This is a genomic window from Bradyrhizobium murdochi (assembly GCF_000472965.1).
Lineage (GTDB): Bacteria > Pseudomonadota > Alphaproteobacteria > Rhizobiales > Xanthobacteraceae > Bradyrhizobium > Bradyrhizobium murdochi.
The window spans coordinates 56389-170940 of record NZ_AXAU01000003.1 but is presented as its reverse complement, the minus strand read 5'-3'; the positions used below and the strand labels follow the sequence as shown (position 1 = coordinate 170940).

Annotated in this window: 109 protein-coding genes (2 of these 109 cut by a window edge); 60 read left to right on the top strand and 49 right to left on the bottom strand. The window is 62.2% G+C overall.

Going from position 1 to position 114552, the window contains the following annotated elements:
* From YUO_RS0111585 to YUO_RS0111550, 8 genes are all read left to right on the top strand, one after another.
* Positions 1–790: the 3' portion of a 6-hydroxynicotinate reductase gene (locus YUO_RS0111585; protein ID WP_028347404.1), read on the top strand. It extends 656 nt beyond the left edge of the window; the window shows 790 of its 1446 coding nt (coding positions 657–1446); its start codon lies beyond the left edge, outside the window; the stop codon is at positions 788–790.
* A complete protein-coding gene (locus YUO_RS0111580) occupies positions 787–1695 on the top strand; it encodes a UPF0280 family protein (RefSeq protein WP_028347403.1) in 909 nt (302 codons plus the stop codon). The genes YUO_RS0111585 and YUO_RS0111580 overlap by 4 nt, the downstream gene beginning before the upstream one ends.
* Before the next feature lie 20 nt (positions 1696–1715).
* A complete protein-coding gene (locus tag YUO_RS0111575) occupies positions 1716–2300 on the top strand; it encodes an amino acid synthesis family protein (protein WP_028347402.1) in 585 nt (194 codons plus the stop codon).
* Positions 2301–2323: 23 nt separating this feature from the next.
* Positions 2324–3535, top strand: a complete 1212-nt coding sequence (locus YUO_RS0111570; RefSeq protein WP_028347401.1) for an ABC transporter substrate-binding protein — start codon at positions 2324–2326, stop codon at positions 3533–3535.
* 171 nt (positions 3536–3706) lie between these two features.
* On the top strand, positions 3707–5596 hold the full coding sequence (locus tag YUO_RS0111565) for an ABC transporter permease (protein WP_028347400.1): 1890 nt from the start codon (positions 3707–3709) through the stop codon (positions 5594–5596).
* The gene (locus tag YUO_RS0111560; RefSeq protein WP_028347399.1) at positions 5593–6384 is read left to right on the top strand and encodes an ABC transporter ATP-binding protein; all 792 of its coding nucleotides are present in this window, start codon (positions 5593–5595) and stop codon (positions 6382–6384) included. Before YUO_RS0111565 ends, YUO_RS0111560 begins: the two co-directional genes overlap by 4 nt.
* The gene (locus YUO_RS0111555; protein WP_028347398.1) at positions 6381–7085 is read left to right on the top strand and encodes an ABC transporter ATP-binding protein; all 705 of its coding nucleotides are present in this window, start codon (positions 6381–6383) and stop codon (positions 7083–7085) included. The genes YUO_RS0111560 and YUO_RS0111555 overlap by 4 nt, the downstream gene beginning before the upstream one ends.
* A 28-nt stretch (positions 7086–7113) precedes the next feature.
* Positions 7114–7569 (top strand): MarR family winged helix-turn-helix transcriptional regulator, encoded by a 456-nt coding sequence (locus tag YUO_RS0111550; protein WP_028347397.1) that lies wholly within the window; start codon positions 7114–7116, stop codon positions 7567–7569.
* Positions 7570–7582: 13 nt separating this feature from the next.
* Here YUO_RS0111550 and YUO_RS0111545 read toward each other — a convergent pair whose 3' ends face one another.
* The 5 genes from YUO_RS0111545 to YUO_RS0111525 all read right to left on the bottom strand — a co-directional run bounded on the left by YUO_RS0111545 (position 7583) and on the right by YUO_RS0111525 (position 13400).
* Positions 7583–8248, bottom strand: a complete 666-nt coding sequence (locus YUO_RS0111545) for a hypothetical protein (RefSeq protein ID WP_028347396.1) — start codon at positions 8246–8248, stop codon at positions 7583–7585.
* 3 nt (positions 8249–8251) lie between these two features.
* A complete protein-coding gene (locus YUO_RS0111540) occupies positions 8252–9652 on the bottom strand; it encodes a selenium-binding protein SBP56-related protein (RefSeq protein ID WP_028347395.1) in 1401 nt (466 codons plus the stop codon).
* Between the two features lie 314 nt (positions 9653–9966).
* A complete protein-coding gene (locus YUO_RS0111535; protein WP_028347394.1) occupies positions 9967–10392 on the bottom strand; it encodes a DUF4399 domain-containing protein in 426 nt (141 codons plus the stop codon).
* Positions 10393–10408: 16 nt separating this feature from the next.
* Entirely contained in the window at positions 10409–11971 is a 1563-nt protein-coding gene (locus YUO_RS0111530) for an SUMF1/EgtB/PvdO family nonheme iron enzyme (RefSeq protein ID WP_028347393.1), read from the bottom strand.
* A gap of 229 nt (positions 11972–12200) precedes the next feature.
* Positions 12201–13400 carry an amidohydrolase family protein gene (locus YUO_RS0111525; RefSeq protein ID WP_028347392.1) on the bottom strand — a complete coding sequence of 400 codons (1200 nt, stop codon included), beginning with the start codon at positions 13398–13400 and terminating at the stop codon, positions 12201–12203.
* A gap of 145 nt (positions 13401–13545) precedes the next feature.
* Between YUO_RS0111525 and YUO_RS0111520 the strand changes: the two genes are divergently transcribed.
* A complete protein-coding gene (locus YUO_RS0111520) occupies positions 13546–14319 on the top strand; it encodes a ferredoxin--NADP reductase (RefSeq protein ID WP_028347391.1) in 774 nt (257 codons plus the stop codon).
* Positions 14320–14450: 131 nt separating this feature from the next.
* On the opposite strand, the gene soxA is transcribed toward YUO_RS0111520, so the two are convergent.
* From soxA to YUO_RS0111475, 9 genes are all read right to left on the bottom strand, one after another.
* The gene (soxA, locus tag YUO_RS0111515) at positions 14451–15224 is read right to left on the bottom strand and encodes a sulfur oxidation c-type cytochrome SoxA (protein ID WP_028347390.1); all 774 of its coding nucleotides are present in this window, start codon (positions 15222–15224) and stop codon (positions 14451–14453) included.
* The gene (gene soxZ, locus YUO_RS0111510) at positions 15221–15541 is read right to left on the bottom strand and encodes a thiosulfate oxidation carrier complex protein SoxZ (protein WP_028347389.1); all 321 of its coding nucleotides are present in this window, start codon (positions 15539–15541) and stop codon (positions 15221–15223) included. The genes soxA and soxZ overlap by 4 nt, the downstream gene beginning before the upstream one ends.
* Complete coding sequence (locus tag YUO_RS0111505; protein WP_028347388.1) at positions 15541–16020, bottom strand: SoxY-related AACIE arm protein; 480 nt, start codon at positions 16018–16020, stop codon at positions 15541–15543. The genes soxZ and YUO_RS0111505 overlap by 1 nt, the downstream gene beginning before the upstream one ends.
* A 9-nt stretch (positions 16021–16029) precedes the next feature.
* Positions 16030–16467: a sulfur oxidation c-type cytochrome SoxX gene (soxX, locus tag YUO_RS0111500; protein WP_051379383.1), complete on the bottom strand. Its 438-nt coding sequence runs from the start codon at positions 16465–16467 to the stop codon at positions 16030–16032.
* Between the two features lie 13 nt (positions 16468–16480).
* Positions 16481–17764 carry an NAD(P)/FAD-dependent oxidoreductase gene (locus tag YUO_RS0111495; protein WP_035726584.1) on the bottom strand — a complete coding sequence of 428 codons (1284 nt, stop codon included), beginning with the start codon at positions 17762–17764 and terminating at the stop codon, positions 16481–16483.
* Between the two features lie 12 nt (positions 17765–17776).
* On the bottom strand, positions 17777–18070 hold the full coding sequence (locus YUO_RS0111490; protein WP_028347385.1) for a c-type cytochrome: 294 nt from the start codon (positions 18068–18070) through the stop codon (positions 17777–17779).
* A gap of 53 nt (positions 18071–18123) precedes the next feature.
* Positions 18124–20310, bottom strand: a complete 2187-nt coding sequence (locus YUO_RS0111485) for a xanthine dehydrogenase family protein molybdopterin-binding subunit (RefSeq protein ID WP_028347384.1) — start codon at positions 20308–20310, stop codon at positions 18124–18126.
* Positions 20311–20320: 10 nt separating this feature from the next.
* Positions 20321–20770 carry a (2Fe-2S)-binding protein gene (locus YUO_RS0111480; RefSeq protein WP_028347383.1) on the bottom strand — a complete coding sequence of 150 codons (450 nt, stop codon included), beginning with the start codon at positions 20768–20770 and terminating at the stop codon, positions 20321–20323.
* Between the two features lie 181 nt (positions 20771–20951).
* On the bottom strand, positions 20952–21374 hold the full coding sequence (locus YUO_RS0111475; RefSeq protein ID WP_347335926.1) for a MarR family winged helix-turn-helix transcriptional regulator: 423 nt from the start codon (positions 21372–21374) through the stop codon (positions 20952–20954).
* Positions 21375–21471: 97 nt separating this feature from the next.
* Here YUO_RS0111475 and YUO_RS0111470 point away from each other — a divergent pair, with 97 nt between their 5' ends.
* Positions 21472–21900: an anthrone oxygenase family protein gene (locus tag YUO_RS0111470; protein ID WP_028347381.1), complete on the top strand. Its 429-nt coding sequence runs from the start codon at positions 21472–21474 to the stop codon at positions 21898–21900.
* 35 nt (positions 21901–21935) lie between these two features.
* Here YUO_RS0111470 and YUO_RS0111465 read toward each other — a convergent pair whose 3' ends face one another.
* The 7 genes from YUO_RS0111465 to YUO_RS0111435 form a co-directional block, all read right to left on the bottom strand.
* Positions 21936–23327, bottom strand: a complete 1392-nt coding sequence (locus YUO_RS0111465; protein WP_028347380.1) for an MFS transporter — start codon at positions 23325–23327, stop codon at positions 21936–21938.
* A 132-nt stretch (positions 23328–23459) separates the two neighbouring features.
* On the bottom strand, positions 23460–24248 hold the full coding sequence (locus YUO_RS0111460) for an ABC transporter ATP-binding protein (protein ID WP_028347379.1): 789 nt from the start codon (positions 24246–24248) through the stop codon (positions 23460–23462).
* The gene (locus tag YUO_RS0111455; protein ID WP_028347378.1) at positions 24236–25291 is read right to left on the bottom strand and encodes a dihydrodipicolinate synthase family protein; all 1056 of its coding nucleotides are present in this window, start codon (positions 25289–25291) and stop codon (positions 24236–24238) included. The genes YUO_RS0111460 and YUO_RS0111455 overlap by 13 nt, the downstream gene beginning before the upstream one ends.
* A gap of 11 nt (positions 25292–25302) precedes the next feature.
* The gene (locus tag YUO_RS0111450; RefSeq protein ID WP_028347377.1) at positions 25303–26127 is read right to left on the bottom strand and encodes a GNAT family N-acetyltransferase; all 825 of its coding nucleotides are present in this window, start codon (positions 26125–26127) and stop codon (positions 25303–25305) included.
* Complete coding sequence (locus tag YUO_RS0111445; protein WP_028347376.1) at positions 26114–27151, bottom strand: NAD-dependent epimerase/dehydratase family protein; 1038 nt, start codon at positions 27149–27151, stop codon at positions 26114–26116. The genes YUO_RS0111450 and YUO_RS0111445 overlap by 14 nt, the downstream gene beginning before the upstream one ends.
* Positions 27152–27166: 15 nt before the next feature.
* The gene (locus YUO_RS0111440) at positions 27167–27937 is read right to left on the bottom strand and encodes an ABC transporter permease (RefSeq protein ID WP_028347375.1); all 771 of its coding nucleotides are present in this window, start codon (positions 27935–27937) and stop codon (positions 27167–27169) included.
* Between the two features lie 89 nt (positions 27938–28026).
* Positions 28027–28674 (bottom strand): TetR/AcrR family transcriptional regulator, encoded by a 648-nt coding sequence (locus YUO_RS0111435; RefSeq protein ID WP_028347374.1) that lies wholly within the window; start codon positions 28672–28674, stop codon positions 28027–28029.
* 99 nt (positions 28675–28773) lie between these two features.
* Here YUO_RS0111435 and YUO_RS0111430 point away from each other — a divergent pair, with 99 nt between their 5' ends.
* Positions 28774–29778, top strand: a complete 1005-nt coding sequence (locus YUO_RS0111430; RefSeq protein ID WP_028347373.1) for an ABC transporter substrate-binding protein — start codon at positions 28774–28776, stop codon at positions 29776–29778.
* Between the two features lie 124 nt (positions 29779–29902).
* Here YUO_RS0111430 and YUO_RS46180 read toward each other — a convergent pair whose 3' ends face one another.
* Positions 29903–30064: a hypothetical protein gene (locus tag YUO_RS46180; RefSeq protein WP_156908596.1), complete on the bottom strand. Its 162-nt coding sequence runs from the start codon at positions 30062–30064 to the stop codon at positions 29903–29905.
* Between the two features lie 28 nt (positions 30065–30092).
* On the opposite strand from YUO_RS46180, the gene YUO_RS0111420 reads away from it, so the two are divergent.
* Positions 30093–31913 carry a flavin-containing monooxygenase gene (locus tag YUO_RS0111420; RefSeq protein ID WP_028347372.1) on the top strand — a complete coding sequence of 607 codons (1821 nt, stop codon included), beginning with the start codon at positions 30093–30095 and terminating at the stop codon, positions 31911–31913.
* Between the two features lie 52 nt (positions 31914–31965).
* Positions 31966–33912 (top strand): alkyl/aryl-sulfatase, encoded by a 1947-nt coding sequence (locus YUO_RS0111415; RefSeq protein WP_028347371.1) that lies wholly within the window; start codon positions 31966–31968, stop codon positions 33910–33912.
* A 136-nt stretch (positions 33913–34048) separates the two neighbouring features.
* Here YUO_RS0111415 and YUO_RS0111410 read toward each other — a convergent pair whose 3' ends face one another.
* Positions 34049–35116 carry a glycosyltransferase family 4 protein gene (locus YUO_RS0111410; protein ID WP_028347370.1) on the bottom strand — a complete coding sequence of 356 codons (1068 nt, stop codon included), beginning with the start codon at positions 35114–35116 and terminating at the stop codon, positions 34049–34051.
* Positions 35117–35418: 302 nt separating this feature from the next.
* Between YUO_RS0111410 and YUO_RS0111405 the strand changes: the two genes are divergently transcribed.
* The 4 genes from YUO_RS0111405 to YUO_RS0111390 all read left to right on the top strand — a co-directional run bounded on the left by YUO_RS0111405 (position 35419) and on the right by YUO_RS0111390 (position 41331).
* Positions 35419–37182: an ABC transporter ATP-binding protein gene (locus YUO_RS0111405; RefSeq protein ID WP_028347369.1), complete on the top strand. Its 1764-nt coding sequence runs from the start codon at positions 35419–35421 to the stop codon at positions 37180–37182.
* Positions 37183–37250: 68 nt separating this feature from the next.
* Positions 37251–39449, top strand: coding sequence for an amylo-alpha-1,6-glucosidase (locus YUO_RS0111400; RefSeq protein ID WP_028347368.1), 2199 nt, complete (start codon positions 37251–37253; stop codon positions 39447–39449).
* 46 nt (positions 39450–39495) lie between these two features.
* The gene (locus YUO_RS0111395) at positions 39496–39993 is read left to right on the top strand and encodes a PRC-barrel domain-containing protein (protein ID WP_028347367.1); all 498 of its coding nucleotides are present in this window, start codon (positions 39496–39498) and stop codon (positions 39991–39993) included.
* A 45-nt stretch (positions 39994–40038) separates the two neighbouring features.
* Positions 40039–41331, top strand: coding sequence for an MFS transporter (locus tag YUO_RS0111390; RefSeq protein ID WP_051379405.1), 1293 nt, complete (start codon positions 40039–40041; stop codon positions 41329–41331).
* Here the strand turns inward: YUO_RS0111390 and YUO_RS0111385 are convergent.
* From YUO_RS0111385 to YUO_RS0111370, 4 genes are all read right to left on the bottom strand, one after another.
* On the bottom strand, positions 41300–42529 hold the full coding sequence (locus YUO_RS0111385; protein ID WP_028347365.1) for an MFS transporter: 1230 nt from the start codon (positions 42527–42529) through the stop codon (positions 41300–41302). The two genes, YUO_RS0111390 and YUO_RS0111385, sit on opposite strands and share 32 nt — an antisense overlap.
* 120 nt (positions 42530–42649) lie before the next feature.
* On the bottom strand, positions 42650–43141 hold the full coding sequence (locus YUO_RS0111380; protein ID WP_028347364.1) for a cupin domain-containing protein: 492 nt from the start codon (positions 43139–43141) through the stop codon (positions 42650–42652).
* Positions 43142–43431: 290 nt separating this feature from the next.
* The gene (locus YUO_RS0111375; protein WP_028347363.1) at positions 43432–44793 is read right to left on the bottom strand and encodes a dihydrolipoyl dehydrogenase family protein; all 1362 of its coding nucleotides are present in this window, start codon (positions 44791–44793) and stop codon (positions 43432–43434) included.
* An 89-nt stretch (positions 44794–44882) separates the two neighbouring features.
* Positions 44883–45374 carry a DUF302 domain-containing protein gene (locus YUO_RS0111370; protein WP_028347362.1) on the bottom strand — a complete coding sequence of 164 codons (492 nt, stop codon included), beginning with the start codon at positions 45372–45374 and terminating at the stop codon, positions 44883–44885.
* A gap of 252 nt (positions 45375–45626) precedes the next feature.
* On the opposite strand from YUO_RS0111370, the gene YUO_RS0111365 reads away from it, so the two are divergent.
* Positions 45627–45911, top strand: coding sequence for a hypothetical protein (locus YUO_RS0111365; protein WP_028347361.1), 285 nt, complete (start codon positions 45627–45629; stop codon positions 45909–45911).
* 79 nt (positions 45912–45990) lie between these two features.
* Positions 45991–46710 carry a peroxiredoxin-like family protein gene (locus YUO_RS0111360; RefSeq protein ID WP_035726641.1) on the top strand — a complete coding sequence of 240 codons (720 nt, stop codon included), beginning with the start codon at positions 45991–45993 and terminating at the stop codon, positions 46708–46710.
* A gap of 32 nt (positions 46711–46742) precedes the next feature.
* Here YUO_RS0111360 and YUO_RS0111355 read toward each other — a convergent pair whose 3' ends face one another.
* From YUO_RS0111355 to YUO_RS0111330, 6 genes are all read right to left on the bottom strand, one after another.
* Positions 46743–47258 carry a hypothetical protein gene (locus tag YUO_RS0111355; protein ID WP_028347359.1) on the bottom strand — a complete coding sequence of 172 codons (516 nt, stop codon included), beginning with the start codon at positions 47256–47258 and terminating at the stop codon, positions 46743–46745.
* 80 nt (positions 47259–47338) lie between these two features.
* Positions 47339–47908 carry a NuoB/complex I 20 kDa subunit family protein gene (locus YUO_RS0111350; RefSeq protein ID WP_028347358.1) on the bottom strand — a complete coding sequence of 190 codons (570 nt, stop codon included), beginning with the start codon at positions 47906–47908 and terminating at the stop codon, positions 47339–47341.
* Between the two features lie 46 nt (positions 47909–47954).
* The gene (locus YUO_RS43770) at positions 47955–48281 is read right to left on the bottom strand and encodes an antibiotic biosynthesis monooxygenase family protein (protein ID WP_051379382.1); all 327 of its coding nucleotides are present in this window, start codon (positions 48279–48281) and stop codon (positions 47955–47957) included.
* Between the two features lie 49 nt (positions 48282–48330).
* On the bottom strand, positions 48331–49521 hold the full coding sequence (locus tag YUO_RS0111340) for an NADH-quinone oxidoreductase subunit D (protein WP_028347357.1): 1191 nt from the start codon (positions 49519–49521) through the stop codon (positions 48331–48333).
* A gap of 414 nt (positions 49522–49935) precedes the next feature.
* Positions 49936–50121 (bottom strand): hypothetical protein, encoded by a 186-nt coding sequence (locus YUO_RS0111335; RefSeq protein WP_028347356.1) that lies wholly within the window; start codon positions 50119–50121, stop codon positions 49936–49938.
* Between the two features lie 117 nt (positions 50122–50238).
* Positions 50239–51141 carry a LysR family transcriptional regulator gene (locus YUO_RS0111330; RefSeq protein ID WP_028347355.1) on the bottom strand — a complete coding sequence of 301 codons (903 nt, stop codon included), beginning with the start codon at positions 51139–51141 and terminating at the stop codon, positions 50239–50241.
* Positions 51142–51328: 187 nt separating this feature from the next.
* Here YUO_RS0111330 and YUO_RS0111325 point away from each other — a divergent pair, with 187 nt between their 5' ends.
* Complete coding sequence (locus YUO_RS0111325) at positions 51329–52153, top strand: 3-hydroxybutyrate dehydrogenase (RefSeq protein ID WP_035726639.1); 825 nt, start codon at positions 51329–51331, stop codon at positions 52151–52153.
* A gap of 23 nt (positions 52154–52176) precedes the next feature.
* On the top strand, positions 52177–53340 hold the full coding sequence (locus YUO_RS0111320; RefSeq protein WP_028347353.1) for a patatin-like phospholipase family protein: 1164 nt from the start codon (positions 52177–52179) through the stop codon (positions 53338–53340).
* On the opposite strand, the gene glgA is transcribed toward YUO_RS0111320, so the two are convergent.
* Positions 53318–54775 carry a glycogen synthase GlgA gene (gene glgA / locus YUO_RS40490; protein ID WP_051379381.1) on the bottom strand — a complete coding sequence of 486 codons (1458 nt, stop codon included), beginning with the start codon at positions 54773–54775 and terminating at the stop codon, positions 53318–53320. The genes YUO_RS0111320 and glgA overlap by 23 nt on opposite strands.
* 199 nt (positions 54776–54974) lie before the next feature.
* On the opposite strand from glgA, the gene YUO_RS0111310 reads away from it, so the two are divergent.
* The 8 genes from YUO_RS0111310 (at position 54975) to YUO_RS0111275 (ending at position 64048) form a co-directional block, all read left to right on the top strand.
* On the top strand, positions 54975–56180 hold the full coding sequence (locus YUO_RS0111310; protein ID WP_028347352.1) for a CaiB/BaiF CoA transferase family protein: 1206 nt from the start codon (positions 54975–54977) through the stop codon (positions 56178–56180).
* Between the two features lie 150 nt (positions 56181–56330).
* Complete coding sequence (locus tag YUO_RS0111305) at positions 56331–57875, top strand: ABC transporter substrate-binding protein (protein ID WP_028347351.1); 1545 nt, start codon at positions 56331–56333, stop codon at positions 57873–57875.
* A gap of 6 nt (positions 57876–57881) precedes the next feature.
* Positions 57882–58832: an ABC transporter permease gene (locus YUO_RS0111300; RefSeq protein WP_028347350.1), complete on the top strand. Its 951-nt coding sequence runs from the start codon at positions 57882–57884 to the stop codon at positions 58830–58832.
* Positions 58819–59691, top strand: coding sequence for an ABC transporter permease (locus tag YUO_RS0111295; RefSeq protein ID WP_028347349.1), 873 nt, complete (start codon positions 58819–58821; stop codon positions 59689–59691). The genes YUO_RS0111300 and YUO_RS0111295 overlap by 14 nt, the downstream gene beginning before the upstream one ends.
* Before the next feature lie 11 nt (positions 59692–59702).
* A complete protein-coding gene (locus YUO_RS0111290) occupies positions 59703–60683 on the top strand; it encodes an ABC transporter ATP-binding protein (RefSeq protein ID WP_035726635.1) in 981 nt (326 codons plus the stop codon).
* Positions 60680–61660, top strand: coding sequence for an ABC transporter ATP-binding protein (locus YUO_RS0111285; RefSeq protein WP_028347347.1), 981 nt, complete (start codon positions 60680–60682; stop codon positions 61658–61660). The genes YUO_RS0111290 and YUO_RS0111285 overlap by 4 nt, the downstream gene beginning before the upstream one ends.
* Before the next feature lie 118 nt (positions 61661–61778).
* Complete coding sequence (locus YUO_RS0111280; RefSeq protein ID WP_028347346.1) at positions 61779–62849, top strand: alcohol dehydrogenase; 1071 nt, start codon at positions 61779–61781, stop codon at positions 62847–62849.
* A 116-nt stretch (positions 62850–62965) separates the two neighbouring features.
* Positions 62966–64048, top strand: a complete 1083-nt coding sequence (locus YUO_RS0111275) for an isocitrate/isopropylmalate dehydrogenase family protein (protein WP_028347345.1) — start codon at positions 62966–62968, stop codon at positions 64046–64048.
* Positions 64049–64206: 158 nt separating this feature from the next.
* On the opposite strand, the gene YUO_RS0111270 is transcribed toward YUO_RS0111275, so the two are convergent.
* Both YUO_RS0111270 and YUO_RS0111260 read right to left on the bottom strand, forming a co-directional pair.
* A complete protein-coding gene (locus YUO_RS0111270) occupies positions 64207–65028 on the bottom strand; it encodes an enoyl-CoA hydratase (protein WP_028347344.1) in 822 nt (273 codons plus the stop codon).
* A 409-nt stretch (positions 65029–65437) separates the two neighbouring features.
* A complete protein-coding gene (locus YUO_RS0111260) occupies positions 65438–65833 on the bottom strand; it encodes a helix-turn-helix domain-containing protein (RefSeq protein ID WP_028347342.1) in 396 nt (131 codons plus the stop codon).
* A gap of 901 nt (positions 65834–66734) precedes the next feature.
* Here YUO_RS0111260 and YUO_RS0111255 point away from each other — a divergent pair.
* The 3 genes from YUO_RS0111255 (at position 66735) to YUO_RS0111245 (ending at position 69645) form a co-directional block, all read left to right on the top strand.
* Positions 66735–67733: a TRAP transporter substrate-binding protein gene (locus YUO_RS0111255; protein WP_028347341.1), complete on the top strand. Its 999-nt coding sequence runs from the start codon at positions 66735–66737 to the stop codon at positions 67731–67733.
* An 81-nt stretch (positions 67734–67814) separates the two neighbouring features.
* A complete protein-coding gene (locus tag YUO_RS0111250) occupies positions 67815–68336 on the top strand; it encodes a TRAP transporter small permease (protein ID WP_028347340.1) in 522 nt (173 codons plus the stop codon).
* Positions 68326–69645, top strand: a complete 1320-nt coding sequence (locus tag YUO_RS0111245; protein ID WP_028347339.1) for a TRAP transporter large permease — start codon at positions 68326–68328, stop codon at positions 69643–69645. The genes YUO_RS0111250 and YUO_RS0111245 overlap by 11 nt, the downstream gene beginning before the upstream one ends.
* On the opposite strand, the gene YUO_RS0111240 is transcribed toward YUO_RS0111245, so the two are convergent.
* Together YUO_RS0111240 and YUO_RS0111235 are read right to left on the bottom strand one after the other, a co-directional pair.
* Complete coding sequence (locus YUO_RS0111240; RefSeq protein ID WP_035726631.1) at positions 69646–71151, bottom strand: sensor histidine kinase; 1506 nt, start codon at positions 71149–71151, stop codon at positions 69646–69648.
* Positions 71152–71308: 157 nt separating this feature from the next.
* The gene (locus YUO_RS0111235; RefSeq protein WP_430649536.1) at positions 71309–72583 is read right to left on the bottom strand and encodes a serine hydrolase domain-containing protein; all 1275 of its coding nucleotides are present in this window, start codon (positions 72581–72583) and stop codon (positions 71309–71311) included.
* Positions 72584–72710: 127 nt separating this feature from the next.
* Between YUO_RS0111235 and YUO_RS0111230 the strand changes: the two genes are divergently transcribed.
* The 6 genes from YUO_RS0111230 (at position 72711) to YUO_RS0111205 (ending at position 81023) form a co-directional block, all read left to right on the top strand.
* A complete protein-coding gene (locus YUO_RS0111230) occupies positions 72711–73625 on the top strand; it encodes an intradiol ring-cleavage dioxygenase (protein WP_028347336.1) in 915 nt (304 codons plus the stop codon).
* A 332-nt stretch (positions 73626–73957) separates the two neighbouring features.
* On the top strand, positions 73958–75277 hold the full coding sequence (locus YUO_RS0111225; RefSeq protein ID WP_028347335.1) for a CmpA/NrtA family ABC transporter substrate-binding protein: 1320 nt from the start codon (positions 73958–73960) through the stop codon (positions 75275–75277).
* Positions 75278–75338: 61 nt separating this feature from the next.
* Positions 75339–76247, top strand: a complete 909-nt coding sequence (gene ntrB / locus YUO_RS0111220; protein ID WP_028347334.1) for a nitrate ABC transporter permease — start codon at positions 75339–75341, stop codon at positions 76245–76247.
* Positions 76248–76258: 11 nt separating this feature from the next.
* Complete coding sequence (locus YUO_RS0111215) at positions 76259–77053, top strand: ABC transporter ATP-binding protein (RefSeq protein ID WP_028347333.1); 795 nt, start codon at positions 76259–76261, stop codon at positions 77051–77053.
* A gap of 33 nt (positions 77054–77086) precedes the next feature.
* On the top strand, positions 77087–78304 hold the full coding sequence (locus YUO_RS40485) for an NAD(P)/FAD-dependent oxidoreductase (RefSeq protein ID WP_051379380.1): 1218 nt from the start codon (positions 77087–77089) through the stop codon (positions 78302–78304).
* Between the two features lie 13 nt (positions 78305–78317).
* Positions 78318–81023, top strand: coding sequence for a nitrate reductase (locus tag YUO_RS0111205; protein WP_028347332.1), 2706 nt, complete (start codon positions 78318–78320; stop codon positions 81021–81023).
* 280 nt (positions 81024–81303) lie between these two features.
* On the opposite strand, the gene YUO_RS0111200 is transcribed toward YUO_RS0111205, so the two are convergent.
* Positions 81304–82233 carry a response regulator transcription factor gene (locus tag YUO_RS0111200; RefSeq protein WP_028347331.1) on the bottom strand — a complete coding sequence of 310 codons (930 nt, stop codon included), beginning with the start codon at positions 82231–82233 and terminating at the stop codon, positions 81304–81306.
* Positions 82223–85594 (bottom strand): hybrid sensor histidine kinase/response regulator, encoded by a 3372-nt coding sequence (locus YUO_RS0111195; RefSeq protein ID WP_028347330.1) that lies wholly within the window; start codon positions 85592–85594, stop codon positions 82223–82225. The genes YUO_RS0111200 and YUO_RS0111195 overlap by 11 nt, the downstream gene beginning before the upstream one ends.
* 169 nt (positions 85595–85763) lie before the next feature.
* Here YUO_RS0111195 and urtA point away from each other — a divergent pair, with 169 nt between their 5' ends.
* The 9 genes from urtA to YUO_RS0111150 all read left to right on the top strand — a co-directional run bounded on the left by urtA (position 85764) and on the right by YUO_RS0111150 (position 94681).
* Complete coding sequence (gene urtA, locus YUO_RS0111190; RefSeq protein WP_028347329.1) at positions 85764–87023, top strand: urea ABC transporter substrate-binding protein; 1260 nt, start codon at positions 85764–85766, stop codon at positions 87021–87023.
* 122 nt (positions 87024–87145) lie between these two features.
* Entirely contained in the window at positions 87146–88072 is a 927-nt protein-coding gene (gene urtB, locus YUO_RS0111185) for an urea ABC transporter permease subunit UrtB (RefSeq protein WP_028347328.1), read from the top strand.
* A gap of 18 nt (positions 88073–88090) precedes the next feature.
* Positions 88091–89236 (top strand): urea ABC transporter permease subunit UrtC, encoded by a 1146-nt coding sequence (gene urtC, locus YUO_RS0111180; protein WP_035726581.1) that lies wholly within the window; start codon positions 88091–88093, stop codon positions 89234–89236.
* Between the two features lie 67 nt (positions 89237–89303).
* Positions 89304–90059 (top strand): urea ABC transporter ATP-binding protein UrtD, encoded by a 756-nt coding sequence (urtD, locus tag YUO_RS0111175; RefSeq protein WP_028347326.1) that lies wholly within the window; start codon positions 89304–89306, stop codon positions 90057–90059.
* Positions 90060–90125: 66 nt separating this feature from the next.
* Positions 90126–90815: an urea ABC transporter ATP-binding subunit UrtE gene (gene urtE / locus YUO_RS0111170; protein ID WP_028347325.1), complete on the top strand. Its 690-nt coding sequence runs from the start codon at positions 90126–90128 to the stop codon at positions 90813–90815.
* Between the two features lie 38 nt (positions 90816–90853).
* Positions 90854–92083, top strand: coding sequence for a formamidase (fmdA, locus tag YUO_RS0111165; protein ID WP_028347324.1), 1230 nt, complete (start codon positions 90854–90856; stop codon positions 92081–92083).
* A gap of 91 nt (positions 92084–92174) precedes the next feature.
* Complete coding sequence (locus YUO_RS0111160) at positions 92175–92522, top strand: FmdB family zinc ribbon protein (protein WP_028347323.1); 348 nt, start codon at positions 92175–92177, stop codon at positions 92520–92522.
* Positions 92523–92565: 43 nt separating this feature from the next.
* Positions 92566–93606 carry an aliphatic amidase gene (locus YUO_RS0111155; RefSeq protein WP_028347322.1) on the top strand — a complete coding sequence of 347 codons (1041 nt, stop codon included), beginning with the start codon at positions 92566–92568 and terminating at the stop codon, positions 93604–93606.
* A 232-nt stretch (positions 93607–93838) separates the two neighbouring features.
* Complete coding sequence (locus YUO_RS0111150) at positions 93839–94681, top strand: aldo/keto reductase (protein ID WP_028347321.1); 843 nt, start codon at positions 93839–93841, stop codon at positions 94679–94681.
* 34 nt (positions 94682–94715) lie between these two features.
* Here YUO_RS0111150 and YUO_RS0111145 read toward each other — a convergent pair whose 3' ends face one another.
* Genes YUO_RS0111145 through YUO_RS0111135 form a run of 3 tightly spaced genes read right to left on the bottom strand, consistent with a single transcriptional unit; the run spans position 94716 to position 98534 of the window.
* On the bottom strand, positions 94716–96308 hold the full coding sequence (locus YUO_RS0111145) for an ATP-binding protein (protein ID WP_028347320.1): 1593 nt from the start codon (positions 96306–96308) through the stop codon (positions 94716–94718).
* Positions 96305–97009: a response regulator transcription factor gene (locus YUO_RS0111140; RefSeq protein ID WP_028347319.1), complete on the bottom strand. Its 705-nt coding sequence runs from the start codon at positions 97007–97009 to the stop codon at positions 96305–96307. The genes YUO_RS0111145 and YUO_RS0111140 overlap by 4 nt, the downstream gene beginning before the upstream one ends.
* A gap of 34 nt (positions 97010–97043) precedes the next feature.
* A complete protein-coding gene (locus YUO_RS0111135) occupies positions 97044–98534 on the bottom strand; it encodes a DUF4153 domain-containing protein (protein WP_028347318.1) in 1491 nt (496 codons plus the stop codon).
* A 294-nt stretch (positions 98535–98828) separates the two neighbouring features.
* Between YUO_RS0111135 and YUO_RS40480 the strand changes: the two genes are divergently transcribed.
* Together YUO_RS40480 and YUO_RS48660 are read left to right on the top strand one after the other, a co-directional pair.
* Positions 98829–99794, top strand: coding sequence for a glycoside hydrolase family 3 N-terminal domain-containing protein (locus YUO_RS40480; RefSeq protein WP_347335925.1), 966 nt, complete (start codon positions 98829–98831; stop codon positions 99792–99794).
* Positions 99794–100129, top strand: a complete 336-nt coding sequence (locus YUO_RS48660) for a glycoside hydrolase family 3 N-terminal domain-containing protein (protein ID WP_347335924.1) — start codon at positions 99794–99796, stop codon at positions 100127–100129. Before YUO_RS40480 ends, YUO_RS48660 begins: the two co-directional genes overlap by 1 nt.
* A 42-nt stretch (positions 100130–100171) precedes the next feature.
* Here the strand turns inward: YUO_RS48660 and YUO_RS40475 are convergent, their stop codons facing one another.
* The 3 genes from YUO_RS40475 to YUO_RS0111115 all read right to left on the bottom strand — a co-directional run bounded on the left by YUO_RS40475 (position 100172) and on the right by YUO_RS0111115 (position 102612).
* Positions 100172–101347, bottom strand: a complete 1176-nt coding sequence (locus tag YUO_RS40475; protein WP_347335923.1) for an OpgC domain-containing protein — start codon at positions 101345–101347, stop codon at positions 100172–100174.
* 177 nt (positions 101348–101524) lie between these two features.
* The gene (locus tag YUO_RS0111120) at positions 101525–101800 is read right to left on the bottom strand and encodes a hypothetical protein (RefSeq protein ID WP_028347317.1); all 276 of its coding nucleotides are present in this window, start codon (positions 101798–101800) and stop codon (positions 101525–101527) included.
* A gap of 173 nt (positions 101801–101973) precedes the next feature.
* The gene (locus tag YUO_RS0111115) at positions 101974–102612 is read right to left on the bottom strand and encodes a S24 family peptidase (protein ID WP_028347316.1); all 639 of its coding nucleotides are present in this window, start codon (positions 102610–102612) and stop codon (positions 101974–101976) included.
* A 130-nt stretch (positions 102613–102742) separates the two neighbouring features.
* On the opposite strand from YUO_RS0111115, the gene YUO_RS0111110 reads away from it, so the two are divergent.
* From YUO_RS0111110 to YUO_RS0111100, 3 genes are read left to right on the top strand one after another with little or no spacing between them, the layout of a single operon-like run.
* Positions 102743–103276 (top strand): GcrA family cell cycle regulator, encoded by a 534-nt coding sequence (locus tag YUO_RS0111110; RefSeq protein WP_028347315.1) that lies wholly within the window; start codon positions 102743–102745, stop codon positions 103274–103276.
* The gene (locus YUO_RS46170; RefSeq protein WP_156908594.1) at positions 103273–103443 is read left to right on the top strand and encodes a hypothetical protein; all 171 of its coding nucleotides are present in this window, start codon (positions 103273–103275) and stop codon (positions 103441–103443) included. Before YUO_RS0111110 ends, YUO_RS46170 begins: the two co-directional genes overlap by 4 nt.
* 47 nt (positions 103444–103490) lie before the next feature.
* Entirely contained in the window at positions 103491–104066 is a 576-nt protein-coding gene (locus YUO_RS0111100; protein WP_028347314.1) for a DUF6456 domain-containing protein, read from the top strand.
* On the opposite strand, the gene bamA is transcribed toward YUO_RS0111100, so the two are convergent.
* A complete protein-coding gene (gene bamA / locus YUO_RS0111095) occupies positions 104047–106392 on the bottom strand; it encodes an outer membrane protein assembly factor BamA (RefSeq protein WP_430649535.1) in 2346 nt (781 codons plus the stop codon). The two genes, YUO_RS0111100 and bamA, sit on opposite strands and share 20 nt — an antisense overlap.
* Positions 106393–106629: 237 nt before the next feature.
* On the opposite strand from bamA, the gene YUO_RS0111090 reads away from it, so the two are divergent.
* Positions 106630–107682: a hypothetical protein gene (locus tag YUO_RS0111090; RefSeq protein ID WP_051379404.1), complete on the top strand. Its 1053-nt coding sequence runs from the start codon at positions 106630–106632 to the stop codon at positions 107680–107682.
* 20 nt (positions 107683–107702) lie between these two features.
* Here YUO_RS0111090 and YUO_RS0111085 read toward each other — a convergent pair whose 3' ends face one another.
* Positions 107703–109259, bottom strand: a complete 1557-nt coding sequence (locus YUO_RS0111085) for a winged helix-turn-helix domain-containing tetratricopeptide repeat protein (RefSeq protein ID WP_028347311.1) — start codon at positions 109257–109259, stop codon at positions 107703–107705.
* Between YUO_RS0111085 and YUO_RS47135 the strand changes: the two genes are divergently transcribed.
* From YUO_RS47135 to YUO_RS0111060, 6 genes are all read left to right on the top strand, one after another.
* On the top strand, positions 109152–109406 hold the full coding sequence (locus YUO_RS47135) for a hypothetical protein (RefSeq protein WP_198028027.1): 255 nt from the start codon (positions 109152–109154) through the stop codon (positions 109404–109406). The two genes, YUO_RS0111085 and YUO_RS47135, sit on opposite strands and share 108 nt — an antisense overlap.
* Positions 109403–110182 carry a methanethiol S-methyltransferase gene (gene mddA / locus YUO_RS0111080; RefSeq protein ID WP_028347310.1) on the top strand — a complete coding sequence of 260 codons (780 nt, stop codon included), beginning with the start codon at positions 109403–109405 and terminating at the stop codon, positions 110180–110182. Before YUO_RS47135 ends, mddA begins: the two co-directional genes overlap by 4 nt.
* Before the next feature lie 36 nt (positions 110183–110218).
* Positions 110219–110641, top strand: a complete 423-nt coding sequence (locus tag YUO_RS0111075) for a GFA family protein (RefSeq protein WP_028347309.1) — start codon at positions 110219–110221, stop codon at positions 110639–110641.
* 296 nt (positions 110642–110937) lie between these two features.
* Positions 110938–112200 (top strand): CaiB/BaiF CoA transferase family protein, encoded by a 1263-nt coding sequence (locus YUO_RS0111070; RefSeq protein WP_028347308.1) that lies wholly within the window; start codon positions 110938–110940, stop codon positions 112198–112200.
* 139 nt (positions 112201–112339) lie between these two features.
* Positions 112340–113473 (top strand): alpha-hydroxy acid oxidase, encoded by a 1134-nt coding sequence (locus YUO_RS0111065; protein WP_028347307.1) that lies wholly within the window; start codon positions 112340–112342, stop codon positions 113471–113473.
* Positions 113474–113632: 159 nt separating this feature from the next.
* Complete coding sequence (locus YUO_RS0111060) at positions 113633–113839, top strand: hypothetical protein (RefSeq protein ID WP_028347306.1); 207 nt, start codon at positions 113633–113635, stop codon at positions 113837–113839.
* On the opposite strand, the gene YUO_RS46165 is transcribed toward YUO_RS0111060, so the two are convergent.
* Complete coding sequence (locus tag YUO_RS46165) at positions 113840–114025, bottom strand: hypothetical protein (RefSeq protein WP_156908593.1); 186 nt, start codon at positions 114023–114025, stop codon at positions 113840–113842.
* A gap of 287 nt (positions 114026–114312) precedes the next feature.
* Between YUO_RS46165 and YUO_RS0111050 the strand changes: the two genes are divergently transcribed.
* Positions 114313–114552, top strand: the 5' portion of a protein-coding gene (locus YUO_RS0111050; RefSeq protein ID WP_028347305.1) for a phasin. It continues 114 nt past the right edge of the window; 240 of the gene's 354 nt are visible here — the first part of the coding sequence; the start codon lies at positions 114313–114315; the stop codon falls past the right edge of the window.

The following is a 114552-nucleotide window of genomic DNA, read 5'->3' as shown; positions in this document are numbered from 1 at the left end:
CATGCGGGTAGGCTGCGGCTCGGCGACCATCGGCATGTTCGCCAAGCAATGGCACGGCAAGGTCGATGAGGTCGTGGTCGTGGACGACCACATCACCGGCGTCCTCAGTGAGCACCAGGCCGGCAAGTTGCTCGATATTCCCGATACCGGGATCAAGATGAAGGGGCGACGCTCGACGCCCGGCCGTTACTTTCAGGTCGCCGACCCCGGCACCGGTTGGGGCGGCACCAATATTTCCGATCCGCTGTCGGTGCTGGGACCGTTCAATCCGAAGGAGGCGCGGCCTGGGCTCACCATGCTGATGGTCTCGACCACCGGCGAGCACGCCGCCTATTACCAACTCGACGAGGCGTTGCGGCCGATCGAAAAGCAGATGCCGCCCGATCTCCAGTTCTCGGTCGAGCGCATCCAGGAAAATTGCGAACCGGCCTTGTGCACGGTCCTGTTCATGGGCGGCGCCGGCGGTTCGTTGCGCGCCGGCGTCACCGACAATCCGGTGCGACTGACGCGGTCGGTCAAGGACGCGCTGACGCGGGTTACCAGCGGCGGCGCGCCGGTCTATGTCTGGCCGGGCGGCGGCATCACCTTCATGGTCGACGTCACGCAAATGCCGGCCGGCGCGTTCGGCTATGTGCCGACGCCGGCGCTGGTGGCGCCGATCGAGTTCACGTTAAAACTGTCCGATTACGCAGCGCTGGGCGGTCACATGGATCATGTGCGCCCGCTGGCGTCGCTGCGGGAGAGTAGCGGGTTCCGCCCGATGCCCAATATGCCGGGACGGCGCGCATGAAACGGCTCCCGCAGATCGCGCTTCTTCCTGACGGCAAGCGGCTGCATTTGCAGGACGGTCCGATCGACCTGATCATCGAGGCGAAGGGAAGTGAGCGCAACGTGCGCGCCGCTTATGAGGCCGCCGCGCGGCGCTTCACCGGCCTGCTCGATGAACTCTGCGAGGAGTTGATCGAACTTCGAAAAGCCGTCGATCCGGCGCGAAGCACGCTGAACGGTGACGTTGCGCGTCGCATGCATGCGGCAGTCGCGCCGTTTGCGGGCGAGCACTTCATCACGCCGATGGCGGCGGTGGCGGGCAGCGTCGCGGAAGAGATTCTTGGTGCGATGCTGGGCACGGCGCGGCTCGATCGTGCCTATGTCAACAATGGCGGCGACATCGCATTGCATTTGACCCGTGGCGAGCAATTCACAGTCGGGCTGATGGACCGACCGCACCATCATGGCGTGATGCAAACCATCAGGATTGAAGCCGATGATCCGGCACGCGGCATCGCGACCAGCGGACGGCATGGCCGTAGTTTCTCGCTCGGGATTGCCGATGCCGTTACCGTGCTGGCTCGAACGGCATCGCAAGCCGATGCGGCGGCGACCATCATCGCCAATGCCGTTGACCTGCCCGGTCATCCCGCCATCATCCGCTGTCCGGCCAATGAATTGCAGCCCGACAGCGACCTCGGCGCGCGCCTCGTCACCCGCGACGTCGGCGTGCTCCGGGAAAGCGAGATCGACGATGCGTTAAGAGCAGGGGTGAGCCGGGCACAACAATTGCTTGCGGCGGGATTGATCGAAGGTGCGGCCTTGCGTCTACTAGGCGAGACGGCCGTGGTGGGTGCAACGGGGATCAGGGCTGGCGCGTTGCCAACGTTGCATGGAAACGCACTAGAGAGAACAGCGCATGTTTGATCGGGAGCGAGGCGAGTAAGATGAGCGCGATCATTCGCAAGATCGTCACGGTAGTCGAGGAAACCCAGCTTGAGATGGGACAGAAGATTGCACCGCCGACGCGGCGGGCCGCGGCGATTGCTGTGATCGAGAATCCGTTTGCAGGCCGGTATGTCGAGGATCTCTCGTCCTTGATCGAAATCGGCGAGGAGCTTGGCGAATTGCTCTCGAAGCGAGCGGTTGCCGCGCTCGGCATCGAGGGCGCCAAGGCCCACAGCTACGGCAAGGCGGCCGCCGTCGGCGAAAACGGCGAGCTCGAGCATGCGGCAGCGATCTTGCATCCCAAAATGGGCGCACCGGTGCGGAAAGTCTTGGGCAAGGGCGCGGCCCTGATTCCGTCGTCGAAGAAGCGAAGCGGCCCGGGCACAACGCTGGACATTCCGCTCGGACACAAGGACGCGGCTTTCGTGCGCAGCCATTTCGACGGCATGGAAGTGCAGATCAACGATGCACCCCGCGCCAACGAGATCATGGTGGCGGTCGCCGTCACCGATAGCGGCAGGCCATTGCCGCGCGTCGGCGGGCTGACGATTGCGGAAGTCAAAGGCGAAGACGGCTTGAGATAATGACATCAACATTGGAGGTAGGGATGCGACGGAGACATTTGCTGGGAGCGGGATTGGCTATCGCGGTTGCCGGGATGGCGGGCAGCGCTATGGCGCAGAGCGAAATCAAGGAAATCAAGATCGGCGAGATCAACAGCTATTCGTTGTTGCCGGCCTTCACCGAGCCCTACCGCAAGGGCTGGCAGCTCGCGGCCGAAGAGATCAATGCCGCGGGCGGCATCAACGGCAAGAAGCTGGTCGTCATTTCCAAGGACGACGGCGGCAAGCCGGCGGATGCGCAGACCGCCGCCAACGAGCTAGTCTCGAGCGAGAACGTCGCGATGCTGGCTGGCACCTTCCTGTCTAATATCGGTCTCGCCGTCTCCGACTTCGCCAACCAGAAGAAGGTGTTCTTCCTGGCGGCAGAACCCTTGACCGACGCTATCACCTGGTCGAAGGGCAACCGCTACACCTTCCGTCTGCGTCCCTCCAACTACATGCAGGCAGCGATGCTAGTGGAAGAAGCCGCCAAGCTGCCGGCCAAGCGCTGGGCGACGATTGCGCCGAACTATGAATACGGCCAGTCGGCGGTTGCGGTGTTCAAGAAGCTGATGTCGGAGAAGCGTCCGGACATTCAGTGGGTCGACGAGCAGTGGCCGCCGCAGGGCAAGATCGACGCTGGCCCGGTGGTGCAGGCGGTGGCCGCAGCCAATCCCGAGGCCATCCTCAATGTCACCTTCGGCGCCGACTTGGTGAAGCTGGTGCGTGAGGGCAATACTCGCGGCCTGTTCAAGGGACGTTCGGTGGTCTCGTTCCTGACGGGCGAGCCGGAGTATCTCGATCCGCTGAAGGATGAGACGCCGGAGGGCTGGATCGTTACCGGCTATCCCTGGTACGACATCAAGACGCCGGACCATGACAAGTTCCTGAAAGCCTATCAGGCCAAGTACAAGGACTATCCGCGGCTCGGCTCGATCGTCGGATACCAGACCATCAAGGCGGCCGCCGCGATCCTTGCGAAAGCCAACTCGACTGATCCGGAGAAGCTGATCGCGGCGACCGAAGGCCTGTCGATGCCGTCGCCGTTCGGCGAGATCACCTTCCGCAAGATCGATCACCAGTCGACGTTAGGGGCCTATGTCGGCAAGACTGCGCTGAAGGACGGCAAGGGCGTGATGGTGAACTCGGTCTATCGCAAGGGCGCGGACTATCTGCCGAGCGACGCGGAAGTGGAAAAGCTGCGTCCGAAGGATTGAGCTTTGGCTGAGGTCGGGGCCTTCATGGTTCGAGACGCGCGGCGATGCCGCGCTCCTCACCATGAGGGTCTAAGAGGACCTCTCGATCTATGACCTCATCCTGAGGAGGCGCGAAGCGCCGTCTCGAAGGATGAAGGCCCGCTCTGACGATTGCCCCAACCCGGACCGCCAATGGCCTTCTACTTCGTTCAGTTCCTGACCGGTCTCGCCAGCGCGGCGTCGCTGTTTCTGGTCGCATCGGGGCTGTCCATCATCTTCGGCGTGACGCGGATCGTGAACTTTGCCCATGGCGCGTTCTATATGCTCGGCGCCTATGTCGCGTTCACGCTGACCGAGCGGTTCTCCGGCGCGCTCGGCTTCTGGGGCGGCATCGTCGTTGCAGCGCTGATCGTTGCCATCATCGGCGTGCTGGTCGAGATGGTGCTGCTGCGGCGGATCTATCATGCGCCGGAGCTATTCCAGTTGCTGGCGACATTCGGCCTCACCTTGATGGTTCAGGACATCGTCGTGATGATCTGGGGCCCGGACGATCTGCTCGGCCGTCGCGCACCCGGCTTCAAGGGCGCGGTGGATTTTTTCGGCCAGAACATTCCGAGCTACGACCTGTTCCTGATCGCGCTCAGCCCGATCGTGCTCGGCATTCTCTGGCTGTTATTCCAGCGCACGCGCTGGGGCGTCTTGGTGCGCGCGGCGACGCAGGACCGCGACATGGTGGCGGCGCTGGGCGTCAATCAGAAATGGCTGTTCACCAGCGTGTTCGCGCTCGGCGTCTTTTTGGCCGCGCTCGGCGGCGCGCTGCAGATCCCGCGCGATGCGGTACATCACGCGCTTGATCTGCGCATCATCGTCGAAGTGTTCGTGGTCGTGGTGATCGGCGGGCTCGGCAGCATCATCGGTGCTTTTGTGGCGGCCGTGCTGGTGTCCGAACTCAACGCCTTCGGTATTCTCATCTTCCCGAAGATATCCATCATCCTGGTGTTTCTGGTGATGGCAGTGGTGCTGATCGTGCGCCCATGGGGTCTGTTCGGCAAGCCGGAAGCTGCCGCACGCCGCACGCCGGGCCTGACCGTCACGCCGTGGCGGCCGCTCACCTCGGGTGAACGGTTGATGTCACTGGGCGCGCTGGTCCTTGCGGCCATGATGCCGTTGTTTGCCGGCAACTACGCGCTCACCGTCGGATCGGAAATCGCGATCTTTGTCATCTTTGCCGCCAGCCTGCATTTCCTGATGTCGGTCGGCGGGCTCGCCTCGTTCGGCCATGCCGCCTATTTCGGGCTTGGCGCTTATGGCGTTGCATTCCTCGCCAAGGCGGCGGGGTTGCCGATGATCGCTTCGTTGCTGCTTGGCCCGGTGCTGGGGCTGCTGGGTGCCGCGGTATTCGGCTTCTTCGCCGTGCAACTCTCCGGCGTCTATTTCGCGATGCTGACACTGGCCTTTGCGCAGATCGTCTGGTCGATCGCGTTCCAGTGGGTCGAGGTGACCGGCGGCGACAACGGCATTTTGGGCGTGTGGCCGGAGAGGTGGGCGGCGAGCCCGGCTAATTTCTATTGGTTGTCGCTCGGCATCACGGCGCTCGTGGTCACTGTGCTCCGGGTGATGGTGTTCTCGCCGTTCGGTTTTGCGCTGCGCGCAACGCGGGACTCGCCGCTGCGTAGCGAGGCGATCGGCATCAATGGCAAGCGCGTGCAGTGGACGGCTTTCGTCATATCAGGAACGGTGGCGGGCATCGGCGGCGCGTTGTTCGCCTATCTGAAGGGAAGCGTGTTCCCGGACAGCGTCGGCATCTCGCTCTCTGTGGATGCGCTGGTCATGGTGCTGCTTGGCGGCGTCGAGACGGTTTCCGGCGCGGTGATCGGGGCTATCGTCTTTAAGGCAGCCAATATCTGGTTGGTCAGTCAGACCGACCTCTCAAAACTGGTGCTGGGCGGCTTCATTGTGCTGATGGTGGTGGCGTTCCCCAAGGGGATCGTCGGGACGCTGGAGACGATCCGGAACCGCCGGCGCTCCGCCGAAGCCAAAAAATCTGCGCTGGTCACCTCCCGGATCGAGGCCGCCGAGTGAGTATGGTCCCTACATTGCTGTCGGTTGAGGCCTTAAGCAAATCCTATGGCGGCGTGCACGCGGTGCGCAGCGTATCGTTCGAGCTGCGTGCGGGCGAAATTCTCGCGTTGATCGGACCCAACGGTGCGGGAAAAAGCACCTGCTTCGACATGCTCAACGGCCAGAACATGCCGGACAGCGGACGGATCCATCTGCTCGGCGAGGATACGGTCGGCCGAAAGCCGCGCGCGATCTGGCGGCTCGGCGTCGGGCGCACGTTCCAGATCACGGCGACATTTCCGACCATGACCGTGCGCGAGAACGTGCAGGTCGCACTGGTGTCGTATGGCAGGCAATTGTTCAACCTCTGGGGGTCGACCGCGGCTTATGCCCGCGACGAGGCGGGCCGGCTGCTCGACCTCGTCGGCATGGGCGCCTATGCCGAGCGTCCGTGCGGTGAGCTTGCCTATGGCGACCTCAAGCGACTGGAGCTTGCGATCGCGCTCGCCAACCAGCCCAGGCTGCTGCTGATGGATGAGCCCACCGCAGGCATGGCGCCGCGCGAGCGGATCGACCTGATGCGGCTGACCGCAAGCATCGCCCGCGAACAGGCAATCGGCGTGCTCTTCACCGAGCACGACATGGATGTGGTGTTCGAGCATGCCGACCGCATCCTCGTCTTGAATCGCGGCAGCCTGATCGCCGAAGGCTCGCCCGAGGAAGTCCGTGGCAATCCGCAGGTGCGCGCGATCTATCTCGGCGAAGGACTGGTCTACGATGCGCGTCATCGCGAGGGAGCCGGCGCATGAAGCTGCAAGTCGCCGATCTCAACAGCTTCTACGGCCCGGCGCATATCCTGTTCGATATCGCGCTGGAAGTCGGCGAAGGCGAAGTGGTGGCTCTGCTCGGCCGCAATGGCGCCGGCAAGTCGACTACCTTCCGCTCCATCGTCGGCCTGGTCGAGAGCCGTTCGGGGCGGATCGTCTTCGAGGGCAAGGATGTCTCCCGCGAGCCGACGCATGCGATCGTGCGCGGCGGACTCGGCTATGTGCCGGAAGAGCGGCGCATCTTCACCGATCTGACGGTTGAGGAAAATCTCGAGGTCGGCCGCCAGCCAAAACGACCGAACGCGCCGCACTGGACGCGCGAAAAGCTGTTCACGCTGTTTCCCAATCTCGGCGAGATGCGCAACCGTCCCGGCGGACGGATGAGCGGCGGCGAGCAGCAGATGCTGACGATCGCGCGAACCCTGATGGGAAATCCGTCGCTCGTTCTGCTCGACGAACCCTCGGAAGGGCTGTCGCCAAAAATCGTCGAACAGATGGTCGATGCCATCCTGGCGATGAAGAAGGAAGGCGTCAGCATCGTGGTCTCGGAGCAGAACCTGCATTTCGCGCGGCTGATTTCGGACCGCGCCTACATCATCGAGCGTGGCAAGATTTGCTTCGGCGGCACGATGGCCGAACTCGACGCGCGGCCGGATATCCGGGACGCGCATCTGTCGCTGTGATCGGCGAAGGGAAGGGCGGGGAACGCAGATGGGAAGGAGTGTTTCGCCGAAACGGAGCGTCAAGCCGGCGCGTCCGTCCTACATTCTCGACGAACAGATCGGCTTCATCCTGCGTCAGGTCTGGCAGCGCCATGCCACCATCTTCGCCCGCGAGATCGGCATCAACCTGACGCCGACACAATGGGCGGCGCTCGCCAAGCTGGCCGAGACCGGACCGTGCTCGCAGAATCTGCTCGGGCGGCTGACGGCGATGGATGTCGCCACCATCAAGGGCGTGATCGACCGTCTCACCGCGCGCGGCCTGACCGAGACCAGCCCGGATCCCGAGGACGGCCGCCGCCTGCTCGTGAGTCTGACGCGCGCCGGCCAGCAACTGGCCGAGAAGGCCGCGCCGAATGCGCTGGCGATCAGCCGCGAGACGCTGGCGCCGCTCGACGCAAAAGAGCGCGAGACGCTGATCGCGCTGCTCGACAAGCTGCGTTAAGGCGTAGCTCGCGTCAGCTCAGGTTCAGCACCAGCGCGATCGCGCCCACCAGAATGAGGCTGAAGGCCCAGGTCGTATCCAGGTTGAACCAGCTCTGCGATATGAACTGGAGGCCGAGATAGCGGTAGGCGAGCCACGCGCAAGCTCCACCAGCGGCGACCATCGCGATGGCGTGGATCGTGGCAACCAGCACGGCCATTCCGAGATTGGCATTGATGAGAGTGCCGGCGGCCGCGTGGCCGCCGTCGAGCTCGGCTTGCCGGCAGAGCCCGAGATAGATCGGCACCAGCATCAGCGCGGCGCCATGCGCCAGCGCCACGGCAAACGACCATAACCCCAGTTGCGCCGGTGATATCCGCGCTAAAACTCTCGGATGGCGGCGGTTGGCCAACCGGAACAGGCCAAAGGCGATAACGAGGACGCTGGCCCCGATCTGGATGGTGCGCTGCCACTCGACGATGGCAACGAGCAGCGCGAAAGGAAGGAGGACGAGCAGCATCGCGAGAAGATGGCCGGCCGTGAGCGGCCCAAGCGCGGCCACCAGCGCACGCGGGCTCCGCTCCATCAGTCCAACTGAAACGGCAAGCGGCCAGCCCATGCCCGGGTTGACGCCGTGGTAAAGGCCGCTCGCGATGACAGCCAGCCAGAGCCAGGCCGGTGTCCAGTCGGCTCCGCTCAAATTTCAAGCCGACGGATAGCAGAACGAATCCGTCGAACAGTCGCCGCCGTCGAGCCGGATCTGGTGCGCGCGGTAGCCGTCGGGGAAATTGACCCAGTAGTCTCTTGCCAGCTCGAGGCCGCCGTCCGGCTTCGTATTGGCCATCACCATGGCGCCCGGGACACCCTCGGGATAGAACTGATCGTCCCACGTCGAGTAGAGCGAGTTGGTCCAGTACACCCGCTTGCCATCGCGGCTGATCTCGACCATCTGCGGGCCGCCTGCAAACGCCTTGCCGTTCGGGTGCGGCGTGCGGCGCGCGATGCCGCCGATGCGGACCGAGCCGGCAAGCTTCGGCCTTCGCGGCTCGTTGACGTTGTATTGACGCATCTCGCCGGTGCCCCAGCAGGCGACGTAGAGGAATTTATCGTCCATCGACAGGTCAATGTCCGAGACCAGCGGCGGCACGGCGCCAAAGCCCTGCAGCAGCGGCGGCAGTTGCTCCTTTGCCGCAGGTTCGGGCGGGATCGTCGCGGTCTTCTCGATGTGAAACTTGCCGCCCTCGCGCCACCAGGTCCAGATCGAGCCTTCGAGGTTGGTGGTATCGACCACGACACCGAGGAAGCCGTATTCGCGCACCGGATCATGCGCGGGACGTACCTCCAGCGCCATCTGATGGTTGGCGCCGAGATCGATGGTCTGGACATTGCGCCGGGCGCGCAGATCCCAGAAGTGGATCCGATGGCCGTATTTGTTGGAAAGCAGATCTTCCGGCACGATCCCATTCTCGAACTGCGGCGGCAGTGCCCACTCGCTGGTCACCATGTAGTCGCGCGGCAGGTTCCACCAGAAGTCATAATGCAGTTGTTGTGGACCGCGATCGAGCTCCCACCGTCCGAGCACCTCGAACGTCTCGCAATCCATGATGAAGACGCCGGGCGGTCCGTCAGTGCCGTCCTTGCCGCTGCCGCCGAGCGTAGAGACGTAAATGCCTTCCGGTCCGCAATGAACGGTGTGGGGCCGCGAGTATCCGGTCTTCCTGAAGATTTCCTCCGGCTCGATGATCTTGTGTATCGCCGCTTTGGTGGGATCGGGCTTGGTATCGACGATGTAGATGCGGGATGACCGCATGCCCGGGATGATGAGATAGCGGCGCTCGAGGAAGGCGTGTCCGGTGAGCGGCGACAGCGCCGACGAGCAGGCGTTCCAGCCGAAATGGTGAAACTCGTCGCCCTTGTTCGGCATCGTCACCGTGTGAACGATCTGACTGTAGGTTTGGGAATTCGGATTGACGTCGATCACCGCCAGCGCATCCGGTTTTGAAGCGTCCGGACTGAGCAGCACGGTGTAGGCGAAGCTCTCTGGCGGAGCTTCCATGGCAAGCTTTGGCGAAGCGTGAAACGTGGGGTCGGGCCGAATGTTCATCGTACTGCCTCCCTGTTTGCCTCGATGTACAGCGACACGGCTCAGCGGCATGCAGCAGCAAGACATCACCCGGCGCGTTGAGTTCCTCTCGCGAGTGCCGCCGGCCGGGGTTTGCGCCATCGACCATACACCGCAATGCGTCAGGCGAAAATAACGATGGTGCTACCGATCCGGTGACCGTGCCCGCCGCCGTCCCGAACGGGCGACGTCACGGGCATATCAGGCGCGCGCATTGCGTTCCGCCTGCGCGGCGAGAAAATTGCGCATTTTCAGTTGCGGCTCATCGGTGTTGTAGGCGTTCGCGAAACTCCGCTCTATTTGACCGTGATGGTAATTTTCTTGGAGACTACGGGAGGATTGTGCGGATAGTGGCCGGCGTCGCCCAGCACGAGCTGAAGCGTGTGCTTGCCGGGCGGAAGCTCGATCCGGGCTTCGGTCTGGCCCGCGCCAAAATGAAGGTGCGATTTGTCCTGCGGAATCTCTTCATTGGGATTGAGCGGCTCGTTCACATTGATCAGAAGGTGATGGTGGCCGCTGTTTGGGTAGTTGTCGCCCGCGTGGGTTACGCCCATGTTGCGCAGACCAAAGCGGCACCAAAATGCGCCCTTGATGACGGCGCCGTTCTGCGGCCACACGAAATAGAGAAGGGCATCCTTGTGTGAGGGCTTCCCTTGAGCATACGCGGCGAACGGCAGGCAGGTGAGCGCTGCTGAGAGAGCGATCCACTGCGTGAACTTCATGACCGCCCTCTTAAGACTACTTGGGAGATAGCGCGATGCGGAACCCGTGGGTGGGATATCGCACGTTGGTGTCATAGCTGCCGCGGTTTGATACGCGGGCATAGTCTGAGTCCTTCCTCCAGGAGCCGGAGCGGATGACATGCGAGGAACAGGCATTCTCGACCCATGCTGACCCGTCTCCTGGCGCGCCCTGATAATTTTTGTGCCAGCAATCTTCCACCCATTGATCGACGCCGCCGCCCATATCAAACAGCCCAAAAGGATTTTGCTTGAGGCTGCCGACCTTCACCGGCTGGTCGATCGCTGGAATGTCGCTGCAGTTCTTGCAATTGACCATGCCAGGCTGAAACTGGTCGCCCCACCAGTATCGGGTCTGCGTGCCGCCGCGCGCCGCATATTCCCATTCGGCTTCGCTCGGCAGTCGATATGGTTTTCCGGTGGTTTCCGCGAGCCACGCGACATATTGCTTGGCATCGCTCCAGCTTACGTTTGTAACAGGCGCATCGTCCTTTCCGGCTGCCGTGAATCCGCATGCCTTTGCGGCGGCGCATGCGTTCCATTCCTGCACGGTGACGGGAAATTTCCCCATCGCAAATGGCTTGACCGTTACCTGACGGACCGGCCTTTCCGAAGCGTCTTCGTTGCTGCCCATGGCGAAGCTGCCACCCCGAAGCGAAATCATCTCGGGTTCTCGAACCGGCGCAGCGGCTTGCGACGTCGGCGGAGTCTCGGGTGCGGCGGGAGACGCGGGCGGCGGTAGCGGCGCCGCCTGTTGTTGGGTTGGTGAAGGAGAAGGTTGGGGCGCCGGCGCTGGTTGTTTCGCGACAGGCGCAGGCGCCTTCGGCGCTTCCGCCGGAGATGAAACGGGAGCCGACGCCTGATTTATCGCCTTGCGAGGCTGTGCGAACATGTACCAGAGACTACCGATCGCAATGGTCAGCATCGCAATGCAGAGCAAGAGGATCAGGACGCGTTCGCGCCGGTTCCGATATGCGTTAAGGGCGGAGGGGTCGGGAAGCACGCGGTAGACCCGAACGGGATCGGTGATGTTCTTGACTTTTCGATCACCGAGCGACTCGTATCCGCAAACCAGCTTATGCTTTATCTGCTCATAAATACCGCCGGAGATATAGACTTCGCCGGGATGGGCTATGCCCTCAAGCCGCGTGGCAATATTGACGCCGTCGCCATAGACGTCGTCGGTTTCGATAATCACGTCGCCAAGATTGACGCCAATTCGATATTCGATCCAATGATGCTTGGGTAGTGACGCATTGCGGCCAACCAGATTTTGCTGGATCACGATGCTCGATCGGACGGCTTCGACCGGGCTGTCGAAAATGGCGATGAAGCCATCGCCCGTGGTTTTGACCAGCCTGCCGTGATGTTCTCTGATGCTGGGTTCGATGAGATCGCGCTCGATCCGCTTGACGCGATTGTGCGTCCCTTCCTCGTCGATCTGCATTAGACGGCTGTAACCGGAGATGTCGCCTGCCACGATGGCCGCAAGGCGGCGTGGCATTGGCTCGGGTGATCGCTCACCCGGTCGGCCTGACTTGATGTCGCGAATTTGGGCCATGGCTTGGATTGGCTCCCAACTGTCAAATACAAATACAGTATGAGGCAAGCAATCTTTCCAGCACCTACAGCGTACCATGGTGGCTGTTCGCCGCAAGCAGCCGTGCGCGGGTTCCACGCGGCTCGTAAGGGCTAAGTGTGAGTGAGCTCACAAAAAATGAGGCCTGACCGGCAATTCGCTCATCACGTCCGAGGGTATAGTCGCCCGGCGCACTCGCAGGGCCACCGCATCAACGCCCGCTGACGATCTCCGGTACCTTGCCGGCGGGCGGCGTGTTGCGGCTGCGCTGGGTGCGGACGATGCCATCGATGATGGTCATGCCGATGCCGGGGAGGTCGCCGAGCTGCACGCTTTCCAGAATGTTCTTGCCGGGGGAGTGCTGGGCTTTGTCCATCAGCACGAAGTCCGCGGAGCGGCCGATTTCGATGATTCCGCAATCGAGTTCGCGCATGCGCGCGGTATTGCCGGTCGCAAGGCAGAAGGCGAGTTCGGCCGGCAGTTCGCCGAGTGACGACAGCATCGAGACCATTCGCAAAATGCCGAGCGGCTGCACGCCGGAGCCGGCCGGCGCGTCGGTGCCGAGGATGACGCGGTGCAGGTCGCCCATCTCGCGCGCGGTGCGCAGCGTGAACAGCGCCGAGCGCTCATTGCCGTTGTGAACCAGCTCCAGCCCGCGCTTGCAGCCTTCGCAGATGCAACGGATCTGGTCGTCGGGTAGCGCGGTATGGCCGCCATTGATGTGACCCACCACGTCGGTGTCGGCTTCCAGCACCACATCCTTGTCGATCAGGCCGGAGCCGGGAATTGAAGGTCCGCCGGTGTGGATCGTGCTTTGGATGCCGTATTTGCGCGCCCAGCCGACCATTTTGCGCGCGGTCGGGCCGTCCTTGACGCCGCCGAGGCCGACTTCGCCGAGCAGCTTGACGCCGGCCGCGGCCATCTCCTTGAAATCTTCCTCCACCATTTCGCATTCGATCACCGGCGCGCCGGCATGCACCTTCACCCCGCCTGGCCGCAGCATCCAAAACGCGCGCTGCGCAAAGATCGCCATCGCCTTCAGGCCTACGACGTCGCGCGGGCGGCCGGGCATGTGGACCTCGCCGGCCGAGATCATGGTGGTGACGCCGCCATGGAGATAGCTGTCGATCCAGTTGATCTGGTTCTGCCGTGGCGTCCAGTCGCCGGCGACGGGATGGACGTGGCTGTCGATCAATCCGGGCGCGACGGTGGTGCCGTTGGCATCGACTGTCGTGGTGGCGCCCTCGGTATTGCAGTCCTTGAAGCGGCCGATGGCTGTGATCTTGCCGTTCTCGGCCACGATCGTGTCGGCATCCAGGATCGGCTTTTCCAACGCCCCCGACAACACGAGCCCGATATTGCGGATCACCAGCTTGCTCGGACCGGTCGCCTGGGGTGCGTCGTGGGCCATGGTTTTTCCTTTTGCTTCAATGCCTTCGCCGGACATTCTGCCCGGCTTGACGAGCGGATCAAGCTGGATTATTCGTTTGTATACGAATGATCGTATACGAATGATTTAGCCGGTCAATCCGGCTTGCAAGTCAGGGAACGGTGCGATGAGCAATTTCAACCAGGAAAGCGTGTTGAGCGTTCATCACTGGACCGATACGCTGTTCAGCTTCACCACCACACGCGATCCCTCGTTCCGTTTCCGCAATGGCGAGTTCACGATGATCGGCCTGAAGGTCGGCGAGAAGCCGCTGCTTCGCGCCTACTCGGTCGCCAGCGCCAATTACGAGGACCAGCTCGAATTCTTCTCGATCAAGGTGCCGGATGGCCCGCTCACCTCGCGGCTCCAGCATTTAAAGCAGGGTGACGAAATCATCGTCAGCCGCAAGGCGACCGGTACGCTGGTCATCGATAACCTCGAGGACGGCCGCAACCTCTATCTGATCGGGACCGGCACCGGGCTGGCGCCGTTCCTTTCCGTGATCAAAGACCCCGAGACCTATGAGCGGTTCGCGAAGGTGGTACTGCTGCACGGCTGCCGCCGCGTCGCCGAGCTCGCCTATGGCGAGATGATCACCGAAAAGCTGCCGAACGACGAGCTGATCGGCGAGTATGTTCGCAACCAGTTGATCTATTATCCGACCGTGACCCGCGACCCCTTCCGCAACCGCGGCCGCATCACCGATTTGATCACTTCCGGCAAGCTGTTCGCCGACATCGGGCTGGCCACGCTCGATCCGGCCCATGACCGCGTCATGATCTGCGGCAGCCCGGCGCTGGTGACGGACACGCGCGCGCTGCTCATCGGCAGAGGTTTTGCCGAGGGCAATCACGGCGAGCCGGCACAGTTCGTGGTCGAAAAGGCGTTCGCGGAGCGGTAATCTCCTGCGGCACCATAGGTTTATCTCCTCACCCTGAGGAGCTTGCGGAGCAAGCGTCTCGAAGGGCGAGGCCACAGTGGGGCCTCATGGTTCGAGACGCGCTACGCGCTCCTCACCATGAGGGGTTAGAGCTAGGGCCTAACCCCCGGCGCTTCCATCGCCATCCCGCGCGCCCGCGACATCAGGTATAACTCTAGTTCAACCAGTTCCGGGGCGCCGTAATCATAGGCCTGCGCGCGGATGCCGGTGATGCAGGCGCGCAGGCGTCGCTGCAGCGAGCCCAGCGATTGCCATTCCAGCCGGTAGAGCGGGTAGCCGGTCGGGTGTCCTTGTGTGATCGCGGCGCCGGCGAGCCGCTTGTCCCAATTGTCGTCATGGCAATTGGTGCAGCCGAGATTGAGCTGGCCCTGCCGTTGCATGTAGAGGTCGCGTCCTTTGGCGACGAACGGCGCGAGCTGCGGGTCGGCTCCGGTTTCGATCGGAGCGCCCTGTGATTGCCGCGCGACAAAGGCTGTCAGCGCCAGCAACTCGCGGCTCTCGAACGGCAGCGGCGTCGCCTGTTGGTGGTTGGTCCGGCACGAATTGATGCGTTGTTCCAGATCGATGGGGCGGCCGGTTGCCTTGTCGAACGCGGGGTAGCGGGCGGCCACGCCCTTCATGCTTGCGCGTGCATTGCCATGGCAATCGGCGCACGCTTTGTCGGCGGCGCCCGCCTTGCGGTTCCACAGTGTCTCGCCATTGAGCACCCAGAGCATGCCGGGATTGGCGGTGTCGTCGTCCTGCATCGTTTTTGTATCCGGCTTCATGAAGCTGTAGCCGGAACGGCGGTCGGCTTGCGGGATCTCGGCAGCTCCGACGGCGCCCACCACCAGCAATGCGGCGGCTATGGCGCCCAAAAATCTCATTCGACCGAGATCGAAGCGGAAGCGGTTTCAGAAAAACCCTTGTCGCCGATCCATTCGAACTCGAACTTGCCGCTTTCGGTCACGGTCGTGAAGAAGGAGAAGAACGGGTTGGCGGCGATCGCCGGGAATAAATCGGCGCGGAAGATTTCAGCGCCGTTAAAGCGGCAGGTAAAGCTCGTGATGATGTCGCGCGGCACAGCTTCACCTGACGCCTTATGGCGAAAGCCCGACTCCATGATGTGCGACATCAGCGTCTTGATCTCGATGATGTCGCCGCGTTTGGCGTTGGCTGGAACGTTGATCAGCGCGGAAGCCATCAGATCACCTCCTCGGTGCAGGCCGCCAGTGTCACCACGACGTCGACGCTGGCCGACCAGAACGACCCGTCCGATAGCTTGGCGATCGCGACGACCTTCTGGCTGTCGGTGAGACGAATGCGGGTCGAAACCTGCGCGCGGCCGGCATGAGAGCCGAGGTGGAAGTTGGCGACGTTCGGCTGCGGATTTTTCTCGTTGAAAATGTGGATGCTGCTGACGTGGTCCTCCGGCGCCATCGGGTGGGCGACACTCACAGTCAGCGGCACGGTATTGCCGTTCTCGACCAAGGGCGGCACGTCGAGTTTGACCTTGCCAGTTTTCACCGCAGCGCCGCCGGTGACGTTGCGGATGGCGGAGGCGAGCATCTCGGGCGTCGCCTCGGCAGGCCGAAGCGTGACGACGGGGACCGTGCCAAGCACGGCTGCCGCTCCGGCGAGGCCGAGAAACTGGCGGCGTGTCGAATTCGGTGGTGGATGCATCGGACCTTCCTATTCGCGTAAGCTTGCGAGATACGCCACGATATCCTCGATCTGTTCGGCCGACAGGATCGGCTTGCCGCGCCACAGTGTCCCGACGCGAGTGAGGCCGTCAACGCGGTAGTAGGACGGCATGATCGTCTCGGCATTGAGACGAGAGGCATCCACCAGCCGAAGCCGAAGCTGACCTTCGGACCAGCGGCTGCCGGAACCGGAAAGATCGGGCGCCAGGTCGCCCTGGAATTTCTGTTCGGGAAATGGGCCGTTGTGGCACAGGATGCAAGTGCTGGAACGTTCGACGACGAGGGCGCGGCCGCGCGTCGCATCGCCGGCCATGCCCGTCAGTGACTGCGGAATGGCATCGTCGATGACGGCATAGCTGCGGAGTTCCGTTGCGGCGGCGCAGCCGGGCAGCACGAGGAGAACTCCAGCAAGAATCGGATCCAACATGCGATAGGTGCGTCTAGCCAAAGACTTCCGCCGTAATGGTCGCGAACCAGGATTGCGCATAGTCGGCCTCGCGGGCGCGGAAATCGCGCGACGCCTCCAGCGGACTAACGCCGCCGGCGCCTTCAACGTCGGCAAGCAATCCGTTCTTCGGATGGTATACGCCGGCAATCGAGATGCCATAGTCGGGGGCTGCCAGACTGTAGCACGTATTGATCAGCTTCGGCGCGGCTGGCGATCCGCCGGCGACCAGGGTGGCAATCGCGTTTGCGCAAGTCTTGGCCTGCGCATTTGCCGAGAATGCGGATTTTGGCATCGCGCCGGCGAGACAGGCGTCGCCGATGACATGGATGTTTGGCGCCGATCTGGATTCGAAAGTGACAGGATCGATCGCGCACCAGCCGGTGTTATCGGTCGCGCCCGCAATAGCCGCGATGCGGCCGGCCCGTTGCGGCGGAATAACGTTGGCGACCTGGGCGGTGTGATTGCCGAAATCGGTGATCAGAGTGTTGGTCGCCGGATCGACGGCATTCACCTTACCGCCCTGCGATAGCGATATCCATTCGACCATCCCCGGGTAAAGCTCCTTCCAAGCGTTCTGAAACAGACGCTGCTTGGAGAAGGTATCTTTTGCGTCAAGGATGATCAGCTTCGAACGCGGCTTCTTGGTCTTCAGATAGTGCGCAATCAGGCAGGCCCGTTCGTAAGGTCCCGGCGGGCAACGGAAAGGATTGGCGGGAGCTGCGATCACCACCAGACCGCCATCGTCCATGGCCTCGAGTTGCTTGCGCAGCAACAGCGTTTGCTCGCCTGCTTTCCAGGCATGCGGCATCTTCGCCGCGGCGGCTTCGTCGTAGCCCGGCAAGGCGTCGAAACGCAGTTCGATGCCGGGAGACAGCACCAGCCGGTCGTAGGAGAGCGAGGTGCCGTCGGCGAGGCCCACGGTCCGCGCCGCTGCATTGATGGTCGTTGCTTCCAGCGCCACCACGGTGATGCCGCTGGCGGCGATCTTGTCGTAACCGAATTTTTGCTCCTCGATCGAACGCAATCCGGCGATGACATTGTTGCTGAACGGGCAGGCGGTGAAGGTCCGGTTCGGCTCGACCAGTGTGACCTGCAATTTCGGATCGATCTGTTTCAGCGCGCGCGCGCAACTCGCACCGCCGAAACCGCCGCCGATCACGACGATGCGCGCCGCGGATTGCGCCAACACGGGCAGTGGAGACGCCAAGGCCGTCACGGCGGCGGCCGCGCTGGCGCTACAGAACTTCCGGCGGCTGATGCGACGGCTTACGCCCATGCTGGCGGCCCCTTACTTTTGTGCAGCGAGCCACGCCGCCATCGCGCGCAACTCATCGTCGGAAAAGCCCTTGGCGATGCGGTTCATTACCGTAGCGGGAAGCGAGCCGTCGCGAAATCCAGCCATCGCGGTCGCGATCTCACCGGCGTCGCGGCCATTCAGCCGCGAAACGGACGAACCAGTCACCCCACCGGAGTGGCAGCCGGAGCAGGACGCCGCGCCGGGCGGGGGATCGGAAGCCGCAAGCACCGGCAGGCTCGACGCCATGACCGTTGCCAGCCCGATGACGGCACGCAAGGCTTTCATCAGAAATCTCTCGATGAGCGAGCGGCGGCCGGAGAGGCCGCCGCTCGTTAATGTCAGGCAAACGTGATGTTCTGGTCCTTCAGCGGGACCGAACGGATCCGCTTGCCGGTTGCCGCGAAGTAGGCGTTGAGCACCGCGGGTGCGGCGACGCCAATGGTCGGCTCGCCGACGCCGCCCCAGAAGCCGCCACTCGGCACCATGACGCATTCCACCTTCGGCATCTCGGCGATGCGCATGGAATTGTAGGTGTCGAAGTTGGTCTGCTCCATCTTGCCGTCCTTCACCGTGCAGCCGCCGTAGAACAGGGCGGACAGGCCATAGACGAAGGACCCTGCGATCTGCCGCTCGACCTGCGCTGGGTTGACGATATAGCCGGGATCGGTCGAGGCGACGATACGGTGCACCTTGATCTTGCTGCCCTCGGTGACCGAGATTTCCGCGGCACCCGCGACATAGCTGCCGTAGCCCATCACCTGCGCGATCCCGCGATAGACGCCTTGCGGCGCGGGTTTGCCCCAGCCGATCTTGTCGGCTACAGCATTGAGCACGGCGAGGTGCTTGGGATGCTTGCTCATCAGCTTGCGGCGGAATTCGACCGGATCCTGGCCCACCGAATGCGCCAGTTCATCCATGAAGCATTCCATGTAGATCGCATTCTGGTTGACGTTGACGCCACGCCAGAAGCCAGGCGGAACGTGCGGATTGCGCATGGAATGCTCGACCAGGAGATTCGGCACGGAGTAGCCGATCGCCGCGTCGCCAGAAGGACTGAGGCCCTGGAACGCAGCCGTATCCATGCCGTTCACCAGCGCGGCCGGACGCACCGTGTAGAGGATCGACTGGCCGGACAATCGCACATGTAGCGCCGTGAGATTGTTGTCGGCATCGAAGGCTCCTGTCAGCTTGCATTGCGTGACCGGATGAAACTTGCCTTGCGCCATGTCCTCTTCGCGCGACCACAACAGCTTGACCGGGGTGCCCGGCATCTCCTTGGCGATCAGAACCGCTTGCCGGACGTAATCGGTCATGCCGCGGCGGCCGAAACCGCCGCCGAGGATAAGCTTGTGCACCTCGCATTTTTCGGCCGGCAATCCCGACGCTTCGAGCGTGGCGGCAAATGCCGCTTCGCCGTTCTGCGTGCCGCACCAGACCTCGCATTTATCGGGCGTATAGAGCGCGGTGGCGTTCATCGGCTCCATGGTCGCGTGATTCTGGTATGGATAGTTGTAGACCGCCTCGACCTTCTTGGCGGCGCTTGCAATCGCTGCCTTGGCGTCGCCGTTCTGGTTGCCGATATAGGCTGGCTGCGAATTGTCGAGGCCTTCGGCCAACCATTTGGCGATCGACTCGCTGGAGACTTTGGCGTTCTCGCCTTCGTCCCAGACGATCGGCAGCGCATCGAGCGCGGTCTTGGCGTGCCACCAGGTGTCGGCGACGACGGCAACGGCGCTATCGCCGACCTTTACCACCTTCTTGACGCCTTTCATGCCGGTGATCTTGGCCTCGTCATAGCTCTTCAGCTTGCTGCCGAAGACCGGCGCATCCTTGATCGCGGCGTTGAGCATGCCGGGCAGCTTGACGTCCATGCCGTAGATCATCGCACCCGTGGTCTTGTCGACGGTGTCGAGCCGCTTGACGCCCTTGCCGGCGATCTTCCAGTCCTTGGGATCCTTCAGCTTGACGTCCGCCGGCGGCTCAAGCTTCGCCGCGGCTTCAACTACCTTGCCGTAGGTCGTTGTCCTGCCCGACGGCGTGTGGGTGATGATGCTATTGGCCGCGGTGCATTCGGAGGCCGGCACCTTCCACTGGTTTGCTGCTGCCTGCACCAGCATCACGCGCGCGATGGCGCCGCCCTTGCGGACATAGTCCTGGCTGGAGCGGATGCCGCGGCTGCCGCCGGTTGAGAAATCGCCCCACGGGCGCTTGCGTGCGACACTTTGACCGGGCGTCGGATATTCGGTGACGACTTTGGACCAGTCGCATTCGAGTTCTTCGGCGACGAGCTGGGCGAGGCCGGTGAGGGTGCCCTGGCCCATCTCCGAGCGGGCGACGCGAATCACAGTCGTATTGTCGGGGCGGATCACCACCCAGACGTTGACTTCGGGTGAGCCGTCGGCAGCACGGACCACGGTCGGTCCGCCGAAGGGAATATCGAGACCGATCGCGAGGCCGGCGCCGGCGGCAGCCGTGCCGATCACAAAGCTGCGGCGATTGAGTTTGGGCATGACGTGCTTGTTCATGGCGTTCCCCTCAAGCGTTCGCGGCGGCGTGGATCGCCTCGCGGACCTGCTGGAAGGTCCCGCATCGGCAGATATTGGTGATGGCCTCGTTAATATCTTGGTCGGTCGGCTTCGGATTTTCCTTGAGAAGGGCTGCGACCGCCATGATCATGCCGCTCTGGCAAAAGCCGCATTGCGGGACGTCGTTAGCTACCCATGCCTGCTGCACCTTGTGCAACGCGCCTTCTGAGGCGAGACCTTCGATCGTGGTGATCTGCTTGCCGACGGCCTCGCTGACCGTCATGCCGCAGGAGCGCATCGCGACCCCGTCGACGTGAACTGTGCAGGCGCCGCATAGTGCAATGCCGCACCCATATTTGGTGCCGGTCAGCCCGACATTCTCCCTGATAGCCCAGAGCAGTGGCGTGTCATCTTCGACGTCCACATTGATTGTTTTGCCGTTTATTGTGAGGTTTGCCATCGCATGTCCCTTTTTGAGTCCAATTCGCCAATTGAACCGGGCGCGATGTGATCCGAGAAAATAGAACAGTTCAAATCAAGAAAACGCGCACTTGACGAACGGGAAGAAAGTCGATTCGCCGGTGTTGCGCCAGGTTTCCGCAACCTGGCCGATCGGGTGTCCCTTCGTTCGGGGATAGAGGCTAGACGGACTTATCAAGGCGCTCGCTCAGCAGCTTCGTGACACGGGTCATCGCGGCGAGCTCTTCGGGACTAAACCCCTTCGCAAGGGCATTTGCCCACGGAACCTGGAGCGCGCTGGCGGTTTCGAAGGTATCCTGCCCACGCCTGGTTAGCGCGACGAGGTGCGCCCGGCGGTGATTCGGATTGGGCCGCAGCTCCACGAGGCCCTCCTCTGCCATCTCGTTCACAATGCGCTGAACTCCCTGTCGATTGAGTCCCATGCTGCGCGCAAGCCAGGCCACCGGTTGCGGACTTGGCGCAAGCGCGATTGCGCCCAGCACCTGCCAGCGCGCGCTGGTGAGGCCGAGGTCCGAAACAAGCCGATCACCGGCCGCGAGCAGGCGTCCATTGAGGCGAAACACGGCGAGAACCAGCTCGGTCAAAGCCTGACCGCCGGGCGTATGTCTTTTCGTTGTCATTTGACAAATAGTATCCAAAATGACAACATATTGTCAATCAGAAACGAGTGTGGAGTGAATAATGTTTGCAGGACAGCTTGCAATGGTCGTCGCGGCGGCGTTCGCCGGTGCCGCCTTCTTCATCAACTTCGCCGAACAGCCGGCGCGTCTCGGCCTCGATGACCGGAGCCTCTTAAGGCAATGGAAGCCCAGCTACGCGCGCGGCTTTATGATGCAGGCGAGCTGCGCAGTCATTTCCGGCGTGCTCGGCTTGACCGCTGCCTGGCTGACGCGGGATTGGCGCTGGATCGTCGGCGCGTTGCTCATTCTCGCCAACTGGCCCTATACGCTGATCGGCATCATGCCGACCAACCGCCTGCTGAACGCTATCGACGAGAAGGACGCCGGCCCGCAGTCACGTGCGCTGATCGTGAAGTGGGGAGGGTTGCACGCGGTCAGAACGGGTCTTGGGATCGCGGCAACGCTGGCTTATCTTTGGGCGCTCAACTAGGCGCAGTAAACCGCGGGCGTGCCCCCGCGCAGCGATCATGTCCGTTCTGCGTCCACGGTCAGACGCAGGAAACTCATCAGGCTTCCGAGCGCGGCAAATCCGGCGCCGAGCATCAGCGCGACCGTCGCGCCGTCGTGACCGGCCAGCCCAAAGCAAAGAGCCGCGAGCGCGGCGCCGAGTGTCTGCCCGGTCAAACGAGCGGTCGCGACGATGCCGCTCGCGCTGCCACTGCGGTGCGGCGGCGCGCTCGACATCAGCGCCCGCAAATTCGGCGTTTGAAAGAAGCCGAATCCGATTCCGCAAATCACCGTGCGCCAGACGATGTTGGCAACGCTAGGATCGGAAGGCAGCGTTGCCAGCAGCGCCATGCCGATGCCGAGCAATACCAGCCCGAGGCCGCCGAGAATGCCGACGGGATAGCGATCGGAGAGCCGCCCCCCGATCGGCGCCATGATCGCCACCACCAGCGGCCAGGGCGTCATGAAGAAGCCGGTCTCGACCTGGGAGCGGTGCAGCACGTCCTCGAAGTAGAAGGGCAGCGAAACGAAGGCCAATCCCTGCACCGCGAATGTGCAGACCGATGTGGCGGCCGATAGCGCAAACATCGGCCGCCGGAACAGGTCGATCGGCAACATCGGCGCCGGATGATCCGCATCCCGTCGGGTCATGATCCAGCCGAGCAGCAATGCCGCGCCAAGCGCCACTCCGACAAGGACGGGCGGCGCCTGATGTGCCGCGCTGCCGATGCCGATGATGAACAGCCCGAGACAGCTTGCGGTCAGCGCTGCGCTCGCAAAATCGAACGCGTGTTTCGCGCGCGGCGTTTTGGGCAAGGTCTTCAGGCCGATCCAGATTGCGATCAGGCCGAAGGGAAGGTTGATCGCGAACAGCCACGGCCACGTTCCGATCGCAAGGATCGCGGAGGCAATGGTCGGACCGAAGGTGAATGCCGTTCCGACCACGAGCGCGTTGTGGCCGAAGCCGCGCCCCAGCATGCGCGTCGGATAGACGAAACGGACCAGCGCCGCATTCACGCTCATGATGCCGCTGGCGCCCAGCCCCTGCAGCGCCCGCGCCGCCGTCAAGCTCGGCAGCGACCATGCCAAGGCGCAGCCGAGCGAGGCCAGCGTAAACAGCACGAGGCCGCCGATATAGATCCGCTCATGACCGACGATTTCGCCGAGTGCGCCGAGCGGCAGCAGCGTCGCGACCAAGGCAATCTGGTAGATATTGACGACCCAGACCACGTCGGCCGGGCTGACATGGAGGTCGGCCGCGATGGCGGGCAGCGCGATATTGGCGATCGCGGTATCCAACGAGGCCAGCGCCAGCGCGGTGAAGATCGCCGCCACCGCCCAGCGCCTGAGTTCGGGAGGCAGGCCGTCGATGGGTGCGGCGGATGGTTTGGGGGCTAAGTCTGCGGACATTCTGTCGGGCTCTCCACGCCGGCGCGGACGCGCCCTAGCGTGGCGTGTACTACGGACGCCGCGCTGGCCACAGGCGCTCAGTTTGCATGATGCGTATGCGAGGCGGGCCGGCGAAGTCCTGGCGCCTGCAGGCTACGTCCCCGGGCTCAATCCCAGCCGCGCGTAGATTCGCCGCGCATAGGCGCCGAACTCATCCGTGGTCTTGATCGGCAATGCGCGGGGAAATGGCAACTCGATCGGGAAATATTCCGCCATTCGCGCTGGACCTGCGGTGAGCACGGCGCAATGCGAGGCGAGGAACACCGCTTCCTGGATCGAGTGCGTTACGAACAGGATGGTCTTGCCGCTTTCGCGCCAGATCCGCAGCATTTCGAGGTTCATCTGCTCGCGGGTCAGCGCATCTAGCGCGCCGAACGGCTCGTCCATCAGGATCAGTTTGGGATCGTGGATGAAGGCGCGGGCGATGGCCGTGCGTTGCTGCATGCCGCCGGACAATTGCTGCGGATACTTGTCTTCATAACCGGCGAGGCCGACCAGGTTGAGCAGATCGCGGGCGCGGCTCCGCGCGGCTTTCATCGGCAGGCCGACGATTTCAGCCGGCAGCAGCACGTTGTCCAGAATGGTTCGCCATTTCAGCAGCAGGGCCTGCTGGAACACCATCCCGATGTCGCGCGCCGGATCAAATGGCGTTCTCGCATTACCGATTTTAATCGTGCCGCCATCGGCGTCATGCAATCCGGCCAGGATCTTCAGCACGGTGGTCTTGCCGCAGCCGGACGGGCCGACCAGCGAAACCAGTTCGCCTTCCTTGACGTCCATGGTGACGTCGGAGACGGCGAGGAATTCCGTAGCCCTCGACCGATAGACCTTGCGGACGTTGCGCAGGCTGATGAAGGGCTCGTCTGCCGTCATGCCAGCCATTTCTGCAGGTTCGCCTTAACGAAGGCGTCGTCGGAGAGATCGGCATGCTCGCGGCAGACGCGGTCGATCTCCTGCATCTGGCCCGGGCTCAGCCCTTCGGCGGGATCGAGACACCAGAGACCTTGCATCAATCCCTGCCGCCGCAGGATTTCGTGGCAACCGGCAATGCAGCCGTGAAAATTGTTGGCAACGTCGAAGAACGCGCTGTTGCAATCGGTGACACGCGCGTCGAGCGCCAAGAGATCGGCCGGCACGGTGTCCTTGCCGCGTGCCGCCTTGCACATCTCGAACTGCCTGATCGCGCTCGCGGTCCATACCGACCAGTGCCCGAGCAGGCCGCCCTTGAAGTACGCTCGCGTGGTGACGCCCTTGTCGCGCAGGTCGAACGGCAAAGTGAGGTCAAGCAGGATGTGATCGTCGTTGCCGGTATAGAGCGCGACGCGGTCAAGCGCGTTCGCCGCAGCCACCCCACGCAGCACGTCCAGCGTCCGATAGCGGTTGAACGGCGCGATCTTGATTGCGATGACGTTATCGATGGCCGCAAAGCGCTTCCAGAAATCGGTCCTGAGGATCACGCCGCCGACGGCCGGCTGCAAATAGAAGCCGACCAGGGGGATCTCGCGTGCCACTGCCTCGCAATGCGCGATGATCTCCTCCTCGGATGCCGATTTCATCGCAGCCAGGCTGAGCAGGCCGGCGTGGTAGCCGATGCCGCGTGCCGTTTGCGCCTCTGCAACAGCCTGCTGGGTCGGACCGGCCAGGCCTGCGACCATCGCGACCGGCCGTTTGGTCCATGAAGCGGCGGTCTCGGCCGCCAGCTCCAGCACCGGACGGTACATGCCGACGTCGCGGATCGCGAATTGCGTGGTGTGCACGCCCACGGCCAATCCTCCGGCGCCAGCATCGAGGTAATAGCGCGTCAGCGCCCGCTGATGCCGTACATCGAGTGCGCGGTTGGCATCGAGCGCGAGCGGATGCGCCGGAAGCACGGTGCCGTCGGCGATCAGCTTTCGAATCTCGGCCTTGATTTCGCTATGATGCATGGCGGCTGTTCCTATCCGAATTCCGGGCCGGCGACGGCGAACGGCGGTTGCGCGGGCGAGGCGGTCGCGGAACCAAAGCGCATGCGCTGAAACGGGCGCTCGATATTCCAACCCGAGCGAACGAGACCGTTCAAAAACGCATCCTGAGAATGAACGGCGTCGATCAGCCAGGGGCCGGTTTCGGAGGTAGTGATGACGTCGACCAATGCCAACGCCTGATCGGCATGATCGGCCAGGACTGGACCGATGTGCCGTGCGGTGCGTCCATCGCGGATCAGGGCCATGGCTCGAGCATCCGACACGATGCGAGAACCCGGGCGCGCAGCAAATTCCGACAGCAATGTGCTGCGGTCGAATCCCATGGCGCCGCCATCGCGCGCGGCCAGGGCTTCGAGGCTGCCGGCCGCCAGCGGCCTTGTCGCTGTGGTGCCTTGCGGCTTTTCCAGCCGCAGTCGCCGCAATTGCAGCGTCGGCGCAAAGCCGAGCGGACCATAGACGGTCGCGCCAGCCGGCGTAGCGTCGAGCCAGGTTGTGAGCCCGCGCCGCGCGGCCGCTTCCAGACAGGTATCGACGAGCCTGGTCGCAAGGCCGCGGCGGCGAAAGTTGGCTGTCACCAGCACCATGCTGATCCAGGCATTTCCCGCCGAGTAGGGCAGCAGCGCCGCCGTCGCCACCAACCGGTTGCCGTCGCGCGCGCCAAATACGACCCCTTGGCTCAGGAAAAAACGCCAGTCGGCTTCGTTCTGGTTCCAGCCGGCTTCGGTCGACAGCACGAGCCCGGCCTTCGCATCGCTGACATCGAGTTCGACGATGTCGATGGGCTCAATAGCGGCCATCGCGCACCTCGTATTTGGTGGGTTTGCCGAGGCTCGGCATCGATCGCGACACCCAATCGGCGGTCCAACTGATGAGCTGCTCGGTATCGACGATCGGCAAGCCGAATAGTTTCACCGCCTGCGACGTGTCGGTGAGCCACGCCGTTGGCTCCTCTTTGCCGACAATCACGGGCGCGCGGCCGAAACGCTGGCCGAATTTCGCGGCGAGATCGCGCACCGCCAGGATCTCGTGGCCACTGACATTGATCGGCGAGGTCGGCGTATCGCAATGCGCCAGACAGCGCAGCGCCTGCGAGGAAGCGTCGCCTTGCCAGATGAAATTGACATGGCCGAGGCTGACGTCGATCGGCTGGCCCTGCAGCACCTTGCTCGCGATATCGTGCAGCACGCCGTAACGCATGTCGATCGCGTAGTTCAGCCGGAACAGCCGTCCGGGCGTTCCATGCTTGCGTGAGAAATACTCGAACATACGCTCGCGCCCGACGCAGGATTGCGCATATTCGCCCGGCGGATCGGGCGCCATATCCTCGGCCGAGCCCTTGCCGTTGACCGGCACGAACGGATAAACGCAGCCGGTCGAGAACGCGACGATACGCGAGGTCGCAAAGGCCTGCGCGACCAGGGCGGGGACGTGCGAGTTCATCGCCCAGGTCAGCGAGAGGTCGCCCTCGGCGCCGAACTTGCGTCCGGCCATGAAGACGATATTCGGAATTTTCGGGAGCGCCTTGATGGCACTTTCGTCGAGCAGGTCGCAATTGATGGTCTCGACGCCGCGCGCCTGCAGCCATTCCTTGACGGCGGGATCGCTGAACCGGGCCACGCCGATCACGCGGCGCTCCGGCACGGCCGCCTTGGCAAGGCCGGCCAGCGTCGGCCCCATCTTGCCGCCAACACCAAGGATCATGATGTCGCCGTCGACCTTGCGCAGATCGTCGATCAATGCCTGGGTCGGGCGGCACAGTAATTCGTCGAGAGCTGCGGTGTCAGCAATCGTTGCGGGCAGGGTATCGCGGGTCAGCAGCATGTTTCTTCTCTGATCTTATTGCAGCCGGATGTCACGGACGACGAACATCCGCTCTAAGCCGAGCACGAGCCCATACAGCGCCACACCGAGCAATGTCAGGAGCACCACCGCCATCACCATCGCCGGCGTATCGAGCGAAGACTGCACCTGGATCATGAGGTAGCCGAGCCCCCGCTCGGAGGCGATGAACTCACCGACAATCGCGCCGGCAACCGCCAGGATGGCGCCGACTTTCATTCCGGAAAACACGTAAGGCAACGCACCCGGCAACTGGATCTTTCGAAACAGCGTCCACCGCGAACCGCGCAGCGACTTCACGAGATCCAGCAGGTCCGGTTCCACCTCACTCAATCCACGCGCAGTGGTGAGCAGGATCGGAAAGAAGCAAATCGAAAACGCAATCAGGATGTTAGGCAAGATGCCGTAGGAAAACCAGACGATGAACAGCGGTCCCAGCGCCACTTTCGGGATCATGTTCAGCGTCACGAACAGCGGCAGCAGCAGAAGGCTGATCAGCGGCGACCAGGTGAACAGCACGGCCAGCATGATGCCGACCAGCGCGCCGAGGCAAAACCCGCCGAGAATTTCGATGGCGGTCACCGCGAGATTGGAGGGCCAGGCATAGCTGGGAGAACCCAGCGTCGCGACGGTCGCGAGCGGCGAGGGCAGAATGAATTTCGGCACCTGGAAGGCGTCGACCAGAACCTGCCAGAGCACGATCACGGCCAGATGCACGATCAGGATGATCGCGAAAGAACGTGCCGATCCGCCGTCACCGCTGAACACCCGTGCGCTCCCTTTGGATGCGCGGCCGGTTCCCCGCCGCGCGGCGGCAATCTACCGCGGCCCCTGCCAGTAATCAACCATCTGGTTGATTAGGGACGCAGAGAGTGCATCACCAGGTCGACCACGTGCCTGCGGCGCGCCTGCCGCGCGGCCCGGCTCGACAAGTCCTTGCCGAAGATCGCCGACAGGGTCGGCGTGTTCGAGAAGTAAAAATAGCTGAGCCCGGCGATTGAAATATAGAGGTGCACGGGGTTGATACCTTTACGGAATATGCCGGCCTTCACGCCTTCGCCGAGAATGGTCGAAACCAGGCTGACCAGCGGCGAATGCATCGCTTCCAGTTTTCGCGATCCGCGCACATGCCGGGCGCCGCCGCGGTTTTCGTCGTTCAGCAGCACGATGAAGTCCGGATGCGCGGCAAGGTGGTCGAAGGAACTTTCAATCAGCTTCTTGATCGCTTGTTCCGGCGGCAGCCCCTCGAGATTGAGCTTGCGCTCCTGGGCGCGGATTTCCTCATAGACCCATTCCAGCACCGCCAGATACAGCGCGTCCTTGTCACCGAAATAGTGATAGACGAGCTGCTTGTTGACGCCCGCCCGCGCGGCGATCTCGTCGACCCGGGCGCCGGCGAGGCCGCTGCTGGCGAATTCGCGCCGCGCCGCCGTCAGCAGTTTTTTGCGGGTCGCGGCCGGATCGCGCCGCTGCGGCCTGGTATCGTCAGAACGTTTTTTCGGCATTTCCAACCAAATAGTTGACAAGTCGTCTGGTCCCTTGTTGCATTGGTAGCGTCACGGATGCGCGGCGACAAGATCGGGTTGCAGAACGAGGAGGGTGCAATGAAGGCTTTGCGAATTGCAGGATTGGCGCTTGCGCTTGCCGTGCCGGCTGCGCCCTGTGTGGCCGCCGAGTCCGTTAACCTGATCCTGAACTGGACGCCGACGGCTGATCATTCGCCGTTCTATTACGCCAAGTCGCAAGGCTGGTACGAGAAGGCCGGCATCGATCTCACGATCGAAGTCGGCAAAGGCTCCGGCGTCTCCTCGCTGAAGGTCGGCTCCGGCGGCTCGCCGTTCGGCATCGCGGATCTCGCGACCGCGCTGGTGGCCAAGAGCAAGGGCGCCGACGTGGTGGCGCTGATGAGCATCTACGCCAACACCGGACAGACCTTCTACTGGCTGAAGAGCTATGGCGTGAACGGGCCGAAGGACTTTCCGAACCACAAGATCGGCAATCCGCCGGGCGACGCCTCGCGGGTGATGTGGCCGGCCTTTGCCAAGGCCGCCGGCATCGCGCCAGATTCAGTGAGCTTCGTCAATGTCGGCCCGACCGCCAAGATCGCGGCGCTGAAGAGCCATACCGTCGATATCATCAGCGATTTCTACAATGAGCACGACCTGAAGGTGATCGAGTTCGGCGCCGATCTCGGTTACGTCAACTGGAAGGATATCGGGCTGAACCCTTACGGCAACTCGTTGATCGTCAACGGCGCCTATCTGCAAAAGAATCCAAAATTGGTGGAGGACTTCGTCAAGATCAGCCAGAAGGCCTACGCCGCCTGCGTCGCCGACGTGGCGCCCTGCCTCAAGGCGCTGCTCGACCAGGCCTCAGGTCTCGACAAGGAAAACCAGCAGCGGCAGTGGGAGCGCATCAAGTTCCTGATGACAGACGAATTCACGACGACCAAGGCGCTCGGCTGGATCGATGCCGAGCGGATGAAGAAGGACTACGAGCTGGTGCAGACCTATCTCGGCATGGAAAAGCCGTTCGACGTGAATACTGCGTTTTCGACCAAGATGCTGGATACGGGCATCAAGATGGATGCCAGCAAGGTGAAGAAGTAGGGCGGTAACGACCGCATCGTCATTGCGAGGAGCGAAGCGACGAGGCCATCCATCTATCCCCACGCGGATAGGTGGATTGCTTCGCTTCGCTCGCAATGACGGCGTGAAAGGAGCAGGCGCCGCCTCACTGCAGCGCCATGCCTGATGTCGCGATCACGTTCGCCAGCTCGTCGTAGTCGGCCTTCATCGGTGCGGCGAGATCCGCGAGCGATATCTCGTGCCTGGGATGTTGGCAACCGCGAGTCGGCGCGGCATGATGCCGTCTGTGCGGTGCTATGACAGGCACCTTGGCAATTTTCTGAAGGGCGCTCCGGATGACAATCGCCGACCGACCCTCGGCCTCGCCGGGCGCAGCGATCGACAAGGAGCGGCTGCGCCAAAAATATCTGGAGGAGCGCAACAAACGGCTGCGTCCCGACGGCAACGACCAGTATCTGCGTGTCGCGGGGCAGCTCGCGCATTATCTCGACGATCCTTATACGCCACTTGCCGCGCGTGAGCCGAAGACCGATCACGTCACCTTCGCCTTCGTCGGCGGCGGTTTTGCCGGGCTCGTCACCGCCGCGCGGCTGTCGGAAGCCGGCGTGCAGGACGTCCGCGTCATCGAGAAGGGCGGCGACTTCGGCGGCACCTGGTACTGGAACCGCTATCCCGGCGCGCAATGCGATACCGCCTCGATGGTCTACATGCCGCTGCTCGAGGAAACCGGACACATGCCGTCGGAAAAATATGCGCATGCGCCGGAAATCCTTGCGCATTGCCAGCGCATCGGCAAGCAATACGGCCTCTACGACAACGCGCTGTTTCATACCGAGGTGGTGAGCCTCGATTGGGACGAGGCAACATCGCGCTGGCGCATCCGCACCAGCCGCGGCGATGACTTCACCGCGCAATTCGTCGGTATGGGCACCGGGCCGCTGCACGTGCCTAAGCTGCCCGGCATTCCCGGCATCGAATCCTTCAAGGGGCACTCGTTCCACACCAGCCGATGGGACTACGATTACACCGGCGGCAATCCATCGGGCGCGCTGATGGAGAAGCTCGCCGACAAGCGCGTCGGCATCATTGGCACCGGCGCCACGTCGGTGCAATGCGCCCCGCATCTCGCGCGCGCCTGCAAGGAGCTGTACGTCTTCCAGCGCACGCCATCCTCTGTCGACGTGCGCGCCAATGCGCCGATTGATCCGGAATGGTTCGCCGGGATCGCCACGCCGGGCTGGCAGCAGCGCTGGCTGGAGAATTTTACGGCAAACCAGGCCGGCGGCTCCGCGGAAGAGGATCTGGTGCAGGACGGCTGGACCGATCTGTCGCGGCGCATCCGCGCCAAGGTCATGGACCTGCCGCGCGAGCAGCGCACGCCGCCAAACATGCTGGCGGCGTTCGAGGATTCCGATTTCGAGAAGATGGAAGAAATTCGATCGCGGGTCGACAGCATCGTGCAGGACCGCGAGACCGCGGCAAAGCTCAAGGCCTGGTATCGCCAGCTCTGCAAGCGGCCATGCTTCCATGATTCCTATCTGCAGGCGTTCAACACGCCGGGCACGCATCTCATCGATACCGACGGCAAGGGCGTCGAGCGCATCACCGAGAACGGCGTCGTCGTCGCGGCCAAGGAATATGCGCTCGACTGCACCATCTATGCCTCGGGCTTTGAGGTCGGAACCGAGTACAAGCGGCGCGCCGGCTTCGACCTAACCGGTCGCGGCGGGATCAAGCTGTCGGAGCATTGGGCGTCGGGCATGCGCACCAAGCACGGCGTCCATGTCCATGGTTTCCCGAACGCGTTCTTCGTGCAGCCCGCGCAGGGCGCCAACCTGATCTCCAATGTCCCGCACAACCTGACCGATGCCGCGAGAAGCATTGCACTCATGGTGAAGTACGCGCAGGTAAACGGTTTCAAGGAAATCGAAGTCACCAGGGAAGCAGAGGATCAATGGGTCGAACTGCTGCTGACCGGCGCGGGCCGCATCATCGGCTCGCCCGACTGCACGCCCGGCTATTACAACAATGAAGGGCGCGAGCCGGGTCCGGCGGCCAAGCTCAACGTCGGCCATCCCGCAGGCCCGATGGCCTATTTCAAATATATCGAGGGCTGGCGCAGCAGCGGAAAATTCGAGGGGATCGCGTTTCGCTGACGCCGTTCGAATTTCTCAAACGTTCCATCGCGAGTAGGGGAGTTACACAACAATGAGCCAACCAGCCACGATCGAAGCTCGCAAGGAGTCTCCAAAGGAAGCGTCCGCCTCCGTCATCGCGCAGCATGCGGCGACGCTGAAGGCGCTGCCGTTCTCCGACACGCGTGATTTCGACGACGCCGCGCGCGGCTTTCTCGGCACGATCGAGCATGCGAGGATTACGTCGCCTCAGGGCAGGGTGGTCTGGAGCCTGGAACCTTACGGTTTCCTGTCCGCGGAAGAAGCGCCGCCGACGGTCGATCCCAGCCTGTGGCGGCAGTCGCGCCTCAACATGCATCACGGCCTGTTCGAGGTGGTGCCCGGCGTCTACCAGGTGCGAGGGCTCGACATCGCCAACATGACGCTGATCGAGGGCGATAGCGGCGTGATCGTGGTGGATACACTGACCTCGATCGAAGGCGCGCGGGCGGCGATGGAGCTCTACTTCCAGCACCGTGGCAAGCGGCCCGTTGCGGCCGTGATCTTCACCCATACCCACACCGACCATTGGGGCGGCGCGCGCGGCGTACTCGACGATGCAACACCCACCGGCGGCAGCGTGCCGATCATCGCGCCCAATCTGTTCATGGAGCATGCGGTTTCGGAAAACATCATTGCCGGCCCCGCCATGCTGCGACGCGCGCAATATCAGTTCGGACCGTTTCTTGCGAAAGGCGTGCGCGGGCAGGTCGATTGCGGGCTAGGCAAGACCATGGCGGCCGGGGCGGTTGCGCTCGTGCGCCCGACCGATCTGATCATGGCGACCGGCGACCGGCGGACCATCGATGGGGTGGAATTCGAATTCCAGATGGCGCCGAATAGCGAAGCGCCGGCGGAGATGCATTTCTTCATACCGCGTTACAAGCTTCTCAACCTTGCGGAAAACTGCACGCATAATTTTCATAACCTGCTGCCGTTCCGCGGCGCCGACGTACGCGACGCGCTGGCCTGGTCGAAATATCTCGGTGAGGCCCTACAGATGTGGGGCGGTAAGGCGGATGCGATGTGCGGCCAGCACCACTGGCCGGTCTGGGGGCAGGAGCGGATCGACGCCATGATCCGCCAGCAGCGCGATCTCTATAAATTCGCGCATGACCAAACCATCCGCCTGATGAACCATGGGCTAATCGCCGCCGAAATCGCCGAAACCATCCGCTTGCCGGCGAGCCTTGAGGGCGCCTGGCATGGCCGTGGCTATTACGGCCACATCAGGCATAACGTGAAAGCGATCTACCAAAAGTATCTCGGCTGGTACGACGCCAATCCCGTCAACCTCGATCCGCTGCCGCCGGTCGAAGCGGGCAAGAAATATGTCGAGTATATGGGCGGCGCGGACGCCGTCCTGACGCGCGCGCGCGAGGATTTTGCCAAGGGCGAATTCCGCTTCGTCGCGCAGGCCGTGAGCCATCTGGTGTTCGCCAATCCCGATAACCAGACGGCGCGCGCGTTGCTCGCCGATACTTTCGAACAGCTCGGCTATGCCTCCGAAAGTTCGACCTGGCGCAATGCCTATCTGTTCGGCGCGCAGGAACTGCGGCAGGGCATGCCCAAGACGCCGCCACGCGCCGCGATGCCGCGTGAAACGCTGGCCGCGCTCCGCACCGAACAGCTCTGGGACGTGCTCGGCGTGCGCCTCAACGGTCCCAATGCCGAAGGCAAGCGCATCGTCCTGAACTGGAATTTCACCGATACCGGCGAGACCTTCATCCTCAATCTGGAAAACTGCGCGTTGACCTATGTCGCGAACGCGCAAGCCCCCGATGCCGACGCCAGCTTCACGCTGCCGCGCAGCGTTCTCGACGAAGTGATCGCCAAACTGGCGACATTTCCGGAAGCAGTCGGCTCCGGCAAGATCAAGGTCAGCGGTAATCCGGTGCGGCTCGGCGAGTTGATGATGCTGATGGACGAATTCCCGCGGATGTTCGAGATCGTCGAACCGAAACGGACGATGGTCTCTTAGCGTCATTGCGAGCCAACGGGTCGCGCGAATGCGCGCCCGATGACAGGCTCCGCGAAGCAATCCATCTCTCCACTCGCGGTGACATGGATTGCTTCGTCGCTTCGCTCCTCGCAATGACGATGACGCGTGGACGCCGTTACTCCGCGCTGCTCACGAGCTTGATGCGCGGCTCTTCCTCCATCAGGCCGCGATACGCAGCGAGATAGTCGAGCGCCATGCGGCGCGCCGTGAAACGGGCTTCGAACCGCCGGCGGATGGCGCCACGATCCAGCATGGATAGTCGATCGACCACAGCCACCGCGCTCGTTTCATCTTCCACCACGAAACCTGTGAGACCAGGGTCGATGATCTCCGCCACCGAGCCACGGTTGTAGGCGACCACCGGTGTGCCGCAGGCCATGGCCTCGATCATGACGAGGCCGAAGGGCTCCGGCCAGTCGATCGGCACCAGCAGCCCGATGGCGCCGCTGAGGAAGTCGGGCTTTTCGCGGTCGGTGATCTCACCGATGTATTCGACCAGCGGATTGGCCTTGATCAGTGGGGAAATCAGCTCGTCGTAGTAGTCCTGGTCGGCGCGATCGACCTTGGCCGCGATTTTCAGCGGGATGCCGCATCGGGTCGCGATGCTGATGGCGCGATCAACGCCCTTTTCCGGCGCGATCCGCCCGAGCACCGCCAAATAGGACGGCTGCACCGGCTGCGGCGTCAGCAGATTCTCCGGCAACCCGTGGTGAACGGTGCGCAGCCAATTGGCCTGCGGCACCGGCCGACGCTGCGCGTTGGAGATCGAGATCACCGGGACTTTGGAGAAGGTATTGAATACCGGCTGATGCTCCGGCAGGTCGAGCCTGCCGTGCAGGGTGGTCAGGAACGGCGTCGGCTGTCGGTAGAACAGCGAGAACGGATAGTAGTCGAGATGAAAGTGCAGAAAATCGAACTCTTCATCGTCGCATTTCTGCCGAACGCGTTCCAGCATCACCATGTGCAGCGCGTTGGGGTCGCGCACCGAGCCGTCGAGGCGCAACGCCTTCGGCCATGTCGCATCGAGTTTCGCCGAGGTGCGGGAATCCCCGCTAGCGAACAAGGTGACTTCGTGCCCTAACGTTACCAGTTCTTCAGTCAGCCAGTGCACCACCCGCTCGGTGCCGCCGTACAGTTTGGGGGGAACAGCCTCCGTCAGCGGGGCGACCTGCGCGATGCGCATCTTTCGTCTCCTGTTTCGAATGTTGGTTGGATAAATCCCTCAGCCCGCAGATCGGCACCGGCGTGCCGGAAGCTGGAACGTTCTTGCATCTGCGAAGTTCCAACTGTCGGCGCATCTTGGTTCTTCCACACGACTGTCTTGCTGATGCCATCTGACATCAACAGATTTGAGGCGACTTGGATGCTGCAGAATTGTTGCGCGGTGATGGCTGCGCGCCAGCAAACCCGAAGCGGCATCGTTCACGACCTCGTGGGCGATGTACGTTAGGATTCCCTTTCACTCTCAACAGGTTTGCAGACGACATGGACAATCTTTCAGGATATGCGCGACGGCCGTTTCCATTTGTCTTGCGCTATCTGCGCCGGCGCCGCGGAGCCCATGTGGTCATCGTGTCTGCCGTCATTGCAGCGGTTGCCTGCTCGGTGGGCACGCAATACGGCGTCAAGTATCTGGTCGACAGTCTGACGGCCGGTTCGTCGCACGCGAGCAGCGTATGGCTGGCATTCGCTTTTCTCATGTCGCTTATTGCGGCGGATAATCTGCTGTGGCGGGTCGCGAGTTGGACGGCGAGCTTCACTTTCGTGGGCGTCACCGGCGATCTCCGCCGTGACATGTTCCGCCACCTGACCGGTCACGCTCCCAGCTATTTCTCTGACCGGCTGCCGGGCATGCTGACCAGCCGTATCACCGCGACATCCAATGCCGTCTTCACCGTCGAAAACATGTTCGTCTGGAACGTATTACCGCCGTGCATCGCCACCGTTTCGGCGATACTCCTCATAGGAACCGTCAGTCTTGCGATGTCCGCGGGCTTGATCGTCATCGCGGGTATCATGTTGATGGCGATGTTTCACCTCGCCGCGGCGGGCAAGCCGCTGCATGATGACTTTGCCGACAAGGCGGCTGCGGTGGACGGCGAGATGGTCGACGTCATCAGCAATCTGCCGCTGGTCCGTGCGTTCTGCGGCCTCAGCTACGAACACGACCGCTTCGACGCCACCGTCGAACGGGAACTCGACGCCCGTGGGCGCAGCCTCCGCTATCTCGAGAAGCTGCGGCTGCTTCACGCCGTTGTGACCATTCTGCTGACGATCGCGCTGCTGGCATGGGTCATCACGCTCTGGCAGCGGGGCGCGGCAACCACCGGCGATGTCGTGCTGGTATGTACGCTCGGGCTCTCGATCCTGAGCGCGACGCGCGACCTTGCGGTGGCGCTGGTCGACGTGACCCAGCACGTCGCCCGCCTGACGGAGGCGATCGCCACCTTGCTACTGCCGCACGAATTGAAGGATCATCCCGAGGCCGAGCCACTGGTCCGCAGCGGCGCCGCCGTCGCCTTCAACAACGTCTCGTTCCACTATCCCGGCGGCGTTCAGGTGTTCGAGAAGTTCTCCTTGCGCATTCAGCCGGGACAACGGGTCGGGCTGGTCGGCCATTCCGGCGGCGGTAAATCCAGCCTGTTTGTGCTGCTGCAGCGCTTCTACGACGTCCAGCACGGCAGCATCATGATCGACGGCCAGGATATCTCGCGGGTCACGCAGCAGAGCCTGCGCGAGGCGATCTCGGTCGTGCCGCAGGACATCTCGCTGTTCCACCGCTCGATCATGGAAAATATCCGCTATGGACGTCCGAACGCGACCGACGACGAGGTGCTGCGCGCGGCGATTGCAGCGCGCTGCGATTTCATCGAAAATCTTCCCGAAGGCATGGCTACAATGGTTGGTGATCGCGGCATCAAGGTTTCCGGCGGGCAGCGGCAGCGGATCGCCATCGCGCGCGCCTTCCTGAAGGACGCGCCGATCCTGTTGCTGGACGAGGCAACCGCTGCGCTCGACAGCGAATCCGAAGAAGCGATCCGTGAGGCGTTGTCGCGGCTAATGCGAGGACGCACCGTGATCGCGATCGCCCACCGCCTAGCCACCCTGCGCAATTTTGACCGCGTTGTGGTATTGCAGGGCGGGCGGATCATCGAAGACGGACCGCCGGATATTCTGGTACAGGGAAGGGGCCCTTACCGCGAATTGGTCGCGCGCGAAATGGGCCGTCTCGCGACCCACGCGGCCTGACCTGCGGCAGTAGCGTTTGCGTCCCGATGCGTGCATCACAACGCAAGAAAATCGCTTGAGGGGTCAAGATGACAGCGGAAGTTACTCAATTGATCACCATTGAGGCTGCCGAACACGTCGCGGAATCGCCTTTCTATATCCCGATGACGGGTCCGGCGACGCGGCAGCGCCGCTCGCTCAAGCACGACGATACATTCATCGTGCTGGACAGCCATGGCGACATCGGCGCCTCTGCCGGCGGGCCCGACGGTCTGTTCAACGCTGATACCCGTTATCTCGCCCGGCTGGAGATGGTGCTCGACGAAGTCCAGCCGCTGTTGCTTGGCTCCAATCTGCGCGATGACAATTCGGCGCTGACAATCGATCTCACCAACTCGGACGTGTACCGCAACGGAAGGCTGGCGTTGCAGAAGGACACGCTGCACATCGTGCGCTCGATTTTCCTGTGGCGCGGCACGGCCTACCAGCGCATCGCCCTGCAAAATCACGGCGACCGGCCGGCGAGCTTCGACCTGACGCTGTTGTTCGACAATGACTTCGCCGACTTGTTCGAGGTGCGCGGCGAGTGCCGGCCGCGCCGGGGCATAGGCTCCAGCCGGTTGCTCGGTCCCGCCGATGTCATGCTGGAATACAGCGGGCTAGACGGCAAGGCCCGCATTACAGCGTTGCATTTCGAGCCGCGGCCGACGCGGCTCGCGGTCAATTCTGCAACCTATCATTTCGAGCTGGCACCCAGGCAAGTGATCGCATTGTTCGTCGCGATATCCTGCAACAAGCCGGCCATGCAGAAGCCGGTACCGTTCTATCGCGGCCTGCTGGCGCATCGCCGCGAGATGCGGCGCTCGACGGTCGGCGCGGCCAGCATCGAGACGTCGAACGACATCTTCAACGAGGTGCTGTGCCAGGCGATGGGCGACCTCAACATGCTGATGACCGAAACGCCGCAGGGGCGATATCCCTATGCAGGCATTCCCTGGTATTCGACCACGTTCGGTCGCGATGGACTGATCACCGCACTGCAGATGCTGTGGGTCGATCCGCGTATTGCCCAGGGCGTGCTGCGGCGGCTGGCTCATTTTCAGGCCAAGGAGGTTGATCCGCTCGCCGATGCCGAACCTGGCAAGATCTTGCACGAAATGCGCGGCGGCGAGATGGCGGCGCTGCGCGAAGTGCCGTTCGCGCAATATTACGGCAGCGTGGACTCGACGTCGCTGTTCGTGCTGCTGGCCGGCCTCTATGTCGAGCGCACCGGCGACGAGGAAACGCTGGCCGAACTGTGGCCCGCGATCGAGGCGGCGTTGCAATGGATCGACGGCCCCGGCGACCCTGATCGTGACGGCTTCGTCGAGTACCAGCGCGCCACCGAGCAGGGGCTTGCCAACCAAGGCTGGAAGGATTCCTTCGACGCGATCTTCCACGCCGAAGGGCAGCTCGCCGAGGGCTACATCGCGCTGGCAGAAGTTCAGGGATATGTATTTGCCGCCAAGCGGCTGGCGGCGCGCTGCGCCCGGCGGTTGGGATTGATCGACCGGGCAGCAGAACTCGAATCCGAAGCCCTGCTTCTGGCCGAGCGCTTCGAGGAGGCGTTCTGGTGCGAGGAGCTCGGCACCTACGCGCTGGCGCTCGATGGTGCCAAGCGGCCGTGCAAGGTCCGAACGTCTAATGCCGGCCAGCTTCTCTTCACCGGCATCGTCCGGACCGACCGCGCCCGCCTCGTTGCGGCCGATCTGATGAGTCAGAAATTCTTTTCGGGATGGGGCATCCGCACCGTGGCCTACGGTGAGGTTCGCTATAACCCGATGTCCTATCACAACGGATCGATCTGGCCGCACGACAATGCGCTGATCGCGCTCGGTTTTGCACGCTACGGCCTGAAGCATTCGGTAGCGCATCTGTTCAAGGGCCTGTTCGATGCTGCGAGCTACATGGACTTGCGGCGGCTGCCGGAATTGTTCTGCGGCTTCCGGCGGGAAAAGCGGCGCGGACCGGTGCTTTATCCGGTTGCCTGCGCGCCGCAGGCCTGGGCCAGCGCGACGCCCTTTACGCTACTGGAAGCAGCGCTCGGCCTCGAATTCGATGCCGCGCGCGGCGAGATCCGGCTTCGTGACCCGCGCCTGCCGGAATTTCTTAACGAGGTTGTATTGCGCGATCTGCGGCTCGGGCCTTCCAGCGTCGACTTGAGGGTACGCCGCCACGGCGATGAAGTGTCGCTCGAGGTACTGGGCACGCGCGGACAGATTCAGGTGTCGATCGTGTTGACGCATTAGCGGTCGTGCATCCCTATCCATGCGTCCTCGGAGTTCAGGAGGCCATATGCGCGCCGGTATTGTCATCATATCGCTGATCGCCGGGCTAGCGATGAGCCTCCCGGTTTCGGCAGCGGAAGATAATGGACCGCCGGGAGGCCGAGTTGCTCCGGCCGATGCCGCAAAAGATGCCACGAAAAAGGAACCGGCGCCTCCGCCGTCGGTCACCGTGATCGGCGCCCGCGACGCGCTCGGCATTCTGGGCCGCGAGGTCCGCAGTGCGGCTAACGAAAATATGGGACGCATCGTCGACGTGATCGTGGACCGCGAGGGCACTGTGCGCGCCGCCGTCATCGATTTCGGCGGTTTTCTCGGTGTCGGCAGCCGAAAGATCGTCGTCGACTGGAGCGCGCTGCGTTTTGGCCGTGTTGCCAACAAGAGTGACAGCATCACGCTCGAGCTGACCAAGGAACAGGTGATCGCGGCGCCGGAATACAAGCAGGACGCGCCGGTCATCGTGCTCGGTGCGGCCGGCCGCTTGCAGCCGTGGGATTTCGACAAATAAAGGAGAAACGGTCTGATCGTGCGCCCGTCCCAGTCGCTCGATCCGATGAACGACGATCGCCATCGGCGATCCGCCGGCGAGGGTAATGTTGTGCCGGTGCCGCCCGCGCCCACCAAGCGGCCCAAACCGTCGCGCGAGAGCCAGCGCGGCCTCGACTGGTTCATCTTCTTTCTCGCCGACGTGCAGACCGGATTCGGTCCGTTTATCGCGGTTTACCTCACGACGCAGAAATGGACGCAGGTTGAGATCGGCTTCGTGCTGTCGATCGGCGGGATCATCGGCCTGCTTGGGCAGATGCCGGGCGGAGCCGTCGTCGATGCCGCCCGTTCCGAGCGGCTGGTGGCGGGGCTCGCTGTCGCCACCATCGGCTGCGCCGCGCTGGCCTACGCCTTATGGCCGATCTTCCCGGTCGTGACTGCGGCCGCCATCTTACATGCGCTTGCGAGCTGCGTGCTGGGTCCGGCAATCGCCGCGATTAGCCTCGGCCTGGTCGGGCCGTTTGCGATCGGGGAACGGCTCGGGCGCAATGCCCGTTTCGCGTCCCTGGGTAATGGTTCAGCGGCGGCGCTGATGGGCGCATCCGGCTATCTGTTGTCAAGCCAGTCGGTCTTCTTCGTTACCTTCTTTCTTACAATCCCTACCCTGTTGGCGCTTGCCCGGATTCGTGGCCAGGAAATCAACGTGGCGCAGGCGCATGGTGCCCTGAGCGAGGATGGCGATGATACCAAGGCCGCCGACAAAAAGGCGACCAGTGTGCTTCATCTCCTTCGGCAGCGCCCGCTGCTGATCTTCGCCGGCGGCGTGTTGCTGTTTCAACTCGCCAACGCCGCCATGCTGCCGCTGATGGCCGGCGTGGTCACGACGCGATCGGCTCAATGGGCGCCGGTGCTGATTGCGGCCTGCATCATCGTACCTCAAGCGATCGTCGCATTGACCTCACCCTCGGTCGGGCGCAAGGCTCAGGCGTGGGGGAGGCGACCGCTGCTGCTCTTGGCGTTCGCTGCGCTGGCGATGCGTGGTTTGCTGTTTGCGGTGGTTCGCGATCCCTATGTTCTAGTGCTGGTGCAAGTGTTCGACGGCATCACCGCGGCCGTGCTCAGCGTGATGGTGCCGCTGATCGTGGCCGATGTCGCCTACGGCAGCGGCCACTTCAATCTGGCGCAGGGGATCGTCGGAACCGCGACCGGCATTGGTGCTTCGCTGAGCACGGTATTGGCAGGCTATATCAGCGATATCTTTGGCAGTAGCGTCGCGTTCGTCGGGCTGGCGGGGATCGCAGCCCTTGGCTTGACGGTGATCTGGGCGTTCATGCCGGAGACCCGGCGGACCGAGGTTTAAGCGTGAGGCCCACGGTCAATAGCGCCGCGATGGCGAGCGACGCGCCTACGCCGGCGATGCAGGCGCTCCATCCGAAGCGGTCGAACAACTGGCCCAGCACGGCGCTGCCGACGAGACCACCGAGGAAATAGCAGGCAAGATAGGTTCCGCTGGCAATGCCGCGGTGGTCGCTGGCGGCCTGGCCGACGAAGCCGGTGGCGCAGGCCTGCGCAAAGAACGTCCCGATGCCGACCAGTACCATGCCGGCCAATACTTGCGGCAGGTGAGAAGACAGCATCAAAGGCAATCCAACTGCTGCCACCGCCAGCGCCCCCCAGATCGCTGGCCGCGTGCCAAACCGGGCGACAGCCCCGCCGGCAAACAGCGTCGTGACCACGGATGGCGCGAAGACGAAATAGACAAGGCCGAGGTCCATCCGTCCGAGCGAGAGCGGTGCTCGGACCAGCACAAAATTGACAAAGGTGAAGGTGCCGATAAAGGCAAACAGGATGCAGAAGCCGATAGCGAAAGCTGAACGCAGCGCCGGGTTACGCCAATGCTCGATTGTTGCCGCGAGCGGCGATCGTGCTGCGTGCACCGCGTGCATCGGCTTGACCCGATGGATGGTGAAATAGACCAGCACGGCACCGGCGAGATTGAGCAGCGCGAAGAAATAGAAATTCGAGGCCAGCCCGAGCGTGTCAACCACCGCCGCCGACACCAGCCGCCCGATCAGATTGCTTGCGACGTTGCCGGTGATATAGGCCGCGAACGCGCCGCCTGCATCCATCGAACTGCATTGCTCGCCGAGATGGGCCAGTGTTAACGCGAACGCCGAGGCCATGCAGAGTCCCTGGGCGATGCGAAGCACCGTAAACGTCGTGAGATCAGGCGCGATCGCCAGCAACGTGGTGGGAACCGCGAGCACGACCAGGCTGACGAGAATGCCGAGCCGGCGATCGATATGCGGGCTGAGGAAGCCGACAACGAGGCCGGCAACGGCCATGCCGATGGTGCTGGCATTGACCGCGATACCCATGGCGGCCGGTGTTACATTGTAGTGCCGGGTCAGCGAGGGAAGAATCGCCTGCGTCGCGAACAGATCCACCACGGTCAGGAATGCCGTCAGGCCAATGACCAGGGATCGCAGGGCTACGCCCGGTGAGTGACCACGTATTTCCATCGCTTGGGATTTCATCGGCGCGGACATGCCGGTCATGGCGCTTCTCAATATCTTATCGAGAAAGAAGGATGTGACGCCTGGGCGTGTGGGGCGACACGGGGACCCCAGGCAGTCACATCCGGCAACGAGACGTCGGGTGGCGCTCGTTACGGCTCCTTACATATTGTGGTCGTGCGGATCCTTGCGGACGTCGCCGACATAGAGAATGACGGTTTCCTTGCCGAGATTCTTCCACCAGTGCGAGGTGCCGGCGACTTCCGGCCTGATCTCGCCGGCCTTGTGCACGATCGGCTCCGAGCAGTTGCTGGCGTATTCGACGATCTCGCCCTGCTGGACATAGATCAGCGCAGGCCGGTCGTCATGGCTGTGCCATGGCACGATGCCGCCGGGCTCGATGGTCAGCTTGCGGAAGCGCAGCTCGCGATCCCTGATCTTGGCCGGCTGCTTTTCGAGGTTGATCGAGCCGAGCGTGACGTCGGTGACGCCGACCGGCTTGTGGTCGACCATCGGGCGGACATTTGCCTGCATCTTCCCGGCCGGGCATTCGCCGGCCACGGCGCTCGAGGCGGTTGCGACCGAACCCGCGATCAATCCGGCGAGCGCGAGGCCTTGCCAGACCGTGCGTGACGTGACGTTGGATTTGGACATGTCGTGGTCTCCTCTGGTTTTGCCTTGGCCCCGGATGGTCTGGCCGGCTACGTCACCACCATCGTGGAAATGGCGCACGAGAGGAAATGCCGGTTGGCTTTTGACTCGATAGCTCCCTGCTATGCGGTTAGTTCTACTGCGTCATAGGCCCCTCATGGTGAGGAGCGCGAAGCGCGTCTCGAACCATGAGGCCCCGCCCGTGGCTTACATCCTTCGAGACGCCCGCTCTGCGGGCTCCTCAGGATGAGGGCTAGAGCAGCGATGACGCAGTAGGACTAGAGCGTTTTCATCTAGCCGTGGCCGAGCATATGTCTGATGTCGGAGGAGAAGGTCGGATAGGCGTAGACGTTTTCCCGGATCTGGCTCGCGGTAATGCCGAAGCGCATCGCCAATCCGAAGATGTTCACCAGTTCCTGCCCCGAATGCCCGACGAAATGAGCACCAAGGATGCGGTCAGTTGCCTGATCGACGATTACTTTCGACCACGCCACTGTTTCGGCATAGGTTTTCGCGGAGAACCAGTCGAGCATGTCATTGACGTGGAGGTCGATCGCAAGACTCTTCTGCCTGGCGGCGGCTTCCGTCAGGCCAACCGAGGCGAGCGGCGGCACCGTGTAGACCGATGTCGCCATGCTCGCGTAGTCCGGGCTGTACTTAGCGCCTTCGACGATGTTTCGGCCGACGATGTCGCCCTCATAGGTCGCGATCGGCGACAGTTGCGGCGAGGTCGGAACCGCGTCGCCGCAGACAAATACGGTGGGATTGGAGGTCGACCGCAAATGGCGGTCGATCGCGACGCGGCCATTGGCTTGCTCGACCTGGCCCGCGACAAGATCCAGCGTATCGACATTGGCGACGCGTCCGGCGCCGTTGACGACACGGTCGGCCTCGGCTGCGTGCACGGTGCCGTTATGGCTGAAGACGACGCGCAGGCGATCCTTCGCCTTTTCAATTTGCTTGACGCTTACTGCAGTTCTGATGCGAATGCCGATGCGCTCGCTCTCGGCCTGCAAGCGCGCGACGGCGTCGGCGTCCATGGCAGGCAATAGCTGCGGCAGCGCTTCGAGAATCGTGACCGCAGCACCGGCACGCGCATAGACATGGCCAAACTCGAGCGAGATGACGCCGCCACCGATGAAGATCACGGAAGCCGGCAGTTCGCGCTCGCTCAGCATTTCATCCGAGGTGATCATGAGCTCGGCTCCCGGAATCGGCAGCGGCCGCGGCCTCGATCCCGTCGCAATCACGATATGCCTGGCCTCGAGTGTCCGGCTTCCGACGCGGATGGTATTGGGGCCTGTGAACGCGCCGTGGCCCTTGATGACCTCGACATTGCGCTTGGCCATCGCGCGGGCGAGATTGGCAGGGATGTCCTTGATCATGTCCTTCTCGCGGTCGATCAGCGCGGCCCAGTCGAGTTTCGGCTTGCCGACAGCTATGTGATGGATGGATGCGCGTTCGATTTCGTGCAGCGCGTGACCGGCGGCGACCAGCACCTTCTTCGGCGTGCAGCCGCGGTTCGGGCAGGTGCCGCCGAGAAGATCGGCCTCTATCATCGCGACCGAGATTCCCGCGCGCCGGACCGGTCCGGTGACACCGATGCCGGCATTGCCGCCGCCGAGAATGACAACGTCAAATTTCTCCGGGGTCATACAACGAACTCCTCTGTTGGCAACGCCGGATGCGATCAGGCCGCGCCGGCGGCGCAGCCTGATGAGCCTACTGCAAGCGGGCGACACGGTTACTTGGTTGTGATGGTCGAAGTGATCGAGCCCACCACCTTGGTCGCCATCTCGAACTGCGCCACACGGTCTCTGATGTTGTGACGCCTGGCGATCCATCCGAAATCGGTCCAGACTGCCCAGACATCGCCACTGTCATCCTGCGTCAGCAATAGCCGGACCGGCCAGTCAAGCCCGGCGTTCGGATTCGAGGTGATGAACTGCGTCCCGAGCGGCGGATTGCCGAACACCAATAGCGTCGAGGGACGCAGCTTGGTGCCGGCGTCGGCCGCGAGTTTCGACTGGTCGATCTCGCTGAAGAATTTGATGCCCTTGGCTGCGATATCGGCCTTGATGCGGCTGATCGCCTCCGGCATCGGCACCGCGCTCTTGACACGAACGATGCCATCGTCGCTGTCCGCCCGTGCTGCCGAGACGACGGAAAGCACGAGCACCGCCAGCAGCAGTGTGGCAAAGAAATTTGCAAAGCGGTTCGTCAGATGGCTTGTCATGGAAAACCTCCTGTCGGTGGCGCATGCCCTCCGCATGCCCTCCGCATGCCTTCGAGGACAGGATGAACGTTCGGCGGGCCGATATGAAATGCGCATCCGCTCTCAAGTCGATAGCGGCGGACTATCGGTGCCCCTCAATACGCCATGGCTATCGAACCGATTGTGCAACGGCATTTCAAATCAAGGGAAGTCCATCCTCTGATGGGCCAGCGTCCGATTGGCGGGCGCGATGTCAATCTTGAGGAATTTCCCATGACCACCCTTTCCAAGACCCTGATTGCCGCCGCGGCCTTTGCCGCCGTCGCAACGACCGCCTTCTCGCAAGTCCCCTGGGAATTCAATCCGGGCATGGCCTACATGTATGCCGGCCCCGGCAAGATGTCGGCGATGGCAATGGCGGCGACGCCCAAGAATCACGACGCAATGATGAAGAACGCCAAAAAGGTGCCTGCTAACACCGTGTTCTTCATGGACAAGGGCCAGCTCTATTCGACCTCGGGCATGCTTGACCCGACCGGCAATTTCTATCTGCCCTGACGCGGGAGCACTCCAGGTTCGGGCTGCCCTTGCGGGGCGGCCCGAGCCGGAAAATAATACGGATATGCCGGAGCAAGCCATGACGACAACGCTATCGCCAGCCAACGCCGAACGCCTCAAGGATGCGTTCCAGCAATGCCGCGACATGGAGGGTACCTTGCGCGAGCAGCTCGAGGCCTACGCTGCGGCGGGGCGGGAGATCTTTCCGGCCTATGGCGAAGCGGTCGACCGGCTGGTGGCGCGGCTCAATGAGAACGGCGGCGGCGAAAACGCGCCGAGGCCAGGCGAGGTGATGCCGCCGTTCCTGTTGCCGGACGAGACCGGCCGGCTGGTCAGCCTGAAATCGCTCCTCGATCAGGGGCCGGTCGCCGTGATGTTCTATCGCGGCCATTGGTGCCCTTACTGCCGGCTAAACGTGAGGGCGGTGATCCAGGCCCAGGACCGGATCAGGGCATTGGGCGCGCAGACAGTTGCGATCATGCCGGAGACGCAGGCCTATGCCGAGAAATTCAAATCCGAGGCCGCAGCGCCGTTCCCGGTGCTGACCGATCTCGACAACGGCTACGCGCTGTCGCTCAACCTCGCGATCTGGCTCGGCACCGAAATCCAGCGGCTGCTTTCGTATCAGGATATGGCGAGTTTTCAGGGCAATGACGGCTGGATGCTGCCGATCCCGGCTACCTTCGTGGTCGGCCGCGATGGATTGGTAAAGGCCCGCTTCGTCGATCCCGATTTCCGCAAGCGCATGGAGATCGACGACCTGATCGCCGCGTTGAAGAGTGCAAGCGAAGAGCGATAGCCGAGCCCATCCTGGCCGCCCTTGCATTGCGCCTAGCGGGAGGAGCTTTTGCGCTTCGTTGCCTGGGCTTTGCGTATATTGCGGGTCCGCGCGCGCCGCATGGCCGGCGTCGGCTTGGTGCGTTCGGGTACGTTGGGCCGATCCGTCGCCTTGAAGCGGTCACCGGAAAGATGGCGCGGCGGTGCGCCGAGCGTTTTTAGGATCTTTCGCGCATCCGCGGTATCCGGCACCAGACGGGCGCCGACGCGATGGGCATGCTCCTTGCTGATCAGCCATTTCTGAGTATCCCAGGAACCGCTGACGCGCTTGCCGGCGACCCGTTCGATCCCGCCTGTCTTTCCCACATCCTGGGTCCGGAACGTCTTAAATTCGCGCCGCGGCCGCACTTCGATATGGAAGAAACCGCCGCTGCTGCGGGCTCCGGGCTTGGCGCGGCGGCGCCCCTCGGGCTGAGCCCTTGCATGGGCTTGCGCCGACATGCCGCGCCATGCCGTGCGCGCCTTGCGAATGCTCTTTTTCGCTGCGGCCTTTTGCTTTGCCGTTGCCATCGTGAACTCCTCACCGTTGGTTCCGACATATTGTCAGCACGAGGATTCTGGCAAGGTTCCCGTTTTCCGGGCGATCGACGTCAGCGTTCGATGGTGCCTGAACGCCGAATCTTCTTCTGCAACAGCATCACGCCGTACAGCAGCGCTTCGGCGGTCGGCGGGCAGCCCGGAACATAGATATCGACAGGCACGATGCGGTCGCAGCCACGCACGACCGAGTACGAATAGTGGTAATAGCCGCCGCCGTTGGCGCACGAACCCATCGAAATCACATACCGGGGTTCGGGCATCTGATCATAGACTTTGCGGAGCGCGGGAGCCATCTTGTTGCATAGAGTACCGGCGACGATCATTACATCCGACTGCCGTGGACTGGCGCGGGGGGCAAATCCAAACCGTTCGGCGTCGTAGCGGGGCATCGCCATCTGCATCATTTCGATCGCGCAGCAAGCGAGGCCAAATGTCATCCACATCAACGAACCGCTGCGAGCCCACGTGATCAGATCGTCGGCGGCGGCAACGAAGAAGCCCTTGTCGCTAAGCTCGCTGTTCAACCCCGCAAAAAAGTAGTCATCACCCACGGGGGTGCCGGTCCCCGGGTCCAACATTCCGCTTCCGGAGGGCGCGATCAATGGTCGGGAATGCTGCATTTGATTGTTCCCGCTTGGTCTGGTCAGGCTGCAACCGCGTCCGTGTTTACCGTCCACTGTCCATGACTTCGGAAACCTCATACAGATAGGGATCGATCTCGCTCGTTATTTCGTCGAAGTGACCCCACTCCTTGCGAAATTCCGGCGATTGATGGGCCGATCGCAGCAGGTCGCGATTCTGCCATTGCACGTAGTTGACGATGCGGCGTCCATCCAGACTGCGATGCAGGCTGATGGAGATGAAGCCCGGCTGACGCGCCATGAAGCGGGCGCGCTCGGTCATGACCGACAGCGCCTCGGCCTGCTTCTCGGGCTCTGACTCGACGATCGTGATCTGGGTAACGGGCTGTCTGTCGGTGCTGATCTGCGGCATGGCTGATCTCCCTGATTGTTACCTCGAAAGTTTTCGGTGCATTGGTAGCTCATCGATCGATCTCTCCGAACACGATATCCAGCGAGCCGATAATCGCCGAGACATCGGCAAGCAGGTGCCCGCGGGTCAGGAAATCCATCGCTTGCAGGTGCGCGAAAGAGGGCGCGCGAATCTTGCACCTGTAGGGCTGGTTGGTGCCATCGGAGACGAGATAGACGCCGAACTCGCCTTTGGGCGCTTCGACCGCGGCATAAACCTCGCCGGCGGGAACGTGGTGGCCTTCGGTGTATAGCTTGAAGTGCTCGATCATTGCCTCCATCGACCGTTTCATTTCACCACGCCGTGGCGGCGCGATCTTGTTGTCCACGATCATGACCGGTCCCTGTCCGTCGGCGCTGCGGAGCTTCTCGATGCATTGTTTCATGATGCGCACGGATTGGCGCATCTCCTCCATGCGTACCAGGTAGCGATCGTAACAGTCGCCATGCTTGCCAATGGGGATATCGAAATCGAATTCGGGGTAGCATTCGTAGGGCTGCGCTTTGCGTAGGTCCCAGGCGGCGCCGGAGCCCCGCACCATGACCCCTGAAAATCCCCAGGCCCAGGCGTCCGCGAGCTTGACGACGCCGATATCGATGTTGCGTTGCTTGAAAATGCGATTGTGGGTCAGCAGGCCTTCCAGATCGTCGCACACCTTCAGGAACGGATCGCAGAATGCCCAGATGTCGTCGAGCAGCTTGGGCGGCAGATCCTGATGCACCCCACCAACCCGGAAGTAATTTGCGTGCATGCGCGCGCCGGATGCGCGTTCGTAAAATACCATCAACTTCTCGCGCTCCTCGAATCCCCATAGCGGCGGGGTGAGCGCGCCAACATCCATTGCCTGCGTGGTGATGTTGAGCAGATGCGAGAGCAGGCGGCCGATCTCGCAGTAGAGCACCCGGATCAGTTGACCGCGCCTGGGAACGGTGATGCCAAGCAGCTTTTCGGTGGCCAGGCAAAACGCGTGTTCCTGGTTCATCGGCGCCACATAGTCGAGCCGATCGAAATACGGTAGCGCTTGTAGATAGGTCTTGTGCTCGATCAGCTTCTCCGTTCCGCGGTGAAGCAATCCGATATGCGGATCGACGCGTTCGACGACTTCACCGTCGAGTTCAAGCACAAGCCGCAGGACACCGTGCGCTGCCGGGTGCTGCGGCCCGAAGTTGATGGTGAAATTGCGAAGAGCAGCTTCAGCCATGGCGACCTCGCGTCAAACTATGGAAATTCCCCTAGCAGGATGCAGTTCCAGGCGATCAGCCGAGGGCGTCTGGATCAAGCTCCGCGCGCAGAGGGCTCGTTTATCTGCATAGTCAAAGGAGCAGACCGCTGCTGCTGGAACCGGTGGCAGGCCGAGCCGAGCAAGCCCTTCGTCCGGAGCGGAACCAGCGCAAAAAATCTCGAAGAGACCCGGAACGTGATCGCGCGTCGAAGGTTACGTAGCTAAGGAGCAAGTAATCTTCTTCATAGAAGATGAAATGCTCCGACGGCCCCGTCATTTTGCGATTTCAAATGGCGGGGTCGCTCTTTTTTATCGAGCAGATATTCACCCTACCGGGCAGGCATGCGCTACCGAGCAGGTATACGCCACCCTTCCCCCGGGCGGAGCACCGCATCAGCGGGGTGGTTGCATGCCTGGGGAAGTCAGCCAATTTCTGATTTCGACTGCCTTCCTCATTTGCAATGCCTTGCGTTTGGCGGCTTCCTTGTCATCGCCGGGCGGCAGCTTGTCCGCTGTCTCCTGTAAATCCTCGGCGATCTGCTCCCAATCTTTGCGGTTCGGGCGCGGATGAGATTTCATCGGTCCCTCCAACTCCCAGCCTCATCCCTATATGGTGCGGCCGTCCTGGATTTTAAGGGGATCCGTACTCAGCGCAAATGTGGCGGAAAGCGCGGGAACCGATCCAGCCGGGGCTTCTCAGGGAGTTCCACCCTTGTCAATGAGTTGCTGCCAATTGGTGCTGCGCAGCATCCGCATCACGGCGGATGCCACCGCAGTCCGTTCACGTCCGGCCACGCCGTAAAGATTTACCGTTCGCCGCGCATCCAGCCCCTCGACGCTGGCGCGCTTTAGCGTCGGCGGGATCGACGCTGTATCGGGCACCACGGCGACGCCGATATCGGCCTCCAACAGCTCGATCAGATCGCGCTCGGATGCGATCTCGTGGCTGCGATCGACGTTGAGGCCGTGCTCGCGAAGCGAAGAATTCACCCGCGCCGCATGTTCGCAGTAGTTCCGCGACAGCAATTGTTCGGCGCGAAGATCGCCGAAGTCGAGCTTATCGCGGTCTGCCAACGGATGCTTCCGGTTGATGACGAGCTGAAAGTTTTCGGTAAACAGCGGCCAGGTATCGAGCCGGTCCCATTCTTCGCTGATTTCGGCGGCAATGCCGAGTTCGGCTTCGCCCTTCTTCAGATATTCCGCGACTTCGCGGGCGTTGCCGCGCAAGAAGCGAAACTCTAGACGGTTGAACATCCGCTTGATCTGGTCGAGATGCGGAATCAACAGCGACAGATCGACCGAATGGGTCAGCGCGATCCGGAGCGCGCCGACTTCGCCGCTCTTGAAGGATGAGGCAAGTTCGCGCGCACCGGTCGCCGCCTCATAACATTGCTTGAGCAGCGGATGCATGCGCTGGCCGAGCTCGGTCAATTGCGCGGCCGGGCGTTCGCGGCGAAACAGATCGCCGCCGAGTTCGGCTTCGAGTTGCTTGATTGCCCGCGTCAGCGACGGCTGCGTGACGTTGCACTCGTCGGCGGCGCGCGTGAAGTTGAGCACGCGCGCGACCGCAAGGAAGTAGCGAACCTGATGCATCTCCATGGTCGTGCCCCGCTCTGTCTTGCAGGAAAGCTACCCGATGGCGCCCCCCGATGACTACCCAAACCGCCATAGCGCGGGCGTATGGTTTTGGAAGCCAAAGGGCATTTCCCTGAAGCCGCGACCGCGCGCAGATTGCGGCGGAAATGGTCTCGTTACGACGTTGACCAGCCACACGAAAGGGCAGTTCATGAATATTCAGCTCAAGACACAGGGCGCTTCGGCCTTGCGGCCACTGACAGGCAAGGTCTCGCTGGTCACGGGCTCGACCAGCGGCATCGGGCTCGGGATCGCCCGTGCGTTGGCCGGAGCCGGCTCGGCCGTGGTGCTGAACGGTTTCGGCCTCGCGGCCGAGATCGCCAAGACCCGCGATCAGCTTACCGCCGATTTCGGCGTCGAGGCCAGCTATTCCGCGGCCGATATGACGAGCCGGGAAGCAATCGCCGAGATGATCGCGACCACGGTCGCCAGTCACGGCCGGCTCGATATTCTGGTCAACAACGCCGGCATTCAACACGTCGCGCCGCTCGATCAGTTTCCGGTCGAGAAGTGGGACGCGATCCTGTCGATCAATTTGTCATCGGCATTTCACACCATACGGCTCGCATTGCCCGCGATGCGCCAGAACAAGTTCGGCCGCATCATCAACATCGCTTCCGCTCACGGCCTGGTCGCGTCCCCGTTCAAGGCGGCCTATGTCGCGGCAAAGCACGGTATCGTCGGCCTGACCAAGGTGGCGGCGCTGGAGACCGCGGAAGAGGGCATCACCTGCAACGCGATTTGCCCGGGTTACGTCTACACGCCACTGGTCGAGGCGCAGATCGACGGCCAGGCCAGGGCCCACGGCATTTCTCGCGAGCAGGTCATCCACGACGTGTTGCTGGCGCAGCAACCGAACAAGCGGTTTGCCTCTGTCGAAGAGCTCGGCGCGCTGACGGTGTTTCTTGCCAGCGACGCGGCGGCCTCGATCACCGGCATCGCGCTGCCGGTCGACGGCGGCTGGACCGCACACTAGAGCGACAATCCGAGGGAACTGACATGAAGGACGTTCAGGATATCGGTTCTTCGCCAAACTTGCGATCTCTGGCCAGGTCCGAGTCAGGTCAGATCGTCCTGGTGCTGCAGGGCGGCGGCGCACTTGGCTCTTATCAGGCCGGTGTCTATCAAGCGCTGCATGAGGCCGGAATCGAACCGGACTGGATCATCGGCACCTCGATCGGCGCGATCAATGCCGGCCTGATCGCCGGCAACGCGCCGCAGAACCGATTGTCGCGCCTTCGCGAGTTCTGGAAGAAGATGGAACAGAGTCCGGTCTGGACCTTTCGCGACATCTTTCCAGGTTTCAACGAAAAGCTCTCCTACTGGTCGACCGTGACCAACGGCATTCCCGGTTTCTTTCGGCCCAACCCGTTGGCCCATGCCGGCGACTCCTATCCGCTCGGCGCCGACAATGCCGGCTACTACTCGACCGCGCCGCTGGAGGGAACCTTGAGCGAGCTGGTCGATTTCAAGCTGGTCAATCAGTGCTCGCCACGCCTGACGGTCGGCGCCGCCCATGTCCGCACCAGCCAGATGCGCTATTTCGACAGCCGGGACTGCGAGCTTGGCATCAGGCACATCATGGCGTCGGGCGCGCTGCCGCCGGCATTCCCGGCGATCCGCATCGACGGCGAGCTTTACTGGGACGGTGGCATATTATCGAATACGCCGACGGAGGCTGTATTCGACGATAACCCGCGCAAGAACTCGTTGATCTTCGCCGTGCATCTTTGGAATCCGTCCGGCGCCGAGCCGACCACGATGGCGGAGGTGCTGAACCGGCACAAGGACGTGCAGTATTCAAGCCGGATCGCCAGCCACATCGCGCGACAGCAGCAGGCCCATCGCCTGCGCCACGTCATCAACCAGCTCGCCGCGCGCCTGCCGGAGGCCGAGCGCAACAGCGAGGCGGTGAGGGAACTGACGGGTTATGGCTGTCCGACCCGGATGCATGTCGTGCGGCTGCTGGCTCCGCAGCTCAGCCGGGAGGACCACACCAAGGACATCGATTTCAGTCCGTCCGGAATCATGCAGCGCTGGGATGCCGGTTACCGCCACACCAAAAACGTGCTCGGGCGCAAGCCGTGGGTCGGCGAGTTCGATCCGCTGTCCGGCGTCATCCTCCACGAGCAGATGGAAGTTATGCCGGAAGCGGCGGAGTAGCTGGGCGTAACGTGACGATCGAAGGCGCGACTGTCTTCTTGTAGAGCGCGTTGTAGCAGGCGGCCGAAAGATCCCAGCTAAACGATCGCGCCATTGCGTTGCGTCGCATCGTGTCGAGCCGATCCTTGGCGCGGAAGGCTTCGAACGCCCGCCGCACGCCGCCGAGAAACGACTCCGGCGACGGCTTCGAAAACAGGAATCCGGTTTCGCCGTCCTTGATGGTCTCCGCCAGCCCGCCGGTCTGGTGACCGATCGGCAGCGATCCGAACCGCTGCGCATACATCTGGCTTAGTCCGCACGGCTCGAACCGTGACGGCATCAGCGTGAAATCGCTGCCGGCAAACATCCGCCGCGCCTGTCCATCGTTGAAGCCGATGACGACACCGATCGCGTCCGGCCGGCGCAGATGTGCCTCGACCAGCGCCTTCTCGATGTGGGGCTCGCCGCTGCCGGTCACGACGATCTGGCCGCCGGCATCGATGATTTTGTCGGCGGCTGACAACACGAGGTCGACGCCCTTCTGGTGGACGAGGCGGGCGACAAGCGCAAAAATCGGCCCGCGTGACACCGCCAGGCCAAACTGCTTGCGAACGTAATCCGCGTTCGCCTGCTTGCCTGCCCAATCGCCGGCGCCAAAGGTCTGCGCCAATTGTGCGCAGGCGCGCGGATCCCAGCTTTCATCGATGCCGTTCAGGATGCCGGTCAGTTGGTCGGCGTCCGAGCGGCGCTTCAGCAGGCCTTCGAGCCCGCAGCCGAGCTCGCGCGTCGTGATCTCCTTTGCGTAGGTCGCGCTGACGGTGGTCAGATGCGAGGCATAGACGAGGCCGCCTTTCAGGAACGACACGTGATCGTAGAATTCGAGCCCGTCGATGTGGAAGGAGCTCTCGGGCGCCCCGATGCGGCGCAGCGAGTCCGCGGGAAACAGTCCCTGATAGGCGAGGTTGTGAATGGTCAGGATCGAAGGAACTTTTGCGCCCTTCCAGGCCAGGTAGGCCGGCGTCAATGCAGCCTGCCAGTCATTGGCGTGAACCAGGTCCGCTGCCCAATTCTTGTCCACCTTGCCCAAGGCAATTTCGGCGGCGGCTGACGCAAACCGCCCGAAGCGGATGTCGTTGTCGGGCCAGTCGCGGCCGGATTCATCGCCATAGGGGTTGCCGGGCCGGTCATATAATTGCGGGCAGAGCAGGACGTAGACCGGCAGGCCGTCCTTGGTCGCTGCCCGCCCGACCGAGCAGGCCGGCATCTCCGCCAGCGCGTCACATTGTCCAACAATATCAACGTGGGTGAGTTGCTCGACGACGTCCCGATAGCCGGGCAGCATGACCCTGACGTCGCTTCGTCGGCGAAGCGCCCGGGGCAGGGCGGCGGACACGGCGGCAAGCCCGCCCACCCGGACGAAATCATCCATTTCCGTAGTGATGAATAAGACTCTCAAAGGAATGCCCTCTACCAGCCTCTGATGAGAGGAAATGCAAGAAAGGGTCCAGTTACTCTAAGGGTCCAGTCTACTGGCGATAATGCCGGGCCCTAGCTATCGGTTCCTAATGCGAAAGGCTTTCCCTGCCGCGGCGGCGCCCTTTAGGGTCACGCCGCGCCAACAACAAGTGCCGTTAGGCCCAAGGAGCTACACGAGAATGACGATAGCCGGTAACGAGCAGAGGAATATGACAGGCAGCTTCGCAGGCCTACGCGTCCTCGATTTCTCAACCACGATTGCCGGGCCTCACTGCACGCGCATGCTAGCCGATATGGGCGCCGAGGTCATCAAGATTGAAACCGAGGAAGGCGAGACGATGCGGACCCGTCCGCCGGTGCGGAATAATTGTTCGACCGCCTTCGGTCAGCTCAATGTCGGCAAGAACAGTCTGGTGCTCGACCTGAAATCACCCAGGGGCGTCGAGGCCGTTCGCCGATTGACCGCGACTGCAGACGTGCTGGTGGAGAATTTTCGCCCCGGCGTGATGCGGCGATTGAAGCTCGATTATGCCTCCCTGCACGGCCTCAATCCGAAACTGGTCTATTGCTCGATTTCCGGATATGGCCAGACCGGGCCATCGGCGGAGCTGCCGGCCTATGCGCCGGTGATTCACGCGGCATCAGGCTATGAGATGGCGCATCTGGCCTACCAGCCGGGACGAAGCCGGCCAGACTATTGCGGCATCTATCACGCTGACGTACTCACCGGAGTCTACGCATTCGGCGCGATCTCGGCGGCGCTGTATCAGCGCACGGCAACCGGGCAGGGCCAGCATATCGACGTCTCGATGCTGGAATCCATGCTGAGCCTGACGTTGAACGAACTGCAATGGTCGCAATTCGAGGTGAAGCCGACGCAACGGCCAATGTTCGGCCCGATCGAGACCACGGACGGCTATGTGATGATGGCGATCGCCAGCGAGAAAACCTTCCAGAGCCTGATGCAGGTGATCGGTCATCCGGAATGGGTGAGCGATCCGCGTTTTGCGAAATATTCCGACCGCCGGGAAAACTGGACGAGCCTGATGGAAGGCGTGGAGGCATGGTCGCGCACCGTGACGACCGAGCAGTGCCTTGCCGCGCTCAATGAGTACGGCGTGCCTTCGTCGGCCTATCGCACGGTCGCCGAGGCGCTGCGCGATCCGCAGATCGCCCATCGCGGTGCGTTGGCCGAGGTCGAGGACGGCGGCGGCACTTTCAAGGTCCTCAATCTGCCGTTCCGCATGTCGGGCGCCAACGTGTCGGCGGCGAAGCGCATGTCGACGCTCGGCGAGCACACGCGTGCCTACCTGAAGGAGACCGGTCTGTCAGAGGACGAGATCGCATCCTTCGCCGGCAAAGCGCAGGTGTCTGCGAGCGTCTGACGGCGCGCGTCGCGACGCAAGGGTGTCGATGCTGCGGCTTTTCATCTGCGGCTTGCAAACGCCCTTGCCCGCGACGGCGTTTCCAGACAATCTCCGATAGACATCGACGATCCGGAATACCGGACGAACGACATATCGGAGGGAACATCCATGAAAGCGGCGATCCGTTCGAGCGCGCTCGCGCGAATATTTCTTGTGGCGGGATTTGCTGTGGCGTTGTCGGCAGTGCCCGCCAGCGCGCAGAAGCCGGGCGGAAGCATTACCGTCGGTCTCGAGCTTGATATCCCCGGTTTCGATGTGCTGAAGGTCGGCGTTTACGACACGGCAGCACTCACCGCGTCATCCGCGCTCTTCGATACGCTCACCACTCTCGATGCGAACGGCAAGCCGCAGCCGAAGCTGGCACTGTCCTGGGAGCCCTCCGAGGACTTCAAGATGTGGACCTTCAAGCTGCGTCCTGGCGTCAAGTTCCACGATGGCACGCCGTTCAACGCCGAAGCGTTCAAAGCGAATTTCGACCGGCAGAAAGATCCCGCCAACAAGTGCCGCTGCGCCTTCTATATCTCCAACGTCAACAACGTTCAGGCGCCGGACGAGCTGACGTTGGTCTTTAACCTCAACGACCCCTCGGTGAATTTCCCCTCACTATTGATTTCTTACGCGAACCAGAACGGCGCGATTCACTCGCCGACTGCCTGGAAGACCAAGGGCGAGGACTATAACCGCAATCCGGTCGGCACCGGCCCCTATATTCTGAAATCCTGGACGGCCGGTGATCGCATGATCCTGGAGAAGAACCCGGATTATTGGGACAAGGACAAGGTCTATTTCGACCGCATCACGCTGAAGCCGTTGCCCGACGCGCAGTCGCGCTTTGCGAGCCTGCAATCGGGCGAGGTCGACCTGATCTGGGACGACGAATATTCCGCCGATAACATCCAGAGGGCGCAAAAGGACTCCAAACTAACCGTGCACACCTATGCCGGTTCGGGTGCAGCGGTTTACGCCATGAACACCAAGACGCCGCCGTTCGACGACGTGCGCGTGCGCCAGGCGCTGGTAATGGCGCTTGACCGCAAGAAGATGTCGCAGGCCATTACCAATGGTCTCGCTCGACCTGCCAGCAACCCCTACGGCGACGGCTCCTGGGTCAAGTGCAAGGACGACGGTGCGCTTCCCGAAGACCTTGAGAAAGCCAAGGCGCTGATCAAGGACTACGGCAAGCCCGTCGAGTTCAAGATGCTCGTCACGGCGACGCCCCGCGGACGCACCGTAGGCCAGGTGCTGCAACAGTTGTGGAAGCGGGCCGGCGCCAATATGGAAATCGAGCAGGTCGATCAGGCGACCATTCCGCCGCGCGCCTTCATGCGCCAGTTCCAGATGACGCCGTGGCGGATCGTCGATTTCGCCGATCCTGACATCCAGATGTATGCCAATTTCCACACCGGCAGCCCGGTCGCGCTGGCCAACTATTCGAATCCGGAACTCGATAAATTGCTCGAGGAAGCGCGGGTCACCGCCGACCAGAACAAGCGCGTCGATCTCTATTGCGGGATCACCCGGCTGATCAACAAGGAGGCGATCTGGTTCTGGACCTTCCAGAACACCTACTACGCAATCTCGAGCACGAAAGTTAAGGGCTTGCCCAAGATGTACAGCGGGGTGATCGACGTATCGCGTGCCTGGAAGGAATAACCGTCGATGACGTTTTTCGTCGCGCGCCGGCTGTTGTATTTGTTGCCGGTGCTGATTGCGGTTTCGCTGCTCACCTTCTCCATCGCGTCGCTGCTGCCGGGCGATCTCGCGTACACCATCCTCGGTGACCAGGCGACGCCGGAGAACGTGGCGGCGTTGCGGCACGACATGGGACTGGATCAGCCGATCTGGTGGCGTTACCTGAGCTGGCTCGGCAATGTGCTGCAGGGCGATTTCGGCCGTTCGTTCCGCACCGGACAGACAGTGTTGCAGGCGGTCGCCGAGCGGCTGCCGGTCTCGATCGAACTGATGTTGTTGGCACAGCTCGGCGCGCTCGGAATCGGCGTTCCCCTGGCGATCATCTGCGCGGCGCGGAGCGGTGGACCGTTCGACCGCTTCATGACCGGCACTGCTTTCGGCATGTTGTCGGTACCGACCTTCCTGTCGGCGATCCTGTTGATCTATTTCTTCGCGGTCGAACTGCGCTGGTTGCCGGCGACCGGCTACGTGCCTTTTGCCGAAGATCCCGCCGCAAACCTGCGCTTCATGGTGCTGCCGGCGCTGACGCTGGCGCTCGCCGAATGGCCAAGCATCATGCGTGTGCTGCGATCCGACATGATTGCGACCCTGCAGGAAGACTATATCTCACTGGCCAAGGCCAAGGGTCTGAAGACCTCGCGCATTCTGTTTGTGCACGCGCTGAAGCCGTCGTCCCTCACGCTGGTCACGATCACGGGCATCAATATCGGGCGATTGATCGGCGGTGCTGTCATCGTCGAGACGATCTTTGCGCTTCCGGGTATCGGCCGCCTGCTTATCGGCGCAATCCTCACGCGCGACCTCATCATCCTGCAGGGAGTCGTGCTGCTGGTCGGCGCCGGCTTCGTGATCATGAACTTCATCGTCGACATGCTCTACGCCGTTCTCGATCCCAGGATCCGCCATGGCCACGCTTGAGCTCGAAGTTGCCGAGGAGGCCGTAACCCAGCCCGTGCATAAGGGCCGGCGGCTTGGAATGCTGTTCTGGACGGCAATCGGCTGGTTGATCTTCGTGTTCGCGGTGGCGATTTTCGCGACCGTTCTGCCGCTGCCGAGCCCGACCGACATGGACATGCTGGAGCGGCGCGCACCGTTTTCGGCGGAGCATTGGCTCGGCACCGACGGGCTCGGCCGCGACGAACTCTCGCGGCTCATCTATGGTGCGCGGATATCGCTGGTTGTCGGAGTGTGCGCGCCGGTGATCGGGCTCGTCATCGGCGGCGCGCTCGGCATGCTCGCCGGATATTTCCGCGGCCGGTTCGAATCGATGGTGGTCGGCAGCATGGATGTGCTGCTGGCGTTTCCGCCTTTGATCCTGGCGCTGGCCGTGACGGCCTATCTTGGGCAGTCGATTTTTAATCTGACCCTCATTCTCGGTTTGCTCAGCGTTCCCGCCTTCATGCGGGTGGCACGGGCCGCGACGCTGACGCTGGCGCGGCGTGAGTTCGTGATTGCGGCCCAGGCGTTGGGGGCGACGCATGCGCGGATCCTGCTGCGCGAATTGTTGCCCAATGTCATGTTGCCGCTCTTGGCTTTCTTCCTGCTCGGTGTTGCCGTCATCATCGTGGTCGAGGGCTCGCTGTCATTCCTCGGGCTAGGCGTGCCGCCGCCGATCTCGAGCTGGGGCAGCATGATCGGGGAGGGGCGCGAGAGCCTCGATGTGGCCCCGCGGCTCGCGTTCCTGCCGGCGGCGGCGATGTTCCTCACTGTGCTTTCCTTCAATCTGGTCGGCGATACGCTGCGTGCGCTGACCGATCCACGACAGGGCGCGTTGTGAACGGGAATTACTTGCTTTCTGTCGAAGATGTCGTCGTCGATCTTCCGACCCCGCGCGGCAATCTGCGCGCGGTGGATCATGTCGACCTCACCGTCGGCGCCGGGCGCACGCTCGGTATCGTCGGCGAATCCGGCTGCGGCAAGACCATGCTGTCGCGGGCGGTCCTGCAATTGCTGCCGAAAAAGGCAAAGCTCTCCGGCCGCGTGATGTTCGACGGGCAGGACCTGCTGCAGCTTCCGCCGGAGAAACTGCGTAAGCTGCGCGGCCGGTCGCTGGCGGTGGTATTTCAGGATCCGATGACCTCGCTCAACCCGGTGCTCACGATCGGGACCCAGTTGATCGAGACATTGCAGGAGCACCTCGAACTGGACGACGCCGCCGCCACCAGACGCAGCGTCGAGCTGCTCGCGGCGGTCGGAATCCCGGCGCCGGAGCAGCGGCTGGCGCAGTATCCGCATCAGCTCTCCGGCGGGATGCGGCAGCGCGTTGCGATAGCGATCGCGCTGTCGTGCGAACCAAAGCTCCTGATCGCCGACGAGCCGACCACCGCGCTCGACGTCACGATCCAGGCGCAGATCCTCGATCTCTTGGCGAGGGAGCAGCGCCGCCGCCACATGGCGATGATCATCATTACCCACGATCTCGGCGTCGTCGCCGGCCGTACCGACGAAGTTGCGGTGATGTATGCCGGCCGCGTGGTGGAGCGCGCGCCGACGCCTGCCTTGTTCAAGAAGATGCGGATGCCCTATACCGAGGCCCTTCTGGCGGCGCTCCCCAAACTCGACGCCGCGCCTCACACGCCGCTGCCGGCGATATCGGGGCGTCCGCCAGATCCGACGCGGCCGCTAAAGGGCTGTTCGTTCTCGCCGCGCTGCCGCTATGCGGTGGCCCGCTGCCAGGACGAGAAACCGGCGCTCGAGGCGGCAGAGACGAAGGCCCATCAGTTCGCCTGCTTCCACCCGATAGAAGCCCACGCGGATGCCAACGCATGATGCCGCAATCCCCTCCATCGATTTCGTCTCACGCGTTGCTCGAAGTCGACAATCTCGTGGTCGAATATCCTGTCGGTTCCAGGGTCGTTCACGCCGTGTCCGGCGTCTCCTTGCAGATCGCCCGCGGCGAAACGCTGGGTCTGGTCGGCGAATCCGGGTGCGGGAAATCGACGCTCGGCCGCGCCGTCCTGCAACTGCGCCGCCCAACCGGCGGGCGTGTGCTGTTCGATGGCCACGATCTCACGACGATGCAAGGCGATGCCTTGCGGCTGATGCGCCGGCGCGTGCAGTTGATTTTCCAGGATCCGATCGCCTCGCTCAATCCGCGCCGCAAGATCGGCGATATCGTCGCCGAGCCGCTGGTGATCGCGGGTGTGAAGGATCCGGACAAGCGCAAGCAGCTTGTCCACGAGGTGCTGAGCGCGGTCGGGCTTGACCCGACGCTCGTCGTCGGACGGCTGCCGCATGAATTTTCTGGCGGCCAGTGCCAGCGCATCTGCATCGCGCGCGCGCTCATTCTCAATCCCGAGTTCATCGTATGCGACGAGCCGGTCTCCGCGCTCGATGTATCGATACGCGCCCAGATACTCAATCTGCTCGAGGAGATGAAGGCCCGGTTCGGGCTGACGTTGCTGTTCATTGCGCACGATCTCGCGGTGGTGAAAGCCGTGAGCGACCGCGTCGCGGTGATGTATCTGGGGCGTCTGTGCGAGGTTGGTCCCTCCGAGCAGCTCTTCGCCCGGCCGGCGCATCCCTATACCGCGCTCCTGATCGAGGCCATCCCGATGCCAGACCCGGATGTGCGCCCCGCCGAGACCGTACCCGTGGGGGAGCCGCCGTCGCCGATCGCGCCGCCGTCCGGCTGCCGGTTTCGCACCCGCTGTCCCCGCGCGGATCAACGATGCAGCGACGAGGTGCCGGAACTGCGCGCTGTGGCGCCGGGCCAGTTCGTGGCTTGCCATCACCCGCTGATCTGAATACCCGGGGAGCGCCGCCCGCGTTTGTCTCGATGGGACGGACGTGGCAATGTTCGTTCTCAAGAAGTATCTAGCGCCCAAGAAATGGTTCAAGAACAAGAATGACGGGAGAGAAGCGATGAAGAGTTTTCAGGTCGCTGAGTTCAACGCACCGCTGAAAGAGGTGGATCAGGAGACGCCGCAGCCCACGGGTACGCAGGTGCTGATCAAGGTGAAGGCCGCCGGCGTCTGCCATAGCGATCTCCACATTTGGGAAGGCGGTTACGATCTCGGCCATGGCCGCAAGCCGCTGTCGCTGAAGGACCGCGGCGTGTCGCTGCCGCGCACGATGGGCCACGAGACGGTCGGCGAGGTCGTGGCGTTCGGTCCCGACGTTACCGCTGCCGACAAAGGCGATCTCAAGGTCGGCGACGTCGCGCTGGTCTATCCCTGGCTCGGCTGCGGCAAATGCCCTACCTGCGTCGGCGGCGACGAGAACATGTGCATCGTCAAGCCAAACTCGCTCGGTGTATATTGCGACGGCGGCTATGCCGACCACATGACGGTGCCGAATCCGAAATATCTGTTGAACCTGAAGGGGCTCGACCCCGTCACCGCGGCGCCCTATGCCTGCTCCGGCGTCACCACCTATAGCGCGCTGAAGAAGGTCGAATTCGCCTTCAACTCGCCGATCGTGATCTTCGGCGCCGGCGGCCTCGGCCTGATGGCGCTGTCGCTGCTAAAGGCGATGGGCGGCAAGGGCGCCATCGTTGTCGACATCGATGCGCGCAAGCGCGAAGCGGCCGAGGCCGCCGGTGCGCTTGCAACCGTCGACGGCAAGGCGCCGGACGCGCTGGAGCAGCTCGCGAAGAAGGCCGGCGAACCCATTCGCGCCGTGATCGACCTCGTCGGCAACGCGCAGACCACGCAGCTTGGATTCGACTGCCTCACCAAGGGCGGCAAGCTCGTCATCGTCGGCCTGTTCGGCGGCGGCGCGACCTTTGCTTTGCCGCTGATCCCGATCAAGGCGATCACGATCCAGGGCAGCTATGTCGGCAATTTGCGCGAGACCAAGGAATTGCTCGAACTTGTTCGAAACAAGATGATCGCGCCGATTCCGGTGACGACGCTGCCGCTCGCGAAAGCCAACGAAGCGCTCGCCGATTTGCAGAAGGGCAAACTGGTCGGCCGCGCGGTGCTGACGCCTTAAGGCACGCTATTGCCGCCGTCATTCCGGGATGGTCCGAAGGACCAGACCCGGAATCTCGAGGTTCCGGGTTCGATGCTTCGCATCGCCCCGGAATGACAACTCAGTTGAGGAACCCCATGTCCGCGAATAACGCTCTCCACATCGCCGTGCTCGGCGGCGATGGCATCGGCCCTGAAGTGATGGCGCCGGCGCTGGAAGTCCTGCGCAAGATCGAGGCGACGAGCGAGCTGAATTTTCGCTTCACTGAGGCACCGGCAGGCGCCAACAATTATCTCGCGACCGGAAAATCCATGCCCGACAGCACCGTGCGGCTGTGCGAAGAGGCGGACGCTATCCTGCTCGGCGCCTGCGGCCTGCCGTCGGTGCGCTACCCCGACAACACCGAGATCGCGCCGCAGATCGAACTGCGCTTCCATTTCGATCTCTATGCCGGTGTGCGCCCGGCGCGGCTGATCCCGGGCGTACCGAGCCCGATCGTCGGCGCCGATCAGCGCGGCATCGACCTCGTGCTCATCCGGGAATCGACCGAAGGCCTGTTCGCTTCGATGGGCAAGGGCGTCGTCACGGACGCGGAGGCGCGCGAGACGCTCGTCATCACCCGCAAGACCTCGGAGCGGCTGTTCGAATTTTCGTTCCGCCTCGCCGAACGCCGCAAGGCGCGCGGGAAGGCAAATGGCGGCCTGACGTGCGTCGACAAGGCAAACGTATTCAGGGCGTTCGCGTTCTTTCGCGAGATGTTTGATGAGGCGGCCAGGCGCCATCCCGGCGTGAAGTCCGACCGGCTCTATGTCGATGCCTGCTCGCTGATGATGGTGAAGCGTCCCTGGGATTTCGATGTCATGGTGACCGAGAACATGTTCGGCGACATTCTCTCCGACCTCGCCGCCGGCCTGATCGGTGGGCTAGGAATGGCGCCCTCGGCCGATATCGGCGACCGCTACGCCGTCTTCCAGCCGTGCCACGGCACCGCGCCTGACATCATGGGGCAGGGCAAGGCCAATCCTACCGCGATGATCTTGTCGGCCGCGATGATGCTGGACTGGCTCGCCGACAAGCACGGGCTGGAAAGCGCCGCGGAGGCCGGTGAACGCATCGAGCGCGCGGTCGACAAGGCCTATGCGGGAGGAATCAAGCCGATGGAGTTCGGCGGCAATAACGGCACGGCGGATATCACGAAGGCGGTGCTGGCTGCGTTGTAAAAGGCGGCCCCACGGTCATTGCGAGGAGCCAACGGGTCGCGCATGCGCGCCCGATGACAGGCTCAGCGACGAAGCAATCCATTTATCCCCGAGCGGAGAAGTGGATTGCTTCGCTTCGCTCGCAATGACGGATTTCGCTCATTTGCCCTTTGTGAGCGTCACTTCCCCTTGAACTGCGGCTTGCGCTTTTCCATGAAAGCCGTTCGGCCCTCGCGGAAATCCTCGCTATCCATGCAGGCCCGGCCGATTGCCCTGATCGCCTCCATGTCGCGCTGGCTTTCGTCCTTCAGCACCTCGGCGATGGTGATCTTGGCGGCCTTGATGGCGAGCGGCGCGTTGCCGGAGATGGTGCGCGCGATCTCCATGGTGGCGTCCCACAATTCCGCATCCGGCAGCACGCGGTCGATCAGTCCGATCCGCAACGCTTCCGCAGCCTCGATCCGCATGCCCGTGTACATGATGAGCCGAGCCCAGGATGGGCCGACCAGCGAGACCAGGTGGCGCAGGCCGTCATAGCCATAGGCGATGCCGAGCTTGGCGGCTGGAATGCCGAACTGGCTGTTGTCGGAGGCGATACGGATGTCCGTGAGCATCGCGACCTGCATGCCGCCGCCGAGGCAGAAGCCGCGGATGCAGGCAATCGTCGGCTTGGGGTAACTTGCGAGCAGCGCGCGTTGCGCCTCGCTCCGCTTGGAATATTCTTCCGACGCCGCCGCATTATGGCGGGTCTTTTCGAACTGGCTGATGTCGGCTCCCGAGACGAAGGCCTTGTGGCCGGCGCCGACCAGGATCACGACGCGCACGTCGGCGTCGTCGCGCAGCTCGGTCAGCGCGTGGCCCAGGCCTTCCCACATTTCGAGCGACATCGCATTGCGCTTGTCGGGATTGTTGAAGGTGATGACGCCGACGCCATCGCTGACGCTTTGCAGGATCTTGCCGTCGGCACGGGATATTTCGGCAGTTTTGGCGATGTCGAGCATCGGTTGCGGCTTTCACGCGTGAGGCTTGGTCTATTCTCGGACAAGCGTCGCGCCGAGGTCAATTACCGCCTTTGCACGTGCGACCAGCAGAGGGCGCGGGGCAATGGTGAGGTCGTCAGGTGAGGTCGTGAGGGCAGGAGCGGGCTCACGCGCATTGCGTGTGAGGGAATATCGGCGTGACGGTGATGCAGTCGCTGTTAATGGTCGAACCGGCGGTAGTCGTCGGAGACCTGCCGCGTCGGCTTTTCGCTGCCGTGCGTCCGGACTTCGCCATCCCCATCCTGATGGCGTCGCAGGGGTATATAGTCCCGGCCAGCTCAAGATTTGGCCCAGCGCAGCAACAGGCTACCCGGCGATTTCTCGCGCGAATGATCGGGTCCGCGGTGCTGCGATCCAGGCGCGATAATGCCTAGCCCTCGTTGGCGGCGATCGATTCCATCAAAGACACCAACTGACGCTGTACAGTCTGGTCCTTGATCTTGCTGTAGGCACGAAGCAGCCTCAGGCTGAACGCGCTGTCCAGGAAGAGCAGGCTCTCGACTTCCCGCGCCTTGCCGTCGCCGTCGTAGAAGAACGTCACCGGCACGTCGAGCGCGGTAGCGATCTGCTGAAGACGAGCAGCGCCGACACGATTGACGCCCTTCTCGTACTTCTGAACCTGCTGGAAGCTGACGCCGAGCTTGTCGCCAAGCTCCGCTTGCGAGATTTTTTGTTCCACACGCCGCAGGCGAATCCGCTTGCCCAATTCGATATCGGGTTTGCCGGCGCTGCGTTGTTTCATCTTTTTCGCTGCTGATCTGTTCATTCTGGTTTTACCGTCCTTCAATCGGGAAACCCTGGCAAAAGTAGGTCAGGGGTTCATCCATATGTACCGCGTTAAAGTCAGTCCGGTCCGTGAGTTGGTATAGGGAACCACGGAATTCCTGAGATTGCGGGATGGCAGCCAAGCGCCTTAGCGTATTGGGAGCATCCTGATACCGGCGCCGCCAACTACCTAAAGCTGTCGGCGCCCGGGGCGTATTGGCAAAACCCCGCCCATTACATTTGGCAAAATATTCGACAAACCACAACCACCGCGAGTTCAATGGCCACAGATTTTGGCCCGCATGCTTACTGTGTCCCGATCAGGACCGGATTTCTACGGGGTTGCGGGCCGATCGTGCAGCCGCCCGCAGCGCATCGGTGGTTGTTGCTAAGAGTTTCCGCGGACACTGATGCCTGACAAAATACAGCAGAGTTCAGCTCCGCTTTCGGATCAGTCGTTCTGGGAAATAGGGCAACCCGCGTGCTCACCGCGCTATCGGAATCCTGCAAATGGATCTGGCGCAGCGTCGTTCGAACGGGAACGCGCTTGCACGCGGGACAGGCCGGATCCGACATCGCGCAATATTTGCGGCGTGTCGGTTGCACCGTGCCGGCGGCATCCCACGGATCGATCGATGTCGCGCAGCGACGCACATGCCGAAGCCGTCTCGGGGCGCGCTTACGGCTGTTGGCGCCGGGGGACGCAAGGCTCGGCTCGAGCCGGGATTTGCCCAAAGTGATTGCAATCACCGGCTTGGCCGTCTGCGGCTTATTGGCCTGGGGTACTACTTAAATTGGCTTCCACAGCCGCACCGTTTTGCATACGTTTTGCGGTAGTGGCCGCGTCGTCGGCCAGGCCAAAGTCCCGCTTACAAGGGACGGGCGTTACTGGGGAGGAAGCTATGAAACGAAGAACCCTACTTGCGGGCCTTGGTGCGACGGCTGCTGCCGGCGTCCTGGGCATGCCATCGATCGTCAGGGCACAGGCGCCCGTTACCCTCAACGGGGCGGTGCAGTTCAACGACGATCACGCCTTCACCAAGGCGCTGACCAGGTTCGAAGAGCTGGTGAAGAAGTACTACGGCAAGCCAGTCAACTTCACGCTGCACAAGAACTCGTCGCTCGGTCTCGAGAAGCAGTATTTCGAGTACATGTCGCAGGGCAAGGCGGTCGATTACGGCATCGTCTCGCCGGCCCACATGTCGACCTTCGCCAAGGCGGCTCCCTTCATCGATGCACCCTTTGTGTTCAAGGGCATCGAGCACATGAATAAGGTGGTCGAAAAGAATATTCTGGCACCTGTGGCCGACGAAATCGCTGTTAAGGCGGAGGTCGTCCTGATCGGCTATGCGGGCGGCGGCATTCGCAACATCTTCGCCAACAAGCCGCTCAAGAACCTTGCCGATCTCAAAGGCCTCAAGGTGCGCGTGCAGGGCGCTCCGATCTGGTCGAAGACGTTTGCAGCCGTTGGCATGAGCCCGACGGTGATCGCCTACAACGAGGTCTACAACGCCATCCAGAACGGCGTGATCTCGGCGGGCGAAAACGAGGCGGCCGGCGTTGAGGCGATGAAGTTCTACGAAGTCGCCCCGCACCTCAGTCTGACTCAGCACGCGGTATCGATCCGGCCGATCTGCTTCTCGGTGAAGACGTTGAAGACTCTGCCGAAGGACTTGCAGGACGCGATCATGAAGGCCGGCAAGGAAGCCGGCGATTATGGCCGTCAGCTCGAGTCGAGCGAGGAGGTCGTCAAGCTCGATACGCTGGAAAAGGCCGGCAAGCTCAAGCGCGTTCCGTTCGAAGAGCGCGACGCCATGAAGAAGCTCGCCGATCCCGTGATGGCCACCTATGCCAAGGAAATCGGCGCCGAGGCCATCTTTGAGAAGATCAACGTCGCCTGATAATTGTCGCGCCAAGCGACAGGAAATGGGGCAAGCCATGCGGCTTGCCCCATTCCGTGATCGGTACCCCCCGGAGCCATGATGACTGAAATATCGATGCCGCCGAACCCGTCGCTATGGCGACGAGCGACGGCGGCCTACGCGAAATTACTCGAAATCCTGCTCGCGGCATGTGTCGGCATTCTGGTCGTTCCGGTCACCCTGCAGGTCATCTCGCGCTACACGCCGTTCATTCCGTCCTACATCTGGACCGAGGAGATGGCGCGTTTCCTGTTCATCTGGACCATCATGATCGGCGCCATGGTCGGGATCAGGGAGGCGCAGCATTTCGAGGTCGACATCTGGCCCACCCTGTCGCGGCGGGCGGAAGCCGCGGTGCGGATCGTCGCGCGCCTCGGCGTGCTGGCGATGGCGCTGGTATTCGTGTGGGCTGGCCTGGAATTTACGCGGTTCGCCTGGAACCGAACGTCGGAACTGGCCGATCTACCGCTCTGGATGATTCATGTCGCATGGCCCGCGGCGGGTGTGACGTGGATCGTCTTTGCCGGCGAACAGATCATCGACGAATTGAAAATTCTGGTCGGGGCGAGCGATGAACGGTAATGTACTTTCCGCCGGAGAGGCTGCACTGGTGCTGTTTGGCGTTTTCGTTGGCCTGCTCATCGTGCGCGTGCCGGTGGCGTTTGCGCTGGGTCTTGCCTGCGTACCGATCCTGGTGATCGAGCCCCGCCTGTCGATGATGTCGCTCGCGCAGGAAACCTTCAACGCCTACAACTCGTTCATCCTGCTCGCCGTGCCTTTCTTCCTCTTGACCGCCAACCTGATGGGCATCGGCGGCATCACCGACCGCCTGGTGGCGTTGTCGCGCTCGATGGTCGGGCATTGGCCGGGCTCGCTGGCGCAGATCAACGTCGTGCTGTCGGTGTTCTTTGCCGGCATTTCCGGCTCTTCCACTGCGGATGCCGCAAGCCAGTCAAAGATCTTCATCGATGCCCAGACCAAGGAAGGTTACGACCTCTCGTTCTCGATCGCCATCACGGCGGTAACAGCGGTGCTTGCCGTCATCATCCCGCCCTCGATCCTGATGATCGTCTGGGGCGGACTGATCTCGACCTCGATCGCAGCTATGTATCTGGCCGGCATCGTCCCCGGCCTGTTGATCGCGGGCGCCCAGATGGCGACCGTGCATGTCTACGCGGTACGCCGCGGCTATCCGACCTACCCGAAATCGACTTGGACCGACATCGGCTACGCCATCTGGCGATCGATACCGGCGCTGATGACGCCGTTCATCATCGTCGGCGGCATCCTGCTCGGATGGTTCACCGCCACCGAATCCGCCTGCGTCGCCGTGCTCTATTCCGTGGTGCTGTCGGCGTTCTTTTACCGCGAAACCGGCCCGCGCGAACTCTATAAGGCGCTGCTCGATACCGGGCGCCTGGCAGGCGTCGCGCTGTTCTGCATCGGCACCGCGAGCGCGTTCGGCTGGCTGCTGGCCTACTACAAGATACCGCAGGAGCTCTTGGCCAACGTTTCGACCTGGGGTATGGGCGCGGTCGCGGCCGGCTTCTTCATCGCGTTCTGCTTCCTGGTCGTAGGCTGTTTTCTCGACGCCATTCCGGCGATCGTGATTGTCGGCACCGTGCTGGAACCCTTAGCGAAGTCGGTCGACCTGCACCCCGTTCAGTTTGCGATCATCTCGATCGTGTCGCTGGCGTTCGGACTGGTGACGCCGCCCTATGGTCTGTGCCTGATGATCGCCTGCTCGATCGCGGGCGTACGGCTGCGCTACGCGCTGAAAGACACGTTGATCATGCTGATACCGATGCTGCTGGTATTGGTCGCCGTCATTGTCTGGCCGAGCGTCTCGTTGTTCCTGCCGCGCCTGATCGTGCCAGAGATGCTTAAATAGCTATTCTTCGCTGTCGAGCGCGCAGCTTACGGTGTAGACAACACCGCGCGGTAGAAAGTCGACGGTTGCTTCGCCGCCGAGCTGGTCGCGTGCGCTGCGCTCGATCAGGCGCGAGCCGAAGCCGCGCTGCACCGGTGCCGTGACGGGCGGGCCGCCTGCCTCGGTCCAGATCAACCGCAACTTGCGCCCGTCGCTTTCTTCGAGGATTTCCCAATCCACCGCGACGGTCCCGGTGTCGTTCGATAGCGCACCGTATTTAGCGGCATTGGTTGCGATCTCGTGCACGATCATCGACAGCACAACGGCAAGCCGCGGCGACAGTGGGACCTGCGGTCCGAACATCCGCACCCGCTCCGCATTGTTGAGCAGGTAGGGCTGCAGCACCCGCGCAATCACTTCCCGCAGCTCCGCGCCTTGCCACTTCTCCTGGCTGAGCAAGTTATGCGCCTCCGCCAGCGCGCCGAGCCTTCCCTCGAACTTCTCGCGCTCCGCCCGGCTCGCGCTGCGGAAGGTCTGGGTGGCGATCGACTGCAGGACCGCGAGCGTATTCTTGACGCGATGGTTGAGCTCCTCGATCAGGAGATTGTGGAGCATCTCGCCGCGGGCGATCTGGGTTGCCATCCGCACCGCGAAGGCGAGCCCGACCATTAGCAGCACGGCGCCCATTACGCTCGTGATCGCGAGGTTGCGCCAGAGCGGCGCGACCAGCGAGCTTTCGGCAACGCCGGCGGCAACGGTCCAGCCGGTAAGCGAGGATCGGGTAAAGCTCGTAATCAGCCGCACGCCCTCGAGCGATACCGTCGGCAGGGTGGCTTCCGGGTTGTTGAACATCTCCGTATAGAGCGAGGGCGATGCACGCTTACCGACAGTATCCTGTGGGTTAGGCACGCGCGCGAAATTGGTGCCTTCGCCGTCGAAGATCGAGATCGTCCAGTCCTTGCTCGGCCGCTGCTGCTCGACCATCGCCTGGAAAATCTCGATCGGTGGACTGAAGGAAATGTCGTAGAGTACTTCGCCATCGACGATGACGGGCACTTCGACCGTTACGATCAGCCGCTTCTTCACCGACCCATAGAACAGGTTGGAATAGACCGGCTTCTTTTCCGCGAACACCCTTTCGACCAACGGAAGATTGTTGCGGGACGGCAGGTTGGCCGTATCAGGCGTGAGAGAAGAGAACACCTGGCGGCCTTCGCGGTCCGCCACCAGCACGACGCCGCCTTCGCCATATTGGTCAAGAAAACCTTGGCAGATGCGGCGGAAACCCTCGAAATCCCCGTCGCGCACTGCGTTTGTCAGTGACAACACCTGGAGTGCGCCGGTGATCCGCTGCATCTCCGAGTCGAGCACGAGGCGAATGCTGCGAACCGTTTCAAGGACCCGTTGCGTCGCGTTCTGGCGGTCTTGTTTATAATGGTTGAAAACGATGCCGGCCGCGAAAACAATCAACGGCAGCGTGGTTCCCGCGACCAGAAGGACAAGACGCACTGGCAGTGAAAGTTTCAACGCAAGCCCCGGATCGGCGCCCAATCGGGGCAAGCATAGGAGAAGCCGCCGAACTTCGCCAAGAATAATAAGAGGATAAGGTAAGATATTCAGCCGACTGGAGAAGCGGCCGGGTTCCGCCGTGTGGCCCGGCCGCCGACCTCAGAGAATGCCGACCTCAAAGATTGCTGTCGGTGATCGCGGCATACACCATCGTGCGCAGCTCCCGCCGCAAGGGATAGGCGCTCGACGGCAGCACCTGAGTCATGAAGATCGTGATCAGTTCTTCCGCCGGATCGATGAAGAACGATGTCGTCGCCGCACCGCCCCAGTTGAACTCGCCGGGACTGCCGGCAATCAAGGTCTGCGTCGGGTTCATGGTGACGGCGAAGCCGAGGCCGAAGCCGATGCCGTTATAGGCCGCTTCCGAGAATAGCGAGCGCGACATCGCCGGCAGGTCGACCCCGCCGGGCAGATGGTTGGACGTCATCAGCTTCAGCGTCTTCGGACCTAACAATCTGACACCGCCGAGCTCGCCGCCATTGAGCAGCGCCCGGCAGAAGGTGAGATAGTCGGCCGTGGTCGAGCACAGGCCGCCGCCGCCGGAGATGAAGGAGGGCGGCGACAGGAATGAACTCGTCGCCGGGTCGTCCTGCAGCGTCAGCGTGCCCTTGCGCTCGGCGGCGAGCGGGTTGAAGCCGCCTTGCGGATCGGCCGAATAACACGCCGCGAACCGATGCGCCTTGTCCTTGGGCACGAAGAAATCGGTATCCTTCATCCCGAGCGGATCGAGGATGCGCTCCTTCAGAAACTGCTCGAACGGCTTGCCGCTGATCAAACCGATGAGGTAGCCGATCACGTCGGTGGCGACGGAGTAATTCCAGGCCTCGCCCGGCGAAAATTCCAGCGGAATTTTTGCAAGATCGTCGATCATGCCTTGCAGCGTGCCGGCCTTGATGACTTCGCCGATCTTATTCTCGCGATAGGCCGCATCGACGTTGCTGCGTTGTTGGAAGCCGTATGTCAGGCCGGAGGTGTGCCGCAACAGATCCACGATCAGCATCGGCCGTGACGGCGGCCTGGTCAGGAAGGTTGGGTGCGTACCGGCCACGAACACGCCGAGGTTCTTCCATGCCGGAATATAGTTGTGCACGGGCTCGTCGAGCGCGACGCGGCCTTCCTCGACCAGCATCATGAAGGCGACGGAGGTGAGCGGCTTGGTCATCGAATAGATGCGGAAGATCGTGTCGTCCTTGACCGGCACCTTGCGCTCAAGGTCGGCAAAGCCCTGCGCGGACGAGTGGACGACCTTGCCGCGGCGATAGATCAGGAGCTGCGTCCCCGGGAAGCGGCCGGCATCGATGTAGCGCTGCTTCAGATGATTTTCGAGGCGATCGAGGGCCGCCTTGGACATTCCGGCGGATTCGGGCGAGGCGGGGGCTAACATCGGCATCTCCGGCTGGCGACTGCGGCCTTGATAGCCGAAAAGTGTCCCCTGTTCCAACGGGCCGTGCTTATGTGGGCTGGAAGGGTAATATAGGCTGACCCCAGCCATCGCATATCTCCGCAGGACAGCAAAAATGCGCCAATTCAGCGAGACCGAACTGACCGCCGCCGTCATCCGCAGCTTCGACAATACGCCGGATACGCGCGCCAAATTCCTGCTGCAGGAACTGGTGAAATCACTCCACGACTATGTCCGCAAAACCGACCTCACCTTCGAGGAATGGGAATATGCGATCGATTTTCTGACGCGGACCGGCCAGAAGTGCACCCCGATCCGGCAGGAGTTCATTCTGCTGTCCGACGTGCTCGGCGTGTCGATGCTGGTCGATGCCGTGAACCACCGGGAGCGCGAGGGCGCCACCGAGACCACGGTGCTCGGCCCGTTCTATGTCGGCGAGCACAAGGTGACGCCGCACGGCACCGATATCTCGGCAACGCTACCCGGCGAGCGGATGTTCGTGCAGAGCCGCGTCACCGACCTCGAGGGCAAGCCGCTGGCCGACGTGCCGGTGGACATCTGGCATGCCGACGATGACGGCTTCTATGATTCCCAGAAGCCGGCCTATGCGACTGAAGGGCCGTCGTCGCGGGCGCGTTTCATTACTGATGCCGATGGAAGGTTCTTCTTCCGCACCATCCTGCCGTGCAGCTACCCGATTCCGACCGACGGCCCGGTGGGCGAGATGATCGTGCAGACCCGCCGTCACCCGATGCGGCCGGCGCACGTGCATTTCCTGGTCGATGCGCCCGGCTATCAGCCGTTGATAACCCACGTCTTCATCGACGGCGACAAATACCTCGATTCCGACGTGGTGTTCGGGGTCAAGGACGAGCTGGTCGCCAGAATCGAAAAGCGTACCGATCCGACGATGCCGGACGGCAAGCCCGCGGGCGAGCCGTGGCACCTTATGAGCTACGAATTCCGCATGAAGCCAGGCAAGGGAAGCGCGCCGAAACCGATGATGGCGAAAGCCACCGAAGAGGTCTGAGGTGACGCGCTGCGCTGTCTGCTCAATTATTGTGCGCCGCACAAGGATTGAGCGAATCGCAAGTTTGGAATGCGATGACTGGTTCCTGACCGCTGCCGCTTTTTGCGGCAAATATCAGACAATATACTGATATCAATAATCTTTTTGAGATGCTGAAGGCTTGGCACGAAGCTTGAATAGCTAGTGCCGACGCCATTGTCGCCGTCCCTTGAGACCACTTATCCGAATTGTGACGCCGCACGTCCGGGGCATCCCCGGAGCGCGCCCTTATGCGTCTCGCGCGGCGACACGAAACGGAGGGCCCCATTCACACGCAAAGGAGCGCACTACTAATGACGAAGCCTACCCATCCGACCTCACGCCGCGGTTTCAGCCGCCGCCAGCTCCTCAAGGCCACCGGCGGCACGGCGGCATTACTCGCCGCCGCCAAGCTGAACTTCCCGGCCGGCGCGTTTGCGCAAGGCGCCGGTCCGGAAGTGACCAAGGCGACGCTGGGGTTCATTGCGCTCAGCGACGCCGGGCCGCTGTTCGTCGCCAAGGACAAGGGATTCTTCGCCAAGCACGGCATGCCCGACGTCGAGGTCGCCAAGCAGGCATCGTGGGGCACCACCCGCGACAACCTCGTGCTCGGCTCGGAAGGCAACGGCATCGATGGCGCGCATATCCTGACGCCGATGCCCTATCTGATTTCGGCCGGCAAGGTGACGCAGAACAACGTGCCGACGCCGATGTACATCCTGGCTCGGCTCAATCTCGATGCGCAGTGCATCTCGATTGCCAAGGAATATGCCAACCTCAAGATCGGGACTGACTCTTCACCGCTCAAAGCCGTATTCGAGCAGAAGAAGGCCGCCGGCAAGTCGGCGAAGATTGCGATGACCTTCCCGGGCGGCACGCACGATCTGTGGATCCGTTACTGGCTCGCCGCCGGTGGCATCGATCCCGACAAGGACGTCGAGACCATCGTGGTGCCGCCGCCGCAGATGGTTGCCAACATGAAAGTGGGCACGATGGATGCCTTCTGCGTTGGCGAACCCTGGAATCTGCAGCTCATCAACCAGGGCATCGGCTACACCGCGGTCAACACCGGCGAGCTCTGGAACAAGCATCCGGAGAAGTCGCTCGGCATGCGCGCAGCCTGGGTCGACAAATATCCAAAGGCCGCCAAGGCGATCTTGATGGCTGTCATGGAGGCGCAGCAATGGGCCGACAAGGCCGAGAACAAGAAGGAGCTCGCCACCATTATGGGCAAGCGACAGTGGATGAATTGCCCTGTCGACGACGTTTATGACCGTTCGGCGGGCAAGTTCGACTACGGCATCCCCGGCAAGGTCGTCGAGAACTCGCCGCACATCATGAAGTACTGGCGCGACTTCGCTTCCTATCCGTTCCAGAGCCACGATCTCTGGTTCATGACGGAAGATATCCGTTGGGGCAAATACGAAGCGGGCTTCGACAGCAAGGCGCTGGTCGCCAAGGTCAATCGTGAGGATCTCTGGAAGGAAGCCGCCAAGACGCTCGGCGTCCCCGCCGCAGAGATTCCGGCCTCGACCTCGCGTGGCAAGGAGACCTTCTTCGACGGCAAGGTGTTCGATCCGGAAAACCCGGCTGCGTACCTGAAGTCCCTTTCGATTAAGCGCGTTGAAGTCTGATCAAGCCCGGGCCGCGCGCGGTGCGGGCGGCCCGCTCATTGAACACGGAGATGCATTTTCAATGACGATGCCTGCGATCAAAGCTGAAGCCACTGCCGTGGCCATTCCAACCGCTTCGCCGACCTCTGCGGCGCCGGTGGTGACGATGACGCCGAGGCCGGCCCCGCGTGCCGAAAAATACGTCAAGATGGGCAAGGAGATCGCGGTGCGCGTCGTACCGCCGCTGATCGTGCTTGCGCTCCTGATGCTGTTCTGGGAATTGGTCTGCCGCCGCACCGGCTCGACGCTGCCGCCGCCGTCGCGCGTCTTCAAGGACACCAAGGAACTGATCTTCGATCCGTTCTTCGACAATGGCGGCATCGACAAGGGCCTGTTCTGGCATCTGTCCGCCTCGCTGCAGCGCGTCGCGTATGGCTATTCGATCGCCGCCATCGTCGGCATCGCGCTGGGTACGCTGGTCGGACAATCGGTGTGGGCGATGCGCGGGCTCGATCCGCTGTTCCAGGTGCTGCGCACCATTCCACCACTGGCCTGGCTGCCGCTGTCGCTGGCCGCGTTCCGTGATGGACAGCCGTCGGCGATCTTCGTCATCTTCATCACCTCGGTCTGGCCGATTATCATCAACACCGCGGTCGGCATCCGCAACATCCCGCAGGATTATCGGAACGTCGCAGCCGTCGTGCAGCTCAATCCGCTGGAGTTCTTCTCCAAGATCATGATTCCGGCGGCGGCGCCCTACATCTTCACGGGCCTGCGCATCGGCATCGGACTATCGTGGCTGGCGATCGTGGCTGCGGAAATGCTGATCGGCGGCGTCGGCATCGGCTTCTTCATCTGGGACGCCTGGAATTCCTCGCACATCAGCGAAATCATCCTGGCGCTGTTCTATGTCGGCATCATCGGCTTCGTGCTCGACCGTCTGATCGCGGGACTGGCGAAGGTCGTGACCCGCGGTACCGCGCTGAACTGAAGGATCAAGTCATGCACGCCTATCTGAAGCTCGACCATATCGACAAGACGTTCACCCGCGGCAATGCCACGACGGAAGTGCTGAAGGACATCAGCCTGACCATCGCGAAGGGCGAATATGTCTCGATCATCGGCCATTCCGGCTGTGGCAAGTCCACGCTGCTCAATATCGTCGCCGGCCTCACCGGCGCCACAAATGGTGGCGTGCTGCTGGAGAACCGCGAGGTCAATTCACCGGGACCGGATCGCGCGGTGGTTTTCCAGAACCACAGCCTGCTGCCGTGGCTGACGGTGTACGAAAACGTCAAGCTCGGCGTCGACAAGGTGTTTTCGTCGACCAAGAGCCGCGCCGAGCGCGACGCCTGGGTGATGCACAATCTCAATTTGGTGCAGATGGCGCACGCCAAGGACAAGCGCCCGTCGGAGATTTCAGGTGGCATGAAGCAGCGCGTCGGCATTGCCCGTGCGCTGGCGATGGAGCCGAAAGTGCTTTTGCTCGACGAGCCGTTCGGCGCGCTTGACGCGCTGACACGTGCGCACCTGCAGGACTCGGTGATGGCGCTGCACCAGAAGCTCGGCAACACCATCCTGATGATCACGCACGACGTCGACGAGGCCGTGCTGCTGTCGGACCGCATCGTGATGATGACCAACGGCCCGAGCGCGCGGATCGGAGAGGTGCTGGAAGTGCCTTTGGCGCGTCCGCGCAAGCGGCTCGAGCTCGCGACCAACCCTGGCTACCTCAAGTGCCGGCAGCGCGTGCTCGAATTCCTCTACGAGCGGCATCGCTTCGTCGAGGCGGCGTAGGTCCATACGAAAGCGGCTAGGTGAGGACGTGCCATGAGCGAACCGCTTGTCATCGTCGGCAACGGCATGGCCGCCGCCCGTCTGGTCGATGAACTCGCCAAGGTGGCGTTGGGCCGCTACGCCATCGCCGTGATCGGCGACGAACCGCGGCTTGCCTATAATCGCGTGCTGTTGTCATCGGTGCTGGCCGGCGAAACCACTTCGCAGGACATAGAGCTGCGGCCGGCGTCCTGGTGGCGCGACCGCGGCGTCACCCTGAAGTATGGTTGCGTGGCGATCGAGATTGATGTCGGTCGCCGCGAACTCAAGATCGAGAACGACGAGAGCATTCCGTTCTCGAAACTGGTGCTGACCACCGGCTCGTCGCCGCTGCGGCTGAATGTACCCGGCGCCGATCTCGCCGGCGTGCACACGTTTCGCGACAGCCGCGACGTCGACTTGCTGTTGACGCTGGCAGCGCAGAAGAAGCGTGTCGTCGTGATCGGCGGTGGATTGCTGGGTCTCGAGGCGGCTTATGGCCTCGCCAAGGCCGGCGCGCCGGTGACGCTGGTACATCTGATGGACCGCCTGATGGAGCGACAGTTAGATGCGCCTGCGGCTGCGCTATTAAGATCCCTCGTCGAGAGCAAGGGCATCGAGATCCTGCTTAGCGCCAATACCGCGAGCATTCATGGCGAGACGCGGGTTGAAGGCGTCGAACTGGCGGACGGACGCCGGCTTGAATCCGACGCCGTGATCTTTGCCGCGGGCATTCGTCCGAACATCGCGCTCGCCAGGGAAGCCGGTATCCCCGTCAACCGCGGCATCGTGGTCGACGATCACCTGCGGACCGGCGCACCCGACGTATTCGCCATCGGCGAGTGCGCCGAGCATCGCGGCGTCTGCTACGGCCTGGTCGAGCCGGCCTATGAGCAGGCGAGGGTGCTGGCGCGGCATCTCGCCGGGCATGAAGCGTCGTACAGCGGAAGCATCGTTGCGACCAATCTGAAAGTTTCCGGCGTCAGCGTGTTCTCCGCCGGCGATTTTATGGGCGGCGACGGCAGCGAGGCGATCGTGCTCTCCGACATCAACCACGGCACTTACAAGAAGCTCGTAATCGCGGATGGGCGATTGACCGGCGCAGTTCTGATCGGCGATGTCGCCGACGCGCTCTGGTATCTCGAATTGATCCGCACGCGTCAGCCGACGGCCCGAATTCGCGCCGATATGATGTTCGGCCGCTCGCTCGCGACACGGTCGGAAGCCGCATGATCCGGTTGCTTGCATGACGGTCGTTGATCCCGATCTCCGTGCTGTCAAAACCACCTGCGCCTATTGCGGCGTCGGCTGCGGCATTCTGGCGACGCCGGACGGGCGGGGCGGGGCGGCGATCTCGGGCGACCCTGATCATCCCGCCAATTTCGGCCGGCTGTGCTCGAAGGGCTCGGCGCTTGGCGAGACGCTCGGGCTGACGAACCGGCTGCTCTATCCGATGATCCGTTGCGGCAAAGGAACCATGGAGCGGGTCGCCTGGAGCGACGCGCTCGACCATGTCGCGCACAGGTTTCAGCACATCATCGCGCGCGACGGTCCGGGCGCGGTCGCGTTCTATCTTTCCGGCCAGTTGCTAACGGAGGACTACTACGTCGCCAACAAGCTGATGAAGGGCTTTGTCGGCAGCGCCAATGTCGACACCAATTCGCGGCTGTGCATGGCCTCGTCCGTGGCCGGCCACCGCCGCGCTTTTGGCGCCGACACCGTGCCGGGGTGTTACGAGGACCTCGACGAGGCCGACCTCTTGGTGCTGGTCGGCTCCAACGCGGCCTGGTGCCATCCGGTGCTGTACCAGCGCATGATCGCCAACAAGCAGAAGCGCGGCGCGCGCATCGTCGTGATCGACCCGCGCCGGACCGACACTGTCGGCGACGACGATCTGTTCCTGGGATTGAGGCCGGGCACGGATACGGCGCTATTCAGCGGGTTGCTGGTTTACCTCGCGGACAACGGCGTACTCGACCGCGACTACATCGAACTCCACACCACCGGATTCGACGATGCCATCGCCCGCGCACGCAGCATCACCGGCAGCGTCGGCGCGACGGCGCTGGCGACAGGCCTGTCCGAGCAGGACGTCGCAACATTCTTCCGGATGTTTGCCAGTACGCCGCGCGTGGTCACCCTCTATTCGCAGGGCGTCAATCAATCGGCGCAGGGCACCGACAAGGTCAACGCCATCCTCAATTGCCACCTCGCGACCGGGCGGATCGGCCTGCCGGGTGCGTCGCCGTTCTCGCTGACCGGGCAGCCCAACGCGATGGGCGGCCGCGAGGTCGGCGGGCTCGCCAACCAGCTCGCCGCCCATATGGGATTCACGCCGCCAGATATCGATCGCGTGCGGCGGTTCTGGAAGGCGCCGCGCATTGCTATCCATGAGGGCCTGAAGGCGGTGCAGATGTTCGAGGCCATTGCGCGCGGCGAGATCAAGGCATTGTGGGTGATGGGCACCAATCCGGCCGTGTCGCTGCCGAACGCGGACGGTGTTCGCGAAGCCCTGAAAAAGCTCGAGCTGTTCGTGATTTCCGAGAACGTGATCTCGAACGACACGGTGGACGCGGGCGCGCATGTGCTGCTGCCGGCGCAGGCCTGGGGCGAGAAATCCGGCACGGTGACCAACTCGGAACGGCGCATCTCGCGGCAGCGCGCGTTTCTTCCCGCGCCGGGAGAGGCCAAGCCCGATTGGTGGATCATGGGCGAAGTCGCCAGGCGCCTTGGCTTCGGCGCGGCCTTCAGCTTCACCTCGGCGGCGGATATTTTTCGCGAGCACGCCGCGCTCTCGGCCTTCGAGAACGTGGGCGCGCGCGACTTCGATATCGGCGCGCTGCAGTCGCTGTCGGACAGCGATTTCGATGCAATGGCGCCGGTGCAATGGCCGGTCCGGCAGGGGACCGAGCCGCAAGCGCGCTTCTTCGCCGAAGGCGGGTTCTTTGCCAACGATTTCAGAGCCCGTTTCATCGCGCCGGAGATGCCGGCGCTGCGGACCGAGACCAGCGCGGCACGGCCCTTGCGGCTCAACACCGGGCGCATCCGCGACCAGTGGCACACCATGACGCGCACGGGGATGAGCCCGCGGCTCGGCCAGCATCTGTCGGAGCCGTTCGTCGAAGTCCATCCTGACGATGCCGCAAAATACGGCGTCGCCGACGGCGATTTCGCGCGGGTCACCACTGATTACGGGCAATGCACGCTCCGCGTCATCGTCAGCGAACGCCAGCAGCGCGGTATGCTGTTCGCGCCGATCCACTGGAGCGGGGCCAATGCGACCGGCGCGCGCGTCGGCTCGCTGGTAGCGCCCGTCACCGATCCGTTCTCGGGCCAGCCCGAGAACAAGGCGACGCCGGCCTCGATTGTGCCGTACGAATACGTCTTCCGCGGCTTCGCACTATCGCGCAAGCCACTCGAACTGCCCGCGCATGCCTGGGTGGTGCGCGTTGCCGTCAACGGCGGCCATGGCTACCTGTTCGCCGACAATGCCGATGTCGCAAGCTGGCAATCCTGGCTGAAATCCATCGCGCGCGACGATCTCGCCGAGTACAAGGACTTTGGCGGCGGCGTCTATCGCGCCGCATCTTTTGACGGCGACCGTATCGACACCTGCCTGTTCATCGGCCCGGCGCGCGACGCCGGAGACTGGAACGTGGTCAAGGACCTGTTTGCCGCGGACACGCTGAACCACGACCAGCGCCGCATGCTGCTGTCGGGCAAATCGGCCGACGGCCTCGCCAACGCCGGCCCGATCGTCTGCGCCTGCTTCGGTGTCGGCCGCAACACGATTTGCGAGGCCATCGCAGCGGGTGCGCGTTCGGCAGCCGATATCGGGACGAAGCTGAAAGCCGGCACCAATTGCGGCTCCTGCATTCCTGAAATGAAGCGGCTGATCGCGCAGATGGCGCCGAGCGATGCCGAACAGCGGAAGCTAGCGGCGAAGCATTGATTTCTCCGCGTCATTGCGAGGAGCGAAGCGACGAAGCAATCCATGCCTCCGCTTGTGGAGCGATGGATTGCTTCGCGGAGCCTGTCATCGGGCGCGCATTCGCGCGACCCGTTGGCTCGCAATGACGGACATTGGACGCGCCGGCTCTTCTCCCTCGCCCCGCTCTTGCGGGGAGAGGGTCGGGGTGGGGGGCTCTCTCCACGAGTCGAATGCGCGGAGACAGCCCCTCATCCCGACCTTCTCCCCGTGAAGAACGGGGAGAAGGAGCAGAGCAACCCCTTCACCCCCTCCTGTTCTTCGCATTCACCGCGATTGCCGCCGCGGCGGTGCGGTTCTCGACGCCGAGCTTGGAATAGATCTGCTCGAGGTGCTTGTCGACGGTGCGCGGGGAGAGTCCTAGAATCTGCGCGATATCGCGATTGGTCTTGCCCTTCGACAGCCATGACAGCACTTCGCCCTCGCGCGTCGTCAGCCCCAACTCGCTGGAGAATTCCACTGGCGCTTCCGCGCCGGAATCTTTCGCCAGCCGCAGCAGGAATTCGTTCGCGCCGAGCTTCCCCATATATTGCAGGCGAAGCTGCTCGTTGCCGTGACGCGTCGGCATAGCCGCGGCCTTCGCCGCGGCTTTACCCCTGCGTGCCTCATCGAGCCATTGCGGAATCGGCTCGGGCAGCACAACGTTATCGTCACCGTCGGCGGCGAGCGATTCGGAGAGCAGCTTCTGCGCCTGCGGTGTCGCCCACATGATCTTGCCCGCGGCATTCACGGCGAGCAGATAGCGGCCGGAGACGTCGAGCGCGGCGCGCGCGCTCTGGGTCAGGCGGGCATTGGCGAGATGGACGCGGATGCGCGCCAGCATCTCCTCGACCGCGATCGGTTTTGTCACATAGTCGACGCCGCCGGCCTCCAGCCCGCGCACGATGTGTTCGGTTTCGGCCAGCCCCGTCATGAAGATGATCGGAACATGGTCGAGCCCGGCGTCGCGCTTCAGCCGCCTGCAGGTCTCGAACCCATCCATCCCCGGCATCACAGCGTCGAGCAGCACGATATCGGGCGTGATCTGGTCGACGATCCGCATGGCGGAAGCACCATCGAGCGCGACCATGACGGTCATGCCCGCGCCGTCGAGCGCATCGGTCAATAGCCGCAGCGTCTCAGGCGAGTCGTCGACGACGAGGGCGACGTCGCGCTTTTTTGGTTCAATAATCATAGCTGTGCAGGGCTTTCAGGGTCGCCATGTACTGATCGAGATCGAAGCGGTCGATCAAGGCACGCATTTGCGACACGAAGTCGGCATGTTCGGGGTAGCCATTTCCGATCTCGTCGAGCTTGACCTGGATCGCGCGGACGTAGCCCAGTTGCCCGAGCCCGATCAGTTCCTCGACATGTTTCACTGGCGGCCGTGAGCCGGTCTCCGGCCTCCAATGCGGGGCAGGGACATCGCCTGCCTCATACTGCCATTCGAGCTTGAGCAATTGCCGGATGGTTTCGAGCAGCTTGGGAATATCGATCGGCTTCATCAGGTAGCCGTCGTGGAACGGTTGCGCCAGCGGCGCGCCATGCGCTTCAAGCGCGCTCGCCGACACCATCAGGATACGCGCCTGGTGATGGCCATTTGCGCGCAGCGTTTCCGCCACCGTCCAGCCATCCATGCCGGCCATCGAGATGTCGAGCAGGAACAGATCCGGCCGGCAATGCTGCGCCAGCGCGAGACAGCCGGGGCCATCGGGCGCGCTGAGCAGAATGAAGCCGAGCGGCGTCAGCACCTCGCGCAGGAGATCGCGGTGGGTCGGATCGTCGTCGGTGATCAGGATCGTCTTGCGGGGGCCGTGATAGCCGAAGATCGGCGCCTCCACCGGCGCGATCCGCGTCGGATTCGTGACTTCCGACAGCAGGATTTTCACCCGAAACGTGCTGCCGTTGCCGACTTGGCTGGTCACTTTGATGTCGCCACCCATCACGCCCGCCAGGAGGCGGCTGATGGTCAGCCCAAGCCCGGTGCCGGTCTGCGGCTGCGAGACGCCGAGCGCGCCGCGCTCAAAGGGTGCGAAGATACGTTCGAGGTCGTTCGGCTGAATGCCGGGCCCGGTATCGATCACCTCGAACTCCGCAACGGGGCTGCGGTAGTGCACGACGAACTGCACGTTTCCGGTCTGCGTGAACTTCAGTGCATTCGACAGCAGGTTGATCAGAACCTGCCGCAGCCGCTTCTCATCGGCATAGACGACGAGCGGCAGCACCGAAGGCCGCTTGAAGATGAAGTCGATACCCTTGGCGGCGGCCTGAACGCGAAACATGCCGACGAGCTGATCGAGAAATTCGCTCAGGCGGACCTCGTCGCGCGACAGGTAAAGCCGGCCTGCTTCGATTTTGGAGATATCGAGGATGCCGTCGATCAGTCCCGACAAATGGTCGGCGCTGCGCCGGACCACGCGCACTTGGTCGCGGGGCTTGGCGGGGAGGTTGGAATCCTGCTCCAGCAATTGCGCATAGCCGCTGATGGCGTTCAGCGGTGAGCGCAGTTCATGGCTCAATCCCACCACGTAACGGCTCTTGGCAAGGTTTGCCGATTCCGCGACTTCCTTGGCGCGCTGCAGTTCGGCGTCGGTGCGCTTATGCGCGTCGATCTCCTGGATCAGGAGCGCGGTCTGCCGCCGCGTCTCCGCTTCCGCCGCGCGGCGACTCTGTTGCGCCAGCACGAACAACCATGCCACCACGCCGATGATGATGGTGAGCGCGAAGAACACCTTCCACAGTACCTCCGACAGCGCAAAATTTTCGACGGGTATTGCCGCCGAGGTCTGCAGATAGATCAGTCCCAGCGTCAGCCCGACCAGCCCCGCGGAGACCGCAAACACGCCGAGATAGTGCCCGAACTGCGAATTAATCCGAGCATAAATCGTCTCCGGCAACAGCTTTCCGAGCATGTCCGAGACCTGAGCGCCGGCGCGCGCATGCGGCTTGCAGAGATCATGGCAGCGGGCATCGAGCGAGCAGCACAGCGAACAGATCGGGCCGGCATAGGCCGGGCAGGAGGCCATGTCCTCCGGCTCGAACGAGTGCTCGCAGATGCAGCACTGGATCGATTCGAGGTTCTGCCAGCTCCGCTTCGGCTTGCGCGCGATGTAATACTTGCCGTCGGTCACCCAGGCGATCAGGGGCGCGGTGACGAAGGCAACTGCGAGCGCCACGAAGGCGGAGAGCGCCTTCGCTGTCGGGCCGAACAGGCCGTAAAAGGCAGAGATCGAGACAATGGTCGCGATCGTCATCGCGCCGACGCCGACCGGGTTGATATCGCAGAGATGCGCGCGTTTGAACTCGATGTGCTGCGGGCGCAAGCCAAGCGGCTTGTTGACGACGAGATCGGCAACCAGCGCGCCGACCCAGGCAATCGCCACGTTGGAATAAAGCGCCAACGTCTGCTCGAGCGCCTTGTAGACGCCGATTTCCATCAACAGCAGCGCTACCAGAACGTTGAAGACGAGCCACACCACACGGCCGGGATGGCTGTGGGTCAGCCGCGAGAAGAAGTTCGACCAGGCGATCGAGCCGGCATAGGCGTTGGTCACGTTGATCTTGATCTGCGAGAGAATGACGAAGGTGCCGGTCAGCGCCAGCGCCAGATCGGGCTGGGACAGCACGTAGCGGAAGGCTTCGAGATACATGTGCGCAGGCTCGGCGGCTTGCTCGCTGGCGACGCCATGGCTCAGCGCGAAGTAGGCGAGAAACGAGCCCAGGAGCAGCTTGAGCGCGCCGAAAATGATCCAGCCGGGGCCGGCGCTGAGCAGCGCGATCCACCACGACATTCGCGAGGTCCGGCGATCGCGCGGCAGAAACCGCAGGAAGTCGACCTGCTCGCCGATCTGCGCAACAAGCGAAAACACCACCGAGGCAGCGGTGCCGAACAGCAGCAGATCGAGATGACCGCCGGCGTTGCCGTGTTCGCCGGCGAACTTCCGCCATTCAGCGAACGAGTGGGGATTGGCGTAGGCAATCGCAACGAAAGGGAGGATGTGCAGGACAATCCAGAGCGGCTGCGTCCACAATTGAAAGCGGCTGATCAGGGTGATGCCGTAGGTCACCAAGGGAATGATGACGACGGCGCTGATGAGATAGCCGATCGGGCGCGGGATGCCGAAGCACATCTCGAGCGCCGCGGCCATGATAACTGCCTCGATAGCGAAAAAGATGAAGGTGAAGGAGGCGTAGATCAGCGAGGTGATGGTGGAGCCGATATAGCCGAAGCCGGCGCCGCGGGTCAGCAGATCAATGTCGATGCCACATTTTGCGGCATGATAGGCAATCGGCAGGCCGCAGAGGAAGATGATGACGCTGACGACAAGAATGGCTGATGTGGCGTTGGCCGCGCCGTAATTGAGCGTAATGGTGCCGCCGATCGCCTCCAGCGCAAGAAAGGAAATCGCGCCGAGCGCGGTATTGGCGACGCGGGCGGCAGACCACCGCCGGGCGCTCTTGGCGGTGAAGCGCAGCGCGTAGTCTTCCAGCGTCTGATTGGCGACCCATTGGTTATATTGGCGCCTGACGCGGTCTATCCGCTGCCGCCCTGCCACTTGCTGCTCCTGCCCAGTTCGACTGACCCGCTTGGCCCAGCAAACTCCGTACCAAATCTACGTCGCTATTTTGCGGTGCAATATACGCAATCCCACGTATCTGTGCGGTGCACAATTCTGGGCAATCCTCGCCTGACCAATAAGCGTTCTCGAACAAAATGGGGTGCTCATGTCAGACGAACCAAACAAGGGACTGCGGTCTCCGCTTCGCCGCAAACTGCTGATGGGCGCGGCGGCGCTGCCGCTCGTTTCGATCCTTCCTCGGCCCTCATTCGGGGCAGGTCCCGCAACCGCCACCGTCAACACAACGGGGCTCGCGGTCACCGATACGGAGGTCACCGTCGGCATCCTGCACTCGGCCACCGGCACGATGGCGATCTCGGAGACGGGCTCGATACAGGCCGAAAAGCTCGCGATCGAACAGATCAACGCCGCCGGCGGCGTGCTCGGGCGCAAGATCAAGTTCATCCAGGAAGACGGCGCCAGCGACTGGCCGACCTTTGCGGAAAAGGCCAAGAAGCTTCTCGTCAACGACAAGGTCGCAGCGATCATGGGCTGCTGGACCTCGGCATCGCGCAAGGCGGTGCTGCCGGTGGTCGAGCAGTACAATGGCATGCTGTACTATCCGACCTTCTATGAAGGTCTCGAGCAGTCCAAGAACGTCATTTATACCGGCCAGGAAGCAACCCAGCAGATCCTCGCCGGCCTGAACTGGATCGCCAAGGAGAAGGGCGCCAAATCGTTCTTTTTCATCGGCTCGGACTACATCTGGCCGCGCACCTCAAACAAGATCGCGCGCAAGCACGTCGAGAACGTACTGAAGGGCAAGGTCGTCGGCGAGGAATATTACGCGCTCGGCAGCACCCAGTTCAATTCGGTGATCAACAAGATCAAGCTGACCAAGCCCGACGTCATCTTCACCGACGTGGTCGGCGGCTCGAACGTCGCCTTCTACAAGCAGCTCAAGGCGGCCGGCGTCGACCTGTCGAAGCAGGCGCTGCTGACGATTTCGGTGACCGAAGATGAAATCGACGGCATCGGCGGCGAGAATATCGCGGGCGCCTATGCCTGCATGAAGTACTTCCAGTCGCTCGACAATGCCAACAACAAGACGTTCGTTCCCGCCTTCAAGAAGATGTGGGGCGAGAAGACCGTGATCGGCGACGTGACGCAAGCCGGCTATCTCGGCCCGTGGCTGTGGAAGCTGACCTGCGAGAAGGCCGGTAGCTTCGACGTCGACAAGATCGCGGCCGCTTCGCCCGGCGTGGAATTCAAGGAGGCGCCCGAAGGCTACGTGCGCATCCATGAAAACCATCACCTCTGGTCGAAGACCCGCGTCGGGCGCGCCAAGCTCGATGGCCAGTTCGAGCTGATCTTCGAGACCGCGGATCTGATCGAGCCCGATCCGTTCCCGAAGGGCTACCAATAAGCGCGGGAAGCCTTCCCGCAACTCTCCAACCGCTCCCTGGCGTGGACCGTCAATCCGCGCTTCACGACCCCGCGTCGCGAATTCTCTCGCGACGCGGGACCTTCCTCCGGCGGAGAAGTTAGATGTTTGGCGACTATTCGATTGGCGATCTTGGCTCCATCTTCGTCATGCAGGGTTTTGCGGGCCTGATCCTGTTCTCCGTCTACGTGCTGATGGCGCTCGGCCTTGCCATCATCTTCGGCCAGATGGGCGTCATCAACATGGCGCATGGCGAGTTCATGATCTTAGGGGCCTACGTCACCTGGATGACGTCGAATCTGTTCCAGAGCTATCTGCCGGGTCTTTTCAGCGGCTATTTCTTTCTCGCGATGATGCTGGCGTTCCTCGCCTCCGGCGCGCTCGGAATGCTGGTGGAGTGGGTGCTGATCCGGCACCTCTACAAGCGCCCGCTCGACACCCTGCTCGCCACATGGGGCCTCAGCCTCATACTGCAGCAGGCCTACCGCTCCGTCTTCGGGGCGCGCGAGGTCGGCGTCGAGCTACCGCAGTGGATGCTGGGTTCGCTCAAGGTGACCGACAGCATCGAGGTGCCGATCAACGGCATCTTCGTGATGGGTCTTACCGTTTCGATCACGTGCGCGGTCGCTTACGTCATTTACAAGTCGCGCTGGGGACGGCAGGTCCGCGCGGTCGTGCAGAACCGGATCATGGCCGGCGCCGTCGGCATCAATACCGAAAAAGTCGATCGCTACACCTACGGCCTCGGTTGCGGGATCGCCGGGATAGCGGGAAGCGCTTTTACCATGATCGGCTCGACCGGTCCGACCTCGGGGCAACTCTACATTGTCGACACGTTCCTGGTTGTCGTGTTTGGCGGCGCCGCGAGCCTGCTCGGCACCATCGCGTCGGCCTTCTCGATCTCGCAGACGCAATCGACGCTCGAATTCTTCATGTCGGGCTCGATGGCCAAGGTTCTCACGTTGCTCGCCGTCGTCGGAATCCTGATGTTGCGGCCCCAGGGTCTCTTCAGCCTCAAGGTTCGCAAGTAAGAACGAGAAAGCACGGTCATGATCATCAACTCGCGCTTCTTCAATCGATCCGAGCTCATTGGCTTCGTTGCACTGGGCCTGATCCTGTTCGTGATCCTGCCGCTGTCGCTGGATGTGTTCCGTCTCAATCTGGTCGCGAAATATTTGACTTACGCCTTTGTCGCGATCGGCCTCGTGCTGTGCTGGGGATATGGCGGCATCCTGAGTCTGGGGCAGGGCGTGTTCTTCGGCCTCGGCGGCTACTGCATGGCGATGTTCCTCAAGCTGGAGGCCTCCAGCGTCGAGAACACCAAGATCCAGTCCACGCCCGGCATTCCGGATTTCATGGATTGGAATCAGATCACCGCGCTGCCGCTGTTCTGGCAGCCGTTCCACAGCCTCACTTTCACCGTTCTCGCCATCATCCTGGTCCCAGGCCTCTTCGCCCTGATCATCGGCACGGCAATGTTCAAGCGCCGCGTCGGCGGTACCTATTTCGCGATCATCACCCAGGCCGTCGCCGCCATCCTCACCATTCTGATTGTCGGGCAGCAGGGTTATACCGGCGGCATCAACGGCATGACCGACCTGCGTACACTGAAGGGATGGGACATCAGGCCGGACCACGCCAAGGTCGTTTTATACTTCTTTGAAGTGTTCCTGCTGTTTGGCTGCATCCTTATCGCGCAGTTCATCCGGCTGACAAAGCTTGGCCGCATCCTGGTGGCGATGCGCGAGCAGGAAGATCGCGTCCGCTTCTCCGGCTACAGCGTCGCCAATTTCAAGATTTTCGCCTTCTGCATGGCTGCGATCTTCGCCGCGATAGGGGGCGCCATGTTTGCACTCAATGTCGGTTTCATGTCGCCGTCCTTTGTAGGCATCGTGCCGTCGATCGAAATGGTGATCTACACCGCCGTCGGCGGACGGACGTCGATCTTCGGCGCGGTGTGGGGTGCGCTGCTGGTCAATTTTGCCAAGACCGGCCTTTCGGAATCCTTCCCGCAGCTCTGGTTGTTCGGCCTCGGCGCGCTGTTCATCGCGGTCGTGCTGGCCTTCCCGAACGGCTTGTCGGGCATCTGGGCGGATCACGTCCAGTCGCGCATCGATCGCCTGGTCAGCTCGATCAAGAAGAAGTCCGGCGACTGGACCAGCAATTCGGTCGCCGACGGCGCGCCGGCAGAGTGAGGAGGACGTCATGCTCATCGGTCACCACGGTTGCCGATGCCACATTGGCGAAATGAGGAGATAGATCATGCTCATCGGTCACCAGCCTAAACCCTTCCTGCTCGCGGTCGAAGCGCTCACGGTGTCGTTCGACGGCTTCAAGGCGGTGAACAATCTTTCCTTCTATGTCGAGGAGAACGAGATCCGCGTCATCATCGGCCCCAACGGCGCCGGCAAGACCACGGTGCTCGACCTGATCTGCGGAAAGACCAAGGCGACCTCAGGCTCGATCCAGTTTCGCGGTAAGGAGCTGACGAAGCTCAAAGAGAACCAGATCGTCCAGACCGGCGTCGGGCGCAAGTTCCAGACCCCGTCGGTGTTTGAGGATCTGACCGTGTTCGAGAATCTGGAGATTTCCTATCCGCGCGGCCGCACTGTGTTCGGCTCGCTCGTCTTCCAGCGCGATGATGCCGTCAAGCAGCGCATCGAGGAAGTCGCCGAGATGATCTTCCTGAAGGATCGTCTCGACACTTATGCCGATCAGCTCAGCCATGGTCAGAAGCAATGGCTCGAGATCGGCATGCTGCTGATCCAGGATCCGGAACTCCTGATGCTCGACGAGCCCGTCGCCGGCATGAGCGTCAGCGAGCGCGCGAAAACCGCCGAACTCTTGAACCGCATCATCAAGGACCGCTCAGTGCTGGTGATAGAGCACGACATGAAGTTCGTCGAGGACATCGCCCACAAGGTCACGGTGCTGCACCAGGGCCAGATCCTGTCGGAGGGCACGATGGAGAAGGTCAAGAATGATCCGAGGGTGATCGAAGTTTACCTCGGACATTAGCGCGTGATCCCGGAAAGTGGCGTCCGGTTTACGGACATGATCATGCGCAACAAATAAGGAGCGCTCATGCTAGCTATTTCGGATCTTCACGTCGCCTACGGCCAAAGCGAAGTTCTGCACGGCCTCAACGTCTCGGTCGCGCCCAACGAGATCGTCGCGATCATGGGCCGCAACGGCATGGGCAAGACCACGCTGATGAAGTCGCTGATGGGCATCGTGCCGACCAAGAGCGGCTCGGTGAGCATGGCAGGCGCCGAGCTCAGCGCGCTGCCGAGCTACGAGCGTGTCGCCAAGGGCCTCGCCTACGTGCCACAGGGCCGCATGATCTTTTCCACCATGACGGTGAGGGAGAATATCGAGACCGGCCTCGTGGTGTCGGGCGGCTCGGAGGTGCCCGAGGACATCTACGAATTGTTCCCGGTGCTGCTGGAGATGAAAGGCCGGCGCGGCGGCAATCTCTCCGGCGGACAGCAGCAGCAGCTCGCAATTGCCCGCGCGCTCGCCACCAAGCCAAAAGTGCTGCTGCTGGACGAGCCGACCGAGGGCATCCAGCCGTCGATCATCAAGGACATGGCGCGCACCCTGAAGCGCATCCGCGACGAGCGCGGCCTCTCGATCGTGGTCTCCGAACAGGTGTTGAGCTTTGCGCTCGACATCGCCGACCGCGTGCTGGTCATCGAGAATGGCGAGATCGTCCGCGACGAGCCACGCGACAGCGTCGATGCCGCGCAAGTCTCTAAATTCCTGTCCGTGTAAACCCGCAAACCGTGCTGTCTAAAAAGGGGGAGCTATCGATGCCAGAGACACTGATCAAGGTCGATCTTTCGAAATCGGCCTACGACAACGACATGATCCACAACCGCTGGCATCCCGATATTCCGATCGTGGCGTGGGTCAATCCGGGCGACGATTTCATCATCGAGACCTATGACTGGACCGGCGGTTTCATCAAGAACAACGATTCCGCCGATGACGTGCGCGACATCGACCTGTCAATCGTGCACTTCCTGTCCGGTCCGATCGGCGTCAAGGGCGCCGAGCCCGGCGATTTGCTCGTAGTCGACCTGCTCGATGTCGGCCCCCTGAAGGAAAGCCTGTGGGGTTTTAACGGCTTCTTCTCCAAGCAGAACGGCGGCGGCTTCCTGACCGACCATTTCCCGCTGGCCCAGAAATCGATCTGGGACATCAAGGGTCTCTACACCTCGTCGCGCCACGTGCCCGGCGTGAATTTTGCTGGCTTAATCCATCCCGGCCTGATCGGTTGTCTGCCCGATCCGAAATTGCTGGCGACCTGGAACGAGCGCGAGACCGCGCTGATAGCGACCAATCCGACGCGCGTGCCAGGCCTTGCCAATCCACCGTTCGCCGCGACCGCGCATGCCGGCCGCGCCAAGGGCGATGCCAAGGCCAAGGTTGGTGCCGAAGGCGCCCGCACCGTGCCGCCGCGCGAGCATGGCGGCAATTGCGACATCAAGGATCTGTCGCGCGGTTCGAAGATCTTTTTCCCGGTCTATGTGCCGGGCGGCGGGCTGTCGATGGGCGATTTGCACTTCAGCCAGGGCGACGGCGAGATCACTTTCTGCGGCGCAATCGAAATGGCCGGCTGGCTGCATCTGAAGGTCGATGTCATCAAGGACGGCGTTGCCAAATACGGCATCAAGAATCCCGTGTTCAAGCCATCGCCGATCACGCCGAACTACAAGGATTATCTGATCTTCGAGGGCATCTCGGTGGACGAGGCCGGCAAGCAGCATTACCTCGACGTTCACATCGCTTATCGCCAGGCATGTTTGAACGCGATCGAGTATCTTAAGAAGTTCGGCTATTCCGGCGCGCAGGCCTATTCGATCCTCGGCACCGCGCCGTGCCAGGGCCACATCTCAGGCGTCGTCGACGTGCCCAACGCCTGCGCCACGCTGTGGCTGCCGACCGAGATATTCGACTTCGACATCATGCCGTCGTCGGCCGGACCGATCAAACACATCAAGGGCGACATCCAGATGCCGATCTCGCCGGACAAGTGATTCCCGCGCGGGAAGGGTGCGGGACGGCGCCGCGTGTCACGCCGCCCCGCATCCGTCGCGAAGCTACAAGGAAACATCGCGAGGAAACCAGATGCCCGTCTACGAATATCTCTGCAACGACTGCGGCCCGTTCACGGACATGCGGCCTATGGCCGAATGCGACGACCCGCAGGACTGTCCGAATTGCGAAAATGAATCGCCGCGCGTGATCCTGACCGCACCGGCGTTCTTCTGCATGCCATCAGAAAAGCGCAAGGCGATCGCCACTAACGAGCGCAGCGCCCATGCGCCGAAGACATCAGCGGAATACAAGGCTTTGCACGGTCCCGGCTGTGGCTGCTGTTCAACCGGAAAGAAGAAGCCGGCTCGGCTCATGACCAAGACCAAGAGCGGCGCCAAGGGCTTTCCAACCGCGCGCCCGTGGATGATCAGCCACTGAGGCTCGATCCTTCCAACTCAAACCAGAACAAGAGGCGATCCCAATGCTTCACGGTGACATATCTTCCAGCAACGACACGGTCGGCGTCGCCGTCGTCAATTACAAAATGCCGCGTCTGCACACCAAGGCCGAGGTGCTCGACAACGCCCGCAAGATCGCCGACATGATCGTCGGCATGAAGCTCGGTCTGCCGGGCATGGATCTCGTGATCTTCCCGGAATATTCCACCCACGGCATCATGTACGACTCCAAGGAGATGTACGAGACCGCGTCGTCGATTCCGGGTGACGAGACGGAAATCTTTGCCGAAGCGTGCCGCAAGGCAAAAGTCTGGGGCGTGTTCTCGCTGACCGGCGAGCGGCACGAGGAGCACCCGCACAAGGCGCCGTACAACACCTTGATCCTGATGAACGACAAGGGCGAGATCGTCCAGAAATACCGCAAGATCATGCCGTGGGTGCCAATCGAAGGCTGGTACCCAGGCAATTGCACCTATGTTTCCGAAGGCCCCAAGGGCCTGAAGGTCAGCCTGATCATCTGCGACGACGGCAACTTTCCGGAGATCTGGCGCGACTGCGCCATGAAGGGCGCCGAGCTGATCGTGCGCTGCCAAGGCTACATGTATCCAGCCAAGGAACAGCAGATCCTGATTTCCAAGGCGATGGCCTGGGCCAACAATGTCTATGTCGCGGTCGCCAACGCTGCAGGCTTTGACGGCGTCTATTCCTATTTCGGCCATTCCGCGATCATCGGCTTCGACGGCCGCACACTCGGCGAGACAGGCGAGGAGGAATACGGCATTCAGTACGCGGGATTGTCGAAGAGCCTGATCCGCGACGCGCGCCGCAACGGCCAGTCGCAGAACCATCTCTTCAAGCTGCTGCACCGCGGCTATACCGGCATGATCAATTCCGGCGAAGGCGCGCGCGGCCTCGCGGCCTGTCCCTACGATTTCTATGCGAAGTGGATCGCCGACCCCGAAGGGACGCGTGAGATGGTCGAAGCGATGACGCGCTCGACCGTCGGCACCGACGAATGCCCGATCGATGGTATCCCGAACGAGGCGACGGCAAGTAATTACTAGCCGGTCAGCGTGCCACACATTCGAAGGTCGTCCCGGCCCTCATGCGCAATTGCGCATCAGGCCGGGACCCATAACCATAAATGTGGGTTGTGGCGCGGCGCTGCGGCCGCAGTTTCCTTCGTATCTGACCTTCGTGGTTATGGATCGCTGCTTTCGCAGGGACGACATTGTGGAGACATCATCGCCCGTTTCGTCTATGGTCCGCGCGGCTCCATGGACGAACGAGGCGACCTTGCAAACAAGAAAATTCGGTACCAACGGCCCCGACGTCTCCGTGATCGGGCAGGGCACCTGGTATCTCGACCACGGCGACCGCAAGGCCGCGATTGCGGCGCTGCGTCGTGGCATCGAAGCCGGCATGACCCATATCGACACCGCTGAAATGTATGGCGATGCCGAGCCCGTGATTGCCGACGCGATCGCGGGGCTGCCGCGGGAAAAGCTCTTCCTGGTCTCAAAGGTGTTGCCGAGCAACGCCTCGCGGCGCGGCACCATCACCGCCTGCGAGCGCTCGCTGAAGCGGCTGAAGGCCGATTATCTCGACTGCTACCTGCTGCACTGGCGCGGCTCCTATCCGTTCGAGGAGACGGTAGCGGCGTTCGAGGAACTGGTGACGAGCGGAAAGATCCGTTCCTGGGGCGTCAGCAATTTTGATTCAGATGATCTCGACGAACTCGTCGATATCGCAGGCAAGGGCAAGATCGCCTGCAACCAGGTGCTCTATCACCTGCGGGAGCGCGCGATCGAGCATGCCGTGATCCCGTGGTGCGAGAGGCATGGCGTCGCCGTCGTCGCCTATTCGCCGTTCGGCCACAATGACTTTCCGTCGCCGCGCAGCAAGGGCGGCGAGGTGCTGCAAGCGATTGCCGATGCACACAAGGCGACCCGGCGCCAGGTAGCGTTGGCGTTTCTCACGCGTACGGCGTCAGTGCTCGCGATTCCGAAAGCCTCCAGCGCGGAACACGCGGCCGAGAATGCGCGGGCGGGAGACTTGAAGTTGAGCGAGGCCGATATTGCCGCGCTCGACAAGGCTTTTCCGCGCGGCCCCAAGCCGCGGGGGTTGCCGATGCTGTAGCCTCTCTCCCTGCGCTTCGCGCGTCTGACGGACTTCAGGCGGCCGGAAACTGCAGCTCGAACGCGACGCCCTTGTCGGATGACAAAAGCCGGATCGATCCGCCGTGGCTGGCCATGATAGCCTGGACGATCGAGAGTCCCATTCCCGTGCCGCCGGTGTCGCGGCGCGTGGTGAAGAAAGCGTCGAAGATCTTCTCCCGATTCGCTTCGGATATTGGATCGCCGTCATTTCTGACTACCATCCTGACGGATCCGTTTTCCTCGGCCGCTTCGAGGCGCACGGCCTTGGCGTTATGACGGATGGCGTTGTCGGTCAGATGCGACAACACGATCAGCGCCTTTTCGCTGGACATGCCGATCGAGCGATCCAGGCACCCCGTTGCGTCGATCGCGCGTGTCGGAAACCGGCTCTTCAATCCGCCGATGACCTGCGACAGATCGGTCTGCTCGTTCTGAGGTGCAGCCTCGGCGCGCGCCAGTTCGCGTAAGCGCTGGGTCATGGCTTCCAGGCGCCCGGTATCGCCCAAAATGTTCGATATGAAATTCTTCTGCTCCATCCGGGTGAGGGTGTCTGCCTTGCTCTGCAGGGAATCCAGCAGTAGTTCGGCGGCACCCTTGATCGATGTCAGCGGCGACTTCAATTCGTGGGTAAGGTGCGCCGAGAAGGTCGCGATGTAATCCGACCGCCGTGACAATTGTTCGGCCATGTCGAGAAAACTGTGCGACAACTGGGCAAACTCGCGCGTGCCGTAATGGGCGAGGGGCCGAAATGCATCGCGATCGCCACGGCCGATGCGCGCGGCTCGATCGACCAGCTCGCGCATCGGGCGGGTGATGGTTCGGGAGAACACCAGTCCGATAAAGATGGTCGCGAAAACAACCGCAAGTGCCGCCAGAATGAACTTGCCGCGTTCCTGATAGAGATGGTCGAAGATGTTGCTCGGGGTCCTCGACGTATAGATCACGCCCGCGACGCGGTTGTTGACGACAACAGGCATTGCCGAGAACACGTGGACGCCGACGCCGCGGCTGATCGAATAGATCGGAGGAGGAGGCTTGTCGGGTTTGCGAATCCGCAGGGCCGCCCGATATTGTCCTTTGAGCGCCGTGGCTATCTCCTCGATATGGGCGAGCGATTGGCCTACCTCGTCGCGGCCGGCAATCACAACGCCATGGGGGTCGAGGATGCGGAAGCCGGCCAGCGTGACTTTCTGAGTTTCCCGGATAATCGGCGTCAGCCGCGAGCCGATCTCGACATAGGGTTGCGATGCGGGCGCGCTTGCTGGAAGTGCGTCAGGCCGTCGCCGAAGTAGGTCGGCGCCGGCAGCGAGATCGAGCGCGGGTCGGATCGGCGTAAGCTGGTCTTCCCGGCCCAGGCGCGCCTCGGGCGGAATTTCGGCGCCGAGCGCAATGCCGGCGTTAAGGCGGGTTTCCACTTCCCGGGCATAGACCGCGGCAAGTACCCGGCTTTGCGCGATCAGCTCGGCCTGGGTTTGGTGAATGAGCTGATTGTCATAGAGGCGGAAGAAGAATAGCCCGACCAGCGGCAGTGTCGCCGCAGCGGCGAGCGCGGCAAAAATGACCTGTCCTACCGACGGCCGCCATTTTTCAGCCTTGCGAGGAATCATGCCTGGAGCTCGCATCGCCCGAGCTTGAAGCCGACGCCGTGTATGGTTTCGATGACGTTGTCGCAGTTCACGGCGGACAGCTTGGCGCGGATATTGCGGATGTGGCTGTCGATGGTGCGATCCGACACCTGGATGTTGAGCTGATAGGCGGCGCTCATGATCTGCTCGCGGCTGAAAACGAGCGTTGGCCGTGTCAGGAATGCCCTGAGGATTCCAAACTCGATGGCCGTCAGGCGCAGCGGCTTGCCCGCAAACTCGGCAATATGCTGGCCGGGATCGACGAACAATTTGCCTTGCGACAGCGTGGCAGTGGACGCCTTTGCGTCCTGCCCGCGCGAGATGATGCGGCGCAGGATGACGTTTACCCTCGCTACGAGTTCGCGCGGGCTGAAGGGCTTGGTGACATAGTCGTCACCACCGATCTCCAGGCCCAGTACGCGATCGATCTCGTCGTCGCGCGCAGAGAGAAACAGGATCGGAACGTCTGAGGTTTTTCGTATTTCGCGGCAGACGTCCAGGCCGTCGAATTCCGGCATGCCGATATCCAGAATGATCAGATCCGGCTTGTCGGCGGCAAAGCGGGTCAACGCTTCCTTGCCGTCGCGCGCTTCAAAGACGGTCATTCCGGCTTTCCTTAGTGCAACCCGGATGACCTCGCGTATATGAAGGTCATCGTCAACGATGAGAATGCGGTGCGTCAAACGTCTCTCCCGGCGCAATCGGCTTGCAGTCGAACTAACCTGTGGTCGAACTCTTCGGTTGGGCTTCCAGGGCACGCTGGAGGCGCCAACTCCGAAAGCCCCAGGAGCGCCAGGAAGCGGTCTCTTTCGCTAGTTGTTCTACAAGGCAACTACGGCGGGAAACAAGGGCCGGATCGAACCCGCGAAGGGCCGTGGCGCGGTCGATGGCAGGCAATGCCTGCGGCCCGAGGGATAGCAAATAGTTCATATCGATCCACACTCCTTTGCCGCCCGCTTCGCGGCTATGGCTGACATTATAGTCGGCGACGATGGCGGTGAAATTCACCAGTGAACAGATGTAGAGAGTTGCCGTCAGGGTGATCAGGTTGGCGCGGATCAGCCAATCATTCGAACGGTTCAGCACGATGCGGGCGACGATGAGCACGAGGCCCAACGCGACCAGTACCATCCAGATGAAGGCCGCGACGCGCCACCAGGTCAGCAGATAGATTTGGACATAAAGATCGAGGCGCAGGATCGACGACATCACCAGCAGAACATTCTGCGCCACCCATAGATAGACCAGCGGCCGAATCACTTTCGATTGCTCGGCCGGCCCACCTGGTCTCATCGCGGCCAGAACGAAGCTTGCCGCCAGAAGCGCCGTGACAATGAGGGGATAGGCGCCTCGATGGGCGTAGGAGGCGTAGCTGATATCGGCGGGCAAGGCCACGTTGCCCCAGAGATAGATCGCATCGAGGATGGTTTGAACAGCAAACAGCAAGTTGAACAGAATCAGCGAACGCAGGATCGTCGCGACGCCGAAAAACTCCATCCGGTCCGATCGTGGCGCCCGGTCCAGAACCGCTGCTTCGACCAGGGCGGACGAAACCGCCATCTTGCTGCGCCACCAGACATGGATGAAGGGCCATATGATCGACAGCGCCACAGCCCAGAACAATATCCGACGCAGGCTCAGATAAGAGGCGGCGTCGCCCGGGTTCATCACGCGGATCCACTTCTCCAGCAATGGGTTTGCCGACACCAGAAGAAGAACGAAGATGCCGCCGAGGGCCACGGGAATGAACCATATCGTAAGACCAGTCTTCAGTGTCGGCAGATTGAACAAGCCTATGGCATCCCGAAAAAGCCTGAAGGGACCGACCAGAAACAGATCGCATAACGCCGCCGCCTGTTCACTGAGCTTGTACCTTTGCAGGTTGGTGGTCAGCAACAGACCAACGCCGAGCGCCAGAATCATGAAGGCCAGAGAAGCCGCGTTGAATTCCTCGATAGCCGGTACAAGTCCGGCCAACACGAGCACGCCGGCCAGCAGCATCCGACTTCTGTTCAACGTTGCGAAGTTGGCGGTGAGTGAGCCCAGAGCCAGCGCGAGCGCAAAGACGACCGCAGAAATTCCGATTTGTTGGCCGTAGAACAACCAGTCGGTCAGGGCCGCCAGCGCCACGGCAATCGCGGGTTTGACCGGGAGCGGACTCGCCTGAGCGGAGCCTGCATCGGATGCCGGCGTGGTTAGGTCGGTCATTGTTGCGCTACCTGTCTGGAGAGGAAAATTGCAAATCAGCGCCGTCGCGGGTCGCTCGCAAAGCCACCACCCGTCGTTAGCTAATCTTGTGGGAACAGGCATTCGAAGACCGCCGCTGAGTTGCAAGACGGACTATCTGGCGCGGTTGTGCAATTGGTTGGAGCGCCGTCTGCAAGAGTTCAGGATTTTTCTGCAGTTTCCGTGCAGGTGCGGTTATGCGCTCGCGCCGGCGAGACAAGTTTGATACGGGCGATGGTCTCGTCTGATCCCCTTGCCCAAACTCCCATCATTTTCATGCAAAGTCTCAAACGTATCGGCCTGATCCTGGTCTGGCTCGCTGGAATAGCCTTCGTTTTCGCTGCTGCGAACAAGAACGATCCCTATCTGATTTCGCTGCGGGGAACGGGAAACATCGCTCTGGCTACTGCGAGCGTGGTTGTCGCCGTCTTGCTCATCCGTCGCGGCTATTGGAGAAGAGGCGTCGCGGGAAGGGCGCTCACACTGCTGTGGTGCCTGCCATTGCTGTCGATGCTCGGTGCGCATGCTGCGTTTGAATGGCGCAAGCAACGGGTTCTGCGGGCAGATGCTGCACAGGTCCGCAGCCTTGGAAAACATTTTATCGTTGGCTACTCGTCATTCCCGGAGGTTTCAGTTCTCGCCGAGAAGGGCCTGATATCCGGCGTCTACATCACCAAGCACAATGTCGCGGGATCGTCGGCGACGCGTCTGAAAGAGGAGATTTCGGCGCTACAGGCAAAGCGGCACGCTGCCGGCCTGCCGCCCCTGATCGTCGCGGCCGACCAGGAAGGCGGTATCGTATCGCATCTGGCGCCGCCTTTGACCAAGCTGCCGGCGCTATCGACGCTTGCGAGCCTGGCGCCGGACGTGCGCGCCGAGAAAGCACAAACGTTCGGGCGCACTCATGGGCAGGAACTGGCGGCGCTCGGCGTCAGCCTGAATCTTGCGCCGGTGCTGGATTTGCGACCTGAACTGAAGCGTAGCCGGTTCGACTTCAATACGCTGATCGGCCGCCGCGCGATTTCCGATGATCCGGCGGTCGTCGCCGAGATCGCACGAGCTTATGTGAACGGCCTCGAAGCGTCCGGCGTTGGAGCGGCTGTCAAGCATTTTCCGGGGCTCGGCCGCGTGCGAGCCGATACTCATCATTTCAGCGCTGACTTGGATACGCCGCTCGATGAACTCGAAGCGTCGGACTGGATTCCATTCAGGAAAGTGCTGGCCGGCACGAAAGGCAACTGATGATCGGGCATGTGACGCTGACGTCCGTCGACCCGGACCGCGCCGCGTCGCATTCCAAACGCGTCGTCGACGGCATCATTCGCAAAAAATGGAGCTATCAGGGTGTCATCATGACCGACGACCTCGTGATGGGGGCAATCTATCAACGCAATGTCTGCACGGCAGTAGTCGAGGCGCTCAATGCCGGCGTCGATCTGCTGCTGGTCGCCTTCGACGGAGCGCAGTTCTATCGCATCTTCACTTGCGCCATGGCGGCGTCGGCCGAAGGCAGGTTCGACGCCGCCATGTTGGGCGACAGTGAGACGCGGCTGAAAGGGGCGTTCCCTGTGGATTGAGGGACCGCGGTGCGGGGGCGGAAGGCAAGATGCCGGCGCAAACTACTTCGCGAACCGGCCTTCCTTCGGCAGCTCCGTCATTCCCCGGGTCCGGAATGCGGGCTTGTGATCCTGCTGTTTGGACCACGACACATAGTAGGCGATGGCTATCATGATCGAAATCCCGGCGAAGCTGACCAGGACATGCAGGGCAAGCGAATCCGGGCCTGTGATCAGGACGAGATGCGCGGCAAACGAGAGAAACACCCCGGCGCAAAACACGGCCAGCCATTCCTCGCCGCACTTCATGATCGGCTGTAACGCCTGCCATCGGAAGCCGCGCCAGCTCCGCGGCACCATGTAGGTAAAGAGAAAGGCCAGCGCCAGGAAATGAAGCACCCTGTAGGGGGCAAGGTTCTCCCCATCGTTCGAAGGAAAGATATCGCGCAGGAAATCCGGCACAATGCCAGCTTGCGGAAACTTCCCTGCAACGGTGACGACCAGCGCAAAGAGCAGGTACAGCCACGCCGCGGTGCGCAGGATTGCGAGGCCCTGTAGGGTGCGTATGGCGTGCACCTGGCTGGCACCGCCCAGCGCAAACCAGGCGCCGAGCACAAACAGGAGCTGCCAGGAGAACGGGTTGAGATGCCAGCGTCCGTCCGGAAACGAAGACAGATTCCAGTCGAGCAGGCGGGATGCGAAGTAGAGACCAAACGATCCGGCGATCGTGAGGTTCGGCCGCCGCATCATGCCGAACAGCACGATCGGAAAGAACGCCATCAGCACGATGAACAGTTGCAGCACGTCGAGATTGAGCGGCTTGGCCTGAAGCAGCAGGCCGTGAATCAGCGTCCGGATCGCATGGTCGACGATCCCCGTAACATTGAACTCGCCGATCAGTTCGGGGGCGCGGGATCTGCGCGCGACATATCCGATCAGTTCGATATAGATCACGAACAAAACGACGTAAGTGGCGTAAAGTTGCCACAGGCGCTTGAAAACGCGGGTCGCCGACACGACCAAACCGCGTTCCAGCATCATCTTTCCATAGAGGATCGCGGCCATGTAGCCGCCGATAAATACAAACAGGTCGGTAGCGCCGCTGAAGCCGAAATTGCGCATGGTCAGCAGGCTGACCGCATTGTGCGGGACGTGATCCAGAAAGAGAAACCAGGCCGCGATGCCAAGCAGGAGACAGAGTCGGAGATCGCGGTCGCGCGCGGCGAGCTCGGCCTTCATTGACGGATGCATTGTTGGCTAAGACTTTACATGTCGGAGAAATCGAATCGCGAATCTAGTGCGATCGTCCGCGCTGTCCGAATAGACTTTGCGTGAACAATAGTTAAGCAAGTTGTCGGCGATTAAAGCCCGCCCAGTAATCACAATGTTTTGAGGGAATAGCGTGACCGAACGTGATCACGCGCTCTCGTGCTTGCGCAGATCTCGGATGTGATCGAAATGGCTGGCCTGCAGATCGGCGCCCGTCGCGCCGATGTCGGGAATGGCCGCCTCGCTCAGAATATCGGCCGTGATGTCCTCGACCGAGCAATCCGCGATTTCGTGGATGAAGCTGATATTGCGGTATTCACCCGACGCGACCCGGGAGACGACCTCGCGCCTTGTGATTTCCGGATCGACAATGGCCTCGCGACCGCGGCGGCCGTAGTCGATCATCACGACGAAATATTGCATGCTGGCGATCTGACCCTTATCTCCCGCGCGCCGGAAACGATGGGGAGAGTATTTCTGAAAATCGGAAATAAGTCAAGCGAAAATTCCGAAAAACAGAAATTGCAGGCAAAGCGTCAGGGAGACGGTCGCGCCTCAGCAGGATTTGTTGATTCGGAAGACGAAAGCTGCCTTGATTACTTTTCCGGCGTGCGTCCGCCGGTCGCCCTTGCTGCCTTGCGCGAGCGGGCCGCGGCCTTGTTGCGCAATCGTTCGATCTGGCCCCTCGGCAGGGTGACGCAGATCTCGCCGATCCATTCCAGCTTTACGCCGGTGATCGGCTTGGCATTGAAGCTCGTCAGGTTGACCGACGCTGGGGATTTTCCGCGCGCGATCGTCTTCAGATAACGCTCGCCGGTCTTCAGGCGGACCGCGGCCTCCTCGCCGTAGAAGCTCGACAGCGGGTGGCGCTGCTCTCGGTAGACGACGATAACATCGCCGTTTTCGTACTTTGGCAGCATGGAATCGCCGGCCACCTCGAAGGCGATGGTTTCTTCCGCGATCGGGAAGGGCAGTTCGACTTCGCCGAGGCCTTCCGGCGGCACCTGCTCGTGTTCCGGCTCGATCGAGGCGCCGGCGCCCACCCGACCCATGATCGGCACCGAATTCAGTTCGAGATATTCGATGATCGGGGCGATTTCAGATGCCTTGATCAGCCGTATCCCGGACAGGATTTCCGAAACCGCGCCAGGACGAACGCCCATCGCGGCGGCCAATCCGCCCTTGGTCTTGCCCGGCTTCTCCAGGCCCCGCTCGATCAACCTGATGTCCAGCATGGTCACTCCTTTCCGAATTTCAGAAACAATAGCAGTTCCGATTATCAGAAATCAAGCTTGACTTTCATTTCGGAATATCAGAAATTGATTGCCGGCATCGGGCGGCGTTGACAAGAGCAAGGACAACAAGATGGAACTGTCGAACTGGGCGCCCGAGCACTCGGACGCGCTGCGGGAATTGCTTGCCAAAGGCATGAGCTATTCGGAGGCCGCGCGAGCGATCAATTCACGATTCAATACGTTTTACACTCGCAGTGCAGCGCTCGGGCGCGCACGGCGTCTCGGACTAGGAGCTGACGGTCGTCTGCAACCGTCTATGCCCACCAAGCCGGCCGACCTGCACGACATCGGAGAACCTCGTGCCAGTGATTCCAGGACGTCTGCGCTTGTCTGGCCGGTGCCGTTGTTTAAGGAGATCAAGCCGCTCAAGCTGCGCTGCGCGGCGATCGAGCCACGGCATATCTCCCTGACCGAGCTGGAGAGTGGTGACTGCCGCTATCCCTATGGCGGCGATGAGGAGAGTGAGGTTATTACTTTCTGCGGTCATCCGCGCCGCCCGGGTTCGGCTTACTGCACGCCCCATTTTCATTTGAGTCGCAACCCGGTCGTGCCGTCCGAACACGCGGTGAGCACCGCTCTGCTGCGGATGTTGGAGACGGCATGACGAACGTTGCTGTCACATGCGTCGCCGACCGGCTGAAACGGCTGCCGCGTCGCCACCGGATCGCTCACCTGCGTGCGCTGATCGGACTTCAGCCGGAAGGCTGCGGCCGGCGGGATGAATTGTCCCAATTGCTGCGCGACGAGATATCGAGCGCATCAACCGAATAGAACTCCGGGTCGATACCGAAATTCACTGTTTTCAAGGAGCATATCAGATGCCGAGAGCTAAACGCCGAAAGCCGTACAATCCCGCCAAGGCGCACGACCGGAGGTCGCGCGATTTGTTACGCAATGCCGAAGTCGCAACCGTCGAGGTCGACAACCCGCTGGCGTTGGAGCCGGGTGAGAAGATCGTTGCCTTGCGTTCGATTCGCAACGATCCCCTCGCTCGGTTACATTCCCACCGCCAGATCGACGAGGCGCAGTATCAGGCGGGGAGGGCGTTCCAGAGCGACTGGGAGAAGGCGGAGCGCGGCCCGCGCGCGGTCGATCCGAGCCGGGAATATGTCGATGGCGGGCAGCGACGCGAACCGATCACCGAGGGTCAACGCAAGGCCGTGCTGCGGTTGAACCGTGCCGAGCGCGAGCTTGGGGCGGACGGCTCGGCGCTGGTGCATGATGTCCTGGTCCAGGGAATGACGATGGAACAGGTCGGCGAGCGGAGGGGACTGCGCACCAAGCGATGGCATGAGTATTTTTCAAGGCGATTGCGCGAATGCCTCGACCGGCTGGCGCTGTTGTACGGGTTCGCGACGGAGCATCCCGTTTCGGTCAAAACCCTCCCGCGCTGAAGCGCAGAGGCTGCACCACGTCATACGCCGCCTTCGTCAACGGCACGGCATAGTCGACGGTCAAGGCGCCGAACGGCGAGGCCCAGGTCAGGCCGGCGCCGACCGACGAGCGCACGACATTCTTGTTGGCGACCTGAAGCGATGCCGTCGATCCGCTGTAGCGGAATACGCTGCCGGCGTCGACGAAGGCCGTGGCCCTGAGGCCGTATTCGTTGGGCACGCCGGGAATCGCGCTCTGCAGTTCGGCGGTCGTTGCCCAATAGGCGCTGCCGCCGACATTATCCATCGTGGTGCCCGGCGTCAGGTCGCGTGGGCCGAAGCCGTTCGGGGCAAAGCCTCGCACCATGGTCGGGCCGCCGAAGAAGTTGTTCATCAGCGGTACCTGCTGGCCGCCCCAACCGGTAACGTAGCCGCCCTGGGCGCGCACCATGCCAACCAGATCACTGCTGAGTGACTTGTAGTACCGCACGTCTTCCGTAGTTTTCAGGAATTTCACGTCGCCACCCAGTCCGGCCAGATCCTGGCTGAGCTGCGATCTGATTCCGCTGGTCGGGCTCTTTGTGTTGTCGAGCGTACTGTAGGTCGTCGTACTGCCGGGGGCGGAGACCCACGTCGGGCCGGCGGCGGCCGCCTGCCGGACGGCCAACGAGGGCGTCAGGCCGGAGCTGTTCGGCCATAGCGTGATGTTCTGATTGTAGATCGAGTAGCGCCACTGCACGCCGAGCTCCTCGTTGATCGGCGTGCCCAGTTGCAGCCTCGCGCCGTAGGTGTTGCTGCCGTAGGATTGGTAGCTATTGGCGTCGTTCTGGCGACCGAAAAGTTCGATTCCCGCGGCGACCTTGGTGCCGAGAAAATACGGTTCAGATGCGGCCAGGTTGATGCCGCGCGCATATTGGCCGTACGTGAAGGTGGCCTGCACGTTCTTGCCCGTGCCGTAGAAATTGCGCTCGCCTACTTTGACCTCGACGAGCGCACCATCGACAGTCGAGTAGCCGCCAGCGATGTTGAAATCACCGGTTGCCTGGTCAACCGCCTCGACATCGAGGATGACATGATCCGGCGCCGAGCCCGGCCGATTCGATATTTTCACCGTCTTGAAGTAGTTCAAGTTTTTGAGGCGCCGTTCGGCCCGATCTATCAGTGTCTTGTTGTAGGGATCGCCTTCGGCGATATCGAATTCGCGCCGGATCACGTAATCGCGGGTCCGCGTGTTGCCGTGAATTTCGATCCGCTCGACATAGGCTCGAGGCCCCTGTTCGATCACGAAGGCAACGTCGATGCGTTGCGCCGTGGCATCACGGGTAAGTCGCGGCGTCGCCTGGGCAAAGGGATAGCCGAGCTTTGCCATTTCGATCGCCAGCAGCTCCGTGGTCTTGTCCAGGGTGTTGCCGTCGAACACCGCGCCTGGATGGGCGGTGGGAAGAGCACGAAGCTTGTCGCAGTCCATGCCCGGAATGTTGCAGGCGACGCTGACTTCCCGGAAGTGATAAAGCGGGCCTTCGTCGATTGCGAAGTTCAGCGTGAACCCCTTCGCCGCCGGATCATACTCCGCCTTTGCCGATGACACGCTGACATCGGCGTAACCTTTGCTGCGGTAGTAGAGCCGTAGCTGTTCCCGGTCTTGCGCGACGCGGTCGGGATCGTAGACGTTGCCGCCGGTCAGAAAACTTAGCATATGGGTGGCGGAGGTCTTGATTACGGCGCTGAGCTGTCGCTTGCCGAAGGCCTTGTTGCCCGTGAAATCGATCCGCTGTACCGGAGTCTTTGCGCCCTCCGTTACGGCATAGATGAGGTCGACCCGGCCGTTGCCGCGGTCGATGATTTGCGGATCGACGCTGACCTCGGCGCGGCCGACACGCCGGTAGGCCTCGATGATGCGGCCGACGTCGGACTGCACCGTGGCGCGTTGCAGCGAGCCGCGTGGCTTCGATTCGATGGCGGCGGCGAGGTCGGCGTCCTTGACTTTCCTGTTGCCTTCGAATGCGACGCGGTCGAGTACAGGCGCTTCGGACAGATGCACGACAAGCCGATCACCGGCGCGTTCGATGGAAACTTTCTCGAACAGGCCGGTTGCGATCAGTGCTTTCAGCGCCGCATCACGCGCGGCATCATCGAAATGTCCGTCGGCGTTTGGATGAAAGTGTGAGCGTACAGCCTCGGCGTCGACGCGGCGGTTGCCTTCGACGATGATCGTATCTTGCGATGGCGGCGCGGCTTCGGTGACGACCGGCGTCGCGAAAATCAAGCCGAGGGCGCCGGCAAGCCGGCAAACGGCCACCCCCGATCGGAACGGTCGGTTGCGCTGCGTGATGCGTCTGATCTCCACGTCCCGGCGGACTCCCAGTTGATCGGCTGAGATCGAATTGCCCGCGCGGGGCGAAAAAATGTCTGGGATAAGGTGAGGTGCGGGCAACTTTTTCGCGACGCGCCACAATTTAGACGTCTTCTGTTAATGCCGATTTTCTCAGAATTGTCGCAATGCACGCATCATGCTTCGCCATCGATAGAGCCTCGGACGCTCGCGCAGGAACCGCGCAGGCGTCGGCGCTCGCAGGAGCATCACATGCGATATGCCGCCTTCATTGCCGCTGCGCTCATGCTAATTCAGCCCGCGCATGCAGAGAAGGCGCCGGAGGTCGATCCGCGCGCCTCGCTCGGGGTAGTCCAGCAATGGATCTATAACTATCGGGCCAAGCCGGACTATGCCCATGTCCCGGCAGCCGTGCGCGTACTGTTTCATTCGCAGACGTTCAAGGAGCCTGAGAACGCTGGCATTTACCTGGGCTTTATCGCCGGTGCGATTGGTTCCAACCCTGCCAAGGCCGAACAGCTCATTGCCAGTTTCTTCCCCGTTCGGCCGGAAGACGAATGGGTGATCGTCCGCGCCATCGCCTATTCGGGGCTGCCTGACTGGAGAAACGTTTTGCGCCGGGTCGCGCCGCGAATGCCGGGCAGGCGGGTCATGATCGATAGCTATCTGGCGGGCAAGCTGCCGACCTTGGCCGAAATCCCGCTGGAAGAGGCAAAGCCCGGCATGATGGACAAGTTGCGCAGCGCCTTCACCAAGAATCCGTTTGCCAAGGACGAGCGGAAGCTGAACACGACACTCACGCTGGCGAGCAACCAGGATTTGCTGGATACGCTGTGGGGCTACTATTTTGCGACCGGTTCGCATGCGCCGATCCAGCGCATTATCCAGATGCTGCCATGGAGCAAGAGCCGCGACACGATCGACAAGCTGACGGTCGGAAGCATGGCGCGCTATACGTTGGCAAGCTACGCGATCCGTGATGCAAATTTGCGCGAATACCTCCGTAGCGAACTTGCCAGACAGCCGGCGGCGGTCAAGGCGCCTCTCACCGAAGTGGTCGAGGCGGCGGACACGGTGCAGATCGCTGCTCTCCGCAAGGATGCGCTGGCCGCCGTGGATGAACTCAAGACCAAGGGCTCCGATAGCCGCCGGAATCTCAGCTTCTGGGGTCAGGTTGGCGTCGGCGCGGTTGCGCTCGGCTGCGTCTCTGCGGCTGCGCTAGGGCAGGTCGCAGTCGGCATTCCCTGCGTGATCGGAGGCTCGGCCTCGCAGGGATTGCTGTCGTTCTGGGAAAAGCAGCAGTAATCGAGGCCGGTCGCGGAAGCTCACTCCAATCCGGCGCGGCGAAAGCCTTCGAGATAGTGCTCGCGATCGGCATCGAGCTTCCAGGGTAACTGCGTCGCGATCCAGGTGAGCGAGATATTCGGCTGGGTCCGGCGCAATTCCTGAAGCGCAGCGCGCGCGAGTTCGATCTGGCCGGTCATGCCGGCGGCGACCGTCAGCACCCGATAGGCGCCGGTGAGGTCGCCGCGCTGACGCGTCGCCTCGCGCGCCAGTGCGATGGCTTCCTGATAGTTCCGGCCCACGAACTGGGCATAGGCGGCAACGCCGTAGTAGATCGCCGAAGAGGGATCGCGGGGACTCTGGCGGATGGCGCGTTGCGCTGCCGCATAGGCGTCCATCCATCGCCCGGTATAAGACAGCGCCAGGGCATAGTACCCCTGCGCCAGGGAGAAACTGGGGTTGAGCTGGAGCGCCAGTTCGAACTCGGCCAGCGAACGGTCGAGCCGGCGCGTGGAGAAATACACGCTGCCGAGGGCCGTATGGGCCCAGGCATCCTCGGCGTCGGCGGCAATCGCCGCCAATGCCGCTTGCTCGGCGACGGGTGCTGCGGTTGCAAGATCGGTCCAGCCAAGATGCACGCCGAACATATGGTTGGTCGCGAACAGCGCCAGCGCCTGGCCGTAGTCCGGATCGAGCGCAATGGCGCGTTCCAGCAGCGCTTGCGCGGCGAGGCTGTCGGGTTGCGTTACACGCCAGTGATGCGACAGCGCGCGCATCACCAAGTCCCATGCATCGATGCTGTTGGGTGGCTTGCGCCGACTGCGAAAATTCTCCGCGGCGTAAATCTGCGGCTCGATCGCGGCGACAATGGCGTCCGTGATCTCGTCCTGTATCGCGAATACGTCAGTCAGGTCGCGGTCGTAGTGCTCCGCCCAGATGTGGCTGCCGGTTGCCGTGTCGTTGAGCTGAGCGGTGATGCGTACGCGGTCGCGGCTTCTTCGCACACTGCCTTCGACTACGTAGCGCACACCAAGCTCGGCAGCGACCTGCCTCATATGCACCGGCTTGCCTTTATAGGCGAATGACGAATTGCGCGCGATCACGAAGAACCAGCGCAATTTCGACAACGCAGCGATGATGTCCTCGCTAATTCCGTCGGAGAAATACTCCTGCGCCTGGTCGCCGCTCATATTGTCGAACGGCAGCACGGCTATCGCCGGCCGGTCGGGCAGCGCGAGTCCCGCACGTGGCTGTTCTGCCTCCATTGGCAATGCGACCTGTGCATCGCACGGCCCATTCACGTCGCCGACGAAGCGAATCCCTTTGCGGGAAATGGTGCGGATGAGTCTCTGTTCCTTTCCGTTGTCGCCAATCGCATTGCGGGCAGCGTTGATCCGGCTGTCCAGCGTGGAGTCCGAAACGGTCCGCCCACCCCACACCAGCGCAATGAGATCATCCCGGCTGACCACGCGATCGCGGTGCTTCATCAGGTGAACCAGCAAGTCGAATACTTGCGGCTGCATCGCAACCAGATCGCCGCCACGGCGCAGCTCGCGACGATCAGTGTCCAGGATGTGATTATCGAAGTTGAATATCACTTGCCCGTCGCATCTGTTCTCAAGAAACAATCAAGTCCGTCTCATGAAGAGATCAAGCGTCAGGCAAAGACCTGTCGCCGTTCGCCGCGCATCCTGCCAAAACCGGGAGTTCCAATCCCATTGCCCGGAGTGGAGCCAATTTCATGACGGAAACTCAAACCACCCTCAGCCCGGCGATGCCGGGCAATCGAGTGCTAAGATTCACTGCATTTCTATTCGGATGTGTGGCCTATCTCACATTTCTGTTCACGATTCTGTACGCCATTGGGTTCGTCTCGGGTCTCGCGGTGCCGAAGACGATCGATAGCGGCGCGAAAACGGGGATGTTCGAGGCAATTGTCGTCAATCTCGGGCTGATGTCGCTATTTGCCATTCAACATAGCGTCATGGCACGTCAGGCGTTCAAACACTGGTGGACGCAGTTTATTCCGAGATCAATCGAGCGCAGCACCTATGTGTTGTGTGCAAGCCTGACGCTTCTGTTGCTGTTCTGGCAATGGCGTCCGATGCCGGCCGTCATCTGGAATGTCCAAGAGCCTGAAATGGCCATGGTGATCGCGACGCTGTCATTCGTGGGTTGGGTGATCGTGTTCACGAGCACCTTCCTGATCAATCATTTCGAACTGTTCGGATTGCATCAGGTCGCCAACAATCTTGTCGGCCGCGACATGCCGGCGCCAGTCTTCCGGACGCCGCTGTTCTACCGGTTTGTCCGACACCCGATCTATCTCGGCTTCATCATCGCCTTCTGGGCGGCCCCGACCATGAGCGCCGGCCATCTGCTATTCGCAGTGGTGACCACAGCCTACATCTTTATTGGTATAATGCTTGAGGAACGCGACCTCGTCGGCATGTTCGGCGACGAATATCGCCGTTATCGAGAGCGCGTTTCGATGCTGTTTCCATGGCACAAACTGACCTAGCCACTTTTCAAGTGGCTAGATAGGAGACGGAGGATGATGAAGCATACTGGAAGCTGTTTTTGCGGTGTGGTTGAAATCCAGGTCACGGGAGCGCCGGAAGGAATGGGCTATTGTCATTGCCGTTCTTGTCGTTCGTGGTCCGGGGGACCCGTGAATGCGTTCACGCTGTGGAAGCCGGATGCAGTACGGATCACGGCCGGTGCGCAACATGTTTCGACGTTCGAGAAGACGCCGATGAGCCAGCGCAAGTACTGTGCGGAATGCGGTGGTCACCTGATGACAAACCACCCGACGCTTGGGCTGGTCGATGTCTTTGCCGCAACCCTTCCGACGCTACCTTTCACTCCCGGCGTACACATCAACTACGCCGAGACGGTGCTGCCAATGCGGGATGGGTTGCCCAAACTGAAAGATTTCCCGGCCGAGTTTGGCGGGTCCGGTGAAATGATTGCAGAGTAGGCGAAGCGGAGTTTCGTAACGACTCAGTGGACGCCGTTCGCTGCGCCTCTCATCGATAAGACGCCGCCCTTCTCCCGGACCCGACCCTGGGGGCGGGCGGCCTTTTTGGGTGCCCGTCACGGTCGGGCAACGCTGCACGTCTGCCTTTCGCTCTGAGAGCTATGTCAGCGGCAGGTCCCGCCCTGCAAAATCGGGGTTTGGCGTTGTCCGTCTGGTTCCGGTAAGAAAGTCTTGAAATTGCTGTCGCGGCGAAGTTTTCGTTTCGCCAGGCAGAATAACAAGAGGAAATGCCGGAAATGACTGCCAGGCCGCAATTGCCGGAGCGAACGCCGCGCGCAAAGGGCGAACCGACCGCACTGGATGGTCTGCTGGTCGTCGACTTCACCAGGGTCGTTGCCGGTCCGGCCTGCACGCAAACGCTGGCCGATTTCGGCGCCGAGGTGATCAAGATCGAAAATCCAGACGGCGGCGACGATACCCGACACTATGAACACGCGGAAATCGGCGGCGAGAGCGCGGCCTTCCTCAGCCTCAATCGCAACAAGCGCGGCATCACGCTCGATTTCAACAATCCTGCGGCGCTCGAAGTCGCTCGCGAACTGATCGCGAAAGCCGATGTCGTGGTGGAGAATTTCTCCGGCGGCGTGATGAAAAAGTTCGGTCTCGATTATGCTTCGGTCGCGCCGACCAATCCGCGACTGATCTATTGCTCGATCTCGGCCTATGGCCGCAAGGGTGAGTTCGCGTTGCGCCCGGGCTTCGATCCGATCACGCAGGCCGAGAGCGGCTTCATGTCGCTAAACGGCTTTCCGGATGGCGAGCCGGTGCGGACCGGTCCGCCGATCGTCGATATGGCGACGGGCATGTCGGCATGCAACGCAATCCTGCTGGCGTTGATCGCCCGCGACCGGCTCGGCCGCGGCCAGCAGGTCGAGATCGCGCTGATTGACACCGCCGTGTCGATGACCGGTTTCTATGGCATGGCCTATCTCATCAGTGGCGCGAACCCGGGCCGCTTCGGAAATTCGCCGAACGGCTCGCCCACCGTCGGCGTCTATCAGGCATCCGATGGACCGCTTTACATGGCCTGCGCCAACGACCGGCTCTACCGCCGGCTTGTGGTGGACGTGCTTGAACGGCCGGATCTCGTCACGGATCCCGAGTTCGCGCACAGGAGAGACCGAACTGCCAACAGAGAAAAGTTGCGTGCCATCATCGCCGGTGTCTTTGCGACCGACAGTCTTGAGAACTGGATGGCGAAGATGAAGAAGGCCAACATACCGGTTGGCTATCTGCGCACGGTAGAGCAAGGATTCAACGCGCCGGAAGTGCGCGACCGCCATCGCCTTAGCCGGATCCCGCATCCGACCGCGGGCGCCGTCCCCAATATTGAAACTCCGCTGCAGATGAGCTTGACGCCAGCCGTCGATCCCGTGGCGGCGCCGCTGCTGGGTGAGCATACCAGGGAGGTGCTCCAAAAGACGCTCGGATACGATGAGCGGCGTATTGCGACTCTGACCGAGGCGGGGGCTTTCGGGAAACCGGGTAACGCGGCTTGAGCGAAGCTGATCTTCATATCCCGATGTATCTCGTAAACGAATGACATCCCTGCGTTTGCACCACGCCTAACCCATTCAAAGCGGTAGCTTTTTCCGTTCTTCTGCGGCTAATGTGCCGCCAAAGCGGGAGAGAAACATCATGAACGACGGGACCCCCATACGGTCGGCGAGAAATGTCGAGCTCGGCGCCAGCGGCGAAGAATTTCAGAATCTCCACGAATTCATTCGGAAGGCGCGCGCCCGGCTCAACCAGAATGCATGGGACTATATCGTCGGGGCCTCCGAAACGGAGACCACGATGCGTCGCAACCGCATAGCGCTCGACGAGATTGCATTCCGGCCTCGGGTATTGCGCAATGTCGTGGAAGTCGACCCCTCGACCGAAGTTTTCGGCCGCCGGCTGCGTTTGCCTGTCATGATCGCGCCGGTCGGTGCGTTGGAGATTTTCGATCCCAATTCAGGCGCCGCGGTCGCGCGTGGAGCAGGGCAGTTCGGCGCTGCTCACATGTTGAGTTCGGTGTCCGAGCCGGGGCTGGAGGCGACGGCCAAAGCCGCACCCGGCGCATTGCGCATCTATCAGCTCTATGTCCGCGGCGACGACGCCTTTGTTGAAGACGTTGTCAGCCGCTCTATCGAGAATGGTTATGCCGCCTTTTGCCTGACGGTCGACACCGCGCATTACAGCCGGCGCGAACGCGATATCGCCAAGCGGTATGTCCGCGAAAGCCGTATCCGGGCCACCGGCGGCGACTTCCAGAAAGGGCTGGAATGGCGCACCGTGAAGCTGATCAAGGACAAGTATAAAATTCCGCTGGTGATCAAGGGCATCGCCACCGCAGAAGATGCGGCCATCGCGCTCGATCACGGCGTGGACTGGATCTATGTGTCGAACCATGGTGGCCGCCAGCTAGACCACGGACGCGGCGCGATGCACGTCTTGCCGGAAATCGTCGACGCGGTTGCCGGGCGCGCCAGGATCATGGTTGACGGGTCGTTCTGCCGCGGTACCGACATCGTAAAGGCGATTGCCTCTGGCGCAGATCTGGTCGGCATCGGCCGTCTGCAATGCTGGGCACTTGCGGCCGCGGGCGAGGCTGGCATCGTGCGGATGCTTGAATTGCTGGAAGACGAAGTGATCCGCTGCCTCGGGCTGCTCGGCGTCACCCGCTTGGGCGAACTCGACAAGTCCTATCTGCATGCGGCTAAGGCGACCAATGCACCCAGTGTATTCAGCGCCTTTCCCTTGCTGGATATCGAGCCCTACCGCTATTGAGGGGCCGGAAGCTGCGGCCGGTCCGGAGCGAGGATACCTGTTCCCGACGCTGTCTTCGCAGCGTCGGGAACCTGACGTCGATTGCCGCATTATCAGGCGCGTCAGAGGGCGCCGCAGCCCCGACAGATCTGATTCAAATGACCCAATAAGTGGAAGCGAATGGCAGAAAATCCTTTCGCTGAATTCAGCCTCGAGAAGGCTATCGATCTCCGCTGGACGTTGCGGGACATTCAGGCTCGCCGGCTGAAACTGTCGCCGGTCAGCGACGAAGACTTGAGAATATTAACGGGTCTCGGCCTGGTCGAAGTCCGTGACGAGGGGATCGTGCTGACGCAGGCGGGAATCGCCGTTCTGAACGGCTCGTAATCAGCGCGCCTTCAGGAAGCTCTCGCCGGAGTCGCAAGGCGTGCAGCGGTAGGTCAGCACGTCGTAATTCTGGTCGCGTGGCTCGACCGTGGCGAGCCGCATCTGTGCGCCGCATTTCATGCACGGCATTGCTATGTTGGTTTGAAAGCGCGTGCAGGTCGGCGTCGGTCGAAATGTTTGCAGCATCTTATCTCCATGTCCCAAAGAGACTTAAAACCAGAGACGCAACGCCACCGACAGCCGATCCCTAAAGCCCGAATCACTATGCCACACTGTTGCCACCATTGGAATCGGGCGCCGCACCCGTACGGCTACGGGCCGCGAGGAAAGGAAATCATTCCTTGGGGGTTCTCTTTGAAAGTGGACCGGCCGCATCGCGGCGGCCGAGGTCTATCTCTGAGCTCGGTCCAATACGGCGCAGACGCAGCCGGGAATTGTGCTAACCTGCCAATGTCGACATTGGAGAAGCGACCATGACTGAACCGAAACTCGAAGTCCCGGCCGAGCTGCGCGAGTTGGCCGAGAGAACCATCGATCAGGCAGAAAAGGCGTTCGGCATGTTCTTCGATGCCGCCGGAAAGTCCATGACGTCGATGCCGGGTGCGGGTACGGAAATTTCCAAGCAGGCGCTGTCGTTTACCGAACAGAATATGAAGGCTGCGTTCGAGCATGCCCGCAAGCTGGTCCATGCGACCGATCTCCAGGAAGCGATG

Coding starts and splice junctions, on each gene's coding strand:
- YUO_RS0111320 (WP_028347353.1), top strand. CDS start 52,177: ATGAAGGACGTTCAGGATATCGGTTCTTCGCCAAACTTGCGATCTCTG.
- YUO_RS0111155 (WP_028347322.1), top strand. CDS start 92,566: ATGCTTCACGGTGACATATCTTCCAGCAACGACACGGTCGGCGTCGCC.
- fmdA (WP_028347324.1), top strand. CDS start 90,854: ATGCCAGAGACACTGATCAAGGTCGATCTTTCGAAATCGGCCTACGAC.
- urtA (WP_028347329.1), top strand. CDS start 85,764: ATGTCAGACGAACCAAACAAGGGACTGCGGTCTCCGCTTCGCCGCAAA.
- YUO_RS0111460 (WP_028347379.1), bottom strand. CDS start 24,248: ATGGCTGGCATGACGGCAGACGAGCCCTTCATCAGCCTGCGCAACGTC.
- YUO_RS48660 (WP_347335924.1), top strand. CDS start 99,794: ATGATCGGGCATGTGACGCTGACGTCCGTCGACCCGGACCGCGCCGCG.
- YUO_RS0111540 (WP_028347395.1), bottom strand. CDS start 9,652: ATGAACATTCGGCCCGACCCCACGTTTCACGCTTCGCCAAAGCTTGCC.
- ntrB (WP_028347334.1), top strand. CDS start 75,339: ATGACGATGCCTGCGATCAAAGCTGAAGCCACTGCCGTGGCCATTCCA.
- YUO_RS0111420 (WP_028347372.1), top strand. CDS start 30,093: ATGACAATCGCCGACCGACCCTCGGCCTCGCCGGGCGCAGCGATCGAC.
- YUO_RS0111285 (WP_028347347.1), top strand. CDS start 60,680: ATGATGCCGCAATCCCCTCCATCGATTTCGTCTCACGCGTTGCTCGAA.
- YUO_RS0111115 (WP_028347316.1), bottom strand. CDS start 102,612: ATGCTGGACATCAGGTTGATCGAGCGGGGCCTGGAGAAGCCGGGCAAG.
- YUO_RS0111360 (WP_035726641.1), top strand. CDS start 45,991: ATGACGACAACGCTATCGCCAGCCAACGCCGAACGCCTCAAGGATGCG.
- YUO_RS0111455 (WP_028347378.1), bottom strand. CDS start 25,291: ATGCATCATAGCGAAATCAAGGCCGAGATTCGAAAGCTGATCGCCGAC.
- YUO_RS0111245 (WP_028347339.1), top strand. CDS start 68,326: ATGAACGGTAATGTACTTTCCGCCGGAGAGGCTGCACTGGTGCTGTTT.
- mddA (WP_028347310.1), top strand. CDS start 109,403: ATGACGGAAACTCAAACCACCCTCAGCCCGGCGATGCCGGGCAATCGA.
- YUO_RS0111490 (WP_028347385.1), bottom strand. CDS start 18,070: ATGAAAGCCTTGCGTGCCGTCATCGGGCTGGCAACGGTCATGGCGTCG.
- YUO_RS0111260 (WP_028347342.1), bottom strand. CDS start 65,833: ATGAACAGATCAGCAGCGAAAAAGATGAAACAACGCAGCGCCGGCAAA.
- YUO_RS0111270 (WP_028347344.1), bottom strand. CDS start 65,028: ATGCTCGACATCGCCAAAACTGCCGAAATATCCCGTGCCGACGGCAAG.
- YUO_RS0111340 (WP_028347357.1), bottom strand. CDS start 49,521: ATGGCTGAAGCTGCTCTTCGCAATTTCACCATCAACTTCGGGCCGCAG.
- YUO_RS0111380 (WP_028347364.1), bottom strand. CDS start 43,141: ATGTCCAAATCCAACGTCACGTCACGCACGGTCTGGCAAGGCCTCGCG.
- YUO_RS0111275 (WP_028347345.1), top strand. CDS start 62,966: ATGTCCGCGAATAACGCTCTCCACATCGCCGTGCTCGGCGGCGATGGC.
- YUO_RS0111410 (WP_028347370.1), bottom strand. CDS start 35,116: ATGCGCATCGCGCAGGTCGCCCCGCTGACGGAGGCTGTTCCCCCCAAA.
- YUO_RS0111205 (WP_028347332.1), top strand. CDS start 78,318: ATGACGGTCGTTGATCCCGATCTCCGTGCTGTCAAAACCACCTGCGCC.
- YUO_RS43770 (WP_051379382.1), bottom strand. CDS start 48,281: ATGCCGCAGATCAGCACCGACAGACAGCCCGTTACCCAGATCACGATC.
- YUO_RS0111310 (WP_028347352.1), top strand. CDS start 54,975: ATGACGATAGCCGGTAACGAGCAGAGGAATATGACAGGCAGCTTCGCA.
- YUO_RS0111330 (WP_028347355.1), bottom strand. CDS start 51,141: ATGGAGATGCATCAGGTTCGCTACTTCCTTGCGGTCGCGCGCGTGCTC.
- YUO_RS0111580 (WP_028347403.1), top strand. CDS start 787: ATGAAACGGCTCCCGCAGATCGCGCTTCTTCCTGACGGCAAGCGGCTG.
- YUO_RS46165 (WP_156908593.1), bottom strand. CDS start 114,025: ATGCTGCAAACATTTCGACCGACGCCGACCTGCACGCGCTTTCAAACC.
- YUO_RS0111160 (WP_028347323.1), top strand. CDS start 92,175: ATGCCCGTCTACGAATATCTCTGCAACGACTGCGGCCCGTTCACGGAC.
- YUO_RS0111060 (WP_028347306.1), top strand. CDS start 113,633: ATGGCAGAAAATCCTTTCGCTGAATTCAGCCTCGAGAAGGCTATCGAT.
- YUO_RS0111505 (WP_028347388.1), bottom strand. CDS start 16,020: ATGCATCCACCACCGAATTCGACACGCCGCCAGTTTCTCGGCCTCGCC.
- YUO_RS0111565 (WP_028347400.1), top strand. CDS start 3,707: ATGGCCTTCTACTTCGTTCAGTTCCTGACCGGTCTCGCCAGCGCGGCG.
- soxX (WP_051379383.1), bottom strand. CDS start 16,467: ATGTTGGATCCGATTCTTGCTGGAGTTCTCCTCGTGCTGCCCGGCTGC.
- soxZ (WP_028347389.1), bottom strand. CDS start 15,541: ATGGCTTCCGCGCTGATCAACGTTCCAGCCAACGCCAAACGCGGCGAC.
- YUO_RS0111350 (WP_028347358.1), bottom strand. CDS start 47,908: ATGCAGCATTCCCGACCATTGATCGCGCCCTCCGGAAGCGGAATGTTG.
- YUO_RS0111280 (WP_028347346.1), top strand. CDS start 61,779: ATGAAGAGTTTTCAGGTCGCTGAGTTCAACGCACCGCTGAAAGAGGTG.
- urtD (WP_028347326.1), top strand. CDS start 89,304: ATGCTCATCGGTCACCAGCCTAAACCCTTCCTGCTCGCGGTCGAAGCG.
- YUO_RS0111445 (WP_028347376.1), bottom strand. CDS start 27,151: ATGCTGCTGACCCGCGATACCCTGCCCGCAACGATTGCTGACACCGCA.
- YUO_RS0111575 (WP_028347402.1), top strand. CDS start 1,716: ATGAGCGCGATCATTCGCAAGATCGTCACGGTAGTCGAGGAAACCCAG.
- YUO_RS0111470 (WP_028347381.1), top strand. CDS start 21,472: ATGTTTGCAGGACAGCTTGCAATGGTCGTCGCGGCGGCGTTCGCCGGT.
- YUO_RS0111535 (WP_028347394.1), bottom strand. CDS start 10,392: ATGAAGTTCACGCAGTGGATCGCTCTCTCAGCAGCGCTCACCTGCCTG.
- YUO_RS0111550 (WP_028347397.1), top strand. CDS start 7,114: ATGGGAAGGAGTGTTTCGCCGAAACGGAGCGTCAAGCCGGCGCGTCCG.
- YUO_RS0111555 (WP_028347398.1), top strand. CDS start 6,381: ATGAAGCTGCAAGTCGCCGATCTCAACAGCTTCTACGGCCCGGCGCAT.
- YUO_RS0111495 (WP_035726584.1), bottom strand. CDS start 17,764: ATGGGCGTAAGCCGTCGCATCAGCCGCCGGAAGTTCTGTAGCGCCAGC.
- YUO_RS0111335 (WP_028347356.1), bottom strand. CDS start 50,121: ATGAAATCTCATCCGCGCCCGAACCGCAAAGATTGGGAGCAGATCGCC.
- YUO_RS0111100 (WP_028347314.1), top strand. CDS start 103,491: ATGCCGAGAGCTAAACGCCGAAAGCCGTACAATCCCGCCAAGGCGCAC.
- urtE (WP_028347325.1), top strand. CDS start 90,126: ATGCTAGCTATTTCGGATCTTCACGTCGCCTACGGCCAAAGCGAAGTT.
- YUO_RS0111065 (WP_028347307.1), top strand. CDS start 112,340: ATGAACGACGGGACCCCCATACGGTCGGCGAGAAATGTCGAGCTCGGC.
- YUO_RS0111450 (WP_028347377.1), bottom strand. CDS start 26,127: ATGGCCGCTATTGAGCCCATCGACATCGTCGAACTCGATGTCAGCGAT.
- YUO_RS0111250 (WP_028347340.1), top strand. CDS start 67,815: ATGACTGAAATATCGATGCCGCCGAACCCGTCGCTATGGCGACGAGCG.
- YUO_RS0111520 (WP_028347391.1), top strand. CDS start 13,546: ATGAGCAATTTCAACCAGGAAAGCGTGTTGAGCGTTCATCACTGGACC.
- YUO_RS0111485 (WP_028347384.1), bottom strand. CDS start 20,310: ATGAACAAGCACGTCATGCCCAAACTCAATCGCCGCAGCTTTGTGATC.
- YUO_RS40485 (WP_051379380.1), top strand. CDS start 77,087: ATGAGCGAACCGCTTGTCATCGTCGGCAACGGCATGGCCGCCGCCCGT.
- urtC (WP_035726581.1), top strand. CDS start 88,091: ATGATCATCAACTCGCGCTTCTTCAATCGATCCGAGCTCATTGGCTTC.
- YUO_RS0111230 (WP_028347336.1), top strand. CDS start 72,711: ATGCGCCAATTCAGCGAGACCGAACTGACCGCCGCCGTCATCCGCAGC.
- YUO_RS0111135 (WP_028347318.1), bottom strand. CDS start 98,534: ATGACCGACCTAACCACGCCGGCATCCGATGCAGGCTCCGCTCAGGCG.
- soxA (WP_028347390.1), bottom strand. CDS start 15,224: ATGAGATTTTTGGGCGCCATAGCCGCCGCATTGCTGGTGGTGGGCGCC.
- YUO_RS0111525 (WP_028347392.1), bottom strand. CDS start 13,400: ATGGCCCACGACGCACCCCAGGCGACCGGTCCGAGCAAGCTGGTGATC.
- YUO_RS0111385 (WP_028347365.1), bottom strand. CDS start 42,529: ATGACCGGCATGTCCGCGCCGATGAAATCCCAAGCGATGGAAATACGT.
- YUO_RS0111070 (WP_028347308.1), top strand. CDS start 110,938: ATGACTGCCAGGCCGCAATTGCCGGAGCGAACGCCGCGCGCAAAGGGC.
- YUO_RS0111375 (WP_028347363.1), bottom strand. CDS start 44,793: ATGACCCCGGAGAAATTTGACGTTGTCATTCTCGGCGGCGGCAATGCC.
- YUO_RS0111255 (WP_028347341.1), top strand. CDS start 66,735: ATGAAACGAAGAACCCTACTTGCGGGCCTTGGTGCGACGGCTGCTGCC.
- YUO_RS0111300 (WP_028347350.1), top strand. CDS start 57,882: ATGACGTTTTTCGTCGCGCGCCGGCTGTTGTATTTGTTGCCGGTGCTG.
- urtB (WP_028347328.1), top strand. CDS start 87,146: ATGTTTGGCGACTATTCGATTGGCGATCTTGGCTCCATCTTCGTCATG.
- YUO_RS0111225 (WP_028347335.1), top strand. CDS start 73,958: ATGACGAAGCCTACCCATCCGACCTCACGCCGCGGTTTCAGCCGCCGC.
- YUO_RS0111395 (WP_028347367.1), top strand. CDS start 39,496: ATGCGCGCCGGTATTGTCATCATATCGCTGATCGCCGGGCTAGCGATG.
- YUO_RS0111465 (WP_028347380.1), bottom strand. CDS start 23,327: ATGTCCGCAGACTTAGCCCCCAAACCATCCGCCGCACCCATCGACGGC.
- YUO_RS0111370 (WP_028347362.1), bottom strand. CDS start 45,374: ATGACAAGCCATCTGACGAACCGCTTTGCAAATTTCTTTGCCACACTG.
- YUO_RS0111390 (WP_051379405.1), top strand. CDS start 40,039: ATGAACGACGATCGCCATCGGCGATCCGCCGGCGAGGGTAATGTTGTG.
- YUO_RS46170 (WP_156908594.1), top strand. CDS start 103,273: ATGACGAACGTTGCTGTCACATGCGTCGCCGACCGGCTGAAACGGCTG.
- YUO_RS0111415 (WP_028347371.1), top strand. CDS start 31,966: ATGAGCCAACCAGCCACGATCGAAGCTCGCAAGGAGTCTCCAAAGGAA.
- YUO_RS0111075 (WP_028347309.1), top strand. CDS start 110,219: ATGAAGCATACTGGAAGCTGTTTTTGCGGTGTGGTTGAAATCCAGGTC.
- YUO_RS0111090 (WP_051379404.1), top strand. CDS start 106,630: ATGCGATATGCCGCCTTCATTGCCGCTGCGCTCATGCTAATTCAGCCC.
- YUO_RS40475 (WP_347335923.1), bottom strand. CDS start 101,347: ATGAAGGCCGAGCTCGCCGCGCGCGACCGCGATCTCCGACTCTGTCTC.
- YUO_RS0111325 (WP_035726639.1), top strand. CDS start 51,329: ATGAATATTCAGCTCAAGACACAGGGCGCTTCGGCCTTGCGGCCACTG.
- YUO_RS0111365 (WP_028347361.1), top strand. CDS start 45,627: ATGACCACCCTTTCCAAGACCCTGATTGCCGCCGCGGCCTTTGCCGCC.
- YUO_RS0111120 (WP_028347317.1), bottom strand. CDS start 101,800: ATGCAATATTTCGTCGTGATGATCGACTACGGCCGCCGCGGTCGCGAG.
- YUO_RS0111480 (WP_028347383.1), bottom strand. CDS start 20,770: ATGGCAAACCTCACAATAAACGGCAAAACAATCAATGTGGACGTCGAA.
- YUO_RS0111430 (WP_028347373.1), top strand. CDS start 28,774: ATGAAGGCTTTGCGAATTGCAGGATTGGCGCTTGCGCTTGCCGTGCCG.
- YUO_RS0111295 (WP_028347349.1), top strand. CDS start 58,819: ATGGCCACGCTTGAGCTCGAAGTTGCCGAGGAGGCCGTAACCCAGCCC.
- YUO_RS0111405 (WP_028347369.1), top strand. CDS start 35,419: ATGGACAATCTTTCAGGATATGCGCGACGGCCGTTTCCATTTGTCTTG.
- YUO_RS0111570 (WP_028347401.1), top strand. CDS start 2,324: ATGCGACGGAGACATTTGCTGGGAGCGGGATTGGCTATCGCGGTTGCC.
- YUO_RS0111110 (WP_028347315.1), top strand. CDS start 102,743: ATGGAACTGTCGAACTGGGCGCCCGAGCACTCGGACGCGCTGCGGGAA.
- YUO_RS0111400 (WP_028347368.1), top strand. CDS start 37,251: ATGACAGCGGAAGTTACTCAATTGATCACCATTGAGGCTGCCGAACAC.
- YUO_RS0111200 (WP_028347331.1), bottom strand. CDS start 82,233: ATGATTATTGAACCAAAAAAGCGCGACGTCGCCCTCGTCGTCGACGAC.
- YUO_RS40480 (WP_347335925.1), top strand. CDS start 98,829: ATGCAAAGTCTCAAACGTATCGGCCTGATCCTGGTCTGGCTCGCTGGA.
- YUO_RS0111530 (WP_028347393.1), bottom strand. CDS start 11,971: ATGGCCCAAATTCGCGACATCAAGTCAGGCCGACCGGGTGAGCGATCA.
- YUO_RS0111215 (WP_028347333.1), top strand. CDS start 76,259: ATGCACGCCTATCTGAAGCTCGACCATATCGACAAGACGTTCACCCGC.
- YUO_RS0111355 (WP_028347359.1), bottom strand. CDS start 47,258: ATGGCAACGGCAAAGCAAAAGGCCGCAGCGAAAAAGAGCATTCGCAAG.
- YUO_RS0111235 (WP_430649536.1), bottom strand. CDS start 72,583: ATGCCGATGTTAGCCCCCGCCTCGCCCGAATCCGCCGGAATGTCCAAG.
- YUO_RS0111305 (WP_028347351.1), top strand. CDS start 56,331: ATGAAAGCGGCGATCCGTTCGAGCGCGCTCGCGCGAATATTTCTTGTG.
- YUO_RS0111145 (WP_028347320.1), bottom strand. CDS start 96,308: ATGATTCCTCGCAAGGCTGAAAAATGGCGGCCGTCGGTAGGACAGGTC.
- YUO_RS0111435 (WP_028347374.1), bottom strand. CDS start 28,674: ATGCCGAAAAAACGTTCTGACGATACCAGGCCGCAGCGGCGCGATCCG.